Origin of the sequence: Ornithinibacter aureus, assembly GCF_009858245.1 — a bacterium.
GTDB lineage: Bacteria > Actinomycetota > Actinomycetes > Actinomycetales > Dermatophilaceae > Fodinibacter > Fodinibacter aureus.
This window is the reverse complement of record NZ_VMSB01000001.1, coordinates 169,856-281,477: the sequence shown is the minus strand read 5'-3', so window position 1 is coordinate 281,477 and position 111,622 is coordinate 169,856. Positions and strand designations below refer to the sequence as shown.

The 111,622-nt window shown below is 71.4% G+C and carries 114 protein-coding genes, 4 tRNA genes and 1 other RNA gene (2 of these 119 cut by a window edge); 43 read left to right on the top strand and 76 right to left on the bottom strand.

The genetic code is table 11. The annotated features are described in order from the left end of the window. From pheT to C8E84_RS01335, 17 genes are all read right to left on the bottom strand, one after another. Positions 1-528 carry the beginning of a phenylalanine--tRNA ligase subunit beta gene (pheT, locus tag C8E84_RS01415; protein ID WP_159898838.1) on the bottom strand. It extends 2,025 nt beyond the left edge of the window, so 528 of the gene's 2,553 nt are visible here — the first part of the coding sequence; it begins with the start codon at positions 526-528; its stop codon lies beyond the left edge, outside the window. Continuing rightward, entirely contained in the window at positions 528-1,622 is a 1,095-nt protein-coding gene (gene pheS / locus C8E84_RS01410) for a phenylalanine--tRNA ligase subunit alpha (protein ID WP_159898836.1), read from the bottom strand. The genes pheT and pheS overlap by 1 nt, the downstream gene beginning before the upstream one ends. A 48-nt stretch (positions 1,623-1,670) precedes the next feature. Then, positions 1,671-2,858, bottom strand: coding sequence for an MFS transporter (locus C8E84_RS01405; RefSeq protein ID WP_159898834.1), 1,188 nt, complete (start codon positions 2,856-2,858; stop codon positions 1,671-1,673). Positions 2,859-2,952: 94 nt separating this feature from the next. Beyond that, positions 2,953-4,041, bottom strand: a complete 1,089-nt coding sequence (locus C8E84_RS01400) for a sensor histidine kinase (protein WP_159898832.1) — start codon at positions 4,039-4,041, stop codon at positions 2,953-2,955. Position 4,042: 1 nt separating this feature from the next. Further along, positions 4,043-4,906 carry a TrmH family RNA methyltransferase gene (locus tag C8E84_RS01395; RefSeq protein ID WP_159898830.1) on the bottom strand — a complete coding sequence of 288 codons (864 nt, stop codon included), beginning with the start codon at positions 4,904-4,906 and terminating at the stop codon, positions 4,043-4,045. Between the two features lie 11 nt (positions 4,907-4,917). After that, a complete protein-coding gene (gene rplT, locus C8E84_RS01390) occupies positions 4,918-5,301 on the bottom strand; it encodes a 50S ribosomal protein L20 (protein ID WP_159898828.1) in 384 nt (127 codons plus the stop codon). Positions 5,302-5,346: 45 nt separating this feature from the next. Continuing rightward, positions 5,347-5,541, bottom strand: coding sequence for a 50S ribosomal protein L35 (rpmI, locus tag C8E84_RS01385; RefSeq protein ID WP_159898826.1), 195 nt, complete (start codon positions 5,539-5,541; stop codon positions 5,347-5,349). 77 nt (positions 5,542-5,618) lie between these two features. Then, positions 5,619-6,374: a translation initiation factor IF-3 gene (gene infC, locus C8E84_RS01380; RefSeq protein ID WP_246196713.1), complete on the bottom strand. Its 756-nt coding sequence runs from the start codon at positions 6,372-6,374 to the stop codon at positions 5,619-5,621. A 369-nt stretch (positions 6,375-6,743) separates the two neighbouring features. Continuing rightward, positions 6,744-7,514 (bottom strand): SseB family protein, encoded by a 771-nt coding sequence (locus C8E84_RS01375; RefSeq protein WP_159898824.1) that lies wholly within the window; start codon positions 7,512-7,514, stop codon positions 6,744-6,746. Then, positions 7,511-8,248 (bottom strand): bifunctional 1-(5-phosphoribosyl)-5-((5-phosphoribosylamino)methylideneamino)imidazole-4-carboxamide isomerase/phosphoribosylanthranilate isomerase PriA, encoded by a 738-nt coding sequence (gene priA / locus C8E84_RS01370; protein WP_159898822.1) that lies wholly within the window; start codon positions 8,246-8,248, stop codon positions 7,511-7,513. Before priA ends, C8E84_RS01375 begins: the two co-directional genes overlap by 4 nt. 85 nt (positions 8,249-8,333) lie before the next feature. Next, complete coding sequence (gene hisH, locus C8E84_RS01365) at positions 8,334-8,975, bottom strand: imidazole glycerol phosphate synthase subunit HisH (protein ID WP_159898820.1); 642 nt, start codon at positions 8,973-8,975, stop codon at positions 8,334-8,336. After that, positions 8,972-9,598, bottom strand: coding sequence for a hypothetical protein (locus tag C8E84_RS01360; protein WP_159898818.1), 627 nt, complete (start codon positions 9,596-9,598; stop codon positions 8,972-8,974). The genes hisH and C8E84_RS01360 overlap by 4 nt, the downstream gene beginning before the upstream one ends. Positions 9,599-9,601: 3 nt before the next feature. Next, positions 9,602-10,216 (bottom strand): imidazoleglycerol-phosphate dehydratase HisB, encoded by a 615-nt coding sequence (gene hisB / locus C8E84_RS01355; RefSeq protein ID WP_159898816.1) that lies wholly within the window; start codon positions 10,214-10,216, stop codon positions 9,602-9,604. After that, the gene (locus tag C8E84_RS01350) at positions 10,213-11,370 is read right to left on the bottom strand and encodes a histidinol-phosphate transaminase (RefSeq protein ID WP_159898814.1); all 1,158 of its coding nucleotides are present in this window, start codon (positions 11,368-11,370) and stop codon (positions 10,213-10,215) included. Before C8E84_RS01350 ends, hisB begins: the two co-directional genes overlap by 4 nt. Before the next feature lie 70 nt (positions 11,371-11,440). Continuing rightward, positions 11,441-12,769, bottom strand: coding sequence for a histidinol dehydrogenase (gene hisD, locus C8E84_RS01345; protein ID WP_159904306.1), 1,329 nt, complete (start codon positions 12,767-12,769; stop codon positions 11,441-11,443). A gap of 35 nt (positions 12,770-12,804) precedes the next feature. After that, the gene (locus C8E84_RS01340; protein WP_159898812.1) at positions 12,805-15,801 is read right to left on the bottom strand and encodes a bifunctional [glutamine synthetase] adenylyltransferase/[glutamine synthetase]-adenylyl-L-tyrosine phosphorylase; all 2,997 of its coding nucleotides are present in this window, start codon (positions 15,799-15,801) and stop codon (positions 12,805-12,807) included. Between the two features lie 11 nt (positions 15,802-15,812). Continuing rightward, positions 15,813-17,150 carry a glutamine synthetase family protein gene (locus tag C8E84_RS01335; protein ID WP_159898810.1) on the bottom strand — a complete coding sequence of 446 codons (1,338 nt, stop codon included), beginning with the start codon at positions 17,148-17,150 and terminating at the stop codon, positions 15,813-15,815. Between the two features lie 113 nt (positions 17,151-17,263). Here C8E84_RS01335 and panB point away from each other — a divergent pair, with 113 nt between their 5' ends. After that, on the top strand, positions 17,264-18,175 hold the full coding sequence (panB, locus tag C8E84_RS01330; RefSeq protein WP_159898808.1) for a 3-methyl-2-oxobutanoate hydroxymethyltransferase: 912 nt from the start codon (positions 17,264-17,266) through the stop codon (positions 18,173-18,175). A gap of 60 nt (positions 18,176-18,235) precedes the next feature. Beyond that, positions 18,236-18,880 (top strand): class I SAM-dependent methyltransferase, encoded by a 645-nt coding sequence (locus C8E84_RS01325; RefSeq protein WP_159898806.1) that lies wholly within the window; start codon positions 18,236-18,238, stop codon positions 18,878-18,880. An 11-nt stretch (positions 18,881-18,891) separates the two neighbouring features. On the opposite strand, the gene C8E84_RS01320 is transcribed toward C8E84_RS01325, so the two are convergent. Beyond that, entirely contained in the window at positions 18,892-19,098 is a 207-nt protein-coding gene (locus C8E84_RS01320) for a methionine aminopeptidase (protein WP_159898804.1), read from the bottom strand. Between the two features lie 42 nt (positions 19,099-19,140). Between C8E84_RS01320 and map the strand changes: the two genes are divergently transcribed. Beyond that, on the top strand, positions 19,141-20,013 hold the full coding sequence (gene map, locus C8E84_RS01315; protein ID WP_159898802.1) for a type I methionyl aminopeptidase: 873 nt from the start codon (positions 19,141-19,143) through the stop codon (positions 20,011-20,013). Next, entirely contained in the window at positions 20,010-20,789 is a 780-nt protein-coding gene (ppgK, locus tag C8E84_RS01310) for a polyphosphate--glucose phosphotransferase (RefSeq protein WP_159898800.1), read from the top strand. The genes map and ppgK overlap by 4 nt, the downstream gene beginning before the upstream one ends. Positions 20,790-20,918: 129 nt before the next feature. On the opposite strand, the gene C8E84_RS01305 is transcribed toward ppgK, so the two are convergent. The 6 genes from C8E84_RS01305 to C8E84_RS01280 all read right to left on the bottom strand — a co-directional run bounded on the left by C8E84_RS01305 (position 20,919) and on the right by C8E84_RS01280 (position 24,952). Further along, positions 20,919-21,578, bottom strand: coding sequence for an MBL fold metallo-hydrolase (locus C8E84_RS01305; RefSeq protein WP_159898798.1), 660 nt, complete (start codon positions 21,576-21,578; stop codon positions 20,919-20,921). A 37-nt stretch (positions 21,579-21,615) separates the two neighbouring features. After that, positions 21,616-22,263 (bottom strand): cobalamin B12-binding domain-containing protein, encoded by a 648-nt coding sequence (locus C8E84_RS01300; RefSeq protein WP_159898796.1) that lies wholly within the window; start codon positions 22,261-22,263, stop codon positions 21,616-21,618. Positions 22,264-22,396: 133 nt separating this feature from the next. After that, positions 22,397-22,789: a TA system VapC family ribonuclease toxin gene (locus tag C8E84_RS01295; RefSeq protein WP_159898794.1), complete on the bottom strand. Its 393-nt coding sequence runs from the start codon at positions 22,787-22,789 to the stop codon at positions 22,397-22,399. Beyond that, positions 22,786-23,016, bottom strand: a complete 231-nt coding sequence (locus C8E84_RS01290) for a hypothetical protein (RefSeq protein ID WP_159898792.1) — start codon at positions 23,014-23,016, stop codon at positions 22,786-22,788. Before C8E84_RS01290 ends, C8E84_RS01295 begins: the two co-directional genes overlap by 4 nt. Before the next feature lie 55 nt (positions 23,017-23,071). Further along, positions 23,072-23,452: RNase P RNA component class A (gene rnpB, locus C8E84_RS01285), an RNA gene on the bottom strand. 42 nt (positions 23,453-23,494) lie between these two features. After that, complete coding sequence (locus C8E84_RS01280; protein WP_159898790.1) at positions 23,495-24,952, bottom strand: RNB domain-containing ribonuclease; 1,458 nt, start codon at positions 24,950-24,952, stop codon at positions 23,495-23,497. A 33-nt stretch (positions 24,953-24,985) separates the two neighbouring features. Here C8E84_RS01280 and C8E84_RS01275 point away from each other — a divergent pair, with 33 nt between their 5' ends. Together C8E84_RS01275 and C8E84_RS01270 are read left to right on the top strand one after the other, a co-directional pair. Then, entirely contained in the window at positions 24,986-25,735 is a 750-nt protein-coding gene (locus tag C8E84_RS01275) for a YaaA family protein (protein WP_159898788.1), read from the top strand. 87 nt (positions 25,736-25,822) lie between these two features. Then, positions 25,823-26,713 carry an oxygenase MpaB family protein gene (locus C8E84_RS01270; RefSeq protein ID WP_159898786.1) on the top strand — a complete coding sequence of 297 codons (891 nt, stop codon included), beginning with the start codon at positions 25,823-25,825 and terminating at the stop codon, positions 26,711-26,713. 6 nt (positions 26,714-26,719) lie between these two features. Here the strand turns inward: C8E84_RS01270 and C8E84_RS01265 are convergent, their stop codons facing one another. The 12 genes from C8E84_RS01265 to C8E84_RS01210 all read right to left on the bottom strand — a co-directional run bounded on the left by C8E84_RS01265 (position 26,720) and on the right by C8E84_RS01210 (position 35,494). Next, on the bottom strand, positions 26,720-27,184 hold the full coding sequence (locus C8E84_RS01265; protein ID WP_159898784.1) for an SRPBCC family protein: 465 nt from the start codon (positions 27,182-27,184) through the stop codon (positions 26,720-26,722). A gap of 22 nt (positions 27,185-27,206) precedes the next feature. Continuing rightward, positions 27,207-28,424, bottom strand: coding sequence for an O-succinylhomoserine sulfhydrylase (locus tag C8E84_RS01260; protein ID WP_159898782.1), 1,218 nt, complete (start codon positions 28,422-28,424; stop codon positions 27,207-27,209). Beyond that, positions 28,421-28,834 (bottom strand): rhodanese-like domain-containing protein, encoded by a 414-nt coding sequence (locus C8E84_RS01255; RefSeq protein WP_159898780.1) that lies wholly within the window; start codon positions 28,832-28,834, stop codon positions 28,421-28,423. The genes C8E84_RS01260 and C8E84_RS01255 overlap by 4 nt, the downstream gene beginning before the upstream one ends. Before the next feature lie 44 nt (positions 28,835-28,878). After that, positions 28,879-29,817 carry a reverse transcriptase-like protein gene (locus C8E84_RS01250; RefSeq protein ID WP_159898778.1) on the bottom strand — a complete coding sequence of 313 codons (939 nt, stop codon included), beginning with the start codon at positions 29,815-29,817 and terminating at the stop codon, positions 28,879-28,881. Continuing rightward, positions 29,814-30,554 (bottom strand): zinc ribbon domain-containing protein, encoded by a 741-nt coding sequence (locus C8E84_RS01245; RefSeq protein WP_159898776.1) that lies wholly within the window; start codon positions 30,552-30,554, stop codon positions 29,814-29,816. The genes C8E84_RS01250 and C8E84_RS01245 overlap by 4 nt, the downstream gene beginning before the upstream one ends. After that, on the bottom strand, positions 30,551-31,402 hold the full coding sequence (locus tag C8E84_RS01240; RefSeq protein WP_159898774.1) for a Nif3-like dinuclear metal center hexameric protein: 852 nt from the start codon (positions 31,400-31,402) through the stop codon (positions 30,551-30,553). Before C8E84_RS01240 ends, C8E84_RS01245 begins: the two co-directional genes overlap by 4 nt. A gap of 1 nt (position 31,403) precedes the next feature. After that, positions 31,404-31,476: transfer RNA gene (locus tag C8E84_RS01235), tRNA-Val, on the bottom strand. 82 nt (positions 31,477-31,558) lie between these two features. Then, positions 31,559-32,038: a peroxiredoxin gene (locus tag C8E84_RS01230; RefSeq protein WP_159898772.1), complete on the bottom strand. Its 480-nt coding sequence runs from the start codon at positions 32,036-32,038 to the stop codon at positions 31,559-31,561. A 75-nt stretch (positions 32,039-32,113) separates the two neighbouring features. Beyond that, positions 32,114-32,557, bottom strand: coding sequence for a DUF3052 domain-containing protein (locus C8E84_RS01225; RefSeq protein WP_159898770.1), 444 nt, complete (start codon positions 32,555-32,557; stop codon positions 32,114-32,116). Next, positions 32,554-34,146: a PH domain-containing protein gene (locus tag C8E84_RS01220; protein ID WP_159898768.1), complete on the bottom strand. Its 1,593-nt coding sequence runs from the start codon at positions 34,144-34,146 to the stop codon at positions 32,554-32,556. The genes C8E84_RS01225 and C8E84_RS01220 overlap by 4 nt, the downstream gene beginning before the upstream one ends. Further along, the gene (locus C8E84_RS01215) at positions 34,143-34,661 is read right to left on the bottom strand and encodes a PH domain-containing protein (protein ID WP_159898766.1); all 519 of its coding nucleotides are present in this window, start codon (positions 34,659-34,661) and stop codon (positions 34,143-34,145) included. The genes C8E84_RS01220 and C8E84_RS01215 overlap by 4 nt, the downstream gene beginning before the upstream one ends. A 14-nt stretch (positions 34,662-34,675) precedes the next feature. Next, positions 34,676-35,494 (bottom strand): alpha/beta fold hydrolase, encoded by an 819-nt coding sequence (locus tag C8E84_RS01210; protein ID WP_159898764.1) that lies wholly within the window; start codon positions 35,492-35,494, stop codon positions 34,676-34,678. 90 nt (positions 35,495-35,584) lie between these two features. Here C8E84_RS01210 and fdhD point away from each other — a divergent pair, with 90 nt between their 5' ends. Together fdhD and aceE are read left to right on the top strand one after the other, a co-directional pair. Next, entirely contained in the window at positions 35,585-36,412 is an 828-nt protein-coding gene (fdhD, locus tag C8E84_RS01205; RefSeq protein ID WP_159898762.1) for a formate dehydrogenase accessory sulfurtransferase FdhD, read from the top strand. A 142-nt stretch (positions 36,413-36,554) separates the two neighbouring features. Further along, the gene (gene aceE / locus C8E84_RS01200) at positions 36,555-39,338 is read left to right on the top strand and encodes a pyruvate dehydrogenase (acetyl-transferring), homodimeric type (RefSeq protein ID WP_159898760.1); all 2,784 of its coding nucleotides are present in this window, start codon (positions 36,555-36,557) and stop codon (positions 39,336-39,338) included. A gap of 123 nt (positions 39,339-39,461) precedes the next feature. On the opposite strand, the gene C8E84_RS18420 is transcribed toward aceE, so the two are convergent. Continuing rightward, positions 39,462-39,848, bottom strand: coding sequence for a PIN domain-containing protein (locus C8E84_RS18420; RefSeq protein ID WP_343041310.1), 387 nt, complete (start codon positions 39,846-39,848; stop codon positions 39,462-39,464). Then, entirely contained in the window at positions 39,845-40,069 is a 225-nt protein-coding gene (locus tag C8E84_RS01190; RefSeq protein WP_159898756.1) for a type II toxin-antitoxin system CcdA family antitoxin, read from the bottom strand. Before C8E84_RS01190 ends, C8E84_RS18420 begins: the two co-directional genes overlap by 4 nt. A gap of 97 nt (positions 40,070-40,166) precedes the next feature. Between C8E84_RS01190 and argG the strand changes: the two genes are divergently transcribed. From argG to fabF, 6 genes are all read left to right on the top strand, one after another. Beyond that, positions 40,167-41,594, top strand: coding sequence for an argininosuccinate synthase (argG, locus tag C8E84_RS01185; RefSeq protein ID WP_159898754.1), 1,428 nt, complete (start codon positions 40,167-40,169; stop codon positions 41,592-41,594). Between the two features lie 52 nt (positions 41,595-41,646). Beyond that, the gene (locus tag C8E84_RS01180) at positions 41,647-42,837 is read left to right on the top strand and encodes a PucR family transcriptional regulator (RefSeq protein WP_246196711.1); all 1,191 of its coding nucleotides are present in this window, start codon (positions 41,647-41,649) and stop codon (positions 42,835-42,837) included. A 96-nt stretch (positions 42,838-42,933) separates the two neighbouring features. Beyond that, on the top strand, positions 42,934-43,869 hold the full coding sequence (locus tag C8E84_RS01175; protein ID WP_159898752.1) for an ACP S-malonyltransferase: 936 nt from the start codon (positions 42,934-42,936) through the stop codon (positions 43,867-43,869). Next, positions 43,866-44,885, top strand: coding sequence for a beta-ketoacyl-ACP synthase III (locus C8E84_RS01170; RefSeq protein ID WP_159898750.1), 1,020 nt, complete (start codon positions 43,866-43,868; stop codon positions 44,883-44,885). The genes C8E84_RS01175 and C8E84_RS01170 overlap by 4 nt, the downstream gene beginning before the upstream one ends. Before the next feature lie 82 nt (positions 44,886-44,967). Next, a complete protein-coding gene (locus C8E84_RS01165; RefSeq protein WP_159898748.1) occupies positions 44,968-45,216 on the top strand; it encodes an acyl carrier protein in 249 nt (82 codons plus the stop codon). A 139-nt stretch (positions 45,217-45,355) separates the two neighbouring features. Then, on the top strand, positions 45,356-46,597 hold the full coding sequence (gene fabF / locus C8E84_RS01160) for a beta-ketoacyl-ACP synthase II (protein ID WP_159898746.1): 1,242 nt from the start codon (positions 45,356-45,358) through the stop codon (positions 46,595-46,597). Between the two features lie 84 nt (positions 46,598-46,681). On the opposite strand, the gene C8E84_RS01155 is transcribed toward fabF, so the two are convergent. Beyond that, positions 46,682-47,197: a DUF3145 domain-containing protein gene (locus tag C8E84_RS01155; RefSeq protein ID WP_159898744.1), complete on the bottom strand. Its 516-nt coding sequence runs from the start codon at positions 47,195-47,197 to the stop codon at positions 46,682-46,684. Between the two features lie 311 nt (positions 47,198-47,508). Between C8E84_RS01155 and C8E84_RS01150 the strand changes: the two genes are divergently transcribed. The 4 genes from C8E84_RS01150 (at position 47,509) to C8E84_RS01140 (ending at position 49,609) form a co-directional block, all read left to right on the top strand. After that, positions 47,509-47,585: transfer RNA gene (locus C8E84_RS01150), tRNA-Ile, on the top strand. A gap of 157 nt (positions 47,586-47,742) precedes the next feature. After that, positions 47,743-48,720 (top strand): wax ester/triacylglycerol synthase domain-containing protein, encoded by a 978-nt coding sequence (locus C8E84_RS01145; RefSeq protein WP_211675334.1) that lies wholly within the window; start codon positions 47,743-47,745, stop codon positions 48,718-48,720. Beyond that, positions 48,648-49,148, top strand: coding sequence for a WSD1 family O-acyltransferase (locus C8E84_RS17715; RefSeq protein WP_211675331.1), 501 nt, complete (start codon positions 48,648-48,650; stop codon positions 49,146-49,148). Before C8E84_RS01145 ends, C8E84_RS17715 begins: the two co-directional genes overlap by 73 nt. A gap of 26 nt (positions 49,149-49,174) precedes the next feature. Further along, positions 49,175-49,609, top strand: a complete 435-nt coding sequence (locus tag C8E84_RS01140; RefSeq protein ID WP_159898742.1) for an SRPBCC family protein — start codon at positions 49,175-49,177, stop codon at positions 49,607-49,609. Between the two features lie 5 nt (positions 49,610-49,614). Here C8E84_RS01140 and C8E84_RS01135 read toward each other — a convergent pair whose 3' ends face one another. The 4 genes from C8E84_RS01135 to C8E84_RS01120 form a co-directional block, all read right to left on the bottom strand. Continuing rightward, positions 49,615-50,481: an alpha/beta fold hydrolase gene (locus C8E84_RS01135; protein ID WP_159898740.1), complete on the bottom strand. Its 867-nt coding sequence runs from the start codon at positions 50,479-50,481 to the stop codon at positions 49,615-49,617. 69 nt (positions 50,482-50,550) lie between these two features. Continuing rightward, on the bottom strand, positions 50,551-51,777 hold the full coding sequence (locus tag C8E84_RS01130; RefSeq protein ID WP_246196710.1) for an RtcB family protein: 1,227 nt from the start codon (positions 51,775-51,777) through the stop codon (positions 50,551-50,553). Positions 51,778-51,853: 76 nt separating this feature from the next. Further along, positions 51,854-51,929 (bottom strand) — tRNA-Arg (locus C8E84_RS01125). Between the two features lie 371 nt (positions 51,930-52,300). Further along, entirely contained in the window at positions 52,301-53,704 is a 1,404-nt protein-coding gene (locus tag C8E84_RS01120; protein WP_159898738.1) for an NAD(P)/FAD-dependent oxidoreductase, read from the bottom strand. Positions 53,705-53,775: 71 nt separating this feature from the next. On the opposite strand from C8E84_RS01120, the gene C8E84_RS01115 reads away from it, so the two are divergent. From C8E84_RS01115 to C8E84_RS01095, 5 genes are all read left to right on the top strand, one after another. Beyond that, positions 53,776-54,111, top strand: a complete 336-nt coding sequence (locus C8E84_RS01115; protein WP_159898736.1) for a cupin domain-containing protein — start codon at positions 53,776-53,778, stop codon at positions 54,109-54,111. Between the two features lie 120 nt (positions 54,112-54,231). Beyond that, a complete protein-coding gene (locus tag C8E84_RS01110) occupies positions 54,232-55,005 on the top strand; it encodes an amino acid ABC transporter ATP-binding protein (RefSeq protein ID WP_159898734.1) in 774 nt (257 codons plus the stop codon). A gap of 50 nt (positions 55,006-55,055) precedes the next feature. Further along, positions 55,056-55,889 (top strand): glutamate ABC transporter substrate-binding protein, encoded by an 834-nt coding sequence (locus tag C8E84_RS01105; RefSeq protein WP_159898732.1) that lies wholly within the window; start codon positions 55,056-55,058, stop codon positions 55,887-55,889. A gap of 75 nt (positions 55,890-55,964) precedes the next feature. Then, complete coding sequence (locus C8E84_RS01100; RefSeq protein WP_159898730.1) at positions 55,965-56,627, top strand: amino acid ABC transporter permease; 663 nt, start codon at positions 55,965-55,967, stop codon at positions 56,625-56,627. Continuing rightward, positions 56,624-57,625 (top strand): amino acid ABC transporter permease, encoded by a 1,002-nt coding sequence (locus tag C8E84_RS01095; RefSeq protein ID WP_159898728.1) that lies wholly within the window; start codon positions 56,624-56,626, stop codon positions 57,623-57,625. The genes C8E84_RS01100 and C8E84_RS01095 overlap by 4 nt, the downstream gene beginning before the upstream one ends. Before the next feature lie 166 nt (positions 57,626-57,791). Here the strand turns inward: C8E84_RS01095 and C8E84_RS01090 are convergent, their stop codons facing one another. From C8E84_RS01090 to C8E84_RS01050, 9 genes are all read right to left on the bottom strand, one after another. Next, the gene (locus C8E84_RS01090) at positions 57,792-58,085 is read right to left on the bottom strand and encodes a HigA family addiction module antitoxin (RefSeq protein ID WP_048700103.1); all 294 of its coding nucleotides are present in this window, start codon (positions 58,083-58,085) and stop codon (positions 57,792-57,794) included. A 12-nt stretch (positions 58,086-58,097) separates the two neighbouring features. Continuing rightward, entirely contained in the window at positions 58,098-58,379 is a 282-nt protein-coding gene (locus C8E84_RS01085; protein WP_159898726.1) for a type II toxin-antitoxin system RelE/ParE family toxin, read from the bottom strand. A gap of 177 nt (positions 58,380-58,556) precedes the next feature. Beyond that, positions 58,557-58,629 (bottom strand) — tRNA-Asn (locus tag C8E84_RS01080). A 78-nt stretch (positions 58,630-58,707) separates the two neighbouring features. After that, on the bottom strand, positions 58,708-59,241 hold the full coding sequence (locus tag C8E84_RS01075; RefSeq protein WP_159898724.1) for a hypothetical protein: 534 nt from the start codon (positions 59,239-59,241) through the stop codon (positions 58,708-58,710). Next, positions 59,238-61,175: a DNA primase gene (dnaG, locus tag C8E84_RS01070; RefSeq protein WP_159898722.1), complete on the bottom strand. Its 1,938-nt coding sequence runs from the start codon at positions 61,173-61,175 to the stop codon at positions 59,238-59,240. The genes C8E84_RS01075 and dnaG overlap by 4 nt, the downstream gene beginning before the upstream one ends. A gap of 115 nt (positions 61,176-61,290) precedes the next feature. Continuing rightward, positions 61,291-62,529, bottom strand: coding sequence for a deoxyguanosinetriphosphate triphosphohydrolase (locus C8E84_RS01065; RefSeq protein ID WP_246196709.1), 1,239 nt, complete (start codon positions 62,527-62,529; stop codon positions 61,291-61,293). A 25-nt stretch (positions 62,530-62,554) separates the two neighbouring features. Further along, positions 62,555-63,253, bottom strand: coding sequence for a YdeI/OmpD-associated family protein (locus tag C8E84_RS01060; RefSeq protein ID WP_159898718.1), 699 nt, complete (start codon positions 63,251-63,253; stop codon positions 62,555-62,557). A 264-nt stretch (positions 63,254-63,517) separates the two neighbouring features. Continuing rightward, a complete protein-coding gene (gene dusB, locus C8E84_RS01055; RefSeq protein WP_159898716.1) occupies positions 63,518-64,717 on the bottom strand; it encodes a tRNA dihydrouridine synthase DusB in 1,200 nt (399 codons plus the stop codon). Positions 64,718-64,764: 47 nt separating this feature from the next. Then, positions 64,765-65,241 carry a hypothetical protein gene (locus C8E84_RS01050; RefSeq protein WP_159898714.1) on the bottom strand — a complete coding sequence of 159 codons (477 nt, stop codon included), beginning with the start codon at positions 65,239-65,241 and terminating at the stop codon, positions 64,765-64,767. Positions 65,242-65,365: 124 nt separating this feature from the next. On the opposite strand from C8E84_RS01050, the gene C8E84_RS01045 reads away from it, so the two are divergent. After that, positions 65,366-66,145 carry an MBL fold metallo-hydrolase gene (locus tag C8E84_RS01045; protein WP_159898712.1) on the top strand — a complete coding sequence of 260 codons (780 nt, stop codon included), beginning with the start codon at positions 65,366-65,368 and terminating at the stop codon, positions 66,143-66,145. On the opposite strand, the gene C8E84_RS01040 is transcribed toward C8E84_RS01045, so the two are convergent. Further along, positions 66,123-66,854: an alpha/beta fold hydrolase gene (locus tag C8E84_RS01040; RefSeq protein WP_159898710.1), complete on the bottom strand. Its 732-nt coding sequence runs from the start codon at positions 66,852-66,854 to the stop codon at positions 66,123-66,125. The genes C8E84_RS01045 and C8E84_RS01040 overlap by 23 nt on opposite strands. A gap of 49 nt (positions 66,855-66,903) precedes the next feature. Between C8E84_RS01040 and C8E84_RS01035 the strand changes: the two genes are divergently transcribed. Further along, positions 66,904-67,734 (top strand): sulfurtransferase, encoded by an 831-nt coding sequence (locus C8E84_RS01035; protein WP_159898708.1) that lies wholly within the window; start codon positions 66,904-66,906, stop codon positions 67,732-67,734. 38 nt (positions 67,735-67,772) lie between these two features. On the opposite strand, the gene C8E84_RS01030 is transcribed toward C8E84_RS01035, so the two are convergent. Continuing rightward, positions 67,773-69,548: a SigE family RNA polymerase sigma factor gene (locus tag C8E84_RS01030; protein WP_159898706.1), complete on the bottom strand. Its 1,776-nt coding sequence runs from the start codon at positions 69,546-69,548 to the stop codon at positions 67,773-67,775. A gap of 40 nt (positions 69,549-69,588) precedes the next feature. Between C8E84_RS01030 and C8E84_RS01025 the strand changes: the two genes are divergently transcribed. Both C8E84_RS01025 and C8E84_RS01020 read left to right on the top strand, forming a co-directional pair. After that, a complete protein-coding gene (locus tag C8E84_RS01025; protein WP_159898704.1) occupies positions 69,589-71,373 on the top strand; it encodes an HSP90 family protein in 1,785 nt (594 codons plus the stop codon). Further along, a complete protein-coding gene (locus tag C8E84_RS01020) occupies positions 71,370-74,159 on the top strand; it encodes a hypothetical protein (RefSeq protein ID WP_159898702.1) in 2,790 nt (929 codons plus the stop codon). The genes C8E84_RS01025 and C8E84_RS01020 overlap by 4 nt, the downstream gene beginning before the upstream one ends. A gap of 14 nt (positions 74,160-74,173) precedes the next feature. On the opposite strand, the gene C8E84_RS01015 is transcribed toward C8E84_RS01020, so the two are convergent. Further along, a complete protein-coding gene (locus tag C8E84_RS01015) occupies positions 74,174-75,580 on the bottom strand; it encodes a glycine--tRNA ligase (protein ID WP_159898700.1) in 1,407 nt (468 codons plus the stop codon). 85 nt (positions 75,581-75,665) lie between these two features. On the opposite strand from C8E84_RS01015, the gene C8E84_RS01010 reads away from it, so the two are divergent. The 5 genes from C8E84_RS01010 to C8E84_RS00990 are packed head-to-tail and all read left to right on the top strand — an operon-like array spanning position 75,666 to position 79,184. Further along, positions 75,666-75,950: a DUF6703 family protein gene (locus C8E84_RS01010; RefSeq protein WP_159898698.1), complete on the top strand. Its 285-nt coding sequence runs from the start codon at positions 75,666-75,668 to the stop codon at positions 75,948-75,950. A gap of 42 nt (positions 75,951-75,992) precedes the next feature. Then, a complete protein-coding gene (locus tag C8E84_RS01005; RefSeq protein WP_246196708.1) occupies positions 75,993-76,961 on the top strand; it encodes a metal ABC transporter substrate-binding protein in 969 nt (322 codons plus the stop codon). Further along, positions 76,958-77,767, top strand: coding sequence for a metal ABC transporter ATP-binding protein (locus tag C8E84_RS01000; protein ID WP_159898694.1), 810 nt, complete (start codon positions 76,958-76,960; stop codon positions 77,765-77,767). Before C8E84_RS01005 ends, C8E84_RS01000 begins: the two co-directional genes overlap by 4 nt. After that, the gene (locus tag C8E84_RS00995) at positions 77,764-78,765 is read left to right on the top strand and encodes a metal ABC transporter permease (protein ID WP_246196707.1); all 1,002 of its coding nucleotides are present in this window, start codon (positions 77,764-77,766) and stop codon (positions 78,763-78,765) included. The genes C8E84_RS01000 and C8E84_RS00995 overlap by 4 nt, the downstream gene beginning before the upstream one ends. Continuing rightward, positions 78,762-79,184 carry a Fur family transcriptional regulator gene (locus C8E84_RS00990; protein ID WP_159898692.1) on the top strand — a complete coding sequence of 141 codons (423 nt, stop codon included), beginning with the start codon at positions 78,762-78,764 and terminating at the stop codon, positions 79,182-79,184. The genes C8E84_RS00995 and C8E84_RS00990 overlap by 4 nt, the downstream gene beginning before the upstream one ends. On the opposite strand, the gene C8E84_RS00985 is transcribed toward C8E84_RS00990, so the two are convergent. The 3 genes from C8E84_RS00985 to C8E84_RS00975 all read right to left on the bottom strand — a co-directional run bounded on the left by C8E84_RS00985 (position 79,174) and on the right by C8E84_RS00975 (position 81,606). Beyond that, positions 79,174-79,986: an isoprenyl transferase gene (locus C8E84_RS00985; RefSeq protein WP_159898690.1), complete on the bottom strand. Its 813-nt coding sequence runs from the start codon at positions 79,984-79,986 to the stop codon at positions 79,174-79,176. The genes C8E84_RS00990 and C8E84_RS00985 overlap by 11 nt on opposite strands. Continuing rightward, complete coding sequence (gene recO, locus C8E84_RS00980; protein WP_159898688.1) at positions 79,983-80,708, bottom strand: DNA repair protein RecO; 726 nt, start codon at positions 80,706-80,708, stop codon at positions 79,983-79,985. Before recO ends, C8E84_RS00985 begins: the two co-directional genes overlap by 4 nt. 211 nt (positions 80,709-80,919) lie before the next feature. Next, positions 80,920-81,606, bottom strand: coding sequence for an SDR family NAD(P)-dependent oxidoreductase (locus C8E84_RS00975; RefSeq protein ID WP_159898686.1), 687 nt, complete (start codon positions 81,604-81,606; stop codon positions 80,920-80,922). 86 nt (positions 81,607-81,692) lie between these two features. On the opposite strand from C8E84_RS00975, the gene C8E84_RS00970 reads away from it, so the two are divergent. Next, positions 81,693-82,316, top strand: coding sequence for an alpha-ketoglutarate-dependent dioxygenase AlkB (locus tag C8E84_RS00970; RefSeq protein WP_159898684.1), 624 nt, complete (start codon positions 81,693-81,695; stop codon positions 82,314-82,316). Positions 82,317-82,366: 50 nt separating this feature from the next. On the opposite strand, the gene C8E84_RS00965 is transcribed toward C8E84_RS00970, so the two are convergent. From C8E84_RS00965 to ddaH, 3 genes are all read right to left on the bottom strand, one after another. After that, entirely contained in the window at positions 82,367-82,537 is a 171-nt protein-coding gene (locus C8E84_RS00965; protein WP_159898682.1) for a hypothetical protein, read from the bottom strand. Positions 82,538-82,649: 112 nt separating this feature from the next. Next, complete coding sequence (leuA, locus tag C8E84_RS00960) at positions 82,650-84,395, bottom strand: 2-isopropylmalate synthase (RefSeq protein ID WP_159898680.1); 1,746 nt, start codon at positions 84,393-84,395, stop codon at positions 82,650-82,652. A 180-nt stretch (positions 84,396-84,575) separates the two neighbouring features. Beyond that, positions 84,576-85,337 carry a dimethylargininase gene (gene ddaH, locus C8E84_RS00955; protein ID WP_159898678.1) on the bottom strand — a complete coding sequence of 254 codons (762 nt, stop codon included), beginning with the start codon at positions 85,335-85,337 and terminating at the stop codon, positions 84,576-84,578. Positions 85,338-85,445: 108 nt separating this feature from the next. On the opposite strand from ddaH, the gene C8E84_RS00950 reads away from it, so the two are divergent. Further along, the gene (locus C8E84_RS00950) at positions 85,446-86,924 is read left to right on the top strand and encodes an amino acid permease (RefSeq protein WP_159898676.1); all 1,479 of its coding nucleotides are present in this window, start codon (positions 85,446-85,448) and stop codon (positions 86,922-86,924) included. Next, positions 86,921-87,808: a universal stress protein gene (locus C8E84_RS00945; RefSeq protein WP_159898674.1), complete on the top strand. Its 888-nt coding sequence runs from the start codon at positions 86,921-86,923 to the stop codon at positions 87,806-87,808. Before C8E84_RS00950 ends, C8E84_RS00945 begins: the two co-directional genes overlap by 4 nt. 20 nt (positions 87,809-87,828) lie before the next feature. Here C8E84_RS00945 and C8E84_RS00940 read toward each other — a convergent pair whose 3' ends face one another. Together C8E84_RS00940 and C8E84_RS00935 are read right to left on the bottom strand one after the other, a co-directional pair. Further along, positions 87,829-88,854: a 1-aminocyclopropane-1-carboxylate deaminase gene (locus C8E84_RS00940; protein ID WP_159898672.1), complete on the bottom strand. Its 1,026-nt coding sequence runs from the start codon at positions 88,852-88,854 to the stop codon at positions 87,829-87,831. An 18-nt stretch (positions 88,855-88,872) separates the two neighbouring features. Continuing rightward, positions 88,873-89,535 carry a TetR/AcrR family transcriptional regulator C-terminal domain-containing protein gene (locus tag C8E84_RS00935; protein ID WP_211675329.1) on the bottom strand — a complete coding sequence of 221 codons (663 nt, stop codon included), beginning with the start codon at positions 89,533-89,535 and terminating at the stop codon, positions 88,873-88,875. 73 nt (positions 89,536-89,608) lie between these two features. Here C8E84_RS00935 and C8E84_RS00930 point away from each other — a divergent pair, with 73 nt between their 5' ends. Continuing rightward, positions 89,609-90,328 (top strand): DUF4386 domain-containing protein, encoded by a 720-nt coding sequence (locus C8E84_RS00930; RefSeq protein WP_159898670.1) that lies wholly within the window; start codon positions 89,609-89,611, stop codon positions 90,326-90,328. Next, on the top strand, positions 90,273-91,184 hold the full coding sequence (locus tag C8E84_RS00925; protein ID WP_159898668.1) for a GNAT family N-acetyltransferase: 912 nt from the start codon (positions 90,273-90,275) through the stop codon (positions 91,182-91,184). The genes C8E84_RS00930 and C8E84_RS00925 overlap by 56 nt, the downstream gene beginning before the upstream one ends. Before the next feature lie 6 nt (positions 91,185-91,190). On the opposite strand, the gene C8E84_RS00920 is transcribed toward C8E84_RS00925, so the two are convergent. The 9 genes from C8E84_RS00920 to C8E84_RS00880 all read right to left on the bottom strand — a co-directional run bounded on the left by C8E84_RS00920 (position 91,191) and on the right by C8E84_RS00880 (position 102,803). Next, positions 91,191-91,445 (bottom strand): acyl-CoA-binding protein, encoded by a 255-nt coding sequence (locus tag C8E84_RS00920; RefSeq protein WP_159898666.1) that lies wholly within the window; start codon positions 91,443-91,445, stop codon positions 91,191-91,193. Positions 91,446-91,504: 59 nt separating this feature from the next. After that, positions 91,505-92,539, bottom strand: coding sequence for an aspartate-semialdehyde dehydrogenase (locus C8E84_RS00915; protein WP_159898664.1), 1,035 nt, complete (start codon positions 92,537-92,539; stop codon positions 91,505-91,507). Between the two features lie 75 nt (positions 92,540-92,614). Further along, positions 92,615-94,117 carry an HNH endonuclease signature motif containing protein gene (locus tag C8E84_RS00910; RefSeq protein WP_159898662.1) on the bottom strand — a complete coding sequence of 501 codons (1,503 nt, stop codon included), beginning with the start codon at positions 94,115-94,117 and terminating at the stop codon, positions 92,615-92,617. Between the two features lie 75 nt (positions 94,118-94,192). Beyond that, positions 94,193-98,488 carry a patatin-like protein gene (locus C8E84_RS00905; protein WP_159898660.1) on the bottom strand — a complete coding sequence of 1,432 codons (4,296 nt, stop codon included), beginning with the start codon at positions 98,486-98,488 and terminating at the stop codon, positions 94,193-94,195. Positions 98,489-98,696: 208 nt separating this feature from the next. Beyond that, positions 98,697-99,635, bottom strand: a complete 939-nt coding sequence (era, locus tag C8E84_RS00900; protein WP_159898658.1) for a GTPase Era — start codon at positions 99,633-99,635, stop codon at positions 98,697-98,699. Beyond that, positions 99,632-100,921, bottom strand: a complete 1,290-nt coding sequence (locus C8E84_RS00895) for a hemolysin family protein (protein WP_159898656.1) — start codon at positions 100,919-100,921, stop codon at positions 99,632-99,634. Before C8E84_RS00895 ends, era begins: the two co-directional genes overlap by 4 nt. A gap of 16 nt (positions 100,922-100,937) precedes the next feature. Further along, the gene (gene ybeY, locus C8E84_RS00890; protein WP_159898647.1) at positions 100,938-101,405 is read right to left on the bottom strand and encodes an rRNA maturation RNase YbeY; all 468 of its coding nucleotides are present in this window, start codon (positions 101,403-101,405) and stop codon (positions 100,938-100,940) included. Next, on the bottom strand, positions 101,402-102,403 hold the full coding sequence (locus C8E84_RS00885) for a PhoH family protein (protein ID WP_159898645.1): 1,002 nt from the start codon (positions 102,401-102,403) through the stop codon (positions 101,402-101,404). The genes ybeY and C8E84_RS00885 overlap by 4 nt, the downstream gene beginning before the upstream one ends. Before the next feature lie 52 nt (positions 102,404-102,455). Continuing rightward, positions 102,456-102,803: an HIT domain-containing protein gene (locus C8E84_RS00880; RefSeq protein WP_159898643.1), complete on the bottom strand. Its 348-nt coding sequence runs from the start codon at positions 102,801-102,803 to the stop codon at positions 102,456-102,458. Positions 102,804-102,875: 72 nt separating this feature from the next. Here C8E84_RS00880 and C8E84_RS00875 point away from each other — a divergent pair, with 72 nt between their 5' ends. Together C8E84_RS00875 and C8E84_RS00870 are read left to right on the top strand one after the other, a co-directional pair. Next, entirely contained in the window at positions 102,876-103,412 is a 537-nt protein-coding gene (locus tag C8E84_RS00875; RefSeq protein WP_211675327.1) for a SigE family RNA polymerase sigma factor, read from the top strand. Continuing rightward, complete coding sequence (locus C8E84_RS00870) at positions 103,409-104,521, top strand: Gmad2 immunoglobulin-like domain-containing protein (protein WP_159898639.1); 1,113 nt, start codon at positions 103,409-103,411, stop codon at positions 104,519-104,521. The genes C8E84_RS00875 and C8E84_RS00870 overlap by 4 nt, the downstream gene beginning before the upstream one ends. A 12-nt stretch (positions 104,522-104,533) precedes the next feature. Here C8E84_RS00870 and C8E84_RS00865 read toward each other — a convergent pair whose 3' ends face one another. The 3 genes from C8E84_RS00865 to hrcA all read right to left on the bottom strand — a co-directional run bounded on the left by C8E84_RS00865 (position 104,534) and on the right by hrcA (position 107,541). Continuing rightward, positions 104,534-105,277, bottom strand: coding sequence for a 16S rRNA (uracil(1498)-N(3))-methyltransferase (locus C8E84_RS00865; protein ID WP_159898637.1), 744 nt, complete (start codon positions 105,275-105,277; stop codon positions 104,534-104,536). Between the two features lie 16 nt (positions 105,278-105,293). Beyond that, complete coding sequence (dnaJ, locus tag C8E84_RS00860; protein WP_159898635.1) at positions 105,294-106,421, bottom strand: molecular chaperone DnaJ; 1,128 nt, start codon at positions 106,419-106,421, stop codon at positions 105,294-105,296. A gap of 88 nt (positions 106,422-106,509) precedes the next feature. Then, positions 106,510-107,541 carry a heat-inducible transcriptional repressor HrcA gene (hrcA, locus tag C8E84_RS00855; protein ID WP_159898633.1) on the bottom strand — a complete coding sequence of 344 codons (1,032 nt, stop codon included), beginning with the start codon at positions 107,539-107,541 and terminating at the stop codon, positions 106,510-106,512. Between the two features lie 90 nt (positions 107,542-107,631). On the opposite strand from hrcA, the gene C8E84_RS00850 reads away from it, so the two are divergent. The 3 genes from C8E84_RS00850 (at position 107,632) to C8E84_RS17970 (ending at position 109,746) form a co-directional block, all read left to right on the top strand. Further along, positions 107,632-108,504: a DUF3097 domain-containing protein gene (locus tag C8E84_RS00850; RefSeq protein ID WP_159898631.1), complete on the top strand. Its 873-nt coding sequence runs from the start codon at positions 107,632-107,634 to the stop codon at positions 108,502-108,504. Between the two features lie 38 nt (positions 108,505-108,542). Continuing rightward, the gene (locus C8E84_RS00845) at positions 108,543-108,998 is read left to right on the top strand and encodes a DUF4870 domain-containing protein (RefSeq protein ID WP_159898629.1); all 456 of its coding nucleotides are present in this window, start codon (positions 108,543-108,545) and stop codon (positions 108,996-108,998) included. 133 nt (positions 108,999-109,131) lie between these two features. Further along, positions 109,132-109,746, top strand: a complete 615-nt coding sequence (locus C8E84_RS17970; RefSeq protein ID WP_246196706.1) for a DUF4870 domain-containing protein — start codon at positions 109,132-109,134, stop codon at positions 109,744-109,746. A 9-nt stretch (positions 109,747-109,755) separates the two neighbouring features. Here C8E84_RS17970 and hemW read toward each other — a convergent pair whose 3' ends face one another. Continuing rightward, positions 109,756-110,994, bottom strand: coding sequence for a radical SAM family heme chaperone HemW (gene hemW, locus C8E84_RS00835; RefSeq protein ID WP_159898627.1), 1,239 nt, complete (start codon positions 110,992-110,994; stop codon positions 109,756-109,758). A 37-nt stretch (positions 110,995-111,031) separates the two neighbouring features. On the opposite strand from hemW, the gene C8E84_RS00830 reads away from it, so the two are divergent. Next, positions 111,032-111,622, top strand: the beginning of a protein-coding gene (locus tag C8E84_RS00830) for a lycopene cyclase family protein (protein WP_159898625.1). Its footprint extends 624 nt past the window's final position; 591 of the gene's 1,215 nt are visible here — the first part of the coding sequence; the start codon lies at positions 111,032-111,034; its stop codon lies off the right edge, out of view.

The window sequence follows — 111,622 nt, the reverse complement described above, 5'->3', positions numbered from 1 at the left end:
CTCGCGGTCGAGCCCGAGCAGCGGGATCGCGTCCGTGCCGGGGGTGAGCGCGGCCAGGGTGGCCTCGTCACCGGCGAACTTCTTCGTCAGGACGAGGATGCCGTCGTGGTCGTCACCGATGCCGAGCTCGCGCTCGGAGCAGATCATCCCGGACGACACGTGCCCGTAGGTCTTGCGCGCACTGACGGTGAGCGGCCCCGACGGGGTGCTCAGGACACCGCCGGGCAGGATGACGACGACGAGGTCCCCGGCGTCGAAGTTGTGGGCGCCGCACACGACACCCTGGGGCTCGCCCGTGCCGTTGGCGTCACCGACGTCGACGGTGCACCAGTTGATCGTCTTGCCGTTCTTCTGCGGCTCGGGGGTCTTGGTCAGCACCCGGCCGACGACGAGGGGGCCGGTGACACCACCGGTGTGCAGGCCCTCCTCCTCGAGACCCACGCGGACGAGGTCGGCGGCGATCTGCTCGCCGCTGGCGTCGTGGGGCACCGCGACGTACTCGCGCAGCCAGTCGATGGGAACGCGCATCAGATCTCCATCCCGAACTGTGCGTCGAAGCGCACGTCACCCTCGATCATGTCCCGCATGTCGCTGACGCCGGTGCGGAACATCAGCGCCCGGTCGATCCCCATGCCGAACGCGAACCCCGTGTAGCGGTCGGGGTCGACCCCGCAGGCCGTCAGCACGTTGCGGTTGACCATGCCGCAGCCACCCCATTCGATCCAGCCGGTGCCCTTGCAGGTGCGGCACGCCGGGTCCTCGCCGCGGCAGACGAAGCAGCGCAGGTCCATCTCGGCGCTGGGCTCGGTGAAGGGGAAGTAGCTCGGGCGCAGGCGCGTCGTGATGCCCTCACCGAACAGCTCGGTGGCGAGCCGGTCGAGGGTGCCCTTGAGGTGGGCCATCGTGATGCCCTCGTCCACGGCCAGGCCCTCGACCTGGTGGAAGGCGGGCATGTGGGTGGCGTCGAGCTCGTCGGTGCGGAACACCCGTCCGATCGCCGCGACGTACACCGGCACCCCACGCTCGAGCAGGGTGCGGGCCTGAACCGGCGAGGTGTGGGTACGCAGCACGAGCCCACCCTCGGGGGGGTCGACGTAGAAGGTGTCCTGCATCTGGCGCGCCGGGTGGTCGGCGTCGAAGTTCAGGGCATCGAAGTTGAACCACTCGGCCTCGATCTCCGGGCCCTCGGCGATCTCCCAGCCCATGCCGACGAACAGGTCGGCGATGCGCTGGCTCATCAGCTCGATCGGGTGCCGGCGACCCAGCGGGCGGCGCCCCGAGGGCAGCGTCACGTCAACCGCCTCGTCGGTGAGGATCCGCTCGTCGCGCTCAGCCTCGAGCTCACCCTGACGCGCCGTGAACGCCTGCGCCACGCGCCCGCGCGCCTGCCCGACCCGCTTGCCGGCCTCGGCCTTGGCGCTCGGCGGCAACGCCCCGATCTCTCGGTTGGCCAGGGCCAGCGGGCTCTTGTCCCCCTGGTGCGCGGTGCGGGCGGCCTTGAGCTCGTCGAGGGAAGTCGCAGCCGCAGCGGCAGCGAGCGCCTCGGTGACGGCCTCGTCGATGGCGTGCGGATCCAGCGCCGCGACCTCGACGGGGTCGTAGCTGGTGTTCGGTCCAGACATGGGGTCCACTTCGGGGCAGGTTGGGGTGGTCTTCGGGCGGCCCTGAGTCTAGGTCGCGGATGCCGTGGCTCGCCGCACGGATACCGCCGTGAGACCCAGCGCGGCCACGCCGACACCTACGGCGGCCACCACGACGAAGCCGGCCCCGGGCCCGCGCTGGTCGATGGCCAGGCCAGCCAGGGGGGCACCGATGGCCCCACCGGTGGTCATGAACGACCCGTGCCAGCCCATGGCCTCACCGCGCACCTGTGCGGGCACGATCCGGCTGGCCTGGTCGATCGTCGCCGTGATCGTCGGGGCGCACAGCAGGCCGGCGACGAAGCCGAAGGCGGCCAGCTGGAGGGTCGAGGAGGCCAGCGCCATGGGGAAGGTGGCCGCCGCCAACCCCGCGAGCAGCCAGAACGCCGAGATCGGCCGGTGCAGCGCCCCGTAGAGCAGGCCCCCGATCAGCGACCCCAGCCCCCACACCGCGAGGACCACACCGATCTGCCCCTCCGCGGCGAGGTCGCGCATGACGGCGATGATCGCGATGTCCGACCCCGCCAGCACGACGGTGGTCGCCGTCGCAGCCAGGCACACCGCGAGGAACGGAAGCCTGAACCACGTCCGGCTGCTGGCGCGGGCGGTGCCGACCACCGCCTCACCCTCACCGCGCAACGGTGGGTCGACGACGTACATGAGGATGCCCGCACCCACGCCGAGCATCTGGATCCAGAACAGCACCCACGAGGTGTCCCACACCGTCGCCGCCCAGACGGCGACCGCCGGGGCGACGATGAACGACAGCTCGACCGCCACCGCATCCAACGAGATCGCCGTGCGGCGCTCCCCCTCCCCGACGGCGGCGATGACGGCCTGCCGGGTGATGGAGAACGTCGGGATGACGAACAGGCCCGCGAGCACCGCGAGACCCAGCAGCAGGTAGTAGCCGACGAACGGGGCGATGCTCCAGCACACGAGGGCGACGAGGATCGAGGGCAGCACCACGCGGCGCAGGCCGTACCGGTCGAGCAGCCTCCCACGCCACGGCCCGCTGACGGCGATGGCCACCGTCGCCGCAGCGGAGAGCACGCCCGCCGCGGTGTAGCTGCGACCAAGGCCCGACACCACGTGGATGGTCAGCAGGACGGTGCTCGCGAACACCGGCATCCGCACGAGAGTGCCCAGCACGAGTGCGGTTCGCAGCGGCCTGCTCCGAAGGGCCCGCCGGTACGGGGCGAAGGACACGGCGGGCACCGGACCACTGTGTCACCGAATGACCGCGACGACGATTCCGGCCGCCCGACGGCATCCCCGCCGGCGCTCGATCGGTTCGGCCGACCCGCCCGGGTCAGATGTCGTGGTCGGGGAAGGTGGCACGAAGCTGCGCCCCGCCCGCTGGCCCTTCCTCGGCGACGATGACCCCGCCGTGGGCCTCGACCAACCCCCTCACGAGGTAGAGCCCGAGCCCGGTGCCCTGCTTCGCGCCGTCCTGCCAGAACCGCGAGAACGCCAGCTCGCGGTGCTGCGGGTCGATGCCGTCGCCGTCGTCGACCACGAGGACGTCGACCGCGGGCACCCCGTCGAGTTCGCTGGCCCGTGCGGACAGACGAACCGTTCCCCGACCGTGGATGATCGCGTTCTCGACGAGGTTCGCGACGATCTGCTCGAAACGGTCCGGGTCGGCCCACACCGGACCGAGGTCGTCAGGCACGTCGACGACGAAGGCGCCGCCCCCGGCATCCGTGGCAGCGTCATCACCGCTGGCGACGCGACGGTGGGCGTGGGCGCGAAGGACCGCGCCGACGTCGAGGGGCTGGGGGTGCACGGTCAGGCGCCGCGTGTTGATCCGGGAGACGTCGAGCAGCTCGGTGATCAGCCGGGTGACGCGGTCGGCGTCGGCCTCGATGGTCTCGAGCATGAGGCGCTTCTGGTCATCGGTCAGCCGGTCCCAGTTGCGCAGCAGGGTGGCCGAGAAGCCCTTGACGCCGGTGAGCGGCGAGCGCAGCTCGTGCGCCACGGTGGTGAGCAGCGCCGCCGTCTCGTTCTCGGCGCGACGCCGCGACTCCGCGTCCCGCAGACCCAGCACCACGGCCTCCACGGGCTCCCCCGGCGCCGCACGCACGTACTTCGCGGTGACGAGGACCTCGCGTCCCGAGGGCATGACGAGCAGTCGCTCGCGGTGTCCCTTGCGGGTGGCCAGACCGTGCCAGGGGTCGGTGAGGTCCCACCACGAGGCTCCCGCGAGGTCCTGGAGCGGCAGGACCTCCCGGATGTCGCCGCCGATGGCGTCCTCGACCCGCACGCCGGTGATGCGCTCGGCACAGGAATTCATGAAACGCACCGTGCGCTCGGGCCCGACGGCCGCGACGAGGCCGTCGGGCAGGAACTCGAGGCCGTTGACGACGAGGTCGTCGGGGACCCGGAAGGGGTGCGCCATGTCAGGCACGGTACCCGGCGGGGGTGACACCCCCACGCTGTGGTCGCTGTCCCGCCGACGCGTAGAGGCAGACCGTCGCCGCCATGGCGAGGTTGAGTGATTCCGCGCGGCCGTGGATGGGCACCCGCACGACGTCGTCGCAGGCGTCGCGGACCTCGTCGGGCAACCCCCAGGCCTCGTTTCCCATCACCCAGCAGTGCGGTGCCGTGAGGTCGGCGTCAGGCAGGAGCGTGGAGCCCGCCCCGTCTGCGGCCAGGGTGCGGATGCCGTGGGCGCGCAACGTCTCCAGCGTCACCTCGACGTCGAGACCCGTCACCACGGGCAGGTGGAACAACGAGCCGGCCGTGGACCGCACGACCTTCGAGGAGTGGACGTCGACCGACGCGCTGCTGACGAGCACGGCGTCGGCGCCGGCCGCATCGGCACCGCGGATGACGGTGCCGGCGTTGCCGGGATCACGCACGTTCGTCAGCAGGACGAGCAGGCGTGGGTGGGTGTCGAGGACCGCCGCGAGAGCGGCGGCGGGCCCTGCGGCATCCGCGCCCGCCCTGGCGCCGTCGACAGTGTCGACCACCGCGAGGACACCCTGGGGCGCGTCGGTCTCGGCCATCGCGGCGAGCACCTCGGCGCTCACCTCGTGCACCCAGAGGTTGGCGGCCCGGGCGGGTTCGACGATGTCGAGGGCATAGCGCTCGAGCGCCTCGGAGGTGACGTAGACGTCACGAACCCGGGCGGCGGCATACCTCACCGCCTCCCGGACCCCTTGGGGCCCTTCGACGGCGAAGCGGCCGGTGCGCTCACGCACCGACCGCTTCGACAGCGCTCGAACCGACCGGACCCGCTCGGCGCGGGGATTGGTCAGCATCGGCAGGACGCTCAGGCGTCAGCCTTGGCGGGCTCACGAGCCGGCTGGTTGGCCTTGGAGATCTCGACGAGCGCGGTGAACGCCGCGGCGTCGTTGACGGCCAGCTCGGCCAGCATGCGACGGTCGACCTCGACCTCGGCCGCCTTCAGGCCCTGGATGAACCGGTTGTAGGTCATGCCGTTCGCGCGGGCCGCAGCGTTGATGCGCTGGATCCACAGGCGACGGAAGTCGCCCTTGCGGGCGCGACGGTCGCGGTAGCTGTAGCCCAGGCTGTGCTGGACCTGCTCCTTGGCCTTGCGGTACAGGCGCGAGCGCTGCCCGCGGTAACCGCTGGCCCGCTCGAGGACAACCCGGCGCTTCTTCTGGGCGTTGACCGCCCGCTTCACGCGTGCCACGTGAGTACTCCTTGCTTCTCTACGAAAATCTGGGGGTGGACGGCGTCAGCGGCCGAGGAGCTTCTTGACCTTCTTGAGGTCGCCCTTGGACACGAGAACGTCCTTGCTGAGGGCGCGAGCCTTCTGCGGGGTCTTCTCGTGGAACTTGTGGACGTGACCGGCCTGCTCGCGCATGACCTTGCCGCTGCCGGTGACCCGGAAGCGCTTCTTGGCGCCGCTGTGCGTCTTGTTCTTCGGCATGGTGCCGATCTCCTTGCGTTGGTCGTTCCAGCGTGTCTGTGGTGCTGGTGCTTCGGTGGTGCAGTCTTGGGGGCTGGTCAGGCCTTGGGCTTCGGGGTCGCCCGCGGCTTCGGGGCGGCCTTCGGCTTCGGTGCTGCGGCCGGCGGCCTGGGGGTCGCGGTCGGCTTGGCGGCCGCCGGCGTGGGTGCTAGTGCAGCGGGGGCTGCCGGGGCCGGTGCGGTTTCGGCAACGGGGGCCTCGGCCACCGGGGCGGGAGCCACGAACGCCTCGGCCTCGCGGACCTCGGCCTCGATGCTCTGCTCCGGTGCGCTGGCTGCTGCGCTGCCCTCGTCACGACGGCGACGCTGCTCCGCCATGGCCTGCGCCTTCTTCTTCGTCGGCGCGATGACCATGACCATGTTGCGGCCGTCCTGCTTGGGTGAGGACTCCACGGTGCCGAGCTCGGCGATGTCCTGCGCCAGGCGCTGGAGCAGGCGGTAGCCCAGTTCGGGGCGGGACTGCTCCCGACCGCGGAACATGATCGTCACCTTGACCTTGTCGCCACCCTTGAGGAACCGCTCGACGTGGCCCTTCTTGGTGCCGTAGTCGTGCGGGTCGATCTTCGGGCGGAGTTTGATCTCCTTGATGACCGTGTTGACCTGGTTCTTGCGCGCTTCGCGTGCCTTCATGGCGGCTTCGTACTTGAACTTGCCGAAGTCCATGAGCTTGGCAACCGGCGGCTTGGCCATCGGTGCCACCTCGACGAGGTCGAGGTCTGCCTCCGCGGCGAGGCGCAGAGCGTCCTCGACGCGCACGATGCCGACCTGCTCGCCGTTCGGGCCGACCAACCGCACCTCGGGAACCCGGATGCGGTCGTTGATGCGTGGCTCGCTGATGTGCTTCTCCTTCGATCACGATCGGTGCGCTGATGCCGGTGGGCACGAGAAAGGCTCCTCGCGACACGTGCGCGAGGAGCCTGGATCTTCCGATTCCAAACCGGTCCGCCACACACCTGATGCCGTCGCCACACCCTTGCGGGTTCGGCGCGACCACAGTGCGTCGCAGACCTGTTGGACCCGGCAACCTGATGGTTGACGCGGGTGGAAGCTGGGCTTCTCTTGCACACCCCCCGTGAGGGAGGTCGGTCAGCGGACCACGTTACCAGCGACCCGGCATCCGCCGAAATCGGCCGGCGTCGCGTCCTGGCGGGGACGAGCAGCGCGTCAGCGGATGCGGAAGGCCAGCCCGTCGATGCGCGCCCGCAGCTCACCGTCGGTCGCGAGCTTCTCGCCGACCCGGGTCGCCACGGCCCGCACGGCGTCGGGGCTCAGACCGGGGCGAAGCTCGAGCACGACACCGAGCACCCCCTCGCCGCGGGGGTTGCCCTCCTCGATCTCGGATGCCGTGACGTCGGGTTCGTCGCGCAGCGCTGCGGTGACGCTCGCGGCGACGAACGGGTCGGTGTGCGCCGGCACCCACGGGCGCTGCTGGGCCAGGGCCCACACCATCGAGGGGCGCAGGACACGGGTCGCGGGCCCGGCGACGTCGACGACGATGACCTCGCACCCCTCGGAGACCGCGGCCTGCCCGGCCCGGGCGGGGGTGACGGGCACCGGGCGGGCCTGCGGGTCCCAGGCGGCCACGGCCTCGGTGCCGGAGAACACCGGGAGCGCGCGCATGCCGTCGGGGGCCACGAGGGTCACGGCGGCGAGGTCGACCCGGCTGTCGACGGCGTGCTCCCCCGACGTGTCGACCTCGGTGGGCTCGGCGACGATCGGCACGAGGAACCGCCCCGCCTCGACGGCTGCCATGAGGGCGACGTCGTCACCGGAGGTGGCCAGCGCGGCGAGCAGCGCCGCGTCGGCAGCGCCGGTGTCGGTCTCGAAGCCACTCGGCGAGAGCTCGCGCGCGGCCCACGGCAAATCCGCGGAGTCGGTCGCCTCGCCAGGGGGTGCGTGCAGGGGGTGGTGTTCGTGCTCGCGTGGGTTGGTCATGCCCGGCCGGCGACGTCGAGGGCCTGGGGCAGCGTGAAGGCCCCGCGGTACAGGGCCGAGCCGATGATCGCGCCCTCGACCCCGTCGGCCACGAGTCCTCGGATCGCGACGATGTCCTCGATGGTGGACACCCCACCGGAGGCGATGACGGGACGATCCGTGCGGGCGCACACGTCCCGCAGCAGGTCGAGGTTCGGGCCCTGGAGCATCCCGTCCTTGGCGACGTCGGTGACGACGTAGCGGGCGCACCCCTCGGCGTCGAGGCGCGCGAGGGTCTCCCAGAGGTCGCCGCCCTCCTGCGTCCAGCCGCGGGCGGCCAGGGTGGTGCCGCGCACGTCGAGCCCGACCGCGACCCGGTCGCCGTGCTCGGCGATGGCTCGGGCGGTCCACTCGGGGTTCTCCAGCGCCGCCGTGCCGACGTTGACCCGACGGCATCCCGTCGCGAGCGCCCGCTCGAGGCTCTCGGCGTCGCGGATGCCGCCGCTCATCTCCACGTCGATGTCGAGCGTTCCGACGATGCTGGCGAGCAGGTCGGCGTTGGAGCCACGACCGAAGGCGGCGTCGAGGTCGACGAGGTGCAGCCACTGCGCCCCCTGCTCCTGCCAGGCCAACGCAGCCTGGAGCGGGTCACCGAACTCACCGCCGGTGCCGGCCACCCCCTGCACGAGCTGGACGGCCCGGCCGTCGACGACGTCGACGGCAGGCAGGAGCTGCAGGATGGGCTGGCTGGTCACGAGGGGTCCTCCGCGGCGTGGTCGAGCAGGTCTGGGGTCGGTGACCAGTCTGCCGGATCGGGTCACGAGGGTCGGACCCGGTTCGTCAGAGGGAACGCACCCAGTTGCGCAGCAGCGCCAGCCCGGCTTCGCCGGACTTCTCCGGGTGGAACTGCGTCGCCGTCAGGGGGCCGTTCTCGACCGCGGCGATGAACCGTTCACCGTGAGTCGCCCAGGTGACCCGGGGCGCCACGGCCGCGAACGGCCCGTCCGAGGGCTCGAGGGCCCAGGTGTGGGCGGCGTAGGAGTGCACGAAGTAGAACCGCTCGTCGGCGATGCCGTCGAACAACACGCTCCCCGGCGCGACCTCGACGGCGGACCAGCCCATGTGCGGCACCACCGGCGCCCGCAGCCGCTCCACCGTGCCCGGCCACTCACCCACCCCGTCCACCGGGGTCGCGCTGGGTTCGCTCGACCCCTCGAACATCACCTGCATGCCGACGCAGACTCCGAGGACGGGTCGACCGCCGGACAGTCGCTGGTCGATGATCCGCGGCCCGTCGGCGGCAACGAGCCCGGCCATGCAGGCGTGGAAGTTGCCGACGCCCGGCACGAAGAGCCCGTCGGCAGCCAGGGCCGCATCACGGTCACCGGTGAGGGTGACCTCGGCACCGACGTGCTCGAGTGCGCGCACGGCGCTGCGGATGTTGCCGCTGCCGTAGTCGAGGACGACGACCCGTGCACTCATCGGCCGCTCACCTCGGCCCGGTGCGCGGCCTCCTCGGCCATGAGGCGGTCGAAGGCCATGACGCCACGCAGCGAGGGCTCGACGTCGTGGGCGCCGTCGCTGTCGCCGCGCACCAGCAGGTCGCGGCCGGGCAGCCCGAGCAGGCCGAGAACGGTCACGAGCAGGTCGACCGGTGCGCCGGTCCCTGAGCGCAGCACCTCGGCCACGACCTCCTCGCGCACCCGCCCGGAGGCGCCGGCCACGGAGAGCAGCAGCGGCAACCGCAGGGGGGTGAGGGAGGGCGTCGGGACGAGGCCGGCGCCCGGCTCCCACACGAGCCAGTGGATGTGCGAGCGCAGACCGGGTGGCTGAACCGTGATGGCAGCCCGACCGTGCACGTCGAAGAACCCCAGCGCCGGTCGTGCCCGACGCGGCGCGGGCCGGGCCGCGAGCAGTTCGAGGCCGACGTCGTAGGGGGCCACGCTGCGGGCGCGTTCCTCGGCCAGGGTGATGCCGGTCCAGGCCCCGAACGGGGCGACGGTCACCGCCACCAGACCTCGTCGCAGCCACCGGTTGACGGCGGCCGGAGGCTGGCGCACGAGAACCAGCCCGTGCCCCTCCCCCGTGCGCGCGACCCCGGCCACGGGCTAGAGCGCACCCTTCGCGCTCGGGATCCCCTCGACCCTGGGGTCGCGGGCGACCGCGGCACGCAGAGCACGCGCCAGCGCCTTGAACTGGGCCTCGACGACGTGGTGGGGGTCGCGGCCGCCGAGCACCCGCACGTGCAGGGCGATCTGGGCGTGGAAGGCGAAGGACTCGAGGACGTGGCGGGTGAGCGAGCCCACGTAGTGACCGCCGATGACGACGTACTGCTGCCCCTCGGGCTCCCCCTCGTGGACACAGTAGGGCCGGCCGGCGACGTCGACGACCGCGAGCACGAGCGCCTCGTCGAGCGGCACGGTGGCGTCACCGAAGCGGGCGATGCCGCTCTTGTCCCCGAGGGCCTCTCGCACGGCCTGTCCGAGGACGATCGCGACGTCCTCGACGGTGTGGTGCGCATCGATGTGGATGTCGCCCGTGGCGGAGACGGTGAGGTCGATCAGCGAGTGCTTGGCCAGGGAGAGCAGCATGTGGTCGTAGAACGGCACGCCGGTGTCGACCTGGCCACGTCCGCTGCCGTCGAGGTCGACGGTCACCTCGACGGTGCTCTCGGAGGTCCCGCGACGCACCGTGGCGGTACGGGGGGCTGGCGCGCTGCTCACGGTCGGGCTCCTGTGCTGAGGGTCATGGGCGTGCTGGCGGTGCGGTGCTGCGGTGCGAGGTCGGACATCGCCTGCAGGAAGGCGGTGGTCTCCTGCGGCGTGCCGGCCGTGACACGAAGATAGTGGGCGATGCCGACGTCACGGACGAGGACGCCCCGCTCGAGCAGCGCCGACCACGTCGTGTGGGAGTCCTCCAGACCTCCGAAGAGCACGAAGTTCGCGTCGCTCGGCACCGGGTCCAGCCCCATCGCGGTGAGCTCGGCCACCAGCCGGTCGCGCTCGGCCTTGATCGCGCCCACCGTCTCGAGCATGAGGTCTGCGTGATCCAACGCGGCGAGGGCCACCGCCTGGGTCTGGGTGGCGAGGTGGTACGGCATCCGCACCAGGCGCAACGCGTCGACGAGTGCGGGGTCGGCGGCGAGGTACCCCAGGCGGCCCCCCGCCAGGGCGAACGCCTTGCTCATCGTGCGCGTGACGACCAGCCGCGGGCGACCCTGGAGCAGCGTCAGGGCACTCGGGGTGCCCGGCCGGGCGAACTCCGCGTAGGCCTCGTCGACGACGACGAGGGTGTTCGGGGCTGCGTCGTGCACGGCGACGACGGTGTCGAGGTCGAGCGCCGTACCGGTGGGGTTGTTCGGGGAGCACAGGAACACGACGTCAGGGCGGTGCTCGCGCACCTGCTCGACGGCGGAAGCGACGTCGAGGTCGAACGCCCCCCCGCCCGCGACGCCGCGCAGCCCGTCGACCCACGTCGTACCCGTCGTCGTCGTGATGATGGGGTGCATCGAGTAGGCCGGGGTGAACCCGAGCGCTGTGCGACCGGAGCCGCCGAACGCCTGGAGCAGGTGCAGCAGCACCTCGTTGGAGCCGTTTCCGGCCCACACCTGCTCGGCGCTGACCACGGTGCCCGACCGGAGCAGGTACGCGGCCAGGGCCTCACGCAGCGCCGTGAACTCGCGGTCGGGGTAGCGGTTGAGACCGGATGCCGCGGCCGCCACCGCCCTGGTGATCGCCTCGACGACGACGGCCGGAACCGGGTACGAGTTCTCGTTGGTGTTCAGGGCCACCGGCACGTCGAGCTGCGGGGCGCCGTAGGCGGTGCGCCCGCGCAGGTCGGCGCGCAGCATCGCCTCGATGGTGGTCCGGGAATCCATGGCGCAGAGTCTAGGTCGCCCCGCCCCGTCGCAACTTTCCCGCCCGATGCCAGACCTGCGCCGCGGCGGCTCAGGCGCTCGGGTCGAGCTCGGGGTGCCGAGCGAGCACGGCCTCGCCGTGGGCGGGCAGGTCCTCGGCACGGGCCAGGGTGACGACGTGGCCGCCGACCTCGCGCAGCGCCTGCGACGAGTACGTCACGACGTGGATGCCGCGCAGGAAGCTCTGCACCGACAGTCCGCTGCTGTGGCAGGCACAGCCACCCGTGGGCAGCACGTGGTTGGAGCCCGCCGCGTAGTCGCCGAGGCTGACCGGGGACCATGGGCCGACGAAGACCGCGCCGGCGTTGCGCACCCGGGCGGCGACGGATGCCGCATCACGCGTCTGGATCTCCAGGTGCTCCGCCGCGTAGGCGTTGACCAGGGCCAGTGCGGCCTCCACGTCGTCGACGAGGACGATCGCCGACTGGCGCCCGGCCAGCGCGGTGGCCACCCGCTCGGTGTGCTTGGTCGAGGCGACCCGACGCGCGAGCGCCGCCTCGACGGCATCCACGAGGTCCGGGGAGTCGGTGACGAGCACCGCCGCTGCCAACGGGTCGTGCTCGGCCTGGGAGATCAGGTCCGAGGCGACGTGGTCGGCATCCGCGCTGTCGTCGGCGAGCACGGCGATCTCGGTGGGGCCGGCCTCGGCGTCGATGCCGACGATCCCCTTGAGCAGGCGCTTGGCCGCGGCGACGTAGATGTTGCCCGGGCCGGTGACGAGACTGACGGGGTCGCAGACCTCACCGTCGTCCTCGATGCCGTACGCGAAGGCAGCCACGGCCTGGGCCCCACCCATGGCCCACACCTCGTCCACCTCCAGGAGGGCGCACGCGGCGAGGATCGTCGGGTGCGGCCAGCCACCGTGGTCGCGCTGCGGTGGGCTCGCGACGGCCAGGCTCGGAACCTGCGCGAGCTGGGCGGGCACGACGTTCATGACGACGCTGCTCGGGTAGACGGCCAGGCCACCGGGCACGTAGAGGCCGACCCGGTCGACGGGCACCCAGCGCTCGGTGACCGTGCCCCCGTCGGCGACCTGCGTGGTGGTGTCGGACCGGCGCTGGTCGGCGTGCACGACGCGCGCCCGGCGGATGGACTCCTCGAGCGCGGCGCGCACGGCCGGGTCCAGCGTCGTCAGGGCGTCGGCGATGACCTCGGCGGGCACCCGCAACCGCCCCGGGCGGATGCCGTCGAAGCGCTCCGCGGCGTCGTAGAGGGCCGCCGCACCGCGCTCGGCGACGTCCGCGACGATCGGGCGCACGGCATCCACCGCCGCCTCGACGTCGAACTCGGCGCGCGGCAGAGCGGCCTTGAGCTCACGCAGGCTGAGGTGCTGCCCGCGCAGGTCGAGACGGGGAATGATCGTGTCGGGCATGCCCCGAAGTTTAGGTCGAGCCCTCAGTCGTCGTAGAACTCGGCCTCGTGGGCGGCCCGGGCCCGCCGAGCCAGCTTGCGGTAGCGCTCCCCCAGCTCCTGGCCCGAGCCCCCCGGCAGGCCGAGGATGCGCGCGATGCCGTCGGCGTCGCGCGGGTCGGTCGGCACGGCATCCACCGTCTTGGCACGGAAGAGCACCCCGGCGTTGCGCATCGACGACGCCAGGCGCCAGGACGCCGCGAGGTCCGCGGCGTGGCCGGGGTCGATCAACCCGAGCGACTCCGCCGCCGACAGGGCCGCCATCGTCGAGGTCGTGCGCAGCTCGGGGTGGGCGTGGGCGTGCTGCAGCTGCACGAGCTGGACGACCCACTCGACGTCGGACAGGCCGCCGTGGCCGAGCTTGAAGTGCGTCTTGCGGTCCGCACCCCGCGGCAGCCGCTCAGCCTCCATCCGAGCCTTCAGGGTCCTGATCTCGCGAACCTGGGTCGCGTCGAGCCCGCCAGCCGGCCAGCGCAACGGGGCGATCAGGTCGAGGAAGCGCTCGCCGAGGTCGGCGTCGCCGGCGATCGGCGTCGCCCGCAGCAGGGCGTGCGCCTCCCAGACGAGCGACCAGCGCGCGTAGTACTCGCGGTACGAGGCGAGCGAGCGCACGAGCGGGCCGTTCTTGCCCTCAGGGCGCAGCCCGGCGTCGACGTCGAGGTTGGGGTCGGGCCCGCGCAGGCCGAGCAGGCGGATGAGGTCCTTGACGATCTCGAGGGCCTGCCCCTGTGCCGCCCCCTCGTCGGCCCCGTCGACCGGCTCGTGCACGAACAGCACGTCGGCGTCCGAGCCGTACCCCTGCTCGCCGCCACCGAGGCGCCCCATGCCGACGACGACCACCGTGGTGAGGGCAGGGGCGCCGGTGCGGGCCTCGAGGTCACGCACGCACAGCTCGAGGGTCACCTCGAGCAGCGCCGAGGTGAGGTCGGTCATCGCCGTGCCGAGCCCGTCGAGGGTGAGCAGGCCGGACAGGTCGGCGACCGCGATGCGGAAGAGCTCGGATCGGCGGATGGTGCGGGCAGCGAGCACCGCGGATGCCGGGTCGTCCTTGCGCCCCGCGGCCGACCGCATGCGACGCAGGACGTCCTCGCGCGCACGCGGCCGCAGTCCCGACTCGTCCCCCAGGAACTGCACGCACTCCGGCGCCTGCTCGAGCAGGCCGGCGGCGAAGCGGCTGCGGGCCAGGGTGTGCGCGAGCCGCTCGGCGGCCGAGCCCTCGTCGCGCAGCAGCCGCAGGTACCACGGAGTGGTCCCGAGCTCCTCGCTGATCTTGCGGAAGGCGAGCAGGCCGGCATCCGGGTCGGCCTCGTCGGCGAACCAGCCGAGCATCACCGGCAACAGCTGCCGCTGGATCGCGGCCCGTCGGCTGAGCCCGTCGGTCAAGGCTTCGAGGTGACGGAGCGCGCCATGCGGATCGCGGAAACCCAACGCGGCCAGGCGCTCTCGCGCGGCCTCGGGAGTCAGGCGCACCTCGGAGTCGGAGAGGCGGGCCACGGCCGAGAGCAGCGGGTGGTAGAAGATCCGCTCGTGCAGGCGGCGCACCTCGCGCTGCTGGGCCTTCCACTGGGCGATGACGGCATCCGCCGGTGAGGACCGGTGACCGAGCGCCCGTCCGAGGCGGCGCAGGTCCGAGGCTGCGGTGGGCATGAGGTGGGTGCGGCGCAGGCGGTAGAGCTGGATGCGGTGTTCCAGCGTGCGCAGCAGCCGGTATGCCGCCGCGAGCGTCGCGGCGTCCTCGCGCCCCACGTAGCCACCGGCCGACAGGGCCGCGAGCCCGTCGAGCGTGGTCCCGGTGCGCAGCGACTCATCGGCCCGGCCGTGCACGAGTTGGAGCAGCTGCACGGAGAACTCGACGTCGCGCAGCCCACCCGCACCGAGCTTGAGCTGGCGGGCGGCCTCGGCGGGTGGGATGTGCTGTTCGACGCGTCGGCGCATCGCCTGCACGTCGGCGACGAAGTTCTCGCGGGTGGAGGCCTGCCAGACCATCGGCTGCACGGCGTCGCAGTAGGCCTGCCCCACCTCGGGGTCACCTGCGACCGGGCGGGCCTTGAGCAGCGCCTGGAACTCCCACGTCTTGGCCCACCGCTCGTAGTAGGAGCGGTGGCTCGCGACGGTGCGCACGAGCGGCCCGTTCTTGCCCTCGGGGCGCAGCGCCGGGTCGACCTGCCACAACGCCCCCGTGGCCGTCGATGCCGAGCAGATCCGCATCAGGCGCGTCGCGAGGTCCGTCGCGACCGCCGTCGACTCCTCCTCGGGCACCCCGTCCGCCGGTTCGGCCACGAAGATGACGTCGACGTCGGAGATGTAGTTCAGCTCGCGCCCGCCGGTCTTGCCCATGGCGATGACCGCCAGGCGGGTGCGCCCGGCATCCGCCCCGACCTCGTCGCCGGCGATCACCAGAGCGGCCTCCAGCGCCGCCTGAGCCAGGTCGGCCAGGGCCGCGGCCGTCTCCGGGAGGGACACGAGTGGGTCACCGGACGTGAGGTCCAGGGCCGCGATCTCGAGCAGTTGTTCGCGGTATGCCGTGCGCAGGACGTCGACGGCCGGCGCACCCTGTGGGGCACTCACCGCCTCGACGAGTCGCTGGATGCGCTGCTGCGCGGTGAGGGGCTGGGCCCGCGTGACGGCGCTCCACTGGTGCGGGTGGGCGCACAGGTGGTCGCCGAGGGCCGCCGAGCTGCCCAGCACCGCGAGCAGCCGCTGACGCGCGGGGCCCGGTGCCGCCAGCGCCTCGGTGACCGGCCCGCGGAGAGCGGCATCGCGACCGACGACCTCCATGAAGCGCACCAACCCGAGCAGGGCCCCGTCAGGGTCCGGGACACCGGCGAGGGCAGCGGCGAGCCCGTGGTCCTCGATGTGCTCGCGGGAGTGGATGAGCCCGGCGAGCGCCGGGTCCTGCAACAAACCGAACGCCCGGGCAGCGTCGTCGAACCCCAGCCGCGCGATGGCGACGGGGATCGACCCGGGACCGCGAGAGCTCACCCCGGCTCCGGTCAGAGGCGGGGCAGGTAGCGGTCGAGCTCGAAGGCGCTCACCTGGTTGCGGTAGTCGGCCCACTCGGCCCGCTTGTTGCGCAGGAAGAAGTCGAAGGTGTGCTCCCCGAGGGTCTCGGCGATGAGCTCGCTGCCCTCCATGACGCTGATCGCGTCGCTGAGGCTCGCGGGCAGCGGCTTGATGCCCATGGCCTTGCGCTCGGCGTCGGTGAGGCTCCACACGTCGTCCTCGGTCTCGGGAGGCAGTTCGTAGCCCTCCTCGATGCCCTTGAGCCCGGCGGCGAGCAGCACGGCGAACGCCAGGTAGGGGTTGCAGGCGCTGTCGATGCTGCGCACCTCGACCCGGGTGCTGTTGCCCTTGCTCGGCTTGTACATGGGCACGCGCACCATGGCCGAGCGGTTGTTGTGGCCCCACGTGAGGTGCGCCGGTGCCTCTCCCCCTCCCCAGAGCCGCTTGTAGGAGTTCACCCACTGGTTGGTCACGGCCGTCAGTTCGGCACCGTGGTGGAGCAGGCCCGCGATGAACTGCCGTCCCGTGCGCGAGAGCTGGTAGGGGGCGCCGGGCTCGTGGAAGGCGTTGGTGTCCCCCTCGAACAGGGACAGGTGGGTGTGCATGCCCGACCCCGGGTGCTCGGCGAAGGGCTTGGGCATGAACGAGGCGAAGATGCCCTGCTCGAGGGCGACCTCCTTGATGACCGCCCGGAAGGTCATGATGTTGTCGGCCGTGGAGAGGGCGTCGGCGTAACGCAGGTCGATCTCGTTCTGGCCGGGGGCGCCCTCGTGGTGGCTGAACTCCACCGAGATGCCCATCGCCTCGAGCATGCCGATGGCGGCGCGCCGGAAGTCGTGGCTGTTGCCGTGCGGCACGTGGTCGAAGTAGCCGGCCTGGTCGATCGGCTCCGGCCTGGTGCCGGGCACCCAGCCCTGCTTGAGCAGGAAGAACTCGATCTCCGGGTGGGTGTAGAAGGTGAACCCGAGGTCGGCGGCCTTGGTCAACGCCCGCTGGAGGACGTGCCGCGGGTCGGCCATGCTGGGGGTGCCGTCGGGCAGGGTCAGGTCACAGAACATCCGCGCGGTCCCGGGGCTCTCGCCGCGCCACGGCAGCACCTGGAAGGTGCTCGGGTCGGGCTTGGCCAGCATGTCCGCCTCGTAGATGCGCGCGAAGCCCTCGATGACCGAGCCGTCGAACCCGATCCCCTCGGCGAAGGCTCCCTCGAGCTCGGCCGGGGCGATGGCCACCGACTTCAGCGTGCCGAGCACGTCGGTGAACCAGAGCCGGACGAACCGGATGTCACGTTCTTCGATGGTGCGGAGGACGAACTCCTGCTGACGGTCCATGGGCCGAATCCTGCCGCACCCGTGTGTCGCGCGGGTAACAGGTCGGCGCGCGTCCGGCATCCGAACATCTGCGACCCCGCGTCAGGCGCCGCGCGGCGGCATACGATCGGCCCATGACCGAGTCGACGCCGACCAGCCCGGATGCCGTGGCCTCCCCCGCGGGCACCTCGCCCCCCGCTCCGGAGGGCACCGCGCCGTACGGCACGGGTGCCCAGGCGGCGCCGCAGCGGCGCATCCGGGTGCCGCACCTGCACCAGATGAAGGAGCGGGGCGAGAAGTGGGCGATGCTCACCGCCTACGACATGTACACCGCCGAGATCTTCGACGAGGCCGGCATCCCCGTGCTGCTCGTCGGTGACAGCGCCGGCAACAACGTCTACGGCTTCGAGACCACCGTGCCCGTGACCGTCGACCACCTCGTGCCCCTGACCCGGGCGGTGACGAGCGCGGCCAAGCGGGCCATGGTCGTCGCCGACCTGCCGTTCGGTTCCTACCAGGCCAGCCCGCAGCAGGCCCTCGCGACCGCGACCCGCTTCATGAAGGAGGGTCTGGCCCACGCCGTCAAGCTCGAAGGCGGGGCCGCGATGGTGCCCGAGGTCGAACTCCTCGTGCGCGCCGGCATACCCGTCATGGGCCACATCGGCTTCACCCCCCAGAGCGAGCACGTCCTCGGCGGGTACAAGGTGCAGGGACGCGGAGCCGGGGCCGACAAGCTCACGGACGATGCCCTCGCCCTCGAGGCCGCCGGGTGCTTCGCCATCGTCATCGAGATGGTGCCCTCCCCCGCGGCCGAGGCCGTCACGAGGGCGCTGCGCATCCCGGTGGTCGGCATCGGCGCCGGACCGCACTGCGACGCCCAGGTGCTCGTGTGGCAGGACATGGCCGGGCTGCGCGGCGGGCGGGCCCCCCGGTTCGTCAAGAAGTACGCCGACCTGCGCACGGCGCTCTCGGACGCGGCCACGGCGTATGCCGCCGACGTCGCCGAAGGTACGTTCCCGGCATCCGAGCACTCCTTCGAGTCCTGACCCACCGCACCTGAAGCGCGACACCCGAAACCGGCCGAGACGAAAGAGCGTCTACCCACCATGTGGCCCCTTGACACGCCCAACGCCCCGTCCCCGACCCGCTGGTCAGCGCTGCAGAGCGGGCCCGAGGCAGCGGCCGCGTACCGCAAGCGCTTCCTGGACCTCGAGGAGGCCGGCACCGACATCCACGGAGAGGCGCGATTCGTCACCACGTTGGTGCCCCCGCCGTCACGGGTGCTGGATGCCGGGTGCGGCTTCGGGCGCGTGGCCAGCAAGCTGACCCGTCTCGGGCACACGGCGATCGGCGTCGACGCCGACGAGCACCTGATCGACCTCGCCCGCGAGGACGTCGACACGCGGTTCTTCGTCGCCGACCTGTCGACCCTGAACCTGCGCGCCGAGCAGGAGTTCCACTGCGTGGTGATGGCGGGCAACGTCGTGCCCTACCTGGCCGACGGCACGCTGGCCGCGGTGCTCGAACGGCTGTCGTCACACCTGGCGCCCGGGGGCTACCTCGTGGCGGGGTTCGGGCTGTCGGGGTCGGCCCTGCCCGAGAACGCCGCACCCGTGGACCTGCGGGTCTACGACCGACTCGCGGAGGCCGCCGGGCTGTCGTTCATCAACCGGTACGCCACGTGGGACCACGAGCCGTTCGTGCCCGGTGGGTCGTACGCCGTGTCGGTGCACCGCCGCACCGGCGGCTGACGTGGCAGGGGTCAGTCCTCCTGGGACTCCTCGTCCCACGAACCGCCGCCCGACCACTTGCGGTCCTCGGCGTCCCAGCGCTCGGTGTTGGCCCGGGCCGTCTCCAGCGCCGCAGCCGCGGCCTCGTGGCTGTCGTAGGGGCCCATGACCGTGGCGTCCTGGCTGCGGGTGTCGTCGGTCTCGACCTGGCCGGTGTCGACGTTGTACCAGTACTTCATCGCCATCCTCCTTGGTGGTGGGCTTTGCCTAGACTCCACCGTATGCCGTTGACGACCGCTCCCGTGGCCCGTGGTGCACTCTCACCTCGACGACCCGTTCCGGCGAGCATCGCTCGACCCGAGTACGTCGACCAGCCGGCCCCGGCGAAGTTCACCGGCTCGGAGGTCAAGGACGCCGAGACCATCGAGGCGATGCGCGTCGCCGGTCGCATCGCCGCCAACGCGATGGCCGCGGCGGCCGCCGTCATCGCCCCCGGGGTGACCACCGACGAGATCGACCGCGTGGGCCACGAGTACCTGCTCGACCACGGCGCGTACCCCTCGACCTTGGGCTACCGCGGGTTCCCCAAGTCGCTGTGCACGTCGGTCAACGAGGTGATCTGCCACGGCATCCCCGACAGCCGCCCCCTCGAGGACGGCGACATCGTCAACATCGACATCACCGCCTACATCGGTGGCGTGCACGGCGACACCGATGCCACGTACCTCGTGGGCGACGTCGACGAGGAGTCCCGCCTGCTCGTCGAGCGCACCCACGAGGCGATGATGCGCGGCATCCGGGCCGCCGTGCCGGGCCGCGCGGTCAACGTCATCGGTCGGGTCATCGAGTCGTACGCCAAGCGCTTCGGTTACGGCGTCGTGCGCGACTTCACCGGCCACGGCATCGGGTCGGCCTTCCACAGCGGCCTGATCATCCCGCACTACGACGCGGCACCCGCCTACGACACCATCATCGAGGCGGGCATGACCTTCACCGTCGAGCCCATGCTCAACCTCGGCACCGCCGAGTGGGAGATGTGGGACGACAGGTGGACAGTGGTGACGAAGGACCGCCGACGTTCGGCACAGTTCGAGCACACGATCCTCGTCACCGACCACGGTCCCGAGATCCTCACCCAGGGAGACGCAGCATGAGCACAGCATTGCCCCTCGGCATCGACGTCGGCGGAAGCGGCATCAAGGGCGCTCCCGTCGACCTGGACAAGGGCGAGTTCGCGCAGGAGCGGGTGCGGATCGACACCCCCACCGAGTCCACCCCCGAAGCCGTGTGCGAGATCATCGCGCGCATCGTCGAGCAGTTCGACGAGGTGCACGACGGTTCCCCGATCGGGGTGACGGTGCCCGGCGTCGTGCAGCACGGTGTCGTGAAGACCGCCGCGAACATCGACAAGTCGTGGATCAACTGCGAGATCGAGAAGCTGCTCGAGGACCGCCTGCAGCACGACGTCGTCGTCGTCAACGACGCGGATGCCGCCGGGGTCGCCGAGCTCGCGTACGGCGCCGCCAAGGGTCAGGACGGCCTGGTCATCATGACCACCCTCGGCACCGGGATCGGGACAGCGGTGATCAACCGGGGCGTGCTCGTGCCCAACTCCGAGCTGGGCCACCTCGAGATCGACGGGGTCGACGCCGAGACGGTCGCGGCCAGCTCGATCAAGACGGCTGAGGGCCTCAGCTACGCCGAGTGGGCGCCCCGCCTGCAGCGCTACTACCGCCACCTCGAAGACCTCATGTGGCCCGACCTCATCGTCGTCGGTGGTGGCGTGTCGAAGAAGTCCGACAAGTTCCTGCCCCTGCTCGACCTGCGCACCCCCATCGTGCCGGCGGTCCTGCGCAACGCCGCGGGCATCATCGGCGCTGCCGTGCTCGCGAACGGCCACCAGCAGGAGCACGGTCGCCACACCAGCTGACCCGCGCGCCTTCGCGCCTTCGCGCCTTCGCGCCTTCGCGCCTTCGCGCCTTCGCGATCGTGGGTGAAAAACGTCGTCTGGGCGACGATCTTCACCCGCATTCGGATGCCGGGGGGCCGGCTTTTGCGGTCAGGCGCCGTCGCGGAACTCCACCGGGCCGGCACCGGCGAGGTCGTGGATGCGCGTGTCGGCGCACCCGAGCTGTGCGGCCTGCCCGAGGTAGAGGTCACGACCCCGTCGCTGGAGCAACCCGTCGTGGATCGGCACCGCGTGCGGCGCACCGAACCGGCGCAGGAACGCCGTCATGTCCCGGCTGCGCTGCCACGGCGCCTGAAGCGGGAAGGCGAGCACGTCGACGTGGCCCGGCACGGCATCCAAGGCGTCGCCCGGGTGGAAGAACGACGGCTCGCCGTCGGCGTCGAGACGCACACCGACGTTGGTGATGCGCGGCAGGTCGTCGTGGATCAGCGCGTGCTGGTCCCCGAACGGGGTGATCGTGACGCCGCCGATCCGGGTCGAGGCGCCCCCGTGCTCGCGCGCCTCGACGCCGAGGTCGGCGAACGCCGTCACGCTCTCGGGGTCGCAGAGCAGCGTCGCGTTCGGGTTGTCGGCGAGGATGCCGGGCAGCCGCTGCGGGTCGAGGTGGTCGGGATGGCGGTGGGTCACGACCACGGCATCGAGGTCATGCGCCTCGCTGAAGTCGTCGACGAAGGCGCCCGGGTCGATGAGGACTCGCACGTCCGCCACCTCGACGAGCAGGCAGGCGTGTCCGAGGTGGGTGATCCGCATGGCCCCACGGTAGGGCGTGCCGGGCGGCCGGGCAGCCTCAGCCGGCCGCCGACTCGCGGGCCACCTCGTCGACGAGGTCCGCGGCGGCGCGCAGGTCGGCGGGCAGCACCACCGTCATGGGCAGCGGTTCCGCCAGGCGCAGCGCACCCTGGCCAGCGAGGAAGACGGGGGCGCGTCGACCGAGGCGGGTGAGCGACGGCATCCGGGACTCGAAGGCCGAGCGGCGCACCCCGGCGAGCACGCACGCGTCGGCGTCGAGCAGGCGCACCGCGTCGGCGACGGCGGTCATCGGGGTGTTGGCGCCGAGGCTGACCACCCGCCAGGACCGGGCGTGCAGCATGGCCCCGAACAGCTCCAGAGGCAGGTCGTGCAGCTCGTGCGGCGGGCAGGCCAGGACGACGGTGCGCGACAGCTGTGCCGGCAGCGGCCGCCTCAGCTCCCCGAGCACCCCCCGGAACGAGCTGGAGACGAAGTGCTCGTGCAGCACCCCCAGCTCGCCGCGCTCCCAGCCCTCGCCGACCTCGCCCAGCACCGGCATGACGACCTCGGCCACGGTGACGTCGACCCCGTGCACGAGCAGGCACTCCAGGAGCGCTTCCCGCACGCCGACCCCGTCGAGCTCGTGCACCGCAGCCATGACCGCACGGCGTGTCACGCCGGGGTCGAGCGGGTGCTGCCGGGCCATCTGCGTCCTCTCCGGGCCGGTATTGGCCCGGGAAAAACGGTACGGCACGGGCGGGCCCGCGCGGGAGATCATGACGTCTCCCTCGGGCGGGCCACGCCGGACGCAGGTGGACGTTCGGGCCCCGGCCCGCTTCTCAGGGGACGAGAACAGTGGCGTCTGGCCGCAATCGGGTCAGGACCGTGTCGAACGTCGCCAAGCGACTGCCCTTGGAAGCGGCGAGAGCTGCGAGGTAGACGTCGGTGACCTGCCGGTGATCGCGAACATCGCTCAGGTCGACGTGCCCGTAGGACAGCTCATCGCCCCAGAACTGACAGCTCGGATGACTGTTCACCTGCTGCACGAGGTGGCTGGCCGTCGTCGCGCTCTCCCCGATCCGCAGCAGGAACCTCACGAGCGCCCCTTCGACCACGGGGCAGACCGCGAAGTCCCTGACCTGCGTGAGCCACCGGGACGCTCGGTCGTGGTGCTCGTGATCGGCCACCACCAGGGCGATGAGGACGTTTGCATCGAGCAGGTGGGGCCTCACTCATCGTCCAGGAGGTCAGCGACCTCGGCCGACGTGACCCGCCGCCCCACGGCCAGGACGGGGAGGCCGGTCCTGTCGTCAGTGCCCAGAACGACCGGCTCCTCGATCTGGGCCAGACCCCGCACCGTCAGGTCCGCGAGCACCGCGGACAGGGACCGGCCGGTGCGGACGGCCAGCTCGGTGGCTCGACGGTGCACGGCTGGCGGAAGATCGACCGTGGTGCGCATGCCTGCATCATGCGTGATGCAGGCATGATGAGGCCTCTCTGTTGCTGGGCGGAGGTGGACGAGTCGGGCTGTAGGCCGGGTTCTGTCCCGTGTCGCCGTTGCCAGTGACGCGGTGACGGTCATCCATCTCGGGTGGCCGTTGCCGACCACCTCCAGCGCTCTACCCGTGTACTCGGGCGGGCCGCCCTCGAACGCACACTGTCTGAGCTTGCTCCGGATGGGGTTTACCGAGCCGACCTGGTCACCCAGGTCGCTGGTGGTCTCTTACACCACCGTTTCACCCTTACCCCGATCGCTTGCGCGGCCGGGGCGGTCTGTTTTCTGTGGCACTGTCCCGCGGGTCGCCCCGGGTGGCTGTTGGCCACCATCCTGCCCTTCGGAGCCCGGACCTTCCTCGGCGGTGGTTGCCCACCGACGCGACCGTCCGCCCGACTCGTCCGCCGCCATTGTAGTGCCGGATCGTAGGGCAGGAACCGGCTCAGCCCTCGCCGGCGATCTCGAACTCCAGCGCCCCGGCCGCGACGTCGGCACGCACGAGTCGAACCGAGACGTGCTCCCCCAGCTCGACTCCGCTGCCTCGGCTGCGGGTCAGCACCGGCAGGTCGACGAGCTGCACGACGACACCCTTGTCGGTGCGGTCCACGATCACGGCGTCGAACAGCTCACCCTCGCGTCCGACGAGCACCGCGGCCTCGGTGGCGTCCGCGCAGGCCCGATCGGCCGAGCGTGCGCGATGGTCCGAGCTGCGCATGTGCGCGGCGAGGTCCGGCAGGGCCGCGCGCACGGCATCCGGCACCTCGTCACCACGGCACACGGCCTCGCAGACCATGAGCCCGAACCGGTCGACGAGCCGGCGCAGCGGTGCGGTGACGTGGGCGTAGGGAGCCGCGACCGCGGCGTGGTCCCGCTGCGCGGGCAGGTCGCCGTCGAAGGCGGTGTACCCGGCGCCGCGGAACAGCCCGCTGGCCTCGTGGATGAGCGCCAGGTGGCGGGGGTCGGTGCGATCCAGCGAGCGGATGAACTCGCCGTACGGCATCGACTGGGGCCAGTGCGCCCCGAGCGCCCGCGCGACCCGGCGGTACTGGGCCACCGCACCGGCGGCCGGCGCCGGCATCGTCCGCAGCACGCCCACACCGGCCTCGAGCATCATCGAGGCGGCGGCCATCCCGGTGAGCAGTGAGATCTGCGCGTTCCACTCCTCGGCCGGAACGGGTGGCCGGAACTCGATGGTGAAGCCGCCGTCCGCGCGCTCGACGATCTGTTGTTCGGGCATCGGCAGGCTCGCGCCCCCGCGGACCCGCTCACGCTCGATCCGGCGTTCACCGATCTCGCGCAGCAGCACGAAGCGCTCGTCGTCGGTGCCCGCATCGATCGCCTCCTGCACCTCGTCGTACGCCAGTCGCTGCACGCTGCGCACCATCGCCCGGTACACTTCGGCGGCGCCCAGCACCCCCGCGGCGTCGAGGTGCAGGTCCCAGACGAAGGCGGGCCGAACGGCATCCGGCAGCAGGCTGCCGGCCCCTTCCGAGAGCACCTCGGGGTGCAGCGGCACCCGCAGGTCAGGGCAGTAGATGGTCTGGCCGCGCTCACGGGTCTCGGCGTCCAGAGCCCCACCGAGCCGCACGAAGGCGGGCACGTCGGCGATGGCGTAGCGCACCCGGTACCCGTCACCGTCCCGCTCGAGGTGCATCGCCTGGTCGAGGTCCATCGACCCGGGCGGGTCCAGCGTGATGAACGGCAGGTCGGTCTCGTCGCGCTCGGGCAGCGGAGGTGGCTGCGCCGCCACCCGTTCGGCCTCGGCCAGCGCCTCGGCCGGGTAGTCGAGGGTGAGGCCGAGGTCCGCGCGCACCGCCGCGAACCGGTCGCGCAGGTCGGCCAGCACACCGTCAGGGATGTCGGCGCCGGTGGGGGTCAGGCGAACGCGGGGGTGGGGCATGGCGCCAACCTAACCTTTCGTAGGCTTCGCTCCGTGCTGATCCTGCTCCCGCCGTCGGAGTCCAAGACGAACCGGCGCCGCGGCAAACCGGTTGACCCGGCGTCGTGGTCCTTCCCCGACCTGAACCCGGTCCGGGCACGGGTCGCGCAGGCCCTGGCGGCCGTGAGCGCCTCCCCCGACGCCCCGGCCCTGCTCGACGTCTCCCCCGGGTTGCTCGACGACATCGCGCGCAACCTCGTGCTCGACTCCGCCCCGAGCACTCCCGCCGCCGAGGTCTACACCGGCGTGCTCTACGACGCTCTCGGCCTCGCCACGCTCGACACCGCGGCCCGACGCCGGGCCAACCGCTGGATCGTCGTCGTGTCGGCGCTCTACGGAGCGGTCCGCCCCACCGACCGCATCGCGGCCTACCGCCTCGCGATGGGCACGACGCTGCCCGACGTCGGCGCCCTGGCCGCCGCCTGGCGCCCGGCGCTGGACCAGGTGCTGCCGCCCCTGGTCGGGCGTGGGGTCATCGTCGACTGCCGGTCCGCGCCGTATGCCGCCGCGTGGCGACCGGGCGTCGACCTCACCCACCGCTGGGTGCAGATCCGAGTGCCCGGCGCCAGCCACATGGCCAAGCACACCCGCGGGCTGGTCGCCCGCCACCTGTGCGAGGTCGGCAGCGATGTGCGATCCGTGCCCGCCCTGGCCGACGTCGTCGGTGAGGCCTTCACGGTGACCCTGCACGAACCCGCGAGCACGCGAGCCCCCTGGGTGCTCGACGTGTCGGCGGTGGTGTGACCGGCGTCACGGTTAGACAGGCGCGCGGATGCCGGGTCGCACGACGTTGGATCGTGCGTACCCTGACCCCTCGCCGATCGGAGCCTCATGCTGCCCGTCACCGACCTGTCCCGTCGCGCTCAGCAGCGCCTCGGAGCAGCCCTGCGCGCCAGGGTCGCCGGAGATGACGCGGCGCAGCGGGCCGCCGTGATCTGGGGCAAACCCGGCGAGCGGTGGTTCACCCCGCAGGACCCGGTGTGGCGGGTGCACGCCGACGCGTCGATGTTCCCCGGTGGGGTCGCCGCGCTCCTGCTCCAGTCGCTGCACCCCCTGGCCATGGCGGGGGTCGCAGGCCACAGCGGCTACCGCGCAGACCCGTGGGGGCGTCTCCAGCGCACCTCGCACTTCCTGGCCACGACGACCTTCGGCACCATCGAGGACGCCGAGCAGACCATCGCGCGAGTGCGCTCGATTCACGAGCGGGTGCGGGGGCGCGACGAGCGGGGCCGTCCCTACCGTGCGAGCGACCCCGACCTCCTGTCGTGGGTGCACGTCGCCGAGGCGTACTCGTTCCTCACCGCCTACCAGCGATTTGCCGTGGAGCCGCTCACGGCGGCCGAGGCCGACACCTACGTCGAGCAGGCCGCCGTCGTCGCGCGCCTGCTCGGGGCCACGAAGGTCCCCACAACGGTGGGCGGGCTGGAACGAGCGCTCACGGCATACCGTCCCGACCTCGAGGCCACCGATGCCGCCCGGGATGCCGCCCGTTTCCTGCTCTTGCAACCCCCGCTGCCGCTGGTGGCGCGACCGGGGTACGGCCTGATCACCACGGGAGGGGTCGCCGTGCTGCCCGAGTGGGCCCGGGACTCGCTCGGCCTGCCGATGGCGCGCCCGCTGGCACCCGTCGCCACGGGCATCGGCCGCTTCGGGACCCGAGCGGTGCGCTGGGCCATGTCAGGGGTGGCCCAGGAGCGCCAGCTCGCCGCCGACCTCAGCTGAGGGCGGTCACCCGACCGCGGTCACGAGCTCCTCGATGCGAGCCAGCGTGCGCTCCATGTTGCGCTTGGTCGCCTCGGCCATCGTCGCCTTGACGACGAACTTGCTCGTGACCCGCTCCTGGGTCAGGTCCCACGACTCCGTGACGAGCGTGCCGCCCTCGACCGGCTCGAGCACGTAGCGCCAGATGCGCCCACCCAGCATCGCCCCGGCCGGGCCGGATGCCGTCGTCTGCCAGGCGATCCGCCGGTTCTCCTCGAGCTCGATGACGGTGTTGCGCGTCGAGTAGGCCACCCCGAGCTTCATGTCCATGCCGAAGCGGTCCCCGAGCACGAGCCGGCGCCCACCGCTGCGGGCCCCCTTGACCGTGCCGCCACCGTCGATCTCCGAGTGACCGGCCGGGTCGACGAGCAGGTCGAAGATCGGCTCGGGAGGTGAGGGGATCAGGCGCTGGACGGACAGGACATCACTCATACCCGCGACGTTAACAGGCGGGTCAGCCGGCCACGGCACCGGCCGCCGCCAGTGCCGCGTCGAGGTCGGCGACGAGGTCTCGCACGTCCTCGAGACCGATGGACACCCGGATGGTGCCGTCGGTGATGCCGACCGCCGCCCGGGCCTCGGGGGCGAGACGGCGGTGGGTGGTCGTGGCCGGGTGGGTGCTCAGCGACTTCGAGTCCCCGAGGTTGTTCGAGATGTCCACCAGGCTCAGGGCGTTCATGAAGGCGAATGCCGCCGCCTTGCCGCCTGCGACGTCGAACGTCACGACCGTGCCGCCCCCGCCCTCGAGCTGGCGCAGGGCCAGCTCGTGCTGGGGGTGGCTCGCGAGGTGCGGGTAGAGGACCCGGGTGATGCCCCGACCGGCGTGCTGCCACTCCTCGAGCGTCTGGGCCACCGTCAGTGCCGACTCCGCCATCGCCCGCACCCGAAGGCCCAGGGTCTCGAGCCCCTTGGTCATGATCCATGCGTTGAACGGCGACATGGCCGGCCCGGTGTGCCGCATGAGGTTCTTGACCGGTCCGTTGACGAACTCGGCCGTCCCGAGGATCGCACCGCCGAGGGCACGACCCTGACCGTCGATGTGCTTGGTCGTCGAGTAGATGACGACGTCGGCACCGTGCTCCAACGGGTGCGAGAACACCGGGGTGCCGAAGACGTTGTCGACCACGACGGTGGCCCCCGCGGCGTGCGCCAGCTCGGAGACGGCCGCGATGTCGACGAGCTCCATCATGGGGTTGCTCGGCGTCTCGAAGAACACCGCCGTCGTCGGCACCGACAGCGCCTCGCGCCACTGGTCGAGGTCAGCGCCGTCGACGAAGACCGTCTCGACACCCCACCGCGGCAGGATCTCGTCGAGGATGACGAAGCACGACCCGAACAGCGCTCGGGACGCCACCACCCGGTCCCCCGCTCCGCACAGGGCCGCCATCGCCGTGAACACGGCGGCCATCCCCGAGGCCGTCGCGAAACACGCCTGCGCGCCCTCGAGCTGGCGCATCCGCTCCTCGAAGGTCGAGACGGTGGGGTTGCCGTAACGGCTGTAGATGTAGTGCTCGACCTCGTCCTTGAACGCGGCTTCGGCCTGCTCGGCCGACTCGTAGACGAAGCCCGAGGTCAGGTAGAGCGCCTCGGCGGTCTCGTCGAACCCGCTCCGGCTCAACCCACCCCGCACAGTGCGCGTCTGTGGGTGCCAGTGCGCCACGGGGTCGTTCATCCCTGGCGCCACGGCAGGCCGGCGTTCTTCCAGCCCGCCACCGTGCGGTGCCCGTCGGCGTCGTGGCCGCCCTCGAACCCGTCCAGGATGTTGTACGCGGGGCCCAGGCCGGCCGCGGTCAGCGCGTCCGCCGCCGCCTTGGAGCGCACGCCCGAGCGGCAGAGCAGGTACACCGGCCGCCCCGGGGTGAGCCCGGCCGCGACGACCTCGTCGACGAAACGCTCGTTGACCGTGCCGGCCGGGAACGTCGACCACTCGACGAACGCCACGGCATCCGTTGCGCCTTCGAGCGCCGGCACGCCGACGAATGACCACTCGGCCCGGGTCCGGACATCGACGAGCATGGCGCCCTCGGGGCCGGTCACCGCTGCGTGGGCCTGCTCGGGTGTGACATCACCTGCGTAGCTCATGCCCTTCAGCGTAGGCGGCGTGCCACCCCGATCGGCACCGTGTCTCAGGTGCGGTTGGTGAACGCCACGCAGACCCGCCGCTCACCCCAGACCTCGACCCCGGCCAGCGACCCCGGCGCGACGGCGAGGCGGTCCTGTCGCTCGGCAGGCACCCCGAGGAGGTCGGCGAGCACGCCGCGCACGACGTCGACCGGGCAGACGGCGACGACCGTCCCACCTCGGGCGACCGCTCGAAGCCACGCGGCCCGGGCACCGGGCCCGGTCGAGTCCCACGCAGGGTCCACCTCGACCTCGGTCCCAAGCGCGTCACCGATCGCGCGGGCGGTGACGTCGACGGCATCCGCACCACCACCGACGACCTCGACGCGGCCGGTGCCGACGACCGACACCACCGCGGATGCCGTGGCCCCCGCCGCGTCGCGGCTCGCAGCCGCGGCGACCAGCACCACGCGAACCGCCTCGTCAGCGTCCTGGGTGGCATCTGCGGCGTCATCGGCCGGATCCAGCGCTGCGGGAGATTCCGGCTCAGCCGAATCCTGCCCGGCGAACATCCGGTTGACGGTGCGGCCGTCCATGGCGACGTTGGACAGGGCGTCGGCGTCCTTGTTGATCTCGCGCGGGATCCACTCGTAGCGCACGGTGCCACCGGCAGCGGTGATCTGCGCGGCGACGTCACGGGCCTGAAGCGCCAGGCGACGCATGTCCTCGTGCTTGATCTTCCACCGGCCCGACATCTGCTCGACGACGAGCTTGGAGTCCATCCGGGCAAGCACCTCGGCCCCGGGGTCGATCGCGTACGCCGCCTCGAGCCCGGCGATGAGCCCGCGGTACTCGGCGACGTTGTTGGAGGCCGTGCCGAGCGGTTCAGCACGTTCGGCGAGCAACGCCCCGGTCTCGGTGTCGCGCACGAGGGCGCCGTACCCGGCGACGCCCGGGTTGCCCCGCGACCCGCCGTCGGCCTCGACGGTGAGCCGTCGCCTCACAAGCCGGACTCAGGGGTGCGGACGAGGATGCGCCGGCACTCCTCGCAGCGCAGCACCTCGTCCTCCGGGGCGAGCCGGATGCGCTGGATCTCGACGGGGTTGAGCTCGAGCTGGCAGCCGCCGCACCGGCGCTGGCGCAGCGCAGCGGCGCCGATCCCCCCGTTCGCGGACCGGATCTTCTCGTAGAGGGCCACCAGGTCGTCGCCGGCCTCGGCTGCGACCGCGCTGCGCGGGCCGGCGACCTCGGCCGCCTCGGCGTCGAGCACGCGCAGGGCGTCGTCGCGGGCGGCCTCGAGGGCCTCGATGCGCACCGTCAGCTCGCCGCGGCCGCGCTCGAGCTCGGAGACGTCGGACTGGGCGTTCTCGGCGCGCTCCATGACCTCGAGCTCGATGTCCTCCAGCTCGGCCTGTCGGCGGGCCAGCGACACGAGCTCGTGCTGGATCGCCGTGAGGTCCTTGGCCGACCCGGTGCCGGCGTCGAGCCGGGCCTGGTCACGGGCGACGCGGTCGCGCACCTGCTGCACGTCGGCGTCGGCCTTGGCCACCTCGCGGCTGATGTCGTCGAGCTCGGTGCGCGAGCGCACCAGCTGGTCGTCGATGAGCTGGGCCTTGCCCGACAGGTCGGCCAGCTCGGCCAGCTGCGGCAGGTGAGTACGGGCGTGCTCGATCTGGTCCAGCCGGGTGTCGATGGCCTGGAGGTCGAGCAGCCGCAGCTGCCGGGCGGTCTCGGCGTTCACAGGGTACCTCCGGGGTCGGCACCGACGACGAAGGTCCAGGGGTCGGTGCGCACTGTGCTGATGTGGGTCTCCACCCTAGTGGCGCGCTCCCCCAGAGCCGCGAGCAGCGCCCGCTCCGCAGCCGCCAACCAGACGAACTCACTGGCCCAGTGCCCGGCATCCACGAGGTACGGGGTGCCGCCGCGCGCCTCCTCCCGGGCCTCGAGGGCGGGGTGGTGGCGCAGGTCGGCCGTCACGTACACGTCGGCGCCGCTGGCGCGCACCGCGTCGAACAGGTCGTCGCCCGACCCGCCGAGCAGCGCGACCCGGCGCACCACGGCATCCGCCGGTCCGGCCACCCGGATGCCGCCCGCGGCCGCCGGAAGGGCGGCGGCGAGCGCCTCGACGAAGGCCCGCAGCGACACGGCATCCGGGAGGTCCCCCACCCGTCCGAGCGGTTGCCCCTCGGCCAGCGTGAGCGGCTCGGTGTCGGTCAGGCCGCAGGCCCGCGCGAGGGCGAAGCCCACGCCGTCCGCCGCGACGTCGGCGTTGGTGTGGGCGACGTACAGCGCGACGTCGCCGACGATGAGGTCGGTGACGCTCGCCCCCTTGGCGCTCGTCGTGGCGAGGCTGTGCACCCCGCGCAGGAGGAGCGGGTGGTGGGTGAGCAGCAGGTCGGCGCCCAGCTCACGGGCCTCGGCGATGACGTCCAGGGTCGGGTCGACCGCCAGGTGGATGCGGCGCACGGGCTGGCGCGGGTCCCCCGTGACGAGCCCGACCCGGTCCCACGACTGCGCGGTCTGCGGCGGGTAGAGGCTCTCGATGACGTCGAGCACCTCCCGCAGGGTCGGGTCGGCGTCGTCACTCATGTGGGCCCGGCCGGGATCGAACCGACGACCTTCGCGGTGTAAACGCGGCGCTCTACCAGCTGAGCTACAGGCCCCGTGGACACCCGCACCCCCGAAGGAGCGCTGATGTCCGCGCACATTGTGGCAGGTGGGCGCGCACCCGTGTCAGAGGTGAGGTCAGGGCAGGGCGGCGACCTCGGCGGGGAGGTCGCTGAAGTCGCGGCGGTCCCCGGGGCCGTTGACCAGGCTCCACTTGACGAATCCGTCGCGGCCGACGAGGAAGGTCCCGCGCACCGGCGCCCCGGTGCGCTCGTTGAGCACGCCGTACGCCTGCGCAACCTCGCCATGGGGCCAGAAGTCGGAGAGCAGCGGGAAGAAGTAGCCCTGCTGGTCGGCCCAGGCACGCTGGGAGAAGACGGGGTCGCTGGAGATGCAGAGCACCTGGAGGTCGTCGGAGACGAACCGCTCGAGATGGTCGCGGATCTCGTCGAGCTCGCCGGTGCAGATGCCCGAGAACGCGAAGGGGTAGAACACGATGACGACGTTCTTGTCCGCCGTCAGCCCCGACAGGGTGACCTCGACACCGTTCTGGTCACGCAGGGCGAAGTCCGGGGCGCGCAGGCCCACGGCGAGGGGGTTCAGGGTCGACAACGGCATGGGTCCATCCTGCCAGCGACACGACCCCCCGGAGACCCGCTGAGACGGGACAGACGCTCGGATGCCGGACGCGGGCTACCGCTTGGCCGGCGCCTTGGGTGCCACGAGCTTGTGTGCGCGCCAGTGCTCGGAGGCGGTGAAGGTCCCTGCGGGGTGCAGGCCAGAGGTGACCGCGGCCTCGTCGATGTCGCTCGCGTCGACCTCCTGCGCCGACGCCTTGGGGGTGAGCAGGACGACGAAGCCGCCGTCGTCGAGCACGCCGACCATGTCGACGAGGGCATCGCCCAGGTCGCCGTCACCGTCGCGGAACCACAGCAGCACGGCATCCGCACCACCGGTGTAGTCCTCGTCCTCCATCTCGGCACCGCACAGGTCCTCGACGGCGAAGCGGAACTCGTCATCGACGTCGCTGTCGTAGCCGAATTCCTGCACCACCTGGTCGCGGGTGAAGCCGAGGCGCTGTACGGCGGTGGAGCCGTTCAGCCCCGGGTCTGCCGGCGGCGGGGCGGGGGTGTTCACAGTGGGTCGAGCCTTCCTGGTTCGGGGACACCGCTGCGGTGCTGGGTCCAGTCCACCAACCCGGTCGGGTCCGGTGCAAGCGGGAGGTCCGCTGGTCCCGCCCCTCGGCGCGCATCACGGGCCCGCTCGTTGAGGCGAGCGAAGGCGTCGTGGGCGGCTTCGGTGTCGAGGTGGTCGACGACCGGGCTGATGGGGCCGGGGGCGGGGATGACGTGCAGGGTCGCCACGCCACGACTCGCCTGGAGCCAGTCCTGCTGCAGCGTCAGCGACTGGATGCGTGCGTGCGGCACGGCGACGGCCCGCCGGGTGAGCCGACCGGAGCGCAGCAGCACTGCCCCCTCGGTGTCCGACCAACCGTTGCGCCGCCACGAGAGCGGATCGAACAGCCTGGCCCGTGCCGAGCTGGTCTGCCAGCCCGGCTGCGGCCCCTCGCCGAGGACCGCGTCGTTCCACCCCGAGACGGGCACCTGCGGCGCGAGTCGGGCGAGCACCCGCAGGGCGTCGTCGAACGTGCCGACGGGCAGCAACGTCGTCTCGCGCTCCCCCTCGCCGTCGCCGCTGCCCGAGGAGCCCACCCCGGCGACGTTGACGCGCACCCGCCACCAGCCGAGCGGGCGCCACCACAGCGGTTGGACGACCTCGAGCGCCTGGACCCGGTTCAGCGGGATGGTCATCGTCCGCAGGTCCGTCAGTCCCTCGGTCACCCGGACCCCGGTGCCGACGTCGACGAGGCGGAAGTTGCCGTGGGTCAGCATCTCCTTGCCTCGTCCCAGGAGGATGAAGAACGCTGCCGGGAGCATGGCCGGCACCCCGGCGAGGGCCAGCGGGCCGACGCTGAGCACGCCCGCGGTGATCAGCGCCCCGAACAGCACGGCCACGAGGAAGATCGTCGAGCCGTGCAGGATCGTGGCGACGAACAGGCGCCCGTTGGGCACCTCGACGACCGGGACGGCGACGACGGGCGCTCGAGGCGACGGCACGGCATCCCCCATGGTCGGGGGGGTTGCCATCGAGTCATCAGTCGGAGCCAGCACCACCTCGGACTGGCCCGCGAGGGTCAGGAGGTGCTCACGCAGCGCCTCGGCACGTCTGAGGTCGATGAACGACAGGGCGAGCTGGGAGTCCGAACCACCGGCCGACTGCACGACGACGCTGGCCAGCCCGAACAGCCGGGCCAGGATCGGGCGGGACAGCTCGACGGCCTGCACCCGCTCGAGCCGCACCTGTCGGTGCTGGCGGAAGAGCACGCCGGTGCGCAGCTCGACCTGGCCCCCTGCCACCCGGAAGCGGGCGAAGCGCCAGGCGACCCAGTTGACGCCGGCGACCCCGGCGACGAGCAGCACGAGGGCGAGCAGGGCGAGGAACGGGTGGGCGACGACCTGCTCGAGGGCGCCGTCCTCCCCAGCCGGCCCGATCCCGATGTCCGGCCCCGGCAGGATGCCGTCCAGATTGATGGAGCTCAGGAAGCGGTCGAAGAACTGGCTCGCGACGTACCCGATGACCGCGATGAGCACGACGCCGCCGCGCAACAGGGGCGACAGCGGGTGCAGCCGCTGCCACTCCTCGTCCCGAATGACGGCCTCGGTCACAGGCCGGCCCGTTGCGCCTCGCCGCGCGCGGACAGGCGCTCGCGCAGGGCCTCGGCCTCGGCGACCGGCAGGCCGGGCAGCGACCCACCGCTCTCCGGCGAGGCGGTGTGGATCTCGCACGAGGCGATGCCGTGGGCGCGCATCAACGGCCCCGACTGGATGTCGACGTACTGGAGGCGGCCGTAGGGCACGCTGACGAGCGAGCGGAAGAGCCGGCCCTTGCGGATGACGATCTCCTCGTCGAGCTCGACCCAGCTGATCGCACTCACCTGTCGGCTGATGAGCCACGCCACCCAGAGCGCGACGAGCACGACGGCTGCCGTGCCGAGCAGCGCCCAGCGAGTCACCAGCACCCCGACGACGACGGTGGCGATGATCGCCGGCACCGCGAACAGGGCGAGGGTGATGAGACGCACCCGGGTCAGGTTCGGGGACACCGGCTGCCACGGCAGGTCACCCCCGTGAAGGGTGACCTGCACCGGGCGCACGGACGTCGCGGGATCGGGGTCATCCATGACCCCAGTCTGCCTCAGCGTAGGAAGCGCGCCACCAGAGCGTTGAACTCGGCGGCGTGTTCGATCTGGGTCCAGTGCCCGCAGCGGCCGAAGACGTGCAGCTGGCTGTCGTCGATGAGCTCGAGCAGGTGGTGGGCGTTGGCGAGCGGGATGACCTGGTCGTCGCGGCCGTGGACGACCAGGGCGCGGTGGGGCAGGGCCGCGATGACGTCATCCGGGGTGGCGAGGGCGTCGACCCAGCGTTGCCGCGGCGCGGGGAACATCGCGGCGAAGGACTCCTGGAAGCCCGGCCGCACCGAGGCCTCGTACCGCAGCGCCGCGAGCTCGTCGGTGGCGAAGGCCGGGTCGTGCGCGAACACGTCGAGCAGCCCACGCATCGTCTCCAGCGACGGCTCGTAGCCCCAGACCCGGTCGAGACCGTCGGTGATGGGGAAGGGCACCCCGGCGGCACCCATGAGCACGAGTCGGTCGACCCGCTCGGGTTGGTGGGCGGCCATCGACAGGGCCAGCGCGCCGCCGAAGCTGTTGCCGACGATCGAGAAGCGGTCGAGCCCGAGGGCGTCGGCGAAGCCGAGCAGGTGGGCCCTCCACGTGTCCAGGGAGTAGTCGAACCCCTCGGGACGGTCGGTGAAGCCGAAGCCGACGATGTCGGGGGCGATGACCGTGAAGTGCTCGGCCAGGGCCGGGATCGTCAGCCGCCAGTTCACCCACGCGGACACCCCCGGGCCCGAGCCGTGGACGAGCAGAACGACGGGGCCGCTGCCCGCCCGGTGGTAGTTCGTCGTGATGCCGTCGACGTCGATCGACAGGCCGATCTCAGGGTTGGTGTCCATGCCGCTGACGGTAGGCCCGGTCAGGTGTGCAGCGCTGCCACCGTTCCGCACCCCGTAACACCGCGGTGTTCGTGTGTTTGGATGACGCCCATGGGCCGGGTGACGACGCGCGTTCGACGGACACGACTGGACGTCGTCAGCGGTGCTCGGGTCGAGCGCACCGACACCGTCGCCGTCGAGGAACCGCTGGAGATCCGGGTCGACGGCATCTCGCTGACGACGACGATGCGCACCCCCGGGGACGACTTCGACCTCGCGATCGGGCACCTGCTCACCGAGGGCCTGCTCCACGGCGCCGACGAGGTCGCGACGCTCATGCACTGCACCGATCTCGATGAGAGCGGCTCCCCCACCTTCAACGTCGTCGACGTCACGCTGGCGCCGGGAGCCGTGCTGCACCGCGCCCCGCGTGAGCGCACGCAGGGCATGACCAGCGCGTGCGGGGTCTGCGGGTCGGCCTCGGTGGATGCCGTGCGCACGAGCAGTCGGTATGCCGTGGCGGGCGACCCGCTGTCCCTCTCGGCCGAGGTGGTGGCCGGGTTGCCAGATGCCCTGCGCCGGCAGCAACCCGTCTTCGACCGCACCGGCGGGGTCCACGCGGCGGGGCTCGCGACGGCATCCGGTGACCTGGTGCACGTGCGCGAGGACGTCGGGCGGCACAACGCCGTCGACAAGGTCGTCGGGGCCGCGGCCCGGGTGGGTTCCCTGCCGCTGGCCGGGCACGTGCTCGTCGTCAGCGCCCGTGCGAGCTTCGAGATCATCCAGAAGGCGAGCGTCGTCGGCATCCCGGCCGTCGTCGCGGTGGGGGCCCCGACGTCGCTGGCCGTCGACCTGGCCGTGGACCGCGGCATCACGCTCGTGGCGTTCACCCGGCATCCGAGCATGTCGGTCTACAGCCGCCCCGACCGCCTGGCCTGACCCGTCGCCCGCCAAACCGCGCACTACTGGTCAGTAATGTGAACGCGATTGCGCTGCGGGTGCCGATCGGGTGAAAGATGGGGTCCACGCGCGCCCACTCGTTCGCGTGCGACCTGCTGCTCAACGGCGAAAGGACGAACGCGTGACCTCCCGCGACGACGTCGGCCCCATCCTCAACGGCATCCCGACCCACCTGCCGGACATCGACCCGGCCGAGACCCAGGAATGGCTCGACAGCCTCGACGCGGTCATCGACGGACCGGGTCGGATGCGGGCGCGCTACCTGATGCTGCGCCTGCTCGAGCGGGCCCGTGCGATGCAGGTCGGCGTGCCGTCGCTGACGACCACCGACTACGTCAACACGATCAGCCCCGAGCAGGAGCCCTGGTTCCCCGGCGACGAGGACACCGAGCGCCGCTTCCGCGCCTACCTGCGCTGGAACGCCGCGATGATCGTGCACCGCGCGCAGCGCCCCGGCATCGGGGTCGGCGGTCACATCTCGACCTACGCGTCGGCTGCGACCCTCTACGAAGTGGGCTTCAACCACTTCTTCCGGGGCAAGGACCACCCCGGCGGCGGCGACCAGATCTTCTTCCAGGGCCACGCCTCCCCCGGCATGTACGCCCGCGCCTTCCTCGAGGGCCGCATCTCCACCGAGCGCCTCGACGGCTTCCGCCAGGAGAAGTCGCACGTCGTCGATGGGTCTCCGCTGGCCCTGCCGTCCTACCCCCACCCGCGCCTCATGTCGGACTTCTGGGAGTTCCCGACGGTGTCGATGGGTCTGGGCCCGATGAACGCGATCTACCAGGCGCAGTTCAACAAGTACCTGCACAACCGCGGCATCAAGGACACCGGCCAGCAGCAGGTGTGGGCGTTCCTCGGTGACGGCGAGATGGACGAGCCCGAGTCGCGCGGCCTGCTCCAGCTCGCTGCCGGCGAGGAGCTCGACAACCTCAACTTCGTCGTCAACTGCAACCTCCAGCGCCTGGACGGCCCGGTGCGTGGCAACGGCAAGATCATCCAGGAGCTCGAGGCCTTCTTCCGCGGAGCCGGCTGGAACGTCATCAAGGTCGTCTGGGGTCGCGGCTGGGACCCGCTGCTCGCCGCCGACGGCGACGGCGCCCTCACCCACCTGATGAACTCGACCTCGGACGGCGACTACCAGACCTTCCGCGCCAACGACGGCAAGCACGTCCGCGAGAACTTCTTCGACCGCGACCCGCGCACCCGCAAGATGGTCGCGGACTGGAGCGACGAGGACATCTGGTGGAAGCTCAAGCGCGGCGGCCACGACTACCGCAAGGTCTACGCCGCCTACAAGTCGGCGACCGAGCACACCGGGCAGCCGACGGTCATCCTCGCCAAGACGATCAAGGGCTACGGCCTCGGAACGACCTTCGCCGGGCGCAACGCGACGCACCAGATGAAGAAGTTCACCCTCGATGACCTGAAGAACCTGCGCGACAGCCTGCAGATCCCGATCAGCGACGAGCAGCTCGAGGCCGACCCGTACAACGCGCCCTACTACCACCCGGGCCCGGACGACGACGTCATCAAGTACGCCCTCGAGCGCCGCGCCAAGCTCGGCGGCGGGGTGCCCGAGCGCCGGGTCAAGCACGCCCCCGTGCACCTGCCCGACGACTCGGCCTACGCCCAGGTCAAGAAGGGCTCGGGCAAGCAGCAGGTCGCCACGACCATGGCGTTCGTGCGGCTGCTCAAGGACCTCATGCGCGACAAGGAGTTCGGCAAGCGCATCGTGCCGATCATCCCCGACGAGGCCCGCACCTTCGGGATGGACAGCTTCTTCTCGACGATCAAGATCTACAACCCGCACGGGCAGAACTACACCCCCGTCGACCACGACCTGATGCTCGCCTACCGCGAGGCCAAGGACGGGCAGATCCTGCACCTGGGCATCAACGAGGCCGGGTCGCTGGCCGCGTTCACCGCCGCCGGGTCGAGCTACGCCACCCACGGCCAGCCGATGATCCCGATCTACGTCTTCTACTCGATGTTCGGGTTCCAGCGCGTGGGCGACTCGATCTGGGCGGCCGCCGACCAGATGACCCGCGGCTTCCTCATCGGCGCCACGGCGGGCCGCACGACCCTCACCGGTGAGGGCCTGCAGCACGCCGACGGGCACTCGCCGCTGCTCGCCTCGACGAACCCGGCAGTCGTGCACTACGACCCGGCGTTCGGCTACGAGATCGCGCACATCATGCAGGACGGTCTGCACCGCATGTTCGGCACCGACGACGCTCTCACCGACGACGAGCGCAACGTCATCTACTACCTCACGGTCTACAACGAGCCGATGGCCCAGCCCGTCGAGCCCGAGAACGTCGACCGCGAGGGCATCCTGCGCGGCATGTACCTGTATGCCGCCGGGTCGGGCGAAGGCCTGCCGGAGTCGGCGCCGCGCGTCCAGCTGCTCGCGTCGGGCGTCGGCATGGGTTGGGCCCTGGAGGCCCAGGAGCTGCTGCGCAACGACTGGGGCGTCGTCGCCGACGTCTTCTCGGTCACGTCGTGGAACGAGCTTCGCCGCGACGGCCTTCGCTGTGACGAGGCCGCGTTCCTCAACCCGGATGCCGAGGCACCGGTCCCGTGGGTCACCCAGCAGCTGTCTGGTCGGCCGGGTCCCGTGGTCGCGGTCTCCGACTACATGCGCGCCGTCCAGGACCAGATCGCCCAGTGGGTCCCCGTGGACTTCTCCTCCCTCGGTGCCGACGGGTTCGGCTTCTCCGACACCCGCCCGGCGGCCCGCCGGTTCTTCCACATCGACGGCCCGTCGATGGCGGTGCAGGCGCTCCAAGCGCTGGCCGCCCGCGGCGAGGTCGACCCGTCCGTGGCCCGCGAGGCGGCCAGCCGCTACCGCCTGAACGACGTGACGGCCGGGGCCTCCGGGAACGAGGGCGGCGACAGCTGACCCCCGAGCGCTGCTGAGAGCCCTTCAGCCACACTCGCGCGTCGAGAGTAAGGGAATCGCCGTCTGACCTCGGGGTCGGACGGCGATTCCCTTACTCTCGACCGGCGGAAGGCTCCACCAACGCTAGACGGCGAGCACCCCGATCGTCTGCCGGGCCCCGCTCACCAGGTCCGTGATGTCCCGGGGGTCGCTCGTGACGACGACTGCTGACTCGAGGCGCTCGGCCAGAGCCACGACCACGGCATCCGTCGCGGCGATCTGCGCGGCGCGCCCAGAGCCCCCCCGCAGCGCGGCGGCCCGTCGGGCGAGCGCTTCGTCGACCGGTCGAACGATGCACATCGACACCAGGCGATTGACTGCGTGATCTCGACGATGGTCCCCCGTGAGGCACTCCACGAGGACCACGGACGGGACCTCAGGGGGCCAAAGGTCTCGCTCTCGCAGTGCGGCGATGAGCGCACGGTCGGCCGCCAGTCGAGTCACACCCCCTGAGTCCAGGACGTGGGTCATCGGGCCGAGTCGAGCAAGGCGTTGGCGGCCTCGAGTTCGTCGGCCGGGATCGGGCCCAGCTCGTTGTCCAGCGCGGAGAGGAAGTCATCGACCATGGCGATCTTGCTCTGGCGCTCGAGGGCTTCCTCGAGGGCCGACGTCGCGAGTCGGGACACGTTCAACCCTGCCTCCCGGGCACGCTCGATGACGTCATCGGGGATGGAGACGTTGACGCGAGCCATACACACAGAATACACACGGCTGAGGCTGCGTCCTCCACTCGACGAGGGCCCCACCCCCGGTCCGTGGATATACGGACCTCTGTATATACTTGCAATCATGTCCAAGGTCCTGACCTCCCTGCCCGTCGGCGAGCGCGTCGGCATCGCCTTCTCCGGAGGTCTCGACACCTCCGTGGCCGTCGCGTGGATGCGCGAGAAGGGGGCGATCCCCTGCACGTACACCGCTGACCTCGGCCAGTACGACGAGCCCGAGATCGACACCGTGCCTGATCGCGCCGGCCAGTACGGCGCCGAGCTCGCCCGCCTCGTCGACTGCAAGAGCGCGCTCGTCGAGGAAGGCCTGTCGGCCATCGCCTGCGGCGCATTCCACATCCGCAGTGGCGGCAAGACCTACTTCAACACCACTCCCCTGGGCCGCGCGGTGACCGGCACCCTGCTCGTGCGGGCGATGCACTCCGACAATGTCGAGATCTGGGGCGACGGCTCGACGTTCAAGGGCAACGACATCGAGCGCTTCTACCGTTACGGTCTGCTCGCCAACCCCAACCTGCGCATCTACAAGCCGTGGCTGGATGCCGACTTCGTCGCCGAGCTGGGTGGCCGACACGAGATGAGCGCCTGGCTCACCGAGCGCAACCTGCCCTACCGCCAGAGCCAGGAGAAGGCGTACTCCACCGACGCCAACATCTGGGGGGCCACGCATGAGGCGAAGACTCTCGAGCACCTCGACGAGTCGATGGAGGTCGTCGAGCCGATCATGGGGGTGAAGTTCTGGGACCCGAGCGTGGCCATCGAGACCGAGGACGTGACGATCACGATCGTGCAGGGGCGCCCGGTCGCGGTCAACGGCCGCACCCTCGACCCGGTCGCCCTCGTCGACGAAGTCAACACCATCGGTGGGCGCCACGGCATCGGCATGTCCGACCAGATCGAGAACCGCATCATCGAGGCGAAGTCCCGCGGCATCTACGAGGCCCCCGGCATGGCGCTGCTGCACGCCGCCTACGAGCGCCTGCTCAACGCCGTCCACAACGAGGACACCCTGGCCAACTACTCCTCGCAAGGCCGCCAGCTCGGCCGGTTGCTCTACGAAGGCCGCTGGCTCGACCCGCAGAGCCTGATGATGCGCGAGGCCATCCAGCGCTGGATCGCCTCCCTCGTCACCGGTCAGGTGACCCTGCGACTGCGGCGCGGTGAGGACTACTCCATCATCGACACCCGCGGCGAGAACTTCAGTTACCACCCCGACAAGCTGTCGATGGAACGCGTGGAGAACGCCGCGTTCGGTCCGCTCGACCGTATCGGCCAGCTCACGATGCGCAACCTCGACATTGCCGACAGCCGCGCCAAGCTCGAGGTCTACGCAGGCCAGCCCGTCGAGCAGGGGCAGCTCCTCGTCGAGAACGGCACCCTGTTCGGCGAACTCCCCGCGGGTGGCTACGAGCAGATCACCGACAACCCGCTCGCCCCCGGCTCCGAGGACGACGCCCTCGACCGCGCGGCGATGGAGGCGGGCACCGACTGACCGGCCGCGACGTCGGGAAGGTTGTGAACGGCATACAAATACACTGATTCGTATGCCGTCCGCCCCCCGACCGCTGCCGTCGGCCGCCACCCGCACCCGGGTCGCTCGCGCCGCGGGCGACCTCGGTGCCGCCGCGGTGCAGCAGATGGAGGCCGACCACCAGTGGTACCGGTCGCTCTCGGCCGAGGACCGCTCGTGGGTGGGGTTGGTGGCTCAGGCTGGCCTGTCCTCGTTCCTGGAGTGGTTCAGCGGCGACCAGTCCCGGCCCGCCGTCACCGCCGACGTGTTCGGCACAGCCCCGCGCGAACTGACCCGGTCGATCTCGCTCGCGCAGACCCTCGACCTCATCCGCACGGTCATCGCCGTGGTCGAGCGGGAGATCGCCGACCTCGCCGCCCCTGGCGAGGAGGACCTCGCGCGGGAGGCGGTGCTGCGCTACAGCCGTGAGGTCGCCTTCTCCGCGGCCGAGGTCTACGCGCAGGCGGCCGAGGCGCGCGGTGCCTGGGACGCGCGCCTGGAGTCGCTCGTCGTGGATGCCGTGCTGCGCGGGGAGGCCGACGAGTCGATGCAGTCGCGCGCAGCAGCCCTGGGCTGGGGCGCCGTGACGCAGGTGGCCGTCGTGGTCGGCTCGACGCCGCCGGGAGCGACTGCGCCCGTGCTCACCGACCTGCACCGCGCCGCCCGGCGCATCGACGTCGAACTCCTCGTCGCCATCCACGGGCCCCGACTGATCTGCATCGGCGGCAGCGTCACCGACCCGATCGCGCTGGCGAAGGCCCTCGACCCGTTCCTGGGCGACGGCCCCCTCGTCGTCGGCCCGACCGTCCCACACCTGTTCGCGGCGGGGCGCAGCGCCCGGGCCGCCATCTCCGGCCACGGCGCCGCGCCCGCGTGGGTGGGCGCCCCCAGGCCGGTGCACGCCGACGACCTGCTCGCCGAGCGGGCCCTGTTGGGCGATCTCCCGGCGCGGGGTGCGCTGATCGCCCGCATCGTCCGGCCGCTCGCGCAGAGCCCCGGGGGCACCCTGCTCGACACCGCGACCGCCTACCTCGACGGCGATCTCGGCGTCGAGGGCACCGCACGGGCCCTCATCGTCCACCCGAACACCGTGCGCTACCGCCTCGCCAGCATCGCCAAGACGATCGGCTACGACCTCACCGAGGCACACGACGCCCAGACCGTGCGCATGGCGCTGGCCTTCCACCGGCTCGGCCCGGTGAGCCGAAGCACACCCCGCCCCTGACTCGTGCTCACTTTGGAGGAAACCTCCAAATCAGAGCCCGGAGGTTCGTCCTCCTTCGTCACGGTTTGGTCACGAAACAGGCGACAGGCTGGTCCTGTGATCGTCATCGTCTGCCCCGGCCAGGGCTCCCAGACCCCGGGTTTCCTCGCCCCGTGGCTCGAGCTTCCCGGCCTGCGTGACCAGCTGTCCGCCCTCTCGGATGCCGCCGAGGTCGACCTCGTCGCCCACGGCACCACGTCCGACGAGGAGACCATCAAGGACACCGCCGTGGCCCAACCGCTGCTCGTCGGCGCCGGGCTGCTCGCCCTGCGGGCCCTCGGCGGCGGCACCACCGTCACGGATGCCGTTCCGCAGTCCGGTGCCATCGCGGGCCACTCGGTCGGTGAGATCACCGCCGCCGCCGGTGCCGGTGTGCTCTCCGAGAAGGCCGCGATGGAGTTCGTCGCCCTGCGCGGTCGAGCGATGGCGCAGGCCAGCGCCGTGACCCCGACGGGCATGAGCGCCGTGCTCGGCGGCGACCAGGGCGCCGTGCTGGCCACCATCGGGCGCCACCTGCTCACCCCGGCCAACGTCAACGGGGCCGGCCAGGTTGTGGCCGCCGGTTCGCTGCCGGCGCTGGCCGAGCTCGCCGCCGACCCACCGCCGCGAGCGCGCGTCATCCCGCTCAAGGTCGCCGGGGCGTTCCACACGCACTACATGGAGCCCGCCGTCGAGGTGCTGCGAGCAGCGGCCGCCGACCAGGAGGTGGCCGACCCCGAGGTGACCCTGGTGTCCAACCGCGACGGCCAGGTCGTCATCGACGGCCGCACCGTCCTCGACCGGCTCGTCGCGCAGGTGTCCAACCCCGTGCGGTGGGACCTGTGCATGGAGCGGTTCACCACCCTCGGCGTGACCGCCATCATCGAGCTGCCGCCCGCCGGCACGCTCGTCGGGCTCGCGAAGCGCGCCCTGAAGGGTGTCGAGCTGCTCGCGGTGAAGACGCCTGACGACCTCGACGCCGCCCGCACGCTCATCAAGGAGCACTCCGCATGAGCACCACCTCCAAGGGTTTCGCCTCCGCACTCCAGGCAGCGCCGGCCACCGGCCACGCTCGCATCGCCGGCATCGGCGGCTACCGTCCCCGTCGGGTGGTCCCGAACTCCGAGCTCGTCGAGGCGATCAACTCCTCCGACGAGTGGATCCGGGAGCGGTCGGGCATCATCGAGCGCCGGTTCGCCGGCGAGGGCGAGTCGGTCATCGACATGTCCGTCATGGCGGCCGAGCCGGCTCTGGAGATGGCCGGCATCAAGGGCTCTGACATCGATGCGATCCTCGTCGCCACGATCAGCTGGCCCTACCAGACCCCGGCCGCGGCTCCGCTCATCGCCGAGCGGTTCGGCACCGATGCGATGGCCATCGACCTCTCGGCCGCCTGCGCCGGCTACTGCCACGGCATCGCCCTGGCCAACGACATGGTCCGAGGCGGGTCGGCCGAGAACGTGCTCGTCGTCGGGGTGGAGCGGCTGTCCGACTTCACGAGCCGCGACGACCGGGGCACCGCGTTCATCTTCGGTGACGGCGCCGGGGCCGCCGTGATCAGCAGGTCCGAGACGCCCGGCATCGGCCCGACGATCTGGGGCTCGGACGGCGAGAAGTGGGACGCCATCTCCCAGACCGACAGCTGGATCGACGTCCGCGAGAAGGGCCTGGACTGGCCGCACATCGGCATGCAGGGCCAGACCGTGTTCCGTTGGGCGGTGTGGGGCATGGCCCCGGTCGCCCAACGCGCCCTGGACGCTGCCGGCATCACGGCCGACCAGCTCGACGCCTTCGTGCCACACCAGGCCAACGTGCGCATCGTCGAGGCCATGGCCAAGAAGCTCAACCTTCCCGACGACGTCGCCATCGCCCGCGACATCGCCTACACCGGCAACACGTCGGCGGCGTCGGTTCCGCTGGCGATGGAGCGCATGGTCCGCCACGGCGAGATCCCCCGGGGTGGGCTCGCCCTGCAGATCGGCTTCGGTGCGGGCCTGTCGTATGCCGCGCAGGTCGTCGTCATCCCCTGATGAGTTCCCGTGGGCCCACGGGTCACCCGGGCCAAGCACCACACCCAACCCACAGCATCACCATCGAAGAAGGAGTACCGACATGGCACAGAGTGAGCAGGAGATCCTCGCCGGACTGGCCGAGATCGTCAACGAGGAGACCGGCCTGGACCCGGCCGAGGTCCTCGCGGACAAGTCGTTCACCGACGACCTCGACATCGACTCGCTGTCGATGATGACCATCGTCGTGAACGCCGAGGAGAAGTTCGGCGTGCGCATCCCCGACGAAGAGGTCAAGAACCTCACCACCGTCGGCGACGCCGTCAGCTTCATCGCCTCCAACCAGGCCTGACGCGCCACGATCCGTCACCGTCACCCCTGTTCAGCGGGGTGACGGTGGCGGACACTGGACCACACGTCCACCGCACGCCACCCGCACCACCCACGCACCGGCATCCCCACGTCCCATCCCACAAGGAGCATCAGCACTCATGAGCGAGCGACGCGTCGTCGTGACCGGCCTCGGTGCCACCACCCCTCTCGGCGGGACCATCGCCGAGACGTGGGACGGCATCCTCGCAGGACGGTCCGGGGCCAAGCCCCTTGACCAGGAGATGCTCGATCGGTACGAACTGCCGGTGCACTTCGCGTGCACCATCGCTCAGGACCCGCTCGAGGTGCTCACCAAGGTGCAGGTGCGCCGGATGGACCCGAGCGCCCAGTACGCGGTCATCGCCTCGCTCGCCGCGATGGAGGATGCCGGGTCACCCGAGATCGACCCGCTGCGTCTCGGCGTCGCGATCGGCACCGGGATCGGCGGGGTCTGGACCCTGCTCGACCAGTGGGACAACCTGCGCGAGAAGGGCGTTCGCCGCGTCTTCCCGCTGTCGGTGCCCATGCTCATGCCCAACACGTCTGCCGGCAACGTCTCGTTGCTGCTCGGCGCCCGCGCCGGGGCGCACACCACGGTCTCGGCCTGCGCCTCCGGTGCGGAGTCGATGGGCACCGGGTACGACATGATCCGCGCCGGTCGCGCCGACATGGTCGTCGCCGGTGGCACCGAGTGCGCCACCCACCCCATCTGCTTCGCCGGCTTCTCGCAGATGCAGGCCCTGTCCACCCGCAACGACGACCCCGCCGCTGCGTCGCGCCCCTACGACACCGGCCGTGACGGCTTCGTCATGGGTGAGGGTGCCGCCGTCATGGTGCTCGAGGAGTACGAGCACGCGAAGGCCCGCGGGGCGCGCATCTACGCCGAGTTCGCCTCGATCGGGATGTCCGCCGATGCCCACCACATCACCGCCCCCGAGCCCGAGGGCGCCGGGGCCTCGCGCGCCATGCGCGAAGCGGTCGAGCGCGCCGGCATCACCGACGCCGACGTCGTGCACATCAACGCCCACGCCACCTCGACCCCGGTCGGTGACGTCGCCGAGGCCAACGCCATCCGGCGCGCCTTCGGCGCCGCCGCTGACGGGATGCCGGTCAGCGCCACCAAGTCGATGACCGGGCACCTGCTCGGCGCGGCCGGCGCGCTCGAGGGCCTGCTCACGGTGCTCTCCGTGCACCACCGCGTGGCTCCCGCGGCGATCAACATCGACGACTTCGACCCGGCGATCGACCTGGACGTCGTGCGTGGCGAGCACCGGGCACTCCCCCAAGGTGACATCGCGGCGCTGAACAACTCGTTCGGCTTCGGCGGCCACAACGTCGCACTCATCATCAAGAGCGTCTGACCCGCACGGCACCGGACACGACGAAGCCCTCCGCTTCCTCTTCGGGGGGCTTCGTCGTGTGCTGAGCGAGGTTCCTCGCCCTGCTCAGCCGACCTTGTGCAGCCAGCGCACCGGGGCGCCGTCTCCGGCGTAGCGGAAGACTTCGAGCTCGTCGTCCCACTCGGTGCCGAGCAGTTCCTCGATCATCTCCTGCATCGCCTCAGGGCTGCCCTGGGCAAGCATGACGACCTCGCGAAGCCGGTCCTCGTTGATGACGGCGTCGCCACTGGCGGAGGTCCACGTGTGGTGAATGCCCAACCGCGGCGTGTGCGACCAGCGCGAACCGTCGCAGCCCTGACTCGGCTCCTCGGTGACCTCGTAGCGCAGCTTGTCCCAGCCGCGCAGCGCCGAGGCGATGCGGGCACCGGTCCCGGCCTCGCCCGACCAACTCAGTTCGGCGCGCACCAGACCGGGCTCGGCTGGCTGATCGGTCCAGTCGACGGCGACCCTCGTTCCGAGGACGCCTTCGATCGCCCACAGGATGTGCGGGCACAGAGCCTTGGGGGTCGAGTGGACATAGACCACTCCCCGCGTCATGGTGCGCGGCATCGAGACAGACATCCTGGCCTCCTTCGCGTGCGAGGGACGTCTTCCCCAACGCCGGTGCGCGCGATGTCTGCCTACGGATCCTGACGGTGTGCCGTGCGGCTCTGCTGTGTGGGCACGCGGGCGTGCCGTTGTTAGTCACATCATGCCCCACTGCTCCCAGTGACACCAGCCGTCTCACGAATCTCGTGCGTGACAGCACGGTCGCTCTGATTCACGACACCGGATGCCGGGCGCGCACCGAGCGCGAACGGCATCCGTCATCGTTCATCGCCGGCGTCCCCGGTAGGCTCACGGCGCTCGGTCGCCGCCGCGTCGGGCACTGCGGGGCGTTAGCTCAGTCGGTCAGAGCAGCGGACTCATAATCCGTCGGTCGTCGGTTCAAGCCCGACACGCCCCACCACGATTCACAATCCGTGACTCTGCCCTTCAGCGCATGCCCGACGAAGGACATCGACGGCGTCTCCTCCCCCGCCGATCCCGAGGACGCGGTGAGCCATGACGTGTGATCTTCGTCGAGGCGATCGATGGCGCACCGCCCACGGGAGCACAATGACGGCATGGGCGAACGGCGTTCGATGGGCGCGGTCGACGCGATCTGGCTCGCCATGGACAGCCCCGACAACCTCATGGTCATCGACTCCGTGATGATGCTCGACGGGCCGGTCGACTCGGAGCGCTTCGAGTCCGTCGTCCAGCGTCGGCTCATCGACCGCTACCCGGTGTTCACCGAGCGCGTCGTCGAGGCGTCCACGCCACTGGGGATGCCGCGCTGGGAGACCGTGGACGACTTCACCCTGAGCGATCACCTCCATCGGGTCGACCTGCCTCCCGCTGCCGGGGATGGTGCCGTCCAGACGTTCATCGAGGCGCGCATGGCCGAGCCGTTGCCGCGCGATCGCCCCCTGTGGGACCTCTACCTCGTTGACGGGCACGAGCACGGCGCCGTCGTGATCGCCCGCTTCCACCACGCGCTCGCCGACGGTATCGCGCTCGCCCGGGTGCTGCTCTCCCTCACCGACGAGAACCCCACCGACGACCTCGAGGATGCCGAGTCGTCACCGCACAGTGAGCCCCCGTCCCCGCGCCCGGATGGCGGGTGGCTGGACCTGCCCGGTCGGCTGACCCGTGACGTGTCGTCCGGGGTGCGCTCGGCCCTGCACCTGTTCGGTGAGATCCCCGCAGTGCTCAGCCCGTCCTTCGCGATCGAGGCCCTGACCACGGCCAAGCGGACGCGCAGATCGCCGACAAGTTGCTGCTCGCCAACGAGCCACGCTCCCCCGTCAGCGGCGACCCCGGGGTCGCCAAACGCGCGGTCTGGTCTCGGCCGCGGTCACTCGCGGACGTCAAGCTCGTCGGTCGTGCCGCCGGGGCGACCGTCAACGACGTCCTGGTCGGGGCGGTGTCCGGGGCGATCGCGAGCTACGTCGACGAGCGCGGCGGCGACCCCGGCGACCTCACGACGATGGTCCCGGTCAACCTGCGCGACCTGCGCCAGCCGCTTCCCCGCGAGCTCGGCAACAAGTTCGCCCTCGTGATGCTGCCATTGCCCACCGGTCGCCTGGCGCCCCTGCAACGGCTCACCGAGGCCAAGGCCCGGATGGACTCCATCAAGAACTCCCCCGAGGCGGTGCTCACGTTCGGACTCATCAACGCCATCGGCCGCACCAACACGGACGTCGCCAAGCAGGTCATCGACTTCTTCGCCGCCAAGGCCATCGGAGTCACCACCAACGTCGCCGGCCCGATGACCGGCAGGTACCTGGCCGGCACCCGCATCTCCAGCATCCTCGGGTGGGTGCCGGGCTCGGGGCGACACACCCTCGGCGTCTGCATCGTCAGCTACGACGGGGTGGTCCGGGTCGGTTTCAAGGCGGATGCCGGTGTCGTCACCGATCCGTCCACGCTCGCCTCCGCGTTCGAGGAGGAGATGGACGCCCTCGTCCGACTCTCCGCCGCCATGTGAGGTCCCGCCACCACCAGGAGGTCACCATGCCCACCGACACCGCCAGCGCCACGGTCGTCGTCGACGCGCCGTTCGAGACGGTGCTCGAGACGATCCGGGACGTGGCCGGCATCCCGGACTGGGTCAGCGACATCACCGAGGCGGAGGTGCTGACAACCACTGCGGATGGGATGCCGCTCACCGCCCGGTTCGCGGCGTCCACCGCCGTGGGCACCGACCGCTACACCCTCGCCTACGAGCACTCCCCTGACGGACTGTCATGGCATCTCGTCGAGGGCCGGCTCCAGACCGCCCAGGACGCGACGTACTCCCTGGTCGCCGTCGACGACGAGCACACCGAGGTCACCTTCACCCTGAGCATCGGCCACCCGCTGCCCCTGCCGGGGTTCATCCGCAACCGCACCATCAAGGGCCTCGTGGCCAACACCACCGGCGGGCTGAAGGCGCACCTCGCGCGCTGAGCCCGTCAGCCGGCGTCGAGCACCTCGCGAAGCCGGGCAGCGAAAGCCGCGGGGTCGTTGTTCGGCCCCATCGGGCTCTGTGTGAACCCTCCGTGGTCACCCGGGAACACCACGGGTTCGACCCCCAGCTCCCGGGCCAGGGCGGCTCCCCCTCGCCACGCCAGACCTCCCTCGCCGTCCGTGCCGACAGCAGGAACGATCCGCACCGAGGAGGCGCGCAGGGCGTCGAGGTCGGGCTCGAACGGTGGAATGGCCAGGTTCTTGCTCAGCAACGGGTCATCACGTGAGCCGTCGTCCTCGGTCGGGAGCCCGAACATGGCCGGGTCCGGCGCCGGCCGGTCGAGGTAGTCATCGGGCAGCAGGCCGGTGTGCATCACGAGCTGGATGAACTTGGCCAGCGCCGGGCCGTAGCCGTCGTGCTGGTAGGTGGCGATGATGTCCTCGTTGACCCGCTGCGCCATCTCCCGATCGGGAAGGATGGTCGTCAGTGGCGGTTCGTGGGCGACCAGGGTCGCCACGTCCTGCGGGTGGGCGACGACCCAGTGCAGCGCGAACGCTCCCCCGCCGCTCGACGCGAACACGTCGACCGGGGCCACCCCGGCATCCTCGACGACCCGGTGCATGTCCTCACCGTGCAGCTCGCCGGTGACCTCCCCGTCCGGCTCGAGCACGCTGCGCTCGGCACCGCGGGGGTCGTAGGTGATGACCGTGCGGTCGCCGAAGTGCGCGACCAGCTGCTCGAACCCGGATGCCGCCATCGGCGACCCGAGCACGAACAGCGGGCGCTGCCCACTCACGGCATCCGGATGCCGGATGTCGTAGGTGAGCAGCGCCCCAGGAACGCGAACGCTTCGTGTCTCGATGGTGCTCATGGCGGCCCCTTCCCAGTGGTGCGTGACCCAGCTGGGCCCCTCACCACCGTAGGGGAACCGACCGACAGCTCAGCCCTTGACGCAGAGCAGCGTCGTGAGCCGGGCCACCACCTCCACCAGGTCGGACTGCGCTGCGATGACGCCCTCGAGGTCCTTGTAGGCTCCCGGGATCTCATCGAGCACGCCGGCGTCCTTGCGGCACTCGACGCCGACGGTCTGTGCCTCGAGGTCATCGAGCGTGAAGTGCCGCTTGGCCGCGGTGCGCGACATCCGGCGCCCGGCACCGTGGCTGGCCGAGCAGAAGGATGCCGTGTTGCCCAGTCCGCGCACGACGTACGACCCGGTGCCCATCGACCCCGGGATCAGGCCCATCGCGCCGGCCCCGGCGAAGATCGCACCCTTGCGGGTCACGACGAGGTCGACACCGTCGTACGTCTCCTGCGAGACGTAGTTGTGGTGGCAGCGCACGGCATCCGCGAAGGTGGTGTGCGGGAACGCCTCACGGACGACCCGCTGGAACAGCACCATCATCGCCTCACGGTTGAGCATCGCGTACTCCTGCGCCCAGTACAGATCGCGCAGGTAGGCAGCCATCTCGGGGGTCCCGTCGAGGAAGACCGCGAGGTCACGGTCCGGCAGGCCGAGGTTGTGCTCCATGCCCTTGGCGGTGTTGATGTGCCGCTCGGCGATCTCCTTGCCGATGTTTCGCGACCCCGAGTGAAGCATGAGCCACACGTCGCCGTGGTCGTCAGCGGTGAGCTCGACGAAGTGGTTGCCCCCGCCCAGGGTGCCGACCTGAGCGGCGGCACGACCCTCGCGGTCTGCGACCCCCGCGTGGAGACCACCGAACCGAGCGAACAGACCGTCGAACGTCCGCGACAGGGCGCGGTCGGTGGACAGCACCGGTGCGCTGCCGTCGTGCGCGGTGAACCCCGTGGGGATCACCGCCTCGATGGCGGACCGCAGCGGCCCGAGGTCGTCCGGGAGGTCCTCGACGGTGAGCGACGTCTTCACCGCGTGCATGCCGCAGCCGATGTCCACGCCGACCGCGGCCGGGCTCACCGCCTGCCGCATGGCGACGACCGAGCCGACGGTCGCGCCCTTGCCGAGGTGCACGTCCGGCATGACGCGAACGCCGTGCACCCACGGCAGGGCCGCGATGTTGCGCAGCTGGTTCAGAGCAGCCGGCTCCACCTCGTGCTCGTGGGCCCACATCAGCGTGGGGGCGGTGGCACCGCGCAGCTCGACGGGGAGCCCGGCGGCCGGGGACATCTCGGGGTCAGGGGCGATGGTCATCTCGTGAATCCTCTCGTCAGGGTCGTTGTCTGGCCGACGTCCTGGTCGATGTCTGGGTGGGTGGTGTTGGTGACGGTGGAGCCCCCGGCGCGAGTCGAACGCGCGGCATCCCGATTCGTAGTCGGGCCCTCTTCCAGCTGAGGTACGGAGGCGTGTCGCCGTGGAGACGACGAAGGGCCGCCCCGGTCTCGGAGCGGCCCTGGCTGCGAACAGCAGTGGTGACTGGGGTCAGTCGCCAGCGTGGAGGGGTCGCCTCGAACGGAATCCTTGACGCGCGCAGGGACGCAGCACGTCGACGCCGAGCAGCACGGTGCTGCCCTGGTATCGGTTCTGGTTCGCTGGCATGTCTGCGGTGTCCTTGTCGTGGTCGCGGGTGCGTCAGACGAGGATCGCTCCTCGCAGCGCCGGGGCGCCACTGGTTTTCGGCTCAGCGAGTCATCGCAGGGCAGACACGAGGTTCACACGGGATGAAGGTGCCGTGCGAACCCCGGGCTTCCCTCATGGGGGAGGAAAAGCGCGGGGGTCAGCTGTCGAAGCCGATGCCGACGGCATCCATGGCCCGCAGCCACAGGTTGCGCCGGCCGGTGCGGTCCTCGGCCGCCAGGCTCGCCCGGGTCGCGCGCACCCCGACGTACCGGAACGGCTCGGGCGGGAACGGCAGCGGCTTCTTGCGCACCAACTCCAGGGCAGTCACCTCGGTGTCACGCCCGTCGACGAGGTCGAGCGCCACCCGCGCACCGAACCTGGTCGACGCGACGCCGAGCCCCGTGTAGCCCACGGCATAGGACAGCCGCCCGCCCAGTGCCGTGCCGAACACCGGGGTGAACCGGGTCGTCGTGTCGATGACCCCGGCCCACCGGTGGGTGAAGCGCAGCCCCTGCAGCTGGGGGAAGATCTCGAAGAAGTGCCGCGCCAGCAGGTCGTGGGATGCCGACTGCTCCAGCCGCGGGTCGATCCGCCCCGGGAAGTGGTAGTTCGCGTCGTACCCACCGAAGAGCACCCGGTCATCCAGGGTGCGCCGGTAGTAGTGGAACTGGTTGCCCGCGTCGGTGAGGCCTTCGCGCCCCTGCCAGCCCACGGCATCCAGATGCGCCGTGGACAGCGGCTCGGTCATGAGCACGTGGTCGTAGACGGGCAACGTGTAGTGCGCCAGCCGCTTGAGCGGCCCGCGGAAGGCCCCGGTGCCGAGCACGACCCGATCGGTGCGCACACTCCCCCACTCGGTGCGCACCGTGAGGCCGGAGATGTCGGCGTCGAACCCTGTCACCGAGGTGTCCTCGTGCAGCCGGACCCCGAGCCGCTCGGCGGCGTCGGCCAGCCCCCACACCAGCCGGGCCGGGTCGACCAGGCCGACCGTCGGGTCGAGGAAGCCCGACAGGTAGCGGGGCGAGTTGACGCGGGCACGCGCCTCGGCGGCATCGAGGTGGGTGACGGGGATGCCGTGCGCCCGGTGGAGTTCGTAGCCCTCACGCACCGTGCCCGCCTGGTGCGCGGTGAGCGCCATCGTGATCTCGCCGGGCACGTGGAAGTCGGCGTCGATGCCGTGCCGGGTGAGGCTGTCCGCCAGGTCGGCCATGTTCTGCGCACCGAGCCGCTCGAGGGTCTCGATCTCCTCGGGCCAGCAGGCCAGGCCCTGCGCCAGGCCGTGGGTCAGCGAGGGCGAGACGAAGCCGCCGTTTCGACCCGATGCCGCCACCCCGAACCGGCCGCGCTCGAGCAGCACGACCTCGCGCGAGGGGTTGTCCTCCTTGGCCTGCACGGCAGCCCACAGGCCGGTGAAGCCGCCGCCGACGATGACCAGGTCGGCCCGGTGCCCCGAGCCGGTGAGCGCTGCCCGCGGCGTCGGCCGCTCGGGCCGATCGGTCCAGAAGACATCAGGGATCGCGTCGGCGAGGGAGGCCCGCACAGCCACCGGGTCGGTCGTCATGGCGCCATCATGCCGCGCTCGGGCACCCACGCCGCGCCACGGCATCCGGATGCCGTGCCACCATCTCCCGTATGCCGCCGCGCCTTCTCAGCCCCGACGTCACCACCGCTTCCCTCGCCCACGACGCGTTGTCTCGCGACGACGTCCTGCACGGGTCGCCGACCACTGCCGTCCTGACGCTGGACGCCCTCCCCACCTGCGAGGTCGGGTTGTGGGAGATGACGCAGGGTTCCGCTCGGGACACCGAGGTCGACGAGGTGTTCGTGGTGGTCTCGGGGCACGGCACGGTGACCTTCGAGGACGGCGAGCGGCTCGGCCTCACCCCGGGCGTCGCGGTGCGGTTGCGGGCCGGGGAACGCACCGAGTGGACCATCACCGAGACCCTGCGCAAGGTGTGGATCGCGTAGGCGCATCGCGTCGAGATGCTTGACGCGTAAAGGTCTCGGTTCGGTAGCGATTGGGGCCGATCGCTCGAAACCCGGCTGTGACGGCGCGCACACCCTTGCATCAGTCGCTAGGTTCTCTGCATGACAGAGCCACAGGTCGTCCGCGACAGCGCCCCGAAGCAGCCCCTCGTCGTCATGGAGGGTGTCAACAAACACTTCGGAGCGCTCCACGTCCTCAAGGACATCAACCTCACCGTCGGCAAGGGCGAGGTCGTCATCCTCATCGGCCCCTCCGGGTCGGGAAAGTCGACCCTGTGCCGCACGATCAACCGGCTCGAGACCTACGAGTCCGGCTCGATCACCATCGACGGCCAGAAGCTGCCCGAGGAGGGCAAGGCGCTGGCCGACCTGCGCGCCGACGTGGGCATGGTGTTCCAGTCCTTCAACCTCTTCGCGCACAAGACGATCCTCGAGAACGTCACGCTCGGGCCGATCAAGGTCCGCAAGATGAACAAGGCCGACGCCGACAAGCGGGCCATGGAGCTTCTCGAGCGGGTCGGCATCGCCCACCAGGCGGCGAAGTACCCGGCCCAGCTCTCCGGTGGTCAGCAACAGCGCGTCGCCATCGCCCGCTCCCTGGCGATGGACCCCAAGGTCATGCTCTTCGACGAGCCCACCTCGGCCCTCGACCCCGAGATGATCAACGAGGTCCTCGACGTCATGGTCGAGCTCGCCAACAGCGGCATGACCATGGTCGTCGTGACCCACGAGATGGGGTTCGCGCGCAAGGTCGCCGACCGGGTGGTCTTCCTCGCGGACGGCCAGATCGTCGAGATGGCCACGCCCGAGGAGTTCTTCACCAACCCCAAGAGCGATCGCGCCAAGGACTTCCTCGGCAAGATCCTCACCCACTGACCTTTCGTCCAGCACCACCGTTTCAGTCCCCAACAAGTAAGGAATCACCCATGACGACACGACGCATCAGCATGGTCGCCGCGGCGGCCGTACTGGCCCTCGGCCTCAGCGCCTGTGGCTCAGACGACGGCGGGAGCGAGGGCGGCGAGGGCGGTTCCGGCCTCAAGATCGGCATCAAGTTCGACCAGCCCGGGCTCGGCCTGAAGGTCGGTGACCAGTACACCGGCCTCGACGTCGACGTCGCCAAGTATGTTGCCAAGGAACTCGGCACCGCCGAGGGCGACATCACGTTCGTGCAGTCCCCGAGCGCGCAGCGCGAGACGCTCATCTCCAGCGGCCAGGTCGACCTGATCTTCGCGACCTACTCCATCACCGACGCCCGCAAGGAGAAGATCTCCTTCGGCGGCCCGTACTTCATCGCCGGTCAGGACCTGCTGGTTCGCGCCGACGACACCTCCATCACCGGCCCGGACACCCTCGACGGCAAGAAGCTGTGCTCGGTGACCGGCTCGACCTCCGCCCAGAAGGTCAAGGACAAGGTCGCCGGGGTCAACCTGGTCGAGTTCGGCACCTACTCCGAGTGCCTGGCGGCACTGCTCGGCAATGGCGTTGACGCGCTCACCACCGACGACACCATCCTCGCCGGCTACGCCGCGCAGGAAGCCAACAAGGGCAAGCTCAAGGTCGTCGGGGCGCCGTTCTCCGAGGAGCGCTACGGCGTCGGCCTCAAGAAGGGCGACGTCGCCCTGTGCGAGAAGGTCAACGCGGCCCTGAAGAAGATGGTCGAGGACGGCTCGTGGCAGAAGGCCGTGGACGCCAACCTCGGCCCGGCCGGGTACAAGGCGCCTGCCGGCAACCCCCCCACGCCCGACGCCTGCTCCTGATCGACTCGTCGGACGTGTGCCGCCCGCTTCCCCGGGAGCGGGCGGCACACCCCGTCGCACCATGAAAGGTGAGTGATGCTCGAGACTCTCAGCAACTACGACGTGGCAGCCGCCGTCTGGGTGACCATCCAACTGTCAGTGCTGTCCGCTATCGGTGCGCTGATCCTCGGCACCATCGTGGCCGTGCTGCGCGTGTCGCCCGTGGCCGTGCTGCGCGGGATCGGCACCAGCTACGTCAACATCTTCCGCAACACCCCACTCACGGTGCTGCTGACCCTGTGCGTTCTCGGGCTCTCGCTCCTCGTGGGGCTACAGCTCTCCCAGGACCTGTCCAAGGATGCCTTCCGCTGGGCGGTCGTCGGCCTCTCCGCGTACCACGCGGCATTCGTGTGTGAGGCGATCCGCAGCGGCGTCAACACAGTTCCGGCCGGTCAGGCCGAGGCGGCCCGCTCCATCGGGCTGACCTTCAGCCAGTCGTTGCGCGAGGTCCTGCTTCCCCAGGCCTTCCGGGGGTCCATCGCTCCGCTGGGCTCGGTGCTCATCGCCCTCATCAAGAACACCACGGTCGCCGCCGTGGTCGGTGTCGCTGACACCGCCAAGCTGCTCGCGACGATCACCGAGAACGAGGGCGCACAGCTGGGTGTCTTCTTCGTCATCGCCATGATCTTCGTCGTCCTGACCCTGCCCATCGGGGTGCTGGCGACCAACCTGAGCCAGCGGCTGGCGGTGAAGCGATGAGCGCGCAGAACGTCCTGTTCGACGCCCCGGGCCCCAAGGCCCGCCAGCGGCACGCCATCCTCACCGGCGTGGGGGTGCTGCTCGCGGGTGCCGTCCTCTACGTGGTCCTGAGTCGACTTGCCGAGGCGGGTCAGCTCGACGGTGCCAAGTGGAAGCCGTTCGTCACCGATTCGTCGCTGTGGGTCGACTACCTGATTCCCGGCCTCATCGGCACGCTGAAGGCAGCCGTCCTGTCGGTCATCTTCGCTGGCATCTTCGGCCTGATCTTCGGCATGGGCCGCCTCTCGCACGTCAAGGCCATCCGGTGGGTCAGCGGCGCGGTGGTCGAGTTCTTCCGCTCGGTGCCTGTGCTGATGATGATGATCTTCCTGTACTTCGGCTACTTCGCCACCAGCACGATCGTGCCGAGCAGCCAGGGCCCGCTGGCCGCGGTCGTCCTCGCCCTGACGCTGTACAACGGCTCGGTCATCGCCGAGCTCGTGCGCTCCGGTGTGCACTCACTGCCCAAGGGGCAGTCGGAAGCGGGACTGTCGATCGGGCTCACCCCGTCGCAGACCCTGCGCACGATCCAGCTGCCGCAGGCGCTGACGGCCATGCTGCCAGCCCTGATCAGCCAGTTCGTCGTCGTGCTCAAGGACTCCGCACTCGGCACCGCCATCACGTACCAAGAGCTGCTGACCTGGTCGAAGACCGCCGGGTCCGCGTACGCCAACACGGTGCCGGCCCTGATCGTGTGTGCTGCCCTGTTCATCGCGATCAACTACGGACTGACCCGTGTGGCCACCTGGGTGGAACGGCGGCTCAACCGCCGCGGAACCACCGCGGGCCCGGTCACCACGGTGGCGCCCACGATGATCCAGGGCCAGGGTGAGCCCGGCGAGCCCGCAACCCACGGCACCCGCATCATCGGTGCCGGGATCGAGTCGGCGGAGGAAGCCGCCACCGACTTCGTCCAGTCCGCCCGTGAGCGTCGCAAGGGCCACGGCGACGACGCCTGAGCCCGAAGATGCACAACGGCCCCACTCCGCCAAGGAGTGGGGCCGTTCGCGTGCTCCCCCGGTTGGACTCGAACCAACAACCTGATTTGTGCGTGTGGCCAGCAGAACTCGCGCCCATTGCACGTCCGGCGGCGCATCCGTCCGGATGTGCCGCGATGCGTGAGTGTCAGGCGCTCTGTAGGGGCTGGATGTTTTCCAGAGCGCCGCCGAGGTGGTCCTTTTCGATTTCAAGGTCGTAGCGGGTCTGGAGGTTGAGCCAGAACCGGTCGGTGGTCGCGAAGAAGCGGGCCAGCCGCAGCGCGGTGTCGGCCGTGATCCGGCGCTTGCCGTGGACGATCTCGTTGATCCGTCGTGGGGGGACCCCGATGGAGACGGCCAGCCGGTGCTGGGTGACCTCCAAAGGGACGAGGAACTCCTCGAGGAGCACCTCCCCGGGGTGGATGGGCGCAATGGTTGCCATGTGTGCCTCCTTCTAGTGGTAGTCGACGATCTCGACGTCTTCGGGGCCGGCTGGGGTCCAGACGAAGCAGACCCGCCACTGCTGGTTGATCCGGATGCTGTGCTGTCCCGCTCGGTCGCCCTTGAGCGCTTCAAGCCGGTTCCCAGGCGGGACCTTGAGGTCGTCCAGGACTTCGGCGGCATCCAGCATGACCAGCTTGCGTAGTGCGGTTCGTTCGATCCGGGGGTCGAGCCTCTTGGTGCGTTGTCGTGCCCAGAGCCGCTCGGTGGGCGCGTCCCCGAACGACCTGATCACCCATCGAGCATAACGCGACGCGTTATGCCCCGTCCAGCCATGAGGCCGCTTGCGGCCAGCTGCGGCGGCCGCCCAGACCTGCGGCACGGGAGCGACGAACGATGCATAGTCGCTGCAACCACCAGCAGAAAGGCCCCCGAACTGGCGTTTCCGCAGGTCAGGGGCCCCTTGTGACTGCTCCCCCGGTTGGACTCGAACCAACAACCTGCCGATTAACAGTCGGCTGCTCTGCCAATTGAGCTACAGGGGAAAGGCCACCACGGGATCGCCGCGGTAGCGCTCGCACACCCTAGCAAAGGTCAGCAGCAGCCACGAAAACGGCCCGGACTCAGTCCAGCCCCACCTGCTCGCGCACCCGCCGCAGGCCGTCGGAGACCTGCTCGGCCACACCGGGATCGGCGCTGCGCACACCGGGGCCGAGGACCGCCTGGCTGAGCAGACCACCGGTCGCGAGGTCCTTGCGGACCACCACCTTGGCAGTCCGCCGGCCCCCGAGATCGAGGGTCTCGGCGAGCACGACCGAGGCCTGGACCCGCTCTCGCAGCGTCTCGGGGAACATCCCGAGCTCGGTGAGCTGGAAGCGCGTCGGTCGTTGCCCGTCCACCCAGGTGATCTTGAGGATGCCGTCCTCACCACCCCACGATCCCGCGTCGACGAGGTGCCACGGCCGCGACATAATCACCCGCGCGCCCTCAGGGTCTGGTGCCACGGCATACAGGCGGTGGCGCCCGGCCACCACGGTGGCTCCTGTGCCCACGTCGCGGGCCCAGGCCAGCAACTTCTCGCCGTCTGCCGGGTCGATGGCCTCAGCGACCTCGGGGGGCACCGAGGGTCGGCGCAGGCCAGTCCACTCGAGCCTCATGACGTGCCCGCCTCTCGCAGGGCGACGCGGTCGAGTTCGAGACGGTGCAAGGCCATGGAGCGCTCCTGAAGCTCGGCGGGATCAGCATCTGGGTCGTTCTGCAGTCGGCGCACCGACGCCATCGCGTCGGCGATGCGGCGTCCGAGGTGGGCGTCTCGGACACCGGCGACGAGCGAGTTGAGGTAGCGCTGCGGCGGTAACCCTGTCGACGGGTCGAACTTCGTGGGCAGCGGAGCCACCGACAACTGGGCGACGAAGCCTCGCACTCCCAGCGCGCAGGCATCGGTCACCGCGGTCACCCACGCCATCGTCGACGCGCGCCGGGCAGCGTGGCCGGCGATGCGGATGCCGTCGAACACAGCACGGTGGACCGGGGCGGCGAACGCCTCGGGGACGAGCACGTCGACGTCGGCGTCGGAGAACTGCTGCGGGTACTGGATGAGCGCCTGGAGCAGCTGCCGTTCGGTGAGGACCACAGGATCGCGCAGGTCCGGGGCGGGGAGCTGGGCGAGCTCGAACGGGCCGGGCTCGAGCACCTCGTCGGTGCTGGCCGGTCGCGGCTGCCGGTCAGCACTGTCGTCGTGCTTGAGCCGGCCCGCCTTCTTGACCTCAGCGGCCAGCTGTTCGACCTCGATACCGAGCCAGCCGGACACGGTGCGGGTGTACTCGGGCCGCAGGCTGGTGTCGCGGATGGACCCGATGATCGGGGCGACCGCCTTCATCGCCTGAACGCGACCTTCGGCGGTCTCCAAGTCGAAGCGACGGATCGTCGTGCGGACGGCGAACTCGAACATCGGCACGGCGTCGTCGACGAGGGCGCGCACCGATGCATCCCCCTTGGCCAGCCGCAGCTCACACGGGTCCATCCCGTCCGGAGCCACGGCGACGAAGGACTGCGCGGCCCACCGCTGGTCCTCCGCGAACGCTCGCATGGCCGCCTTCTGGCCAGCGGCATCCCCATCGAAGGTGAACACCACGCGGGCCTGCGGGCCGTCGGTCTCGTCACGCATGATGCGGCGCAGGATCTTGATGTGATCGATGCCGAACGACGTCCCGCACGTGGCAACCGCACCCTCGACACCGGACAGGTGCGCCGCCATGACGTCGGTGTATCCCTCGACCACCACGGCGAGTCGCTGCGTCGAGATGGCCTTCTTCGCGGCATCCAGGCCGTACAGCACCTGGGACTTCTTGTAGATCGGCGTCTCGGAGGTGTTCAGGTACTTGGCCGCGATGCGGTCGTCGTCGAGGACGCGCCGGGCGCCGAAGCCCACGGTGTCGCCGGTGGTGTCCCTGATCGGCCAGACCAGCCGCCCCCGGAACCGGTCGTACAGCCCACGGCTACCGCGGCCGGTGAGCCCCCCGGTGACGATCTCGTCCTCGGTGAAGCCGCGCCCGCGAAGGTGACGCGTGAGCGCCTCACCGCTGCGCGGGGCGAACCCGATGCCGAAGCGCTCCGCGGACGCGCCATCGAAGCCGCGCTCGCGCAGGAAGTCCCGACCGGGCCTGGCCTCCGCAGTGGTGCGGTCCTGCAGGACCTCGGCGTAGAACTCCTGGGCGACCCGGTGCGCCTCGATCAACCGCGAGCGCTTGCCGAGCGAGACCCCACCGTCGCGGGGACCACCGCCCTCCTCGTAACGCAGCTCGAAGCCGATCTTGCTGGCCAGACGTTCGATGGACTCGGTGAAGGTGAGGTGCTCGACCTTCTGGACGAAGGAGATGACGTCACCGCCCTCACCGCACCCGAAGCAGTGGTAACTACCGACCGCGGGGCGAACCGTGAAACTCGGTGACTTCTCGTCGTGGAAGGGGCACAACCCCTTCAGCGAGCCGACCCCGGCAGGACGCAGCGTCACGTGGTCCCGGATGACGTCCTCGATGGACGTGCGCTCCTTGACCGCCGCGATGTCTTCTGCCCTGATCCGACCCGCCACGAACCATCCTTTCCGGTGTGCCGTGAGTCTAGGTCGTCACACCGACTCGTCAGATCACTTGCTGGCCTGGCGCTCGTCCGTGCGGAAGGTGCCGAAGCATGTGTTGGGAACAGTTCTACGGCGTGTCGCGACACCACCTGCGGTGCAGGGTGAGAGCCCGGACGTCGGTGAGGGAGGCAACCTGGTCGACGAGCACTCGCAGCGCCGCCCCCTCATCGGCCGCGGCCTCCCAGTCGCCACGCAGGTCCGGGTCCAGCCGGTGGGGATCGTGCTCGTAGGCCGCGACCAGACCCGCGATGACGTCCCGCTGGCGCGCGTAGAGGGCCACCCGTTCGGCAGCGTGCATGACGAAGTGTGCCGCCACGGCCTTGAGAACGGCGCACTCGGCCCGAGCAGCGCGGGGGACGACGAGCCGCCCGGTGTGCCGGGTCAGTGGCTGCGGGCCGTGCTCGGCCCGGGTGGCCTGCTCGACGGCAGTCACGAACCGTCCGATGAGGTGTGAGGTCATGTCCTTCAGGGCTGCCAGGGCCGGGCGCGACCCGTCGTACGCAGACGGCACGGCGCCGGTGGCGAGGAGGCGTTCCAGGGCCGCACCGAGTTCGTCCGGCGACAGGTCGGGCTCGTAGATCTCCCCCGCGACGGCCAGCACCGCGTCGACGTCACTGGGGTCGCGCAGCCTCTGTGGGTCCAGCCACCCGGAGGCGATGGCGTCCTCCACGTCGTGCACGGAGTACGCCACGTCGTCGGACCAGTCCATCACCTCGGCCTCGGCGGACCGGCGACCGGGCTGCACACCCTCGCGGAACCACTCGAAGACGTCCAGGTCGTCGTCGTAGACCCCGAACTTGACGGTGGGCCTCGGGCCGGCACCCCGCCGCCACGGGTACTTCGTCGTGGCGTCGAGGCTGGCCCGCGTGAGGTTCAGCCCCGCCGAGCGGCCGTCGGGCCGGGTGCGTTTGGCCTCGAGTCGCGTGAGCAAGCGCAGGGTCTGCGCGTTGCCCTCGAAACCGCCGATCCCGGCTGCCACGGCATCCAACGCCGTTTCGCCGTTGTGCCCGAACGGGGGGTGCCCGAGGTCGTGGGCCAGGCACGCGGTGTCGACGACGTCGGCGTTGCAGCCGAGAGCGGCGCCGAACTCGCGGCCGATCTGGGCGACCTCGAGCGAGTGCGTCAACCTGTTGCGGACGAAGTCGTCGCTGCCGGGGGTGACCACCTGGGTCTTCGCCGACAGCCGACGCAGGCTGGCGGAATGCAGGAGTCGGGCCCGGTCGCGGGCGAAGTCGTCGCGGTCGGCGCGCTTGAAGGCCGGGTCCTCGGCGACCCAGCGCTCACGGTCGCGGTCGGTGTACGTCACGACGTGGAGCCTACGGCGGCTGGAGTCACTCAGCGGGGTGGGCGCTGTCGCCACCCTCACCTGCTGCGGCTGCTGCTCCGGCTGCGGCGGCCCTCGCGACCCAGGACGGTGTTGTGCCATAGCGCTGCATCTTGATCATCTGCCCAGCGGCGCAGTCGGCGACCAGCTGGGTCATCCGCGAGTCGCGGGTCTTCTCCTGCTTGGCGGTCATGACCCAGTTGACGGCGAGCTTGCGGTAGCTGTTGGTGGCAGCGCCCCAAAAGGCGTTGGCCACCACGTCGGCCTCGAGCATGGCTGCATAGGCGGGGGTCAGGTCGAGCTCGCGTGTCTCGTAGGCGTAGACGCCGGACCGGTCCTCGCGGCGAAGGGCGAAGGCGGCCAGCCCTGCCGGTTGCATCCGGCCTGCCTCGGTGAGCTCGGCCACCGCGGCGATGTTGATGGCCGACCAGTTGCTGCCCTTCTTGCGCGGCGTCCAGCGCTGGCGACGGGTGTGCTCGTCGATGCCCTGCGCCATGCTGTCGATCCACCCCCAGCACAGCGCCTCGCGCACCGCCTCGGCCCACTGGAGCCCGGCATCCGGGTGGTGCTTGCGGTAGAACCCCATCCACAGCTCGGTGTCGGTGGCGTGGTGCCTCTCCAGCCACCGACCGAACTCGGCGGCGTCGGCGAAGAACAGTGCCGGCCGCTCGGGTGTGCCTCCCGGCGTCCCGATCTGATCAGTCATGCGCCCGACGATAGCGATGCCCCCTGACGGCCGGGCATGATGCCGCCTCATGCCCGGCCGGGGTGCACGAAAGTGGTGCCATGACCCCACCTTCGTGCACATGGCCGACTCCGGTCAGCCTGTCTGGGCCTGGTAGATGCCCCGTCCCAATCGCCGCCACTGCTTGGTGGACACCCGCCAGCCCAGCCCGCGTGCACGAAAGTGCTGCCATGACCCCACCTTCGTGCAGTGAGGCCTCGGTACTGGCCTCCCGCCCGTGGGGGGTCAGCCGCCGGAGACGCTCAGCTCGGCCTGCGCCACCTGAGCGGCCTGGGCCTCGTCGAGCTCGCGCGAGCGCAACCAGTTCTCCGGCAGGGCCACCACCCGGGGCGAGCCGGCCCGGCCCCGCTGGCCCTCGGCCGCCTCGCCGGGCCACGGGGAATCGAGGTCCATGGTGCCGATGAGGTCGTCGAGCGCCTGGAGGCTGTCGACCAGAGCCAGCTGGTGGCGCACGGTCGACCCCGCCGGGAAGCCCTTGAGGTACCAGGCGATGTGCTTGCGGATGTCGCGGCAGGCCCGCTGCTCGTCGCCGTCGTAGAAGTCCACGAGGTACTCGGTGTGCCGCCGTAGGGTCGCCGTCACCTCGCGCAGGCCCGGGCGCACCCGGACCTGCGACCCGGCGAAGGCAGCCGCGAGATCGGCGAACAGCCACGGCCGCCCCAGGCAGCCACGGCCGACGACGACGCCGTCGCACCCGGTCTGGCGCACCATCTCGAGAGCGTCCTCGGCCGACCAGATGTCGCCGTTGCCGAGCACGGGGATCGAGGTCACGGCCTCCTTGAGGCGGGCGATCGCCGACCAGTCGGCCTGCCCCGAGTACGCCTGGGATGCCGTCCGCCCGTGGAGGGCGACCGCCGCCACCCCCTCGGCCTCGGCGATCCGCCCGGCGTCGAGGTAGGTGATGTGCTCGGCGTCGATCCCGACCCTCATCTTCACGGTGACGGGCACCGAGTACGGGGACGCCTCGCGCACGACGGCCGCGACGATCGACCGGAACAGCCCGGTCTTCCACGGCAGGGCCGCCCCGCCACCCTTGCGGGTCACCTTGGGCACCGGGCACCCGAAGTTGAGGTCGATGTGATCGGCCCGGTCCTCGCTGACGAGCATCCGGGCAGCCAGCCCCGCGGTCACCGGGTCGACGGAGTAGAGCTGCACCGAGCGCGGGTGCTCCTGCGGGTCGTGGGAGATCAGCCGCATCGACTCCGTGCTGCGCTCGACGAGCGCACGGGAGGTGACCATCTCGCTGACGTACAGGCTGGTGGCACCCGACACGCCCCCGGCCGCCAGACCCACGCTGCCGGATTCGCGGCACAGGCGCCGGAAGGCCCGGTTGGTGATGCCCGCCATCGGTGCGAGCACCACCGGCGACTCGATGACGTGCCGCCCGATGTGCAACGGCGGCAGGACGGCGGTGGTGGCAGACATGGTGATCCCAGTGTGACCGAGGGTGCCCGGACCACCCAAAATGCCGGTCAGATCGACCAGGTCACCGTGGTCGACACCGAGTTTCCACCGGATGCCGATGCCGTCGCCGTTGAACTGACCGTGCCCGGCGAGGTGTTGTTGAGCGCCACGGTGAAGTTCAGCTGGCTCGTGGAGCCGTACGCGGGCAAGGACCCGGTCCACGTGAAGACGAACAGTCGCGTGCCCCCACCGCTGGACGTGGAGGTGTAGGCCCACCCGGCGCCGGTGACGTTGGTGGGCGAGGCACCTGACACCCGCGACGCAGGCAACGTGACCGTCACCGTGATCGTGCTGATGGTGACGTTCGGCGTCCCCGTGTTGCCGAACGACATGCTGCCCACGAGAGCCGTCGGCCGCCCGGCGCTGTTGTACGCCGACGGGCTCACGTCGTAGAACTGCGACACGATCGTGCCACCGGATGCCGCGGCGTGCGGCGCGAGGGCGACGCTGGCCACGACGGGGGCCGACCACGCGGCGGCGCGCACCACCTGTCGTCTGGAGGTCGGTTGCGGGTCTGGCTGAAGACCGTGAGTAAGCACTGCCCCGTACCTACCGTCACCGACGAGGCTCCCGCTGGGGGGTGACCCAGCGCCCTCTAGAGTGACTCCGGTGAGCCCAGCCGACGGAGTACGCGCCACCTGGCTCGGGCACGCGAGCGTTCTGCTCGACATCGGCGGGATCCGCCTGCTCACCGATCCGCTCCTGCGGCCGCGGCTCGGACCGCTGCGGCGCCGACACGACCTGCCCGTGCACCGCCACGTCGACGCCGTCGACGCCGTGCTGCTCAGCCACCTGCACCACGACCACGCCGACCTGCCCTCCCTGCGGCGCCTCGGCGACGTCCCGGTGGTCACCGAGCCGAGCAACGTGGCCTGGCTCGACAAACACCGGCTCGGGGTCGGGGATGGCGCCAGCGATGACTGGCACTCCATCGCCCCCGGGGTCGAGGTGCTCCTCGTCAGGGCCGACCACGAGGCCCGCCCCATGCCGCACCGGCCCAACGGTGCCACCGGGATGCTCGTGCGCGGCGGCGGGGTGGTCGTGTGGTTCGCCGGTGACACCTCGCTGCACCCCGACATGCACCTGCTGCCCCAGCTCGCCGGCGCACCGATCGACCTGGCTCTGCTCCCCGTCGGAGGCTGGGGGCCTCGGCTCTCCCCCGGTCACATGGGTCCGCAAGAGGCGGCCGAGGCGGCCGTGCGCAGCGGCGCACGTCACGTGCTGCCGATCCACTACGGGACGCTGCACCCCTCCGGCTGGCCGACCTCACGCCTGGCCTGGACCACCGATCCCGGTCACCGCTTCGCCGACGACCTGCGGGCCGTCTCGGATGCCGTCGCACACGTCCCGGCGGTCGGCGGTGCCGTCACGATTCGCGCGCCCCGCTGACCAGCTCCCACAGAGCTGCCGCCGTCTCGTGCGGGTGGGTCAGCGGGAAGACGTGCAGCCCGTGGGGCACGGTGACCACGCGCACCCACCTGGCGTTGACCGCGGCCCGCGCATAGCGCCGGGCGTCGACGCGAAGCTGGTCGAGCTGCCCGTTGACGAGCAGCACCGGGCAGGTCACCTCGCCGAGCATCGCCGGCCGGCAGTTGCCCATCACACCGGCCCATGCCGCCGGGATGCCGTCGAAGCCGTAGCCGGCCTCCTTGATGACGGCCGCCAGTTCCTCGGGCAGCATCGCGGCGAACTGCCGGTCCAGCGCCCGCGACATCCGGTCGACCCCGAGGCGCTGTTCCGCCGAGGCGATGCTCCGGTACAGCGCGGCCCCCGGACCGGCCGGCACGGCAGAGGACCCGAGGAGCCCGAGTCCGGACAGGCGCTGCGGGTGGGCTGCGGCGTACGCCATCGCCAGGTACCCCCCGAGGCTGTGCCCCACGAGCACGACGGGCACGCCGGGGACACCCCCGTCGACGGCCTCCCCCACCACCTCGAGCGCGCGTTCCCAGGTGAACGCCTCGTCCCGACGCGTGCCGTGTGCCGGCAGGTCGGGCACGGCGAGGTCGACATCGGGCCCGAGCAGGGTGGCGTAGCGGGTCCACTGCGCCGCGCTCAGCTGCGAACCGTGGACGAGGACGACACGCACCTGACCAGCCACCCGACCATCCTCCCCCAGCCCGGCATCCGATCGGTGCTTTGATGGCGTGATGAGCGCCCTGGTGACCGCCGCTGACCTGGCCGACGACCTGTCCCGAGGGGCCGGGAAGGTCCTCGACGTGCAGTACAACCTGCGAGGGACGCCGGGCCGCGAGCTGCATGCCGCGGCGCACCTTCCCGGCGCACCCCACCTCGACCTCGACACGGCCCTCGCCGGCCCGCCGGGGGCGGGCGGGCGGCATCCGCTGCCCGACCCGCGGGTCCTCGAGGACGCACTGCGCGCCTGCGGGATCGACGACGACGACGAGGTGGTCGTCTACGACCAGGGCACGTCCCTGTCGGCGGGCCGCGCCTGGTGGGTGCTGCGCTGGGCGGGCCACCCGCGGGTGAGGGTGCTCGACGGCGGGCTGGCGGCGTGGCAGCAGGCCGGGTTGCCCGTCTCGGATGCCGTGCCGTCACCGTCGCGTGGTGACCTCACCGTGCGCGCGGGCTCGGTGCCCGTGCTCGATGCCGTCGGCGCCGCGGACATGGCCCGCGCCGGCGTGCTGCTCGACGCCCGCACCCCGGAGCGGTTCCGCGGCGAGAGCGAGCCGATCGACCGCGTCGCCGGGCGCATCCCCGGCTCGACGAACCTGCCCGTCGGCGAGCTGCAGAACACCGACGGCACGTTCCGCACGGCGGAGGAGATCCGCCGTGCGGCGGCAGCGGCGGGGGTGCACCGCGACACCCCGGTCGGCACGACGTGCGGTTCAGGCGTCACCGCGGCCCAGCTGGCGCTGGCGCTGCACACGGCCGGGATCGACGCGATCCCCTACGTCGGCTCGTGGAGCGAGTGGATCGAGGACCCGAGCCGCCCGATCGCGACCGGCCCGACGGCTTGACGGCCTGACGCACTGACGCACTGACGCACTGACGAAGCTCAGATCGCGAAGAACCCCGTGAAGTCGCCGTCCATCAGGCTGGCGGGTGCGATGTCGGCCACCCGCCACAGCCGGGCCCGGGTCACGTCCCAGGCGAGCACCCGGCGCACCGCGCCCTGGAAGCCCGGTCGCTGCGATCGGGCTTCGAGGAACACCACGGCGGAGGGGCCCCACCCGAGCGCTCGGTAGCACTGGGCCGGCACGAGCGGGCCCTCGGTCGCGGCCAGCACCCGCGGGATGGGGGGCAGGTCACCCTGGGCCGCCATCAGCCCCTGCGACCGCTGGACCTCGCGCTGGTAGGTCTCCGGGAGCCAGGCGCCCGTGCTGACCCAGCCCTCGGTGGTGGAGACCGACGTGCTGTGCGGCACGATCGGTGGGCCGCGCAGGTCCTTGGTGCCGGTCAGCTCCCCCTCGCCGGAGAAGGTGCGCAACACGGTGGCGCCACCGGAGTCCACCAGGTCCGACCAGTCGGGGCTCACGGCGTTCTCGGCACGCCGGACGCCATAGCTCTCGGGGTCGATGAGCCATCCGGTGTCGCGCCCACGGGCCACGACGGTACGGCCGTCACGCGCCCAGCCGGCCGCGGCGATGGTCGGATCGGGCACCGGCACCTCGATGACGGAGCCGTCCCTGGCATCGAGGATGACCACCGCGGCCGGCCGGTGGAACACCACCCGGTGCCGGTCATCGTCGATGGAGCGTGGGCCGAGCGGTCCGGAGCGCAGCGACGCCAACGGCATCCGCACCGACGGCACGAGGACGTACGGCGTCGGCGCGTTGGGGGCGTACAGCACCGGCGACGAGCGATCTTCCGAGGTGGCCACCATGAACACGCCCCGCACACCGGTCGACACCCCGGTCAGTCCCTGCTCGCCCAGAACCGCTCGCTCCCCGACCGGGCCGGCGCCCAGGACCTGCGGGAACGCGAGCTCCTCGCGCAGGGGGTACTCGGGCAGGTTGGCCTCGGAGCGAGGGTCAGGTGCGAGGTAGACGCGCACGCCCTGGACCGTGAGCAGCGGCAGCCGACCGTCGGCGACGGCCGCGGACGGCGATGGCGTCGGCGCCGGGCGCGGCCCCGGTGGCGCCTCGGGCTCGCGCAGCGCCACCGCGGCCACGGCGCCGCCGACGAGGGCCACCCCTGCGCCGAGCACGGTGCGCCGCACCATCGCCCGCCGCTGTCGGCCGGCCTGCGCCCAGGCGTCACCGACGAGGTCGGTCTCTGGCAGGTCCTCACTGGCGAGCTCGAGGTTCGCGCCGGCGTCGTCGGGTGTCCACCCGAGCAGCGCGAGGGCGGACTCGTGCTCGCGGCGCACCACCCGCAGCGGCCGGCCGAGCATGGGGGCGGCACCGTCCTCACCGTGGTCCTCGAGGTGGCAGGCGACGACGACGGACCGCTGAGCGGGAGGGAGCAAGTCCAAGGCTGCCATCACCTCGGCGCGACGGCGCTGGTCCGCGTCCTCGTCCATGTCCCAGTCCGTGTCCCTGTCACTGTCATCGTCGTCGACAGGCACGTACCGCTGGGACGGCGCCTCGCGACGCCGGCACGACGCGACGGCGTCGCGGTGGAGCAAATGGCGCACCACGGCATCCGGCCGTTCCTCCTCGACCCGGCCCCACTGTCGAGCGAGCGTCACGAAGACGTGCCGCAGCACCTCCTGCGCGATCCCGACGTCACCGCACACGAGGTAGGCCGCCCGAAGGAGGTCGGGTTGGCGCGACTGGGCGAACGCGACGAACTCGGCCCCGGCCTCTGACACCCGGTCCGCCCCGTTCACACCACCCACCTCCTCGCGCTCGGTCTGCTTAGATCGTCCCGTGACGGGGGCGACTGACTCACCATTCCACGTCGACCTGCGCGGCGTGGTCGACCTGTTGTCGCACCACCTGTACTCCGGGCCCCGGGTCTACCTTCGTGAGCTGCTCCAGAACTCGCTGGATGCCGTCACCGCCCGTGCCGAGGACGATCCGCACGCTCCGCGGCGGGTGCGCATCGTGCCCGCGGACCTCTCCCCGGACGGCTGCCTGCACGTCGAGGACTCCGGCATCGGACTCGACGGGGACGGCATCCGGGCGGTGCTCGCGACCATCGGCGCCTCCACCAAGCGCGACGCGCTGGGGTTGGCGCGCGAGAGCTTCCTCGGTCAGTTCGGCATCGGGCTGTTGTCGTGCTTCCTCGTCACCGACGAGATCCGGGTGACGACGCGGCGGGTCGGCACCGACGAGACCTGGCTGTGGGTGGGCCGCGACGACGGCACGTACTCGGTGGCCCCCGCGCCGCAGCCGCGCACCGAACCCGGCACCGACGTCGCCCTGCGGCCCCGAGGAAGCGCAGCGGACCTGCTCGGCTCCGACGTGGTCGAACGCCTGGCGGCCTCGTACGCCTCCTACCTTCCCCTGGACCTCGTCGTCGAGACCGCGGCCGGGCCGGTGTCCGCGGCCGGGCGGCGCTTCCCCTGGGAGGGTGGCGGTCGGGATGCCGCGCTGTCGCTCGGCGAGTCGGTGGTCGGGGCACGGCCCCTGGACGTCGTGGACCTCTCCGACCCCGTCTCGGGGGTTCGCGGACAGGCCTTCGTGCTGCCGCACCCCACCGGCACGCGCGGTGGGCACCGGCTCTACGCCAAGCGCATGCTCGTCGGCGAGTCGGTGCCGGACGTGCTTCCGGACTGGGCGTTCTTCGTGCGGGCCGTGCTCGACACCGAGCGGCTCGCCCTGACCGCCTCGCGCGAGGCGCTGGCGGACGACGACGTGCTGGCGCAGACCCGCGCCCGCCTCGGCGACCAGCTCAAGCGTTGGCTGCTGCGGATGGCCCGCACCGACCGCGCCCGCGCGCAGGAGTTCTTCGCGGTGCACCACCTGGCGGTCAAGGCCGCGGCGACGACCGATGACGAGATGCTGGAGGTCGTCGCCGAGCTGCTGCCGTGGGAGACCACGGTCGGCCAGATGACGCTGGCGCAGTTCACGGCGATCGACCGCGTCATCACCTACGTCGACGGGGTCGAGGACTTCCAGCAGGTGGCCGCCATCGCGCGCGCCGAGGACATCGCGGTGCTCAACGCCGGGTACGCCTACGACCGCACCATCGTCGAACGGTGGGTCGCCCGCACCGACGGGTTGGAGGCGGTGCGCCTGGAGCCCGAGCACCTCGCCGACCGGTTCAGCGACCCGGACCCTGCCGAGGCCGCCGCCTTCGCGCCGCTGCTGGACGTCGCCCGCCAGGTGCTCGGTCGATCCGAGGTGACGCCGGTGGTGCGCTCGTTCCGCCCCGCCACGATGCACGCCGTGCTGCTGGTCGGCCGCGACGCGCACCGCGAACGCGACCGGCGCGACGTGGCGGCCGCGGTCGAGGACCCTTGGTCGGCAGCCCTCGCCGAGATCGCCGTGCCGGATGCCGTGGCGCGCTTCGTCCTCAACGCCGAGCACCAGGCGGTGCGCCGCCTCGCGGACTGTGGTGACGCCGAGCTGCAACGGGTCGCCCTCGAGGCGTTGTACGCGCACGCCCTGCTCGCCGGGCGGCACCCCCTCACCCCCTTCGACAGCGCCCTCGTGGCCCGGGCGCTGCCGGCACTGATCGACCGGGCCGTCGACGGAGGACCAGCATGAGCCAGTGGGAACAGGTGTCGGAGCAGTTCGCGAGGCTGTCGCTGGCGGCGGACGAGGCACCCGTCGGGATGGAGCGCGTACGCGCCCACGAGATGGCGTTGCGCCTGGCTCAGTCCAACCAGTCGTTCGCCGAGGAGTTCGTCGCCCGCGTCGACCTCACCCAGGCCCTGTACTACGTGCCCGACGACCCGCACACCCTCGTGCACTTCACCTGGCTGCGACGGGCCCTGGACCCCGTCCATGACCTGGCGGAGGACGACCGGCACGCGGTGCTGTGGCGCCTGAAGTGGGCGATCGACCTCATCGAGGACCTCCCCGAGGTGCCGCTGTCCGCCCTCGTGGCCGCGATCGACGACGTCGAGGAGGTCTACCGCGCCGAGGGTGCGGCGCTGCGTCCGGTGCACGCCGCCCGAGCCCGGCTGGCACACCACCTCGGCGACCGGGACGCCGTTGCCCGCGAGCTGAGCGCGTGGCTCGCCGAACCGCGCGACAAGCACAGCGACTGCCAGGCCTGCGAGCACCGTGGGCAGAGCAGGGTGGTCGCGCCGGACGACCCGGCCCGTGCCCTTGCCCTGCTCACCCCGGTGATCGACGGCGACCTCACCTGCGGCGAGGAGCCCTGCACCAGCCTCGCCGACGCCGCGCTGCTGCGCCTGCACCTCGGCGACGTCGAGGGTGCCGTGAGCGCCTTCCGACGGTCCTGGCACCTTGCCCAGGACGACCCGAGCGCCGCCCTGAACGTCGGCACCTGCCTGCGGGTGCTGCTGCGCCTGGGCAACACCGACCGCGCCATCGACCACCTGCTCCCCCGCCTCGGCTGGCTCGACGACCTCCCGTCACCGTGGGCCCGGATGTGGTTCTCCGCCACCGCTGCCCACGTGCTCGACCGCGCGGCGGCCGTGGGTCTGGCTCCTGACGAGATCGACGAGCGCCCCGTCGCCGACGTCATTCGCGACCTGACTGCCACGGCCGAGGAGATCGCCGCGGCGTTCGACGCACGCTACTCCTCGACGGTGGTGTCGCAGTCGCTGGCGGCCGCCCACGACCCCGCGCTCGTGCCGACCGAGCCGACGCTGCCGCCGACCCGCCTTCCCGCGACGGCCGCCCCCACGGGCGGGCGACGCAGCGCGACGCGTGCCACGGCATCCACCAATGTGCTCGAGCGGGCGCAGTCCCTCAGCGAGGCGTTGCTGACCCTCGATCCGGCCACGGAGGACCACGTCGCCGCGTGGCTGCGCGACCGCGACACCCTGCTTCCCGTCCAGACCCCCGAGCAGTGGGCCGCGGTGGGGCTGCTCGACCGGGTGTGCGCCGTCGACGTCCCCGACGACGGGCACCGCGCGATGCTCGAGTCCGCGAGGGAGGCCTCGCAGCGCGGTGGCGACGACATCGGCGTGATCCGGTGTGACGGCGAGCTCGCCCTGCTCGACGACGGGGTCGAGCGGGCCCGTGAGATCGCGGCGCACCTGGAGTCGCTCGGGGCGCACACCGAGGCCGGCGGCCTGTGGCGGCGGCTGTTCCACCGCCGTGGAGGCGGCGAGCTCAGCGACCTCGAACGGGCCGCTGACGCCTACCGCGCCGCGCAGTCCCACGAGCGCGCCCTGCTCTGCGAGGTCGAGACGGCGATGGCCCTCGCCTCGACCGACCCCGACCCGGTGTCCGCTGACGCCCGGTTCAGCACCCTGATGCCGCGGATCCAGGACATCCCGGTCCTGCGTTCGATGGCCCTGGACGTGCGCAGCCGGATGGCGAACGCCGCGGGTGACAGCGACACGGCCCTGACCCACCTGCGCTCCGCCCTGGAGGGGCGTGGCCTGCCCGAGCGCGCCCGCATCCCGCTCCTGCTGGGCCTGTGCGAGGTCCTCGTCGAGCAGAACACCTACGACGAGCTGGAGGAACCTGCCGCCGACCTGGTCGCCGCGGCGACCCGCCTGCGCGACCCCGTGCTGCTCGCCCACGGCCAACGCTTCCTCGGCCTGGCCTACGTCGAGACCGGTCGCCCGGTCGAGGCGGCCGAACTGCTGGAGGCGGCCCTGCCGATCCTGCGCGAGGCCAGCCCCTCGCTCGTCGGCCCGGCTGCCTGGGCCCTGGGCAACGCGCTCGTCGGGCTCGGCCAGTGGGCGCCGGGGCGCACGGCGTTCGCCACGGCATCCACCGCCTTCGAGGCCGAGGCACGGATCATGGAGTCCGGGCACGCCCAGTGGCGCGCCGGCAACTGCGCCTGGGACGCCGGCGACCTCACCGCGGCGGCGGTGCACTACGAGAGCGCGGCCGAGCGGGCCCATGCCAGTGCGACGGTCGACCTCTACCTCGAGGCCCTGCGCTCGCGCGCCGCCCTGCGCGCCGACACCGAGGACCTGACGGCCGGGATCGCCGACCTCGACGCGGCACTCGGGCTGGCCCAGGTGCTCGCTGACGAGGCCGGCGTGGGCGACGACGAGTTCGACGCCGAGGTCATGGAGCCGCACGTGCTGCGTCAGGGTGCACACCTGCTCGCCAAGCACGGCGAGGTGGATGCCGCCGTCGCCCGTTTCGCTGCCGCCCAGGCCCTCGTCGGTGCCGAGTTCGAGGTGCTGCTGCGCGCCGAAGGGGCGATGGTGCTCGCCGACCACGACCGGCTCGCCGAGGCCGAACCCGTGCTGCGTGAGGCGGTCACGTCGCTGCACGCGCTGGGCCTGGTCGACGAGCGGGTCAACGCCGCCGGAGCCCTGGCCCGGGCGCTGGACCGCGACGGCCGCGGCGAGGAGGCCGAGCAGGTCTGGCAGCGGTACGGCCCGTCGGCCTGATCAGCGCAGCCTGATCAGGCGCCGACCAGGCGGGCCGCCAGCCAGCCCTCGACCTGGTCGAGCCCGACCCGCTCCTGCGCCATGGTGTCGCGCTCGCGGATCGTCACGGCCTGGTCGTCGAGGGTGTCGAAGTCGACGGTGAGGCAGAACGGGGTGCCGATCTCGTCCTGGCGACGGTAGCGACGCCCGATCGCACCGGCGTCGTCGAACTCGATGTTCCAGTTCTTGCGCAGCATCGCGGCGAGGTCGCGGGCCTTCGGGGACAGGTCGGCGTTGCGCGACAGCGGCAGCACGGCGGCCTTGACCGGGGCCAGGCGAGGGTCGAGCTTGAGCACGACGCGCTTGTCGACCCCGCCCTTGGTGTTGGGGGCCTCGTCCTCGGTGTAGGCGTCGATGAGGAAGGTCATCAGGCTGCGCGAGAGCCCGGCCGCCGGCTCGATGACGTAGGGGGTGTACTTCTCGCCGCTCGCCTGGTCGAAGTAGACCAGGTCGGTGCCCGAGTGCTGCGTGTGGGTCGACAGGTCGAAGTCGGTGCGGTTCGCGATGCCCTCGAGCTCACCCCACTCGCTGCCGGTGAAGTTGAAGCGGTACTCGATGTCGGTGGTGCCCTTGGAGTAGTGCGAGAGCTTCTCGGCCGGGTGCTCGTAGTGGCGCAGGTTCTCGGGGTTGATGCCGAGCTCGGTGTACCAGCGGGTGCGCTCGTCGATCCAGTACGTGTGCCACTCCTCGTCCTCGCCGGGCTTGACGAAGAACTCCATCTCCATCTGCTCGAACTCGCGGGTGCGGAAGATGAAGTTGCCGGGGGTGATCTCGTTGCGGAAGCTCTTGCCGGTCTGGGCGATGCCGAACGGCGGCTTCTTGCGCGAGGCCTGCATGACGTTGAGGAAGTTCACGAAGATGCCCTGGGCGGTCTCGGGGCGCAGGTAGTGCAGGCCCGACTCGTCCTCGAGCACGCCGAGGTGCGTCTTGAGCATCATGTTGAACTCGCGGGGAGGGGTCCACTGGCCGCGGGTGCCGCAGTTGGGGCAGGCGAGGTCGGCGAGCTCGATGGAGTCGGGGTCGACCTCCTTGCCCTTCCTGGCCTCGCGGTCGGCGACCGCCTCCTGCATGTGGTCGACCCGGAACCGCTTGTGGCAGCTCTGGCACTCGGTGAGCGGGTCGGTGAAGGCACCGACGTGCCCCGAGGCGACCCAGACCTGGCGCGGCAGGATGATCGAGGAGTCGAGGCCGACGACGTCCTCGCGCGCGGTGACCATCGAGCGCCACCACTGGCGCTTGATGTTCTCCTTGAGCTCGACACCGAGCGGCCCGTAGTCCCACGCCGAGCGCGTACCGCCGTAGATCTCACCGCAGGGGAAGACGAACCCCCGACGCTTGCAGAGGGAGACAACGGTGTCGACGACGGAGGTGGGAGCGGCCATGGCCGCAAGGTTATCGGGGGACGTGGCCCGCGACCGAACCGGCCCATGGGGGGCACGGGCCTCGCCGCGCGTAGGCTGGTGCACCGTGTCCAGCCTTCGTGAGTCCTTCGAGCGCGCCAGCCTCCCTGCGCTGACGTACATCAGTTCGCTCCCGCGGTTCGTGCCCTTCCTGGCCATCCTCGGCCTGGTCATCGCCGGCCTGCTCATCCCCGGCTGGGGCTGGGTGCTCATCGTGCTCGTCGTGCTCCTGCTCGCGTGGATCGGGGCCCTCGCGTGGCCGCGGCTGAGCATGCCCGAGCGGATGATGCGGGTTGCCGTCGTCGTCATGATGGCCGCGATCGCCATCACCCAGGCGGTTCCGCGCGGCTGACGGTTTTGACAATCATTCTCACTGTGATTGAGAATGATTGTCATGAAGCTTCTTGCTGTCGCTGCCCTGTCCTCCACCCTGGTGCTCGCGGGCTGCGGTGACGGCGGCACAGACGGGTCGTCAGGTGCCGACGCAGCAGACCGGATGCCGGTCACGGCCGCCTTCTACCCGCTCCAGTTCGTCGCGGAGCGGGTTGGCGGGGACCTCGTCGAGGTGTCGACGCTGACCAAGCCCGGCACCGAGCCGCACGACCTCGAGCTCACCCCGAAGGCCGTGGCCCAGCTGTCCCAGGCCAAGGCGGTGCTCTACCTCTCCGGGTTCCAGCCGGCCGTCGACGACGCCGTGCAGACCCAGGCCGCGGATGCCGCGCTCGACGTCACGCAGCCCGCGAACCTCATCGTCACCGGCGCCGACGACGGCCACGACCACTCCGGGGAGAGCGCTGACGAGCACGCCGGGCACGCCGACGAGCAGCACGCCGAGGACGGCGTCGTCGACTTGCACTTCTGGCTCGACCCGACCCGCATGGCCGCGGTCCCGACGACCGTCGGCGAGCGCTTCGCGAAGGCCGACCCCGCGAACGCGGCGACCTACACGGCCAACGCAGCCGCCCTGGCGAGCGAGCTGACCACGCTCGACGAGGAGTTCACCACGGGGCTGAAGACCTGCGAGAGCAAGGAACTGGTCACCGGGCACGCCGCGTTCGGCTACCTCGCCGCTCGCTACGGCCTTGGCCAGGAGGGCATCGCCGGCATCACCCCCGACGCCGAGCCCGATGCTGCCGCCCTGCGCGACCTCGTCAGCCACGTCCGCGAGAGCGGGGTGAGCACCGTCTACGCCGAGACGCTCGTCTCCCCCGCGCTCGCCGAGACGATCGCCCGCGAGACCGGGGCGAAGGTCGCCGTGCTCGACCCCCTCGAAGGACTCACCGACGCCTCCCCCGGCTCGGACTACCTTGAGGTCATGCGCGCCAACCTGAAGACCCTGCGCGAGGGTCAGGGCTGTTCATGAGCAGCCCCACGCTCGTGCGACTGCGGTCGACCTCCTTCGGGTACGCCGACCGCACGGTCGTGTCCGGGGTCGACCTCACGGTCCGGGCGGGTGAGGTCGTGGCCCTGCTCGGCCCGAACGGGTCGGGCAAGTCCACGCTCGTACGCGGCATCCTCGGCCTGAGCACCCGCCAGGGCGGTGACGTCGAGCTCTTCGACACCCCGCTCGACGAGTTCGACCAGTACACCCGCCTCGGGTACGTGCCGCAGCGACACTCGCTGTCGGCATCCGTGCGGGCGACGGTCACCGAGATCGTCGAGGTCGGGCGCCTGCCCCACCGGCCGTGGTGGAAGCCGCAGTCCCGGCAGGACCACGCCATCGTGCGCGAGGCGATCGCCGACGTCGGCCTGGCCGATCGCGCCCACGAGGAGGTCGCCGCACTCTCCGGTGGGCAGCAGCGGCGGGTCCTCATCGCGCGGGCCCTCGCCGGGCGCCCCGACATGCTCGTCATGGACGAGCCGACCGCCGGGGTCGACCACGCGAACCAGGAGGCGCTGGCGCTGGTGCTGCACCGACTGGCCGACCGGGGCACCTCGATGCTCGTCGTCACCCACGAGCTCGAGGCCCTGGAGCGCGTCGTCACCCGCATCGTGTGTCTGGATGCCGGTCACATCGACTTCGACGGCACCCCCGCCGCCTACTCGGACCACCTTCGACGGCACGCCGTCGGCTCCGACCACCACCACCCCGACGACGACTCCCCCCGGCGCGGACACGTCATCGGGGCAGCCCCGCTGGACCCGACCCCACGGGAGGTGACGCCGTGAGCGACCTCCTCGCCCTCGACTTCATGCGCCAGGCGCTGCTGGCGGCCCTGCTCGCCGGGTTCGCGGCACCCCTGGTCGGGGTGTTCCTCGTCCAACGCCGCATGTCCCTCATCGGTGACGGCATGGGCCACGTCGCCCTCGCCGGGGTGGCGGTCGGTGTGCTCACCGGGCAGGAGCCGGTGCTGACCGCGCTCATCGCCGCGGTGCTCGCTGCGGTCGCGATCGAGCTGATCCGGGCGTCGGGGCGCACGACCGGCGACACCGCCCTCGCGGTGATGTTCTACGGGGGCATCGCGCTCGGCGTCGTGCTCATCTCCCGCTCCAGCAGCGGCACGCCGGCCAACCTCACCGGCTACCTCTTCGGCGCGATCCTCACCACGAGCCGCACCGACATCATCGTGTTCGGCGTGCTCGCGGCCGTCGTGCTGTCGGCCACCCTCGTGCTGCGGCAGCGGTTCTTCGCCGTGGCCAACGACGAGGAGTACGCGCGCGCAGCCGGCATCCCCGTCCTGCGCTACAACCTCGTGCTCGCCGTGCTCACCGCGGTCACCGTCGTCGTGTCCATGCGGGTCGTCGGTCTGCTGCTCATCAGCGCGCTGATGATCCTGCCGAACGCGACGTCACAGCTGTTCGCGCGCAGCTTCCGCTCCGGGCTGTGGTGGGCGGTGCTCATCGGGGTGCTGAGCAGCGTCGGTGGGGTGCTGGTGTCCTACGAGGCCGAGACGCCCTCCGGCGGCACGATCGTGCTGTTGGCCGTGGGCGCCTTCGTGACGGCGAGCATCGCGACCGCGGTGGTCGCCCGCCTCCGACGGGCCGCCCACGACCGGGCCGAACGGCACGACCACGAACACGGGCCCGACTGCGGGCACCGCGCGGTGGAGCACGACGACCACGTCGACTACCTGCACGACGGGCACCGCCACGCGGCGCACGAGGGCCACTACGACGAACACGGCCACGACGACGAGCACCACCGAGCCGGGGCGGAGACAGCATGACCGACCAGATCCAGCAGACCCAGACCGAGCGGCGCCCGACCCGGCAACGCTCGGCCATCGCGCAGGCCCTCGACGGCTCCCCGGAGTTCCGTTCGGCCCAGGACATCCACGCCGCCATGGCCGGGTCGGGCACCAAGGTGGGGCTCGCGACCGTCTACCGCAACCTGCAGGCCATGGCAGCCGAGGGCGAGCTCGACGTCATCCGCACCGCCGAGGGTGAAGCCGTCTATCGCTCGTGCGCGACCACGCACCACCACCACCACGTCGTGTGCCGCTCGTGCGGCCTCGCGGTCGAGGTGACCGGGGATGCCGTCGAGCGCTGGGCCGAGGCGGTCGCCGCGGCCAACGGATTCACCCAGGTGCGGCACACCGTCGAGATCGACGGCCTCTGCACCACCTGTTCGCGGGCTAGCTCGTAGCCCCGGGCTGCTCGACGGCGCCGGGGGCATCGACGGCGCCGCCGTAGCGACGCTCGCGATCGACGTAGAGCTGGATCGCTTCCCACAGGTCGCGTCGGTCGTAGTCGGGCCAGAGCCGGTTCTGGAAGACCATCTCGGCGTAGGCGCTCTGCCAGAGCAGGAAGTTGCTCGTGCGCTGCTCCCCCGAGCTGCGCACGAACAGGTCGACGTCGGGCATGTCCGGCTCGGGCAGGTAGCGGGCGATGGTGCGTTCGTCGACCGATCGCGCCTTGAGCCGACCTTTGGCGACGTCCTCGGCGAGGCGCTGCACGGCATCCCCGAGCTCGGCGCGCCCCCCGTAGTTGACGCAGAAGTACAGGGTGAGGCCGGTGTTGTGGCGAGTGAGCTCCTGGGCCACCTCGAGCTCCTTGATCACCGATCCCCACAGGCGCGGGCGGCGGCCGACCCAGCGCATGCGCACGCCCCACTCGTGCAGCTGGTCGCGGCGGCGACGGATGACGTCGCGGTTGAAGCCCATGAGGAACTTCACCTCGTCGGGGCTGCGCTTCCAGTTCTCCGTGGAGAAGGCGTAGGCGGACAGGTGCGTGACGCCGACCTCGATGGCTCCGGCGACGACGTCGAGCAGGGCGGCCTCGCCGGCCTCGTGTCCCTTGGTGCGCGGCAGGCCGCGCTGGTTCGCCCAACGCCCGTTGCCGTCCATGACGACGGCGACGTGGCGCGGCATCCGATCCGGTGCGATGACCGGGGGTCGGGCCCCGCTCGGGTGCGGAAACGGCGGCGGGTACGAGGTGGGCGTGCTCACCGCTCCACCATACGGAGGCTGCGGATGCCGCGTTCGATGTGCCACTGCAGGAAGGCTGCGGTCAGGCCGCTGCCCTCACGGCGGTGGTGCAGGTCCGAGGCGTCGGCGATGGCCCAGTCGCCGGCGAGCAGCGCCGAGAGCAGCAGGAGGGTCTCGGGGGCCGGGGCGGCCGAGCCCGGTGGGCGGCAGCTCGGGCACACCGCGCCACCTGCGACGACGTGGAACCCACGGTGCGGGCCCGGCGCGCCGCACTTGGCGCAGTCGTGGAAGCTCGGGGCCCAGCCGGCGACCGCGAGCGCGCGCAACAGGTAGGCGTCGAGCACGAGGTTCGGGTCGTGCTCGCGGCCGGCCAGGGACCGGACCGCGCCGGCGAGCAGGAGGTACTGCTGAAGGGCGGGTTCGCGCTCCTCGGTGAGCCTGTCGCAGGTCTCGAGCACGGCGGTGGCGGCGGTGTAGCTCGGGTAGTCGCGGGCGATGGCGTCCCCCCACGGGTCGAGGGTCTCCACCTGCGTCACGGTGTCGAGGGTGCGCCCCTCGTAGCACTGGACGTCGATATGCATGCCGGGCTCGAGCCGGCTGCCGAAGCGTGACTTGGTGCGCCGCACGCCCTTTCCGACAACCCGCACCTTGCCCAGGCGTCGGGTGAGGAGGGTGACGATGCGGTCGGCCTCACCCAGCTTCTGGGTGCGCAGGACGATCGCCTCGTCGCGGTAGAGGGGCACCGCACCATTGTCGGTGCTCGCGCTGACATCGCGGGGATGCCGGGCCGCGCCAGTCACGTGCGCGAGCCTCTCCGGGGCCATCGAGGAGTCAAAAAACGCCCGGGATCGAGCGCGAAAATCGGCGTGTCTCGACCCCTCGACCGAGCCTGCGCCTCGCGGTCGCGAGCGGTCGCGCCACGAGCGCGATCGCAGCCAGACCGGGTGACGTGGCTCAGGCGAAGTCGGTGGAGGCGAGCTCGGGGCGGCCGGACTCCACGGCATCCAGGATCTGGCGGGCGACGGCATCCGGGTCCAGTCCCTGCGGCAGGGGCGGTGCCGTCCCCGCGAGCGGACGCCCGGCCAGGCCGGTCTCGGTGTGCGGTGGCCGGATGTCGATGACGTCGACGCCGCAGCGACGTAGTTCGCGGGTGAGGGCCTTGTCGGCCGCGGTCAGTGCGGCCTTGCTGGCGGCGTAGGCCGCCATCCCGGGCAGTAGCTGCTCGGCGACGACGGCGCTGACCTGGGCGACGAAACCTCGTCGCTGCGCCAGGGCCGGCACGACCCGGCGCAGCAGGAACAGCGGGCCGAGCGCGTTGGTGAGGAAGAGCTCCTCGATGACGGCGTCATCGGTGTCCAGGAGCGGGCCGAACGCCACCACCCCGGCGGCGTTGACGAGCCCGTCCAGGCCACCGTGGCGCTCGGTGGCGGCCGCGACCACTCGGTCTCCGAGACCGGCATCCGCGATGTCCCCGACGACGACCGCGGCACCCTCGACGACCGCGCTCAGCCGGGCCTCATCCCGACCGACGAGCACCACGTGGGCCCCGCGCTCGTGGGCACCTCGAGCGATCCGTGACCCCAGGGCACCCGAGGCGCCAAGCACTGCGACGACGGAACCGGTCAGGGGGTGGGCGCTCATCCCCCCACCCCACGGCATCCGGACACGCACCGCAAGGTGTGTGCAACGTTGTGGACATCCGTTCGAATCGCGTCTATGGTCGCACCGTGTCCGTACTCCAGGGGTCGCTGCTCGACCTGGCCGACGAGGTGATCGTCCATCCCCTCGGCGCCGTGCGCCGAACCCAGCTCGACGACACCGCGTGGGTCGACCTGAGGCCGGGCTGGATCGGCGGTGCGGACGAGTTGTATGCCGCGCTGCGTCGCGACGTGCCGTGGCACGCCGAACGCCGCCAGATGTACGACTCGGTCGTCGACGTGCCGCGGCTCCAGTGCTTCTACGGCGCCGAGGACCCGCTCCCCCACCCTGCACTCGCCGAGTGCCGCGACGCGCTCTCGCGGTACTACGACATCGAGCTCGGCGAGCCCTTCGTCACTGCCGGCCTGTGCCTGTACCGCGACGGCCAGGACTCGGTCGCGTGGCACGGCGACCGCATCGGGCGATCACGCGACCAGGACACGATGGTCGCGATCGTGTCGGTCGGTGCGCCCCGCGACCTCGTGCTGCGACCCCGCGGCGGCGGCTCCTCGGTGCGCCTCGCTGCCGGCCACGGGGACCTGCTCGTCATGGGCGGGTCGTGCCAGCGCACGTGGGACCACTGCGTCCCCAAGACCACCAAGGTCGTCGGGCCGCGCATCTCGGTGCAGTTCCGGGTCGCCGGCGTGCGCTGACGCCTGCCACGTGGCCACCCGGAGATCAGCGGACCCAGCGGTGCGGTTGTTCAGTCGTCTCCAAACAACTTTGTGACTCCCCAGCCTGCAAGGGCACCGACTCCTGCGCCCGCGAACGGGTTTGTGGCACTTCCGGGAAGCACGACCTCAAGCGCAAGGGTGAGGCCCACCGCGACGGCGATGAACGTGGTGAAACCCACCACCCACTCAATGAGATCCATGCGGCCTCCTAGGTCGGGGTGTTGCTTGGGCGCCGAGTACCAGCGTCAGCCCCTCCCGAGGAGGTATCCATCGATCGTTCGGCCGTGCCCGGAAGGGTGCGCTCGGCTGGGTTCACGCCGGGACGACTGCGTCGCGCTCGGCCCGGTTGACCGCCGACATGATCGCCCGCAGCGACGCCTTGACGATCGACTCGTGCAGGCCGACACCCCAGAGCACCCGCTCACCCACCGCGCACTCGACGTAGGCGGCCGCACGGGCGTCTCCACCGGCCGACAGCGCGTGCTCGTGGTAGTCGAGCACGCGCACGTCGACCCCGAGCGGCTCGAGGGCCGCGATGAACGCCGCGATCGGGCCGTTGCCGGTGCCGGAGATCTCGACCTGCTTGCCGTGGTCGGTGATCACCGACTCGATGTGGTCCATGCCGTCATCGGCGCCGATGAGCGTCGAGCGCACCGGCGCGAACCGGCCCCAGCGCTGGTCCGCCTGCTCGGCGTGCAGGTACTCGTCGGCGAACATCTGCCAGATCTCGGACGCCGACAGCTCGCCGCCCTCGGCGTCGGTGCGGCGCTGCACGACGTGGCTGAACTCGACCTGAAGGCGGCGCGGCAGGTCCAGCCCGTGCTCGGCCTTGAGCAGGTAGGACACCCCGCCCTTGCCCGACTGGCTGTTGACCCGGACGACGGCCTCGTAGGAGCGGCCGATGTCGTGCGGGTCGATCGGCAGGTACGGGACCCCCCAGTCGATGTGGTTGATGTCCGTACCCGCGGCGGCGGTGCGCCGCTCCATGTCCTCGAAGCCCTTCTTGATGGCGTCCTGGTGGGAGCCGGAGAAGGCCGTGTAGACGAGGTCGCCGCCCCAGGGGTGCCGCTCGTGCACCGGCAGCTGGGTGCAGTACTCGACGGTGCGCCGCACGTCGGCCATGTCGGAGAAGTCGATCTGCGGGTCGATGCCCTGGCTGAACAGGTTCATGCCCAGGGTGACCAGGCAGACGTTGCCGGTGCGCTCCCCGTTGCCGAACAGGCAGCCCTCGATGCGGTCGGCGCCGGCGAGGTAGCCGAGCTCGGCCGCGGCCACGCCCTCGCCGCGGTCGTTGTGCGGGTGCAGGCTGACGACGACGGACTCGCGCCGGTCGAGGTGGCGCACCATCCACTCGATGGAGTCGGCGTACACGTTCGGGGTGGCCATCTCGACGGTGGCCGGCAGGTTGATGATGATCTTGTGGTCGGGCGTCGGGTCGATGACGGCGATCACCTCGTTGCAGATGCGCACGGCGAACTCGAGCTCGGTACCGGTGTACGACTCGGGCGAGTACTCGTAGTAGACGTCGGTCTCGGGCACGGTCTCCTCGAGCTTGCGGCACAACCGCGCACCCTGGAGGGCGATGTCGATGATCCCCTCCTCGCTCATGCCGAACACGACCCGGCGCTGGAGCACCGAGGTCGAGTTGTAGAAGTGCACGATGGCCGTCTTGCTGCCCCGGATCGCGTCGAAGGTGCGCTCGATCAGGTGGTCGCGGCACTGCGTGAGCACCTGGATGGTGACGTCGTCGGGGATGTGCCCGCCCTCGATGAGCTCACGACAGAAGTCGAAGTCGGTCTGGCTGGCGCTCGGGAAGCCGACCTCGATCTCCTTGTAGCCCATCTTCACGAGCAGCTTGAACATGCGCATCTTGCGCTCGGCGTCCATCGGGTCGATGAGGGCCTGGTTGCCGTCGCGCAGGTCGACCGCGCACCAGCGCGGCGCCTTGGTCATCACCTGGTCGGGCCACGTGCGGTCGGGCAGCTCGACGCGGATCTGCTCCTGGAACGGCACGTACTTCTGGGTCGGCATCCCGGAGGGCTGCTGGGGGTGGATCATCTGGGTCTCACGCCTTCGTCTCGGTGCGGGTGCTCAGCCGGGGCACAGCGAACTCCGCGACGAGGGGCGGCCGATTCAGGCCCCGCCGCGGCAGCGAAGGAGGAGGCGTCCAATGCGCACGGGGTCAGCCTGCCACGCGAACGGCATCCCGCCAACCCCGGGGCACCATCCGGACACGCGTCAGCCGCGCACCCGCACCGACAGGCAGGTCACGCAGCCCTCGAGCTTCTCGAGCTCGGAGATGTCGACCTCGTCGACGACGTACCCGCGGTCGCGCAAGGATGCCGCGGTGGTCGGCGCGCTCGCCGCCATGACGAGGTGCCCCTCACCGACGACGATGACGTGGGCACCACCCTCCTCGGGCACGTCCTCGTAGACGGGGAATGCCTCCTTGTCGTCGACGACCGGCCCCCAACCGATGACGGTGCCGTCGGGCAGCGCCGTGACGGCCGACTTCAGGTGCAGGGCTCGGGTGACGGGAACGGCCTGGACGCGCACCCCGAACTCCTTGAGGTGGGTGGCCAGTTGCTGGATGCCGATACCGTTGGTTCGCCCACCGAGCCCGACGTAGGCGGTGTCGCCGGCGCGCAGCACGTCTCCCCCGTCGAGGGTGCCCGGCTCCTCGATGTGCACCACGCGCAGGCCGAGGTCGCGCACGGCCCGCTCCACCCCGGCGGTCTCCCCGCGCCGCTCGAGGGCCCCCGGGCGGGTGATAACGGCGAGGTCGCCGTGGACGACGACGGCATCCTCGATGAACACGGCATCCGGGCAGTCGTCGGCGGGTTCGACCTCGACGACGTCCCAGCCGGCTGCGGCGAGTGCCGCGCAGTAGGTCGTCCACTGCTCGATCGCGAGGTCGAGGTCGATGGGCGAACGGTCGATGTGGGTCACGATGCCGTCGGCGAGGCGGGGGCCCGGACGGCGCACGAGGGCGGTCGGCATGGCGCCTACTGTAGGAGTTCTGGTCTCCTCCTCGCCTACTGGCCGGTAACTCACTACGTTGAGCGCCGACGCCACGGGGGCGTGTTCGGCTCGAGGGAGGAACCGCCGATGTCGATGTCAGTGGGAGAACAACTCAGGCGGCGCAAGCCGATCGTCTTCCGTCAGCACCACCACGAGGGTGAAGAGCTCGCCCGCAACCTCACGACGTTCCAGCTGATGATGTTCGGTGTCGGTGCCACCGTCGGCACCGGCATCTTCTTCGTGCTCAGCGAGTCGGTGCCCGAGGCCGGGCCGGCCGTGATCATCAGCTTCCTCATCGCCGGTCTCGCTGCCGGGCTGTCGGCACTGTGCTACGCCGAGCTCGCCAGCGCCATCCCGGTCAGCGGGTCCACGTACTCGTACGCGTACCACGCGATGGGTGAGCTCGTCGCGGTCATCATCGCCGGGTGCGTGCTGCTGGAGTACGGCGTGGCGACGGCGGCCGTGGCGGTCGGCTGGAGCGGCTACTTCAACGAGCTGCTCGACTCCACCGTGGGATTCCAGATCCCGCAGGCGCTGTCGACGTCGTTCATCGCCGGCCCCGGTGAGGACCCCACCGGCGGCCTGGTCAACCTGCCCGCGGTCGTGCTCGTCTTCCTGTGCATGTTCCTGCTGCTGCGGGGCGCCACCGAGTCGGCCAAGGTCAACGCGATCATGGTGATCATCAAGCTCAGCGTGCTTGTGCTGTTCGTCGTCATCGGCCTCACGGCGTGGAACGGCAGCCACTTCGACAACTTCTTCGGGGCGGGTCTCGCCGGGGTGACGGCCGCTGCGGGCACGATCTTCTTCTCGTTCATCGGGTTGGATGCCGTGGCCACCGCGGGTGAGGAGGTCAAGGACCCGCAGCGCTCGCTCCCCCGGGCGATCATCGGGGCGCTGATCATCGTCACCACGGTCTACGTCCTGGTCGCCCTCGCGGGGATCGCTGCCAAGGAGGCCGGCTGGTTCGAGACCGAGGAGGCGCAGAGCGCGGGCCTGTCCCAGATCCTCAACGACATCACGGGCACGAGCATCTGGGGCACGGTCCTCGCTGCGGGCGCCGTCATCTCGATCTTCTCGGTGACGCTCGTGACGCTCTACGGGCAGACCCGTATCCTGTTCGCCATCGGCCGTGACGGGCTCATCTCACGCAAGTTCACCAAGGTCGACGCCAGGACGATGGCACCGAACTTCAACACCATCGTCGTCGCGATCGTCGTCGCCCTCATCGCCGGGTTCGTCCCCTCGGACTACCTGTGGGACACCGTCTCGATCGGCACGCTCGTCGCGTTCTCGGTCGTGGCCCTGGGCGTCATCGTCCTGCGTCGCACGCACGCCGACCTCGAGCGCCCCTTCCGCATTCCGGGCTACCCCGTGACGCCCCTGCTGACCATCGCGGCCTGCGTGTGGATCCTCATCGGTCTGCCGATGACGACGTGGGTCATCTTCCTCGCGTGGCTCGGCATCGTCGTGGCGTTCTACTTCGCCTACGGTCGCCGCAACGCGACACTGAACACCTACGTCGACCCCGAGGAGATCGCCGAGCCGCGAGGAGATGAGGACAAGTGACGATCCTCCTCGCGTTCAGCCCCCACCAGGACGACACGGGTGCCGTCGAGCTCGCCTGCCAGCTCGCCCGGTCCAACAACGACACGGTGCACGCCGTCACTGTGGTGCCGCAGGCCTGGCCGACCGCCGTCGCCGGTGACACCGATCGCGACTTCAAGCTGTGGGCGAAAGAGGAAGGTGAGTGGTCGGCATCCAAAGCCCGCGACGTGCTCGCGGAGCACCCGGACGTCGTCAGCGAGGCCAGCTGGTGCGCGGGGCGTTCCGTTCCCCAGGCCCTGCTCGACCGGGCGGCCGAGCTCGACGCAGGCCTCATCGTCGTCGGGTCCGGCGACGAGGGGCCGCATGGCAAGGTCTTCCTCACGAGCAAGACCGACCGGCTGCTGCACTCGTCCGGGGTGCCGGTGGCGATCGCACCCCAGGGGTACTGGTGCGGGCCGACGGGACGGGTGACCCGGGCCACCCTGGGGTTCCGTGGCGACGACGCGACGTGGTCGCTGCTCGACCGCGCCGCCGAGATCTGCCGCCGGGTCGATGCCTCGTTGCGCCTCGTCACCTACGCCGTGCGCGGGCGCACGATGCGGCCCAGCACCGTCAGCGGGGCCGAGGAGATGGTGCACCAGCAGTGGATCCGTCAGGCCACGGCCGAGCTCCAGGAGGCCGTGGAGCACCTGCACTCCCTGGGGTTCACCGACGACCAGGTGTCCAGCGAGGTGGCCGTGGGGACGTCGTGGGGCAGGGCCATGGACCGCCTCGAGTGGCACCGCGGCGACGTGCTGGTCGTCGGGTCGTCGTCGACGTCGTCGCTGCTCCAGCGGGTGTTCCTCGGGTCGAGCGCCGCGAAGATCGTGCGGAACTCCCCCGTGCCCGTGCTGGTCGTCCCGTAGCGGCTGCGCCTGCTCCCGGCTCAGCTGCCCGGGAAGAGCGAGTGGTAGGCGTTCAGCGCGGGTTGACCACCCAGGTGGGCGAAGAGCACCGTCGAGTCGGCCGGGATGTCCCGCTCGCGCACGAGGTCGATGAGCCCTGCCAGTGACTTGCCCTCGTAGACGGGGTCGGTGATCATCGCCTCGAGTTCGGCGCCCAGTCGCATGGCCGCCATCGTGGAGTCGACGGGGATGCCGTAGAGGTCACCCGCCCAACCCTCGAGCAGGGTGAACTCGTCGTCGCGCAGGTTGCGGCCGAGCTCGATGACCTCGGCGGTGTGTCGGGCGATGCGCTCGAGCTGGTCGCGGGTCTTGGTCAGGGTGGCGGAGGCGTCGATGCCGATGACCCGGCGCCGGACCCCGGTGAGGTCCTCCAGGGCGGCGAAGCCAGCCACCATGCCCGCGTGGGTCGAGCAGGTGACGGTGCAGACCACGATGGTGTCGAAGTGCACCCCGAGCGCCTTCTCCTGCTCGGCGACCTCGAACGCCCAGTTCGCGAAGCCGACCCCGCCCAGCGGGTGCTCGGAGGCACCGGCCGGGATCGGGTAGGCGGTGCCGCCGCTCTCCTCCACCTCGCGCAGGGCGTCCTTCCACGAGTCGCGGATGCCGATGTCGAACCCGGCCGGGTCCAGGCGCGAGTCCGCGCCCATCATCCGGGAGAGCAGGATGTTGCCGACCTTGTCGTTGACCGGGTCGTCCCAGGGCACCCACTTCTCCTGCACGAGGCGGGCCTTGAGGCCCAGGTGCGCGGCGACCGCGGCAACGGCGCGGGTGTGGTTGGACTGGTAGCCACCGATGGACACGAGCGTGTCAGCGCCGCTGGCGAGCACGTCGGGGACGATGTACTCGAGCTTGCGCACCTTGTTGCCACCGAAGGCGAGGCCGCTGTTGACGTCCTCACGCTTGGCCCACACCTGGGCACCGCCGAGGTGGGTGCTCAGCCGGCGCAGGTGCTGCAGGGGGCTGGGGCCGAAGGTGAGCGGGTGGCGAGGGATCTCGTGCAGGCGCATGGGCACACGCTAGCCACCTCAGCCGTCGGCGCGCGCCGACTCGCGGTGGATCCGCTCCAGGCCGTCGAGGATGAGGTCGAGGGCGAACTCGAACTCCTCGTGGGCGTCGCAGCCCCCGCCACCACCGATCTCGGTGGCCATCTCGACGATGCGGGGGTAGCGCTTCATCCACTCGCCGAACTGTTGGTCCCGGGCCGTCTCGTCCTGCGCGGGCTGCTGCGTGGGGAAGACCTCCTGGGTGAACCCCCACATCCGGGAGCCGATGGCGTGCATGGCGCGGTGGGTGAGGTCGACCGAGAACCCTCCGGCACGAAACGACGCGGCGATCGCCTCCATGTGGTCGAGTACGACGGGAGAGGCCTGGGTGCGGGTCTCGATGAGCCCGGGCGCCCACGGATGGCGCAGCAGCGCCGCTCTCGACGACAGGATCCGCGATCGGATGCCGTGCCGCCAGTTCTCGTCCGGGCCGGCGGGTTCGATCTCGCCCACGACATGGTCGACCATCGCGTCGAGGAGCTCGTCCTTGTTGGCCACGTGCTTGTACAGGGCCATGGGGACGACGTCGAGGCGCTGGGCCAGGGTGCGCATGCTCAGCGCGTCGATGCCGACTTCGTCGGCGAGGGCCACCGCGGCCTCGACGACGTCGTGGCGCTGGAGGCGGGGGCGCTTGCTGCTTGACACGCGTACACCGTACACCTATGGTCATCGCATTCTTAGGTGTACGCCGTACACAACTGTCCGTGAAGGAGCCCCCATGTCCCCCACCCGACGCTCGGCCCTGGCCGCCGGGCTGCTCTACCTCGCGACGATCGTGTCCTCGATCCCCGCACTGGCCCTCATCCAGCCGATCCTCACCCAGCCCGACTACGTCCTCGGTGACGGGCCCGCGAACCGGGTGGTGTTCGGCATCGTCCTCGACCTCGTCAACGTCGCCGCGGCGATCGGCACGGCGGTGGCGCTCTACCCGATCATCCGGCGGCGACACCAGACGCTGGCCATCGGCTTCGTCGCCTCGCGGCTGCTCGAGGGCGCCACCCTGGGGATCGGCGCGCTGGCGTTGGTCGCGGTGGTGACCTTGCGACGCGACCCCGGCACGGCATCCGATGAAACCCTCGTCGCAGCATCCCAGTCGCTCGTCTCCTTGCGCGACGCCACGTTCCTGCTGGCGCCGGGGCTCCTCGCCTCGGTCAACGCCGCCCTGCTCGGCACCGCCCTGTACCGCGCCCGGCTCGTGCCGCGCGGCATCCCGCTGCTCGGCCTGATCGGCGCACCGCTGCTGTTCGCGAGCACGCTGGCGACGCTCGTCGGGGTGTTCGAGCAGCTGTCGCCGTGGAGTGTCGTCGCGACGCTGCCGATCTTCCTGTGGGAGCTCAGCCTGGGGCTGCACCTGACCTTGCGCGGAGTGACAGAGTTGGACCATGACGACTCCGCCCCCGCCCCCCGGCCTGACCGCACGCCCGCTGACGCCCACTGACCTCGACGAGGTGTATGCCGTCTACGCGGCCGACGAGGTCGCGGATGCCGGCCACCTCGCCATCGAGCCCGAGGACCTCGCCGGCGACTGGTCGCGCCCGAGCTTCGACCTGGCGCACGACAGCATCGGGCTCTTCGAGAACGGGCACGTCGTCGCGGCTGCCGAGGTTACTCGCGGCGGCACCCGGGCCGAGGGCGCCGTGCACCCCGACGTGCGCGGTCGCGGCATCGGCTCGTGGCTCGTGGACTGGACCGAGGCCCGGGCCCGCGAGCTGGGTGCCGCCACGGTGGGCCAGACGACACCCGAGGGCTCGGTCGCGCAGCGGCTGTTCTTGAACCGGGGGTACCGCCTGGGCCACACCTCGTGGGTGCTGACCCTGCCCGCCGGTGCGGAGATCGAGCAGCGGCCGCTGCCGCCGGGGTACACCCTCGGCCACTGCCCAGACGCACGGCGCGAGCGGGCCGCCTACGAGGTGATCCAGCAGGCGTTCGACGAGTGGGAGGGGCGCGAGCGGGAGAGCTACGCCGACTGGGCGGCGACGACGGTGCGGCGCCCCGGCACCCAGCCGTGGCAACTGCGGATCGTCGAGCACGAGGGTGAGGTCGTCGGGGCCTCGTTCACGATCCTGGACATGCAGGGCACGGGCTACCTGCACCAGCTCGCGGTGGACGCTCGGCACCGCGGGCAGGGACTGGCCCAGGCGATGCTGGCCGACGCCTTCGAGCGGGCCCGCGAGGAGGGCGCGACCCACAGCGAGCTGTCGACCGACTCACGCACCGGCGCGCTCGACCTCTACCGCAAGGTCGGCATGGAGGTCACGCAGACCTGGACGCACCTGGTGACCGACCTGCGCTGAGGCGCCTCAGGCCATGAGCGAGTGCACGAGCGTGACGTACTCGCTGCGTGCCTCCTCGGCGCTCAGGCCCTCCTGCTCGGCCCAGGCGTCGTACTTCGCCCGGCCGACGGGGTTGGTGAAGCCGGGGCGCTTGCCCGTGACGTCACCCTCGGTGGCCTGCTTGTAGAGGGCGTAGAGCTGAAGCTTGACGCTGTTGCCCGGGTCGACCACGAGGGTCTTGACCTGCTCGACTGCGGCGTGGAACTCGTCCTCGGAAGTCATGACGCAACTCTAGGGGTCAACCCCGTGGAGGTCAGGGGTTTCGCGGCTCAGCGGCGTGGTCAGCGACGCTTGAGCAGTTCCTCCGCGACCTGGACCGCATTCAGGGCCGCACCCTTGCGCAGGTTGTCACCGACGACGAACAGGTTCAGGCCCTTGCCCTCGGGGGCGGCCTGGTCGGCCCGCACGCGACCGACGAAGACCTCGTCGCGGCCCGTGGCCATGAGCGGGTTCGGGACGTCGGTGACGATGACGCCGGGAGCCTGGCCGAGAGCCTCGAGGGCCTGCTCGACGCTGATGTCACCGGCGAACTCGGCGTGGATCGCGAGGCTGTGGCCGGAGAACACCGGAACGCGCACGCAGGTGCCCGAGACGCGCAGGTCGGGCACGTGCAGGATCTTGCGCGACTCGTTGCGCAGCTTCTGCTCCTCGTCGGTCTCCAGCGAGCCGTCGTCGACGATGGAGCCGGCCAACGGCACGACGTTGAACCCGACGCCCACGGCATACACCTGGGGCGCGGGAAGGGTGAGGGCCGACCCGTCGAGCGCGAGCTCCTTGGGGTCGCCTGCGGCGTAGCCGCCGCGCAGCTGGCTGTCGAGCTCGGTAAGGCCGACACCGCCCGAGCCGGAGACGGCCTGGTAGCTGCTCACGTGCAGGCGCACGAGCCCGGCGAGGTCGTGCAGCGGCTTGAGCACCGGCATCGCGGCCATCGTCGTGCAGTTGGGGTTGGCGACGATGCCCTTGGGGATGACGTCGAGGTCTTCGGGGTTGACCTCGGAGACGACGAGCGGGACGTCGGGGTCCTTGCGCCACGCGCTGGAGTTGTCGATGACGACGGCGCCGGCAGCGGCGACGCGGGGCGCCCACTCCTTCGACGTCGACCCACCGTTGGAGAACAGGGCTATGTCGAGACCGGAGAAGTCCGCGGTCGCGGTGTCCTCGACGGTGATCTCGGTGTCGCCCCACGGCAACGTCGAGCCCGCGGAACGCGCGGACGCGAAGTAGCGGATCTGCTCGACCGGGAAGTTCCGCTCGTGCAGCAGGGTGCGCATGACGTTGCCGACCTGGCCGGTCGCTCCGAAGACTCCAATTCGCATGGGGTCCAGTCTAGAGAGCCGTCCGGATGCCGTTCGGTCGCGCCACCATGCGGGCGCGAGGGCGGCACAGGAGCGCTAAAAAGGTGGGTCGCCCCAGTCGGTGGGTGGTGCGCTGGCTGGGGGTGTGCTGGTCGGGGGTGCGGCGGATTGGAGGAGGAGTTCGCGGTGAGTGGCCGGTCCTCTGTCCTGGGTGCGGGGCATCGGTGGGGGTGGTGGCCAGATGGTGTGGTCGGCGTGCGTGACCCGCTTCCTGCCCGAGGGGGAGACCCACTCGACGGTGCCGTCGGGGCTGAGGGTGTAGCGCCACCGGCCGCGTTGCTTGAGGCGGTGGTGCCTGCGGCAGAGCCCGCCGAGGTTGGCCGGGTACGTTTGCCCTGCGGGCCAGGGGCGGACGTGGTCGAGGTCGCACGCCCGCGCGGGCCGGTCGCAGCCCCACATCCGGCAGGTGCCGTCACGGGTGGTCACGAAGTGGGTGATGCCCGTCGTCGGGCGGTACGCTCCCGTCACCGTCTCCAGCACGGTGCCGGTGCGGGCGTCGAGCAGGGCACGGGCGACGTCCAGGGGAACGGTCTGCAGCAGGGTCTCGATCGTGTCGGCGTCGATGAACCCGATGCCGGGCATCTCGCACCCGCTGAACACGCTCGAGATCCGGAACGCCTCCCCCACTCCCTGACCACCCACCCCCGCCCTGGCGGCACCCGACCCGGCGTCCGGCACGGTGCTCGGCGCGGTGTGCTCGGGTGTCGTGGTGTTCTCGGGTGTGGTGTCAGTGATGACGGGGATGCCGAGGGTGACGTTCGCGGTCACGCTCACGTTGCGCAGCATCAGGTCAGCGAACGCATCAGCCCGGGCCTGGTCCACGGTGAGGGACTCGTCCTTGCCCGCGTACTGCCCACCCACGGTGGTGATCGCTGACCACGCCGCCGCGGACGTCGCCGCCGGCAGCAGCGCTGTCCACCACGTCGCACCGTCCGGGCCGGGGCGGACCTCCACGAACCGGTCGCGGGCGGTGCGGCGGGTCGCAGCCCGCACCTGCTCGCTCGCGACCCGGGTCGCGACCCGGCGCGTGAACGCCGCGACCCGGCCCGGGTCCAGGTCAGCGATCCGACCCACCAGCGCAGCCTGCACCTTGGCGCAGGCTTCGTCGTCCAACCCTTCGCACACCGTGACCACGCGCTGCACGGTGGCGGCGGGCAGGTCACCGTCGATGACCTTGCGCAGCAACGCCGGGAAGCGTGAGGCCACCGCAGCGCTGAGCGCCACCCGGCGCGAGGCCGCCCACTGCCCGACCCCCGTGGCCAGTGACACCTCCGTGCCGGCCATCGCGTCGATGAACCCCACCTCGTGGTGGATCTGCACCGGCCCCCGCTCGGTGAGCCGGGTCTCGTACGACGCCGCATGCGCGGCAGCGACCAGCTGGGCCCCTTCGCCGCTGTTCAGCACCCCCTGGAGCTCACCGGCGACCTCGAACAACTCCTCGCAAGTCATCGACGACGCCTGCTGCGCGAGCAACTCGCCCACCTCGCGGGCATCGGCGCGCAGTGCGGCGATGCGCTCTCGGAGCTGGGTGGTGGACATGCCTGAAGTCTACTCGATCAGGTGTTCGACCACCTAGCCGAACGGCATCCGAATCACGTTGTGGCACAGCGACTTTCAAACTATTTTCGAACGCATCTCCAGACCCTCGCCACGACCCTCGCGGCGGCGTCGAGACACCCGCCAGAACCGACGCTGCAGGCGCCACCGCACCCCGCCAGGAGGCGGCACCGCGCGCGCCTCATCGAGCCGCCGCAGCATCTCCACCCCACGCGGGGCGAGCGACGGGGCCCGCCCGTCAGCACCGGGCTTCGACGACACCAGCCAGCGATAGGCGACCCCACGTTCGGCGAGGTCGACGGCATACGACCGCCGAGCCGTGTCGACGTCTGAGCCGACCGGGTCGGCGACGACGAACCGCGTGCCACCCCGTTGCCCGTCACGCACCACCTCGCGGCGCTCCATCGACCGCAACGCCGCCAGCGGGGCGAGCACCGGGTAGAGCAGCCCCAGCCCCACGCCTAGCACGATCGCCGTGACGACCAGCGCCACCAGCCACTCGCGCGTGTCGCCGCGCTCCACCGCCGTCGACAGCACCACGATCGCGATCGTGAAGTACCCCGCCCCGTAGAGCACCGCCCACGACGCGTTGATGCCTGCCGGGTTGGTGAGCGGCCCGTACTCCCAGGTGAGCGACTGCGCCCCGGGGTGCCGCACCCGAGTGGCCGGCCGCAGGAGGTCACCGAGGACGAACGCCGCGATCCCCCCGGCGACCACACACACCACCGCGAGCCCCACCAGCCACCACCGCCTGTCCAGCAACGCGTCGGCGATGGCGGCGGCCCCGGTGTCGACGAGCCACCACGCGAGCGCCACGGGCAGGGCGATGACCACCGCCGGCCCGATCAGCCCCGGCAGCGAGCGACCCAGACCCCGCGCGCGTCGCACAGCCCCGACGAAGAAGCGGGCGACCAGCCCACGCCCGGCCGTGTTCTCGTGCGGGACCCCACGCCGATCCGCCAGCGAGCCCAGGGCCAGCCAGACGCTGCCGTAGGACGCCGGCAGGCTCCCGAGCACGAGCAGCCCGATCGCGACGAGGATCATCGCGGCCAACGTGACACCACCCAGCGCCGCGCCCTCGACCGCCCCAGCGGCCCCGGCCTGCCGTGCCTGCGACAGGGCAAAGGTCAACAGGGGCACGAGCGGGCTGAGCAGCACCAACCCGTGCAGCAACGTCCCCGTGCGCAACGCACCGAACGAGAAGGCCGCGAGCACGCACGAGGCTCCGAACAGGGTCGCGACCCCCGACCAGGCCCCCGGCAGGGCCCCGAGCAACGAGGCAGTCAGCAGGATGCTGCCCACCGACAACCCGAGCAGCGCCAGCATCCGCGGCACCACCCCGCGCGAGGTGAGCGCAACGATCATCCAGTGCAGGACGAGCATCGCGCCCCGCACGAGACGGGTCACGGGCCGCAGCGCCCCGAGGCCCGACGAGGGCGAGTCCAGCACCGTCGCCGACACCGCTCCGGCCGTCGAGGCACTGCGGATCATCAGGTCGCTCGACGTCTCCTCGGAGAGCGGTTCACGCCCCACCCCGGCGCGGTCGAAGGCGCTGAGCAGCGCCGCCCGGTCCTTCCCCGACATCGACAGCCCTTCACGACGGCGCTTCTCCAGCCGGGTGAGCAACGGCTCCTCGGCGGCGAGGAAGAGCTCACCGCGCGATCGCGGGTTGGCCCCGTCGGCCCGGTCCTCGCGCACCGCAGCGGCGAGCGCCACCACCTCGTCGGGCACGACGTCGAGCTGCACGCCCCACGCGAAGAGGTCGGCCAGGGCCGGCATCGACGGCGGAAGCTGGCTGGTCGGGGTGTCGTCGATGAGGAAGGCACCGAGCACCTCGGCGACGGCCGCTTCCCGCAGGGCGACGACCCGGGGATCGGAGGTCAGCCCCGAGCCGGCGAACACCGAGTCGACGACATGGTCGACCGTGGCCCGCGCCAGGCGCCGCGGATCGGAGTCGGTCGCGAGGTAGCCCGACAGGAACGCCGCACGCCGAACCCGGGCCGGGTCGAGCACCGCCCGGCACAGCACGGTCGCGGCATCCAGTCGGCCCCACGTCCAGTCGTTGACCCGCCACGACCGCTTGAGGAACCCGCCGAACCGCTTCACCGACCAGCCACCGAGCTTGTCGTCCCCGGTCAGGGAGTACCGCGCGAACGCGTTGCGGGTCTGCGCCGACAGCTGCACGAGCTCGATCGGGATCGTCGAGCCGGTCATCGTCTCGTCGCCGATCGTCGTGCTGGCCACCTCGAGCTGCTGCAGGGTCGTCAGCAGCTGGGGCACCGTCACGGCGGCCGTGCCGGGCGCGAGTGCCGCGTGCCACCGCTGAAGTGACTCGGGGTCGCCGAGCACCTCACCCGCGCGGTGGGCCGAGGTCCTCATCCGCGGCGCGGCGGCCTTGCGCAGCACCGGCACGACGGACACCAGCTCCTCCACGACCTCCTCGACGAGCCGTCGGACCTCGCGCCCGGCCCCTCCCGCTGGGCTCTTCGGGTCCCGCAGCAGCACCTCCTCGAGGTGCTGGGCGACCCTGGCCTGCCACTCGTCGGCCGCGGCCTTGTCGCCGCTGACGAGGAAGCGCCGCTGGTTCTCCGAGTGCGCCACGCGGGTGATCGCCTCGCGCACCGGCGCGTCTCCCCCATCCCCCATGAGGCGCGCGTATGAGGCGAGTCGCAGCATCCAGTAGTGGTGGTCCGGGCGCAGCGCGGCCAGCACCTCGTCGAGGTCCCAGGGGTCATCGGTGAGGTGTCGGCAGGCCTGGATGTCTCGGATGCGTTCGGTCACCCGCTGCCGGGCGGCTCGGGCGATCGCCCAGTCCTCCCCCGCCGGCAGCATCCACACGAGCTCACGCAGCAGTTCGTTGACCGATTCCGCGATCGACGACGCCCCGCTCACCCCCCAGCGCCAGGAGGGGCCGGCATCCGGCCTCGCAGCGGTGGGGTAGTGATCGGGGAGATAGGGGATGCCGGTCACGGGCACCGCGCCCGTCGCACCCGTGGTGCGGCGCGCGTCCTCCACCTTCTGCTGCGCCCGCTCCGCAGCACGGCGGATGCGTTCGTAGTCCCAGACGTCGTCGCCCTCCGGCCAGGATGCCGGGGGGCGGCGGCCGACCTGCCGTCGGGCGAGGTCTCGGGCGGCGTGCCAGATGCGCAGGCGGCGGTAGTGGGGGAAGAGCTGCTCGCCGAGCCCCTCGAGGGTCTGGGTGCTGCCGTCGGGCAGCGGCTCACGGAAGCCCCCGAGGATGTCCGCGCGCGTGCCCCGGCGGCTCGCGGCGCGCACGTTGTGGTCCTCGAGCTCGTCGACGAAGGTGCGGCTGCCCTGCGCGGACAGCGCGCCGAGGACCCCGGCCATCGTGCCCGCAAGGGTCGGGGGCTCCCCCATGACGTCTGCCGGGTCAGGGCCGGGGGCGGGTGCGTGCGGGTAGACGAGCAGCATGACCCGGCGGACCGGGCCGTCGGCCGGCATCCGCTCGATCGCCTCGACCGCCGCCCTGGTCGGGGTGTTCGCGAGCACGCCGCCGTCGACGGCGAATCGGGAGCGGTCGCGCGGCGGGAGGGTGTCACCCCACTCCTCGACGACGCCCGCCATGGAGGGTCGCAGTCCGGTGCTGTCGGTCACGGGCACGTCGGGCGCGGGCACCGGCACGAACGTGGGTTCGAACGCCACCGGGAAGCTCGACGACGCCCGGGCGGCGAGCGCCAGCTGGGCCGCGGTGCCGCCGATGTTGCGGGTACCGAACGGGTCGGTGTCCTCGGTGGCGTCGGCGGGGCGCTTCCACCGGAACCGCGCTGCGTGGACCGTCTGGGGCAGCCGCTGCCCGAGGGCGTCGACCGTGACCTCCTGGTTGCCGCCCAGCACGGTCGTCGCCATCGTCAGGTCCATCGGGGCGACCGACGCCGGGACCGCGTCGAGGGGCTCGGCCAGCCGCGACATCGCCGCGTTCAGCTGCGGGAGGAAGTGGTCGTCACCCTTGAGCAGCGAGCTCGGGGCGCCGCGGAACGGCTGGCGCAGCAACGCCTCGATGCGGCCCTGCTCCACCCACACGTCACGCAGTGAGGCGAGGTCGGCGAAGCGGTTGACCTGGGCCAGGGCGAGCGCTGCACCGTTGACGCCCCCGGCCGACGTGCCGGACACGACGTCGACCCGGGCCGTGCAGCCGGTGAGGCGCAGCAGGTCTGCGTAGGGCCCTGATCCCCCGGCGGCCTTGACGAGGCGGTCGAGCTCGAGGGCGACCCCACCCATCCAGACGGCGAGGGAGACCCCGCCGTTCATGACGACGCCGAAGCGGATCTCCTCCGGGGGCACGCCGGACTGGTCGTGCTCACCGAGACCGTGCGGACCGGGCTGGACGACCATGGCTCACTCCTGCCACTGGGGTACCGAAACCGCTGGGGTGCTCAGACACCAGCGTCCTCGGTCAGTGTGGGCACCGGCCATCGTCCGATCATCCACCCGTGAGGAGTGGCCGCGGGCCGCGGTGATACCACCCCTCAGAAGCCGAGGCGGCCGACCTGCCTGCGTACCCGCAGTGACCTATTGGTCGATCTCGGGACGGTGCGAGCCGTCAGAAGCCGAGGCGGCCGAGCTGCTTGGGGTCGCGCTGCCAGTCCTTGGCGACCTTGACGTGCAGGTCGAGGTGCACGCGCTCCCCGAGGAGTGCCTCGATGCCGGTGCGCGCGTTCGTGCCGACCTCGCGCAGCCGCGACCCGCCCCGACCGATGACGATCGCCTTCTGCGAGTCGCGCTCGACGAAGACGTTGACCCGCACGTCGAGCAGCGGCTTGTCGTCGGGGCGGCCCTCGCGCGGCACGATCTCCTCGACGACGACGGCCAGGCTGTGCGGCAGCTCGTCGCGCACTCCCTCGAGCGCGGCCTCGCGCACGAGCTCGGCGATCATCACGATCTCGGGCTCGTCGGTCAGCTGGTCGTCGGGGTACAGCGGCCCGGGCGAGGGCGGCAGGTGGCTGGCCAGCACCTCACCGACGACCGAGACCTGGTCGCCGCGGGTGGCCGAGCAGGGGACGATGTCCGACCAGTCGCCGAGCTGGTCGATGGCGATGAGGTGCTCGGCGAGCCGCTTCTTGTCGACCGTGTCCGACTTCGTCGCCAGCGCCACGACCGGTGTGCGCTTGCCCCGCCGCAGCTCGGCGAGCTCGCGGGCGATGAACTGGTCGCCCGGGCCGATCCGCTGGTTCGCGGGCAGGCAGAACCCGATGACGTCGACCTCGAGCAGCGTCTCGCGCACGAGGTCGTTGAGGCGCTGCCCCAGCAGGGTGCGCGGTTTGTGCAGCCCGGGGGTGTCCACGAGGATCAGCTGGCTGCGCTCCCCCGACACGATGCCGCGGATCGTGTGCCGGGTGGTCTGTGGCTTGCTCGACGTGATGGCGACCTTGGTGCCGACGAGCGCGTTGGTCAGGGTCGACTTGCCGGCGTTGGGCCGCCCGACCAGGCACGCGAACCCGGCGACGTACCCCTGCTCACCGGTGGTGGTGTCCTCGCTCATCCGGCCCGCTCCTCCATCTCCGGGGCGTCCGCCGCCGGCTCGACCCGCTCGACGATCACGGTGGCGATGCGGTGGCGTCGCCCCGACATGCGTTCCGCGGTGAGGCGCAAGCCTGCCACCTCACACGTCGACCCGAGGATGGGGACCCGGCCGAGTTCCTTCGCGATGAGGCCACCGACGGTGTCGACCTCCTCCTCCTCGAGGGCCACCTCGAACAGCTCGGCGAGGTCGTCGACGTGCATCGTCGCGGCAACCCGGACCCGCCCGTCGTCGAGGTTCTCGACCTCGGGCGCCTCCCGGTCGTACTCGTCGGTGATCTCGCCGACGATCTCCTCGAGGATGTCCTCGATGGTCACCAGGCCGGCGGTGCCGCCGTACTCGTCGACCACCACCGCGAAGTGCGCGTGGTCGAGCTGCATCTCGCGCAGCAGGTCATCGACCGGTTTGCTCTCGGGCACGAACACCATGGGGCGCATGAGCTCGGTGACGGGGAGCGTCCCGGCATCCGGGTCGGCATTCAGCCGACGCATGACGTCCTTGAGGTAGAGCAGCCCCACCACGTCGTCGACGTCCTTGCCGAGCACGGGGATGCGCGAGAAGCCCGAGCGCAGGAACAGGCTCATCGCGGCGCGGGCGGTGCGGTCGTCGTCGATGGAGACCATGTCGGTGCGCGGCACCATCACCTCGCGGGCCAGGGTGTCGCCGAGCTCGAAGACCGAGTGCAGCATCTCGCGCTCCTCGGCCTCGATGAGTGCGTGGTCGCGGGCCATGTCGACGAGGTCGCGCAGTTCGCTCTCGCTCTCGAACGGGCCGTCGCGAAACCCCTTGCCCGGGGTGACGGCGTTGGTGAGGGCGATGAGCAGCCGCGAGAACGGCCCGAGCACCCGTCGCAGCCACACCGTCGTCGGTGCCGCCGCAAGCGCCACCTTGGTGCTGTGCTGCGCCCCGAGCGTGCCCGGTGACACCCCGACGACGGCGAAGGAGATCAGCGCCATGATCGCGATGGCGATGAGGAAGGGCTGGACCGTGCCCTCGACCCGCTCGACGACGGCCAGCGTCACCATCACCGCCACGGTCGACTCGGCGATGACCCGCAGGAACGACAGCACCGACAGGTAGGCCGCCGTGTCGCCGACGACCTTGACCAGGGCCTTTGCGCCCGGGCGGTTCTCGTCGAGCAGTTCCTGGGCGCGGGTGCGCGACATCCGCGAGAAGGCCGCCTCGGCGGTGGAGATGACGAAGGCGAGCAGGGTCGCGACGGACGCGAGGACGACGAGGCGGGTCATGGTCTTTTCTGGGTGGTCAGGCGGTGGGTCGCCCGCGCGTGGCGAGGAAGGTGAGGAGCAGCTGACGCTGCAGCTCGAACATCTCGCGCTCCTCGTCGGGTTCGGCGTGGTCGAAACCCAGGAGGTGCAGGATGCCGTGGGTTGTCAGGAGCAGCAGCTCCTCCTCGGTCGCGTGGCCGGCTTCTCTGGCCTGACGGGCTGCGACGCTCGGGCACAGGACGATGTCACCGAGCATGCCCTCCTGCGGCTCGACGCCCTCACGCCCGGGACGCAGCTCATCCATCGGGAAGCTCATGACGTCGGTCGGGCCCGGCAGGTCCATCCACTGCACGTGGAGGGTCTCCATGGCCGGTTCGTCGACGAGGCGCAGGCACAGGTCGGCCTTGGGGTGCACCCGCATCTGCTCCATCACGTAGCGGGCACACGCGACGAGTTCGAGCTCGTCGATCGAGAACTCGGTCTCGTTGAGGACGTCGATGCTCACCGGCGCACCGCCGGCGCTTGGCGTTCGTCGTAGCGGCCGTAGGCGTCGACGATCGCCGCGACGAGCCGGTGGCGAACGACGTCGGATGCCGTGAGCTCGCAGAACGCGACGTCGTCGATGTCGGTGAGGATGTCGCGCACGACCCGCAGCCCGCTCGTCGCCGAGCTCGGCAGGTCGACCTGGGTGACGTCGCCGGTGACGACCATCTGGGAGCCGAACCCGAGGCGGGTGAGGAACATCTTCATCTGCTCGGCGGTGGTGTTCTGCGCCTCGTCGAGGATGATGAACGCGTCGTTGAGCGTGCGCCCACGCAGGTACCCCAGGGCCGCGACCTCGATGGTGCCCGAGGCCATCAGCCGCGGGATCGACTCGGGGTCGACCATGTCGTGCAGCGCGTCGTAGAGCGGTCGCAGGTAGGGGTCGATCTTGTCGTTGAGGGTGCCGGGCAGGAACCCGAGCCGCTCCCCCGCCTCGACGGCCGGGCGGGTGAGGATGATGCGGTTGACCTGCTTGGCCTGCAACGCCGCCACGGCCTTGGCCATCGCGAGGTAGGTCTTGCCGGTACCGGCCGGGCCGATGCCGAAGACGACGGTGTTGGAGTCGATCGCGTCGACGTAGCGCTTCTGGCCCAACGTCTTCGGCCGGATCGTGCGCCCGCGGCTGGAGACGATGTTCATCGTCAGCACATCGGCGGGGCGCTCGACGGTCTGGGCCCGCAGCATCGCGATCGAGCGCTCGACGGCGTCACCGCTGAGGGCCTGGCCGCCCTCGAGCACGTCGAGCAGCTCGTCGATGAGGCGCTCGACGAGCGCGACCTCGGCGCTCGGGCCGGAGACGTGGAACTCGTTGCCCCGCACGTGCAGGTCGACCCGCGGGAACTGGCGCTCCATGGTGCGCAGCAGTTCGTCGCGAGGACCCAGCAGGGCGACCATCGGCACGTCGGCGGGGACGACGACGGTGTGTTCGCGGACGTGGGGGTGGGTTTGCGGCTCAGTCATCGTGGGACAAGTGTACGAGGCCCTGACCCGGTGCAGCACCTGAGATTGCCGGTCACCCCGGAGGCCACGTCAGGGAACGCCCGCCGAGCACGTGCAGGTGGGCGTGGAACACGCTCTGCCCGGCGGCCTCTCCGGTGTTCGCGACCACCCGGTAGCCCGGCAACCCCTCGTCGTCCGCGACCTGCGCGGCGAGCGCCACGGCATCCGCGAGCTCCGCCGCAGACGCGGCGGCCAACCCCGCGAGGTCGGGCACGTGACGGCGCGGGACGACGAGCACGTGGGTCGGCGCGCCCGGCTCGATGTCGCGAAAGGCCAGGCTGTTCACGCTCTCGGCGACGACGGTCGCGGGGATCTGCCCCGCGACGATCCGGCAGAACAGGCAGCTCTCGGTCTCGCTCATGACGCCGAATCTAGGCCCCCGCGTCAACCGAACCAGCGCGCTGCGCGTCAACACCGCATGACAATGGCCAGCATGGGCGAGCACGGCAGTGCGCAGCGCTCGGCCGACGACGCCGTCACCGAGCTGTATGCCGTGCACTGGCAGCCGCTCGTCCGGCTCGCGTGGCTGCTCCTCCATGACGCCGGTGAGGCCGAGGAGGTCGTCCAGGACGCCTTCATCGCCCTGCACGCCCACTGGTCGGGCCTTCGCGACCCGTCGGCAGCGGCCGCGTACCTGCGACGGGCCGTGGTCAACCGCTCCCGGTCGGCCCTGCGTCACCGCGGGGTGGAGCAGCGGTGGGCGGCATCCGTGCGCGGCGGGCCGGAGGACCCGAACGCCCGCACCGGCGCGAGCGCCGAGGACTCGGCCGTGGCCGACCTCTCCCGGGAGTCCCTGCTGGCGGCCCTCAACCGGCTCCCCACCCGACAACGGGAGGTCCTGGTCCTGCGCTACTACCTCGACCTCGCCGAGGCCCAGATCGCCGACGCCCTGGAGATCTCCCCCGGCTCGGTCAAGACGCACGCGAGCCGGGGCCTGGCGGCCCTGCGCACCGGAACGGAGTGGACATGAGCACCGACGAGCGCCTGGCGCAGGCGCTGCGAGAGGCCCTGGACGAGCGCGCGGCCCGTCTCGAACCCGGCGACCGGCTCGAGGAGATCCTCCGGCGCAGCGACCCGGCGCGCCGTGGGCACTCGCTCCGGTGGTGGATGCCGCTCGCGGCCGCCGCCGCCGTGCTCGCCGTCGTCTCGGGCCTGTGGATCGGCCGCTTCGAGCGGCCCGAGCCGCTGCCCGGCGGCAGCGAGAGCCCACTCCCCACGGCATCCGCCTCGCCGACACCGTCGACCGGGCCGGCCACGGGGGTGCCCTCACCGTCGGCGAGCCCCACCCCCTCGTCGCCATCGCCGACCTCGCCGACGACCAGCGCGTCGCCCGTCGCCCTTCCGGTCTACTACCTGGCCCCGATCGGAGACGACGCCCGCGTCGCGCGGCTCTACCGCGAGTGGCTCACCGTGCCCGGCGTGACCCGCGAGAGCGACGACGCGGCGCGAGCGCGGGCGGCCGTGGGGCTGGCCATGACGGCGACCCCCGCCGGAACCGACGGCTACCTGCGCACCTGGGACGGCGTCGACCTCGTCGACCTGGCCGCCACCGACGACCGCATCACCATCACCCTGTCGGGCCCCGGCGGGAGCGGGTTCCCCGAGGACACCGAACGGGTCAGCGTGCAGCAGCTCGTGTGGACCGCCCAGGCGGCGGTCGGCCGCGGACAGATCCCCGTGCGCTTCGCGATCTCGGACGGGTCGACCGCGATGTTCGGCAGCCAGCCCGTCGATCGCACCTACAACCGGCCGGCCTCGCGCGACGAGTACTGGGAGGACCTCGCGCCGATCTGGGTCACCTCCCCCACCCGCGGGCAGGTGCTCCCGCCCGGCGAGGTCACCGTGACCGGCGAGGCCAGCGTCTTCGAGGCAACCGTGTCGTGGCAGCTGCTGCGCGAGGGGGCCCTCGTCGACGACGGGTTCACCAACGCCTCCATCGGCGCACCGGGCCGGGGGACCTACGAGATCGAGCTCGGCACGCTCTCACCGGGCGAGTACGCCATCCGGGTCTTCGAGACGAGCGCGGAGGACGGGACGACGGTCTCGGCCGAGACGACGATGCCGTTCACCGTGCGGTGACGGACGAGCGGGTCAGCGCCAGCGCGACATCGCGCTGAGCACGGCCAGGGCCGCGGGCCCGGCGCTCGACGAGCGGAGCACCGTGTTCCCCAGTCGCACCGGCACGGCGCCGGCGGTCTCGAAGGCCGCGAGCTCGTCGGGCGAGATGCCCCCTTCGGGGCCGACGACGACCACGACGTCACCCGATGCCGGGAGCGTCACCCCCGCGAGCGGCATCCGGGCGTCCTCGTGCAGCACGAACGCGGCTGCTGCAGAGGCGATTCGCGAACCCAGCTCAGCCGACGAGACCACCGGTGCGAGCACCGGGCGGCGGGTGCGGCGCGACTGCTTGGTCGCGGCGACGAGCACGGCATCCCACTTGCGCCAGGCCTTCTCGCCGCGCTCGGCCCGCCACTGGACGACGCTGCGCGAGGCCTGCCACGGCACAACCTCGTCGACACCGCACTCGGTGGCGGCCTCGATGGCCTGGTCGTCGCGGTCGTTCTTGGCGAGCGCCTGCACGAGCACCAGGCGCGGGCTGGGCTCGGGGTCGCTCGTCACCGAGACGACGCGAAGGTCCAGGGTCCCCGACCCGACCGACACCACCTCGGCCTCGATGCGCAGCCCGTCACCGTCGGTGAGCAGCAGGTGCTCACCGACCCGGGTGCGCCGAACTGTGGCGGCGTGCCGTCCCTCGGGGCCGTCGAGCACCACGACGTCGCCGACACCGCGACCGGCCAGGGCGTCGGTCGGCAGCAGGTGCAGCGGCAGCGTCACGCGGGTGGCCTGCCGGTCAGCGGGCCTTGAACGCGTCGCGCAGCTTGCCGAAGAGCGACCCGTCACCGGGGTTGGCGACCTTGCCCTCGGGGCGCTCCTCACCACGCAGCGCCGCGAGCTGGCGCAGCAGCGCCTCCTGCTCGGCGTCGATCCTGGTCGGGGTCTGCACCATGGCGTGCACGATGATGTCGCCGCGACCGGTGCCGCGCAGTTGGGTGACACCGAGCCCACGCAGCGTGATGGTGTCTCCGGACTGGGTGCCGCGGCGCACCTCCAGGGTCTGCGGCCCGTCGAAGGTCTCCATCACCAGCGACGCGCCGAGCGCGGCGGCGGTCATCGGCACCTCGACGGTGGCGTGCAGGTCGTTGCCGCGACGCTGGAACACGGGGTGTCGGTTGACGGCGACCTCGACGTACAGGTCACCGGCCGGGCCCGCTCCGTGGCCGACCTCGCCCTCACCGGCGAGCTGGATGCGGGTGCCCGTGTCGACCCCGGCCGGCACCTTGAGGGTCAGGGTGCGCCGGGTGCGCACCCTCCCGTCACCGGAGCACTCGTAGCAGGGGTTGGTGATGATCTGGCCGAAACCCTGGCAGGTCATGCAGGGGCGGGTCGTCATGACCTGCCCGAGGAAGCTGCGCTGCACCTGCTGCACCTCGCCGCGACCGCCGCAGACGTCACAGGTGCGGGTCGAGGTGCCCGGCTGCACGCCCGCGCCCTGGCAGGTGCCGCACCCGACGGCGGTGTCGATGGTGAGGTCCTTCTGGGCGCCGAACACGGCATCCCCGAGGTCGATGTCGAGGCGCACCAGGGCGTCCTGACCGCGGGTCGTGCGCGAGCGCGGGCCGCGACCCGGCGTGCCGGCCTGACCGCCGAAGAAGGCGTCCATGATGTCGCTGAACGAGAAGCCCTGACCGAACCCGGCCGCACCTGCCCCGTAGGGGTCGGCGCCCGCGTCGTAGGAGCGCTTCTTGTCGGCGTCGGACAGCACGTCGTAGGCCTGGGAGACCTTCTTGAACTGCTCCTCGGCCTCGGGGCCGGGGTTGACGTCGGGGTGCAGTCGCCGGGCGGCCCTGCGGTAGGCGCGCTTGATGTCCTCGGGGCTCGCGTCGCGGGCGACACCGAGGTCGGCGTAGTAGTCGTTCACGGGTGAAGGGTCCTTCGGGACGTGGTTGAGGCGGTGGATGCCGTGGGTGCAATTGGTGCGGTGCGTGCGGTGCTGGCAGGCCGGGGTGTCACTGCGCGAGGATCCGCGAGACGTAGGTGGCGACGGTGCGCACCGCAGCCATCGTCGTGGGGTAGTCCATCCTCGTCGGTCCGAGGACCCCGAGGCCGGCGACGAGGTCGGAGCCGGCACCGTAGCCGGTCGCGACCATCGAGGTGGTCTGCAACCCGGCATACGGGTTCTCGTGGCCGATGCGAACGGCCACCTGCTCCCCCTGCTCGGCGGCGGTGCCGAGCAGCTTGAGCAGGACGACGTGCTCCTCGAGCGCTTCGAGCACGGGGCCCAGGCTTGTCGTGAAGTCGGGGCCGACCCGGGCGAGGTTGGCGGTGCCGGCCAGCACGACCCGCTCCTCGCGCTCTTCGACGAAGGAGTCCTGCAGCGCGGTGCCGACGGCGCGCAGGAGGTCTCGCAGGCCCGGCTCGAGCTGCTCGGGCGCGGATGCGAGCTCGGCCGACGCCTCGGCCAGGGTGCGGCCCGCCGTGGCGCGGTTGAGCTCGGTGCGCAGCGTGGCGAGGGTGTCCTCGCCGACGGTGCTGCTGAGGTCGCGGCCGACGTCGACCACCCGCTGCTCGACGCGCCCAGTCGTCGTGATGAGCACGGCGAGCACCCGCTCACCCCCGAGCGGCACGAGCTCGATGTGGCGCACGCAGGAGCGCGCGAGCGAGGGGTACTGCACGACCGCGACCTGGTGCGTCAGTGACGACAGCAGGCGCACCGTGCGCTCGACGACGTCGTCGAGGTCGAGGGCGCCCTCAAGGAAGTGGGCGATGGCGCGCTGCTCGGCGCTGCTCATCGGCTTCACGGCCGAGAGCCGGTCGACGAAGAGGCGGTAGCCGGCATCCGTGGGCACGCGCCCGGCGCTCGTGTGGGGTGCGGCGATCAGGCCCTCGTCCTCGAGCGCCGCCATGTCGTTGCGCACGGTCGCGGCCGACACCCCGAGCTGGTGACGCTCGAGAAGGGCCTTCGACCCCACGGGTTCGGACGTCTGCACGTAGTCCTGCACGATGGCGCGCAGCACGCGCAACCGACGGTCCTCGTTCATGCCCACCTCCGGTCCTTCGCCTGGACAGCCCTTGGCACTCTCGCGCCACGAGTGCCAATCTTACCTCCGCGTGCGGGTAACCTCACCGCCGTGGTGGACAGGTATGGAAGCGACGTGCTCGGGGGCGACTGGCGACGACCGGCCCGTGGGCGCTCGGTCGAACTCGCTGCCGAACCCGGCACGGTCGTCGAGGACGTCGAGACCGGCTGGGTGGGCGCCGTCGTGCGCGTCGAGAAGGCGGGCGGCATCCACGTCGTCCACCTCGAGGACCGCCACGGGCGCACCCGCGGGTTCCGCCTCGGACCCGGGTTCCTCGTCGACGGGTCGCCGGTGACCCTCACCCCCCCGAAGGCGGCGGATGCCGCCCGCATGGCCGCCGCTCGCGCCGCCGCCTCCCGCACGGCAAGCGGATCGCGGGCCGTCACCGGGCAGCGCGCCAAGGTCGCGAGCGGCTCCCGGATCTTCGTCGAGGGCAAGCACGACGCCGAACTCGTCGAGAAGGTGTGGGGTGCCGACCTGCGGGTCGAGGGCGTCGTCGTCGAGATGCTCGACGGCGTCGACGACCTGGCCGGGGCGATCCATGACTTCGCGCCCACCGCGGGGCGTCGCATGGGCGTGCTCGTCGACCACCTCGTGCCGGGCACGAAGGAATGGCGGGTCGTGGAGCAGGCCCGGGCGGTCAAGCCCTACGCCGAGCACGTCCTCGTCGTCGGCCACCCCTACGTCGACGTCTGGCAGTCGGTGAAGCCCTCCCGGCTCGGGATGGACGCCTGGCCGGTCATCCCCCGGGGCACGTCGTGGAAGGTCGGCATCGCCGCGCATCTCGGGTGGCCGCACTCGACGCAGCGCGACCTCGCCATGGCCTGGCGGCAGATCCTGTCATCGGTGCAGACCTATGCTGATCTCGAGCCCGAACTGCTCGGACGCGTCGAGGAACTCATCGACTTCGTCACCGCGTCGTAGCGGCGGCCACCTGCCTGACACCACCGAGGGGACACACCATGAGCAGCACACCCGACCCGTTCCGCCCCGAGGACACCCCGCCACCTCCCCCGCCGCCGCAGCCCTACCCACCGCAGTACGGCGCACCGGCCGGCTACGGGGGCCCTGCCGGCTACGGCGGCCCTGCGCCGCTCACTCCCCAGGACGAGAAGAACTGGTCGCTCGGCGCCCACCTCGGCGTCCTGCTGGCCGGTTTCGTCGCGCCGCTCGTGATCTGGCTGGTCTACAAGGGGCGCGGGCCGTTCCTGGAGCACCACGCCAAGGAGTCGCTGAACTTCCAGATCACCGTCATGATCGCCCTCTTCGTGTCGAGCATCATGACCCTGCTCTTCGTCGGGATCTTCATGATCTTCGCGATCATTCCGTGGATGCTCGTCATGCCGATCATCGCCGCGGTCAAGGCGAGCAACGGTGAGTGGTACCGCTACCCGCTGACCCTTCGCCTCGTCAGCTGACGCTCCTGGTGGATGCGCCTCGGGGTCGGCCCTGACTCGACCCCGAGGCCCACCCTGACCCGGCCCCGGAACGGGGATCGACACGTCGCCGCGGGTGTTTCATGGGTACAGACCCACCCACAAGGAGCACCCCATGAGTGACACCACTCCCCGCACCGACGACCACCCCGTCGACCCGACGGCCCCCTTCGAGCCCGTCACCGACGCCGCCCCCACGACCGAGCAGACCGAGGTCGTGCCGGAGCTGCCGGCACCCGAGCACACGGAGTTCGTCCCCGCTGCTCCCGCACCGGCACCCGTCGCGCCGAGCGCCCATGAGGCTCAGCCGCAGGCGCAGGCCCAGCCGCAGTACCAGCAGCAGTCACCCCCGGCTCCCGGGTACGCGGTGGCCCCGGCCCCGATGAAGCCGACCGACGAGCGCACCGCTGGGATGGCGGCGCACGGCGTCACCCTGGCCGCGACGATCTTCTCGAGCGGCTTCCTCGGCTTCGTCTGTGCGCTGGTCATGTACCTGGTGTTCCGCGACCGCGGCCCCTTCGTCCGCAGCCACGCGGCGAACGCCCTCAACGTCCAGATCATGGCGGGCATCGTCATGCTGATCTCCCTGCCGCTGATGCTCGTGCTCGTCGGGTTCCTCACCTTCGGGGCAGCCGTCATCTGGGCGATCGTCATGCACATCATCGGCGCGGTGAAGGCGAACAACGGCGAGTGGTGGAGCCCGGCCCTCACCCCCCAGTTCGTCAAGTAGAGCCGGCGCTCACACCCCGAGAAGGCGACGCACGACGGCATCCGCGAGGAGCCGCCCGCGTCGAGTGAGCACCACCGTCCGCTCCGCCACGGCCGCTCGGCCGTCGACCAGCCCGTCAGCGACGAGGCCGGCGACGGCCGAGCGGCCGTTCGCGTCGAGCAGCGTGAGGGGCAGGCCCTCGCGCAGGCGCACCCGCAGCAGCACCTCCTCGTCGTGGCGCTGCTCCTCGGTCAGGCTCTCGCGACCGGCGGCCGGTGAGGTGCCCGCGGCGAGGCGGGCACCGTAGGTGCGGGGGTGCTTGACGTTCCACCAGCGCACCCCGCCGACGTGGCTGTGCGCGCCCGGCCCGACGCCCCACCAGGCGTCACCGCGCCAGTACCCCTCGTTGTGCCGGCAGCGCCCGGCCGGCGTGCGCGACCAGTTGCTCACCTCGTACCAGTCGAACCCCGCCGCCGAGAGGACGTCGTCGGCGAGCTCGTACTTGTCGGCCTCGTCGTCACCGTCGGGCATCGTCACCACACCGCGACGCACCTGCGCCGCGAGCTTCGTCCCGTCCTCGACGATCAGCGCGTACGCCGACACGTGGTCCGGCTCCAGCGCCACGGCGGCGTCGAGGCTGGCCCGCCAGTCGGTGAGGCTCTCGCCCGGGGTGCCGTAGATGAGGTCGACGCTCGTCGCCAGCCCGGCATCCTTGGCCGCCTCGACCGCGGTTGCGACCCGGGCTGGGTCGTGGGTGCGCTCGAGGGTGCGCAGCACGTGCGGCACCACCGACTGCATGCCGATCGACACCCGGGTGAACCCACCGGCAGCGAGCTCCGCGAGGTCGTCGGCGGTCACCGAGTCGGGGTTGGCCTCGGTGGTCACCTCGACGTCCGGTGACAGGCCGAAACGCGTCCGGATGCCGTCGACGCACCGCACGAGGTCAGCGGCGGGAAGCAGGGTGGGCGTGCCTCCCCCGACGAAGACAGTGTCGACCGGCCGGGCCTGGTCGCCGAGCACCCGGGCGGCGAGGTCGAGCTCGGCCAGGGCCTGGTCGGCGAAGGTCGCCATCGACGACCCCGGCCCGAGCTCACCGAGGGTGTAGGTGTTGAAGTCGCAGTAGCCGCACCGCACCGAGCAGTACGGCACGTGCACGTAGACGCCGAACCGGCCGTCCGCGAGCGTGGCCAGAGCCGGCTCGGGCAGGTCGCCGGACTCGGGCGCGGGGTCACCGTCGGGCAGTCGGGGCACGTCCTTATCCTCGCCCATGCGCCGCGGCCGTGCTGGCGCCGGTTAGGGTCGGCGCGTGAGCACGGACGTCCTCGTCGTCGGCGGAGGCCCCGCGGGCCGGGCGCTCGCCGGGGCGTGCGCGCGGGCCGGCCTGAGCACCGCCCTCGCCGACCCGCAGCTCGACCGCCCCTTCGCGGCGACGTACGGGTGCTGGGCGGACGAGCTGCCCGCCGGCATCCCCGAGTCGACGATCGCCGCCCGGGCGCGGGGTCGCGCCATCGCGGTCGGCACCCACGACCTCGGCTGGGAGTACGCCGTGTTCGACGTCGAGGCCCTGCGTGCCCACCTGGACGCGCAGCTGGCCGGGGTCGAGATGCACGCCTGCCGGGTCAGCGGGCCGGCCGGACCCGGACGGGTCGCGCTCGAGGGCGGGGGCACGCTCACGGCATCCGTCGTCGTCGACGCGGCGGGGCGGTGGCAGCCCCTGAACGGCACGGCCCGGCGGCGGCCCGGTGCCGGCGCGCCAGTCGCGGCCGAGCAGACCGCCTTCGGCGTCGTCGTGCCCGAGGAGGCGGCCGCGGCGCTGGTGCCCCCCGGGGAGGCGCTGTTCATGGACTGGCGCGCGGACCACGGCGAGCCCGGCTGGCCCACGTTCCTCTACGGCATC

Excerpts from the sequence above, each read along its gene's own strand:
- pheS (WP_159898836.1), bottom strand. The coding sequence starts at position 1,622 with ATGTCTGGACCGAACACCAGCTACGACCCCGTCGAGGTCGCGGCGCTG.
- C8E84_RS01400 (WP_159898832.1), bottom strand. The coding sequence starts at position 4,041 with ATGGCGCACCCCTTCCGGGTCCCCGACGACCTCGTCGTCAACGGCCTC.
- C8E84_RS01395 (WP_159898830.1), bottom strand. The coding sequence starts at position 4,906 with ATGCTGACCAATCCCCGCGCCGAGCGGGTCCGGTCGGTTCGAGCGCTG.
- rpmI (WP_159898826.1), bottom strand. The coding sequence starts at position 5,541 with ATGCCGAAGAACAAGACGCACAGCGGCGCCAAGAAGCGCTTCCGGGTC.
- C8E84_RS01375 (WP_159898824.1), bottom strand. The coding sequence starts at position 7,514 with ATGACCAACCCACGCGAGCACGAACACCACCCCCTGCACGCACCCCCT.
- hisH (WP_159898820.1), bottom strand. The coding sequence starts at position 8,975 with ATGAGTGCACGGGTCGTCGTCCTCGACTACGGCAGCGGCAACATCCGC.
- C8E84_RS01350 (WP_159898814.1), bottom strand. The coding sequence starts at position 11,370 with ATGGATTCCCGGACCACCATCGAGGCGATGCTGCGCGCCGACCTGCGC.
- C8E84_RS01335 (WP_159898810.1), bottom strand. The coding sequence starts at position 17,150 with ATGGACCGTCAGCAGGAGTTCGTCCTCCGCACCATCGAAGAACGTGAC.
- panB (WP_159898808.1), top strand. The coding sequence starts at position 17,264 with ATGACCGAGTCGACGCCGACCAGCCCGGATGCCGTGGCCTCCCCCGCG.
- C8E84_RS01325 (WP_159898806.1), top strand. The coding sequence starts at position 18,236 with ATGTGGCCCCTTGACACGCCCAACGCCCCGTCCCCGACCCGCTGGTCA.
- C8E84_RS01320 (WP_159898804.1), bottom strand. The coding sequence starts at position 19,098 with ATGAAGTACTGGTACAACGTCGACACCGGCCAGGTCGAGACCGACGAC.
- map (WP_159898802.1), top strand. The coding sequence starts at position 19,141 with ATGCCGTTGACGACCGCTCCCGTGGCCCGTGGTGCACTCTCACCTCGA.
- ppgK (WP_159898800.1), top strand. The coding sequence starts at position 20,010 with ATGAGCACAGCATTGCCCCTCGGCATCGACGTCGGCGGAAGCGGCATC.
- C8E84_RS01305 (WP_159898798.1), bottom strand. The coding sequence starts at position 21,578 with ATGCGGATCACCCACCTCGGACACGCCTGCCTGCTCGTCGAGGTGGCG.
- C8E84_RS01300 (WP_159898796.1), bottom strand. The coding sequence starts at position 22,263 with ATGGCCCGGCAGCACCCGCTCGACCCCGGCGTGACACGCCGTGCGGTC.
- C8E84_RS01290 (WP_159898792.1), bottom strand. The coding sequence starts at position 23,016 with ATGCGCACCACGGTCGATCTTCCGCCAGCCGTGCACCGTCGAGCCACC.
- C8E84_RS01280 (WP_159898790.1), bottom strand. The coding sequence starts at position 24,952 with ATGCCCCACCCCCGCGTTCGCCTGACCCCCACCGGCGCCGACATCCCT.
- C8E84_RS01270 (WP_159898786.1), top strand. The coding sequence starts at position 25,823 with ATGCTGCCCGTCACCGACCTGTCCCGTCGCGCTCAGCAGCGCCTCGGA.
- C8E84_RS01265 (WP_159898784.1), bottom strand. The coding sequence starts at position 27,184 with ATGAGTGATGTCCTGTCCGTCCAGCGCCTGATCCCCTCACCTCCCGAG.
- C8E84_RS01260 (WP_159898782.1), bottom strand. The coding sequence starts at position 28,424 with ATGAACGACCCCGTGGCGCACTGGCACCCACAGACGCGCACTGTGCGG.
- C8E84_RS01255 (WP_159898780.1), bottom strand. The coding sequence starts at position 28,834 with ATGAGCTACGCAGGTGATGTCACACCCGAGCAGGCCCACGCAGCGGTG.
- C8E84_RS01240 (WP_159898774.1), bottom strand. The coding sequence starts at position 31,402 with ATGAGTGACGACGCCGACCCGACCCTGCGGGAGGTGCTCGACGTCATC.
- C8E84_RS01230 (WP_159898772.1), bottom strand. The coding sequence starts at position 32,038 with ATGCCGTTGTCGACCCTGAACCCCCTCGCCGTGGGCCTGCGCGCCCCG.
- C8E84_RS01215 (WP_159898766.1), bottom strand. The coding sequence starts at position 34,661 with ATGGATGACCCCGATCCCGCGACGTCCGTGCGCCCGGTGCAGGTCACC.
- C8E84_RS01210 (WP_159898764.1), bottom strand. The coding sequence starts at position 35,494 with ATGGACACCAACCCTGAGATCGGCCTGTCGATCGACGTCGACGGCATC.
- fdhD (WP_159898762.1), top strand. The coding sequence starts at position 35,585 with ATGGGCCGGGTGACGACGCGCGTTCGACGGACACGACTGGACGTCGTC.
- C8E84_RS18420 (WP_343041310.1), bottom strand. The coding sequence starts at position 39,848 with ATGACCCACGTCCTGGACTCAGGGGGTGTGACTCGACTGGCGGCCGAC.
- C8E84_RS01190 (WP_159898756.1), bottom strand. The coding sequence starts at position 40,069 with ATGGCTCGCGTCAACGTCTCCATCCCCGATGACGTCATCGAGCGTGCC.
- argG (WP_159898754.1), top strand. The coding sequence starts at position 40,167 with ATGTCCAAGGTCCTGACCTCCCTGCCCGTCGGCGAGCGCGTCGGCATC.
- C8E84_RS01180 (WP_246196711.1), top strand. The coding sequence starts at position 41,647 with ATGCCGTCCGCCCCCCGACCGCTGCCGTCGGCCGCCACCCGCACCCGG.
- C8E84_RS01170 (WP_159898750.1), top strand. The coding sequence starts at position 43,866 with ATGAGCACCACCTCCAAGGGTTTCGCCTCCGCACTCCAGGCAGCGCCG.
- C8E84_RS01165 (WP_159898748.1), top strand. The coding sequence starts at position 44,968 with ATGGCACAGAGTGAGCAGGAGATCCTCGCCGGACTGGCCGAGATCGTC.
- fabF (WP_159898746.1), top strand. The coding sequence starts at position 45,356 with ATGAGCGAGCGACGCGTCGTCGTGACCGGCCTCGGTGCCACCACCCCT.
- C8E84_RS01155 (WP_159898744.1), bottom strand. The coding sequence starts at position 47,197 with ATGTCTGTCTCGATGCCGCGCACCATGACGCGGGGAGTGGTCTATGTC.
- C8E84_RS01145 (WP_211675334.1), top strand. The coding sequence starts at position 47,743 with ATGGGCGAACGGCGTTCGATGGGCGCGGTCGACGCGATCTGGCTCGCC.
- C8E84_RS17715 (WP_211675331.1), top strand. The coding sequence starts at position 48,648 with ATGGTCCCGGTCAACCTGCGCGACCTGCGCCAGCCGCTTCCCCGCGAG.
- C8E84_RS01140 (WP_159898742.1), top strand. The coding sequence starts at position 49,175 with ATGCCCACCGACACCGCCAGCGCCACGGTCGTCGTCGACGCGCCGTTC.
- C8E84_RS01135 (WP_159898740.1), bottom strand. The coding sequence starts at position 50,481 with ATGAGCACCATCGAGACACGAAGCGTTCGCGTTCCTGGGGCGCTGCTC.
- C8E84_RS01130 (WP_246196710.1), bottom strand. The coding sequence starts at position 51,777 with ATGACCATCGCCCCTGACCCCGAGATGTCCCCGGCCGCCGGGCTCCCC.
- C8E84_RS01120 (WP_159898738.1), bottom strand. The coding sequence starts at position 53,704 with ATGACGACCGACCCGGTGGCTGTGCGGGCCTCCCTCGCCGACGCGATC.
- C8E84_RS01115 (WP_159898736.1), top strand. The coding sequence starts at position 53,776 with ATGCCGCCGCGCCTTCTCAGCCCCGACGTCACCACCGCTTCCCTCGCC.
- C8E84_RS01110 (WP_159898734.1), top strand. The coding sequence starts at position 54,232 with ATGACAGAGCCACAGGTCGTCCGCGACAGCGCCCCGAAGCAGCCCCTC.
- C8E84_RS01105 (WP_159898732.1), top strand. The coding sequence starts at position 55,056 with ATGACGACACGACGCATCAGCATGGTCGCCGCGGCGGCCGTACTGGCC.
- C8E84_RS01100 (WP_159898730.1), top strand. The coding sequence starts at position 55,965 with ATGCTCGAGACTCTCAGCAACTACGACGTGGCAGCCGCCGTCTGGGTG.
- C8E84_RS01095 (WP_159898728.1), top strand. The coding sequence starts at position 56,624 with ATGAGCGCGCAGAACGTCCTGTTCGACGCCCCGGGCCCCAAGGCCCGC.
- C8E84_RS01090 (WP_048700103.1), bottom strand. The coding sequence starts at position 58,085 with ATGGCAACCATTGCGCCCATCCACCCCGGGGAGGTGCTCCTCGAGGAG.
- C8E84_RS01075 (WP_159898724.1), bottom strand. The coding sequence starts at position 59,241 with ATGAGGCTCGAGTGGACTGGCCTGCGCCGACCCTCGGTGCCCCCCGAG.
- C8E84_RS01060 (WP_159898718.1), bottom strand. The coding sequence starts at position 63,253 with ATGACTGATCAGATCGGGACGCCGGGAGGCACACCCGAGCGGCCGGCA.
- dusB (WP_159898716.1), bottom strand. The coding sequence starts at position 64,717 with ATGTCTGCCACCACCGCCGTCCTGCCGCCGTTGCACATCGGGCGGCAC.
- C8E84_RS01035 (WP_159898708.1), top strand. The coding sequence starts at position 66,904 with ATGAGCGCCCTGGTGACCGCCGCTGACCTGGCCGACGACCTGTCCCGA.
- C8E84_RS01020 (WP_159898702.1), top strand. The coding sequence starts at position 71,370 with ATGAGCCAGTGGGAACAGGTGTCGGAGCAGTTCGCGAGGCTGTCGCTG.
- C8E84_RS01015 (WP_159898700.1), bottom strand. The coding sequence starts at position 75,580 with ATGGCCGCTCCCACCTCCGTCGTCGACACCGTTGTCTCCCTCTGCAAG.
- C8E84_RS01005 (WP_246196708.1), top strand. The coding sequence starts at position 75,993 with ATGAAGCTTCTTGCTGTCGCTGCCCTGTCCTCCACCCTGGTGCTCGCG.
- C8E84_RS01000 (WP_159898694.1), top strand. The coding sequence starts at position 76,958 with ATGAGCAGCCCCACGCTCGTGCGACTGCGGTCGACCTCCTTCGGGTAC.
- C8E84_RS00990 (WP_159898692.1), top strand. The coding sequence starts at position 78,762 with ATGACCGACCAGATCCAGCAGACCCAGACCGAGCGGCGCCCGACCCGG.
- C8E84_RS00975 (WP_159898686.1), bottom strand. The coding sequence starts at position 81,606 with ATGAGCGCCCACCCCCTGACCGGTTCCGTCGTCGCAGTGCTTGGCGCC.
- C8E84_RS00965 (WP_159898682.1), bottom strand. The coding sequence starts at position 82,537 with ATGGATCTCATTGAGTGGGTGGTGGGTTTCACCACGTTCATCGCCGTC.
- leuA (WP_159898680.1), bottom strand. The coding sequence starts at position 84,395 with ATGATCCACCCCCAGCAGCCCTCCGGGATGCCGACCCAGAAGTACGTG.
- ddaH (WP_159898678.1), bottom strand. The coding sequence starts at position 85,337 with ATGCCGACCGCCCTCGTGCGCCGTCCGGGCCCCCGCCTCGCCGACGGC.
- C8E84_RS00950 (WP_159898676.1), top strand. The coding sequence starts at position 85,446 with ATGTCGATGTCAGTGGGAGAACAACTCAGGCGGCGCAAGCCGATCGTC.
- C8E84_RS00940 (WP_159898672.1), bottom strand. The coding sequence starts at position 88,854 with ATGCGCCTGCACGAGATCCCTCGCCACCCGCTCACCTTCGGCCCCAGC.
- C8E84_RS00930 (WP_159898670.1), top strand. The coding sequence starts at position 89,609 with ATGTCCCCCACCCGACGCTCGGCCCTGGCCGCCGGGCTGCTCTACCTC.
- C8E84_RS00925 (WP_159898668.1), top strand. The coding sequence starts at position 90,273 with ATGACGACTCCGCCCCCGCCCCCCGGCCTGACCGCACGCCCGCTGACG.
- C8E84_RS00920 (WP_159898666.1), bottom strand. The coding sequence starts at position 91,445 with ATGACTTCCGAGGACGAGTTCCACGCCGCAGTCGAGCAGGTCAAGACC.
- C8E84_RS00915 (WP_159898664.1), bottom strand. The coding sequence starts at position 92,539 with ATGCGAATTGGAGTCTTCGGAGCGACCGGCCAGGTCGGCAACGTCATG.
- C8E84_RS00910 (WP_159898662.1), bottom strand. The coding sequence starts at position 94,117 with ATGTCCACCACCCAGCTCCGAGAGCGCATCGCCGCACTGCGCGCCGAT.
- C8E84_RS00905 (WP_159898660.1), bottom strand. The coding sequence starts at position 98,488 with ATGGTCGTCCAGCCCGGTCCGCACGGTCTCGGTGAGCACGACCAGTCC.
- era (WP_159898658.1), bottom strand. The coding sequence starts at position 99,635 with ATGAGCGAGGACACCACCACCGGTGAGCAGGGGTACGTCGCCGGGTTC.
- C8E84_RS00895 (WP_159898656.1), bottom strand. The coding sequence starts at position 100,921 with ATGACCCGCCTCGTCGTCCTCGCGTCCGTCGCGACCCTGCTCGCCTTC.
- C8E84_RS00885 (WP_159898645.1), bottom strand. The coding sequence starts at position 102,403 with ATGACTGAGCCGCAAACCCACCCCCACGTCCGCGAACACACCGTCGTC.
- C8E84_RS00880 (WP_159898643.1), bottom strand. The coding sequence starts at position 102,803 with ATGAGCGAGACCGAGAGCTGCCTGTTCTGCCGGATCGTCGCGGGGCAG.
- C8E84_RS00875 (WP_211675327.1), top strand. The coding sequence starts at position 102,876 with ATGGGCGAGCACGGCAGTGCGCAGCGCTCGGCCGACGACGCCGTCACC.
- C8E84_RS00870 (WP_159898639.1), top strand. The coding sequence starts at position 103,409 with ATGAGCACCGACGAGCGCCTGGCGCAGGCGCTGCGAGAGGCCCTGGAC.
- hrcA (WP_159898633.1), bottom strand. The coding sequence starts at position 107,541 with ATGAACGAGGACCGTCGGTTGCGCGTGCTGCGCGCCATCGTGCAGGAC.
- C8E84_RS00845 (WP_159898629.1), top strand. The coding sequence starts at position 108,543 with ATGAGCAGCACACCCGACCCGTTCCGCCCCGAGGACACCCCGCCACCT.
- C8E84_RS17970 (WP_246196706.1), top strand. The coding sequence starts at position 109,132 with ATGAGTGACACCACTCCCCGCACCGACGACCACCCCGTCGACCCGACG.
- hemW (WP_159898627.1), bottom strand. The coding sequence starts at position 110,994 with ATGGGCGAGGATAAGGACGTGCCCCGACTGCCCGACGGTGACCCCGCG.